The sequence below is a fragment of the Burkholderia sp. S-53 genome (assembly GCF_025560745.1).
Taxonomy (GTDB): Bacteria; Pseudomonadota; Gammaproteobacteria; order Burkholderiales; family Burkholderiaceae; genus Burkholderia; species Burkholderia pyrrocinia.
In genome coordinates this window covers 1,362,715-1,478,057 of the sequence record NZ_CP090483.1, presented here as the reverse complement: position 1 = coordinate 1,478,057, position 115,343 = coordinate 1,362,715, and the positions used below count along the sequence as shown (strand labels likewise).

95 protein-coding genes, 2 tRNA genes and 3 pseudogenes (2 of these 100 only partly in view) are annotated in these 115,343 nt (G+C 64.5%); 34 read left to right on the top strand and 66 right to left on the bottom strand.

Annotation, left to right across the window (positions count from 1 at the left end):
* From LXM88_RS11865 to wecB, 4 genes are all read right to left on the bottom strand, one after another.
* Positions 1–230, bottom strand: the 5' portion of a protein-coding gene (locus tag LXM88_RS11865; protein WP_262542476.1) for an NADPH:quinone oxidoreductase family protein. The gene continues 751 nt to the left of window position 1, outside the view; only the first 230 of its 981 coding nucleotides appear in the window; the start codon lies at positions 228–230; the stop codon falls past the left edge of the window.
* A gap of 148 nt (positions 231–378) precedes the next feature.
* A complete protein-coding gene (locus LXM88_RS11860; protein ID WP_262542475.1) occupies positions 379–2,208 on the bottom strand; it encodes an acyl-CoA dehydrogenase in 1,830 nt (609 codons plus the stop codon).
* Positions 2,209–2,316: 108 nt separating this feature from the next.
* Positions 2,317–3,084 (bottom strand): class II aldolase/adducin family protein, encoded by a 768-nt coding sequence (locus tag LXM88_RS11855; RefSeq protein WP_262542474.1) that lies wholly within the window; start codon positions 3,082–3,084, stop codon positions 2,317–2,319.
* A gap of 504 nt (positions 3,085–3,588) precedes the next feature.
* Positions 3,589–4,806, bottom strand: coding sequence for a non-hydrolyzing UDP-N-acetylglucosamine 2-epimerase (gene wecB / locus LXM88_RS11850; RefSeq protein ID WP_262542473.1), 1,218 nt, complete (start codon positions 4,804–4,806; stop codon positions 3,589–3,591).
* 1,223 nt (positions 4,807–6,029) lie between these two features.
* Between wecB and LXM88_RS11845 the strand changes: the two genes are divergently transcribed.
* The 7 genes from LXM88_RS11845 (at position 6,030) to glmS (ending at position 15,922) form a co-directional block, all read left to right on the top strand.
* Positions 6,030–7,571 carry a glycosyltransferase family 2 protein gene (locus LXM88_RS11845; RefSeq protein WP_262542472.1) on the top strand — a complete coding sequence of 514 codons (1,542 nt, stop codon included), beginning with the start codon at positions 6,030–6,032 and terminating at the stop codon, positions 7,569–7,571.
* Between the two features lie 3 nt (positions 7,572–7,574).
* On the top strand, positions 7,575–8,570 hold the full coding sequence (locus LXM88_RS11840) for a polymer-forming cytoskeletal protein (protein WP_262542471.1): 996 nt from the start codon (positions 7,575–7,577) through the stop codon (positions 8,568–8,570).
* Positions 8,571–8,581: 11 nt separating this feature from the next.
* Complete coding sequence (locus tag LXM88_RS11835; RefSeq protein WP_262542470.1) at positions 8,582–9,595, top strand: YaiO family outer membrane beta-barrel protein; 1,014 nt, start codon at positions 8,582–8,584, stop codon at positions 9,593–9,595.
* Between the two features lie 11 nt (positions 9,596–9,606).
* Positions 9,607–10,377: a hypothetical protein gene (locus tag LXM88_RS11830; RefSeq protein ID WP_262542469.1), complete on the top strand. Its 771-nt coding sequence runs from the start codon at positions 9,607–9,609 to the stop codon at positions 10,375–10,377.
* 337 nt (positions 10,378–10,714) lie between these two features.
* Positions 10,715–12,874 carry a polysaccharide deacetylase family protein gene (locus LXM88_RS11825; protein WP_262542468.1) on the top strand — a complete coding sequence of 720 codons (2,160 nt, stop codon included), beginning with the start codon at positions 10,715–10,717 and terminating at the stop codon, positions 12,872–12,874.
* Positions 12,875–12,966: 92 nt separating this feature from the next.
* On the top strand, positions 12,967–14,055 hold the full coding sequence (locus tag LXM88_RS11820) for a hypothetical protein (protein ID WP_262542467.1): 1,089 nt from the start codon (positions 12,967–12,969) through the stop codon (positions 14,053–14,055).
* A gap of 49 nt (positions 14,056–14,104) precedes the next feature.
* Positions 14,105–15,922 carry a glutamine--fructose-6-phosphate transaminase (isomerizing) gene (glmS, locus tag LXM88_RS11815; RefSeq protein WP_262542466.1) on the top strand — a complete coding sequence of 606 codons (1,818 nt, stop codon included), beginning with the start codon at positions 14,105–14,107 and terminating at the stop codon, positions 15,920–15,922.
* 62 nt (positions 15,923–15,984) lie between these two features.
* On the opposite strand, the gene LXM88_RS11810 is transcribed toward glmS, so the two are convergent.
* From LXM88_RS11810 to LXM88_RS11740, 15 genes and pseudogenes are all read right to left on the bottom strand, one after another.
* Positions 15,985–17,148 carry a vWA domain-containing protein gene (locus tag LXM88_RS11810; protein ID WP_262542465.1) on the bottom strand — a complete coding sequence of 388 codons (1,164 nt, stop codon included), beginning with the start codon at positions 17,146–17,148 and terminating at the stop codon, positions 15,985–15,987.
* A gap of 1 nt (position 17,149) precedes the next feature.
* On the bottom strand, positions 17,150–19,426 hold the full coding sequence (locus tag LXM88_RS11805) for a DUF5682 family protein (RefSeq protein ID WP_262542464.1): 2,277 nt from the start codon (positions 19,424–19,426) through the stop codon (positions 17,150–17,152).
* The gene (locus LXM88_RS11800; RefSeq protein WP_262542463.1) at positions 19,426–20,517 is read right to left on the bottom strand and encodes an ATP-binding protein; all 1,092 of its coding nucleotides are present in this window, start codon (positions 20,515–20,517) and stop codon (positions 19,426–19,428) included. Before LXM88_RS11800 ends, LXM88_RS11805 begins: the two co-directional genes overlap by 1 nt.
* Positions 20,514–22,094, bottom strand: a complete 1,581-nt coding sequence (locus tag LXM88_RS11795; protein ID WP_262542462.1) for a DUF5691 domain-containing protein — start codon at positions 22,092–22,094, stop codon at positions 20,514–20,516. The genes LXM88_RS11800 and LXM88_RS11795 overlap by 4 nt, the downstream gene beginning before the upstream one ends.
* Positions 22,094–23,419, bottom strand: a complete 1,326-nt coding sequence (locus tag LXM88_RS11790; RefSeq protein ID WP_262542461.1) for an SWIM zinc finger family protein — start codon at positions 23,417–23,419, stop codon at positions 22,094–22,096. The genes LXM88_RS11795 and LXM88_RS11790 overlap by 1 nt, the downstream gene beginning before the upstream one ends.
* A 315-nt stretch (positions 23,420–23,734) precedes the next feature.
* Complete coding sequence (locus LXM88_RS11785; RefSeq protein ID WP_262542460.1) at positions 23,735–23,986, bottom strand: hypothetical protein; 252 nt, start codon at positions 23,984–23,986, stop codon at positions 23,735–23,737.
* A gap of 99 nt (positions 23,987–24,085) precedes the next feature.
* The gene (locus LXM88_RS11780) at positions 24,086–24,817 is read right to left on the bottom strand and encodes a tetratricopeptide repeat protein (RefSeq protein ID WP_262542459.1); all 732 of its coding nucleotides are present in this window, start codon (positions 24,815–24,817) and stop codon (positions 24,086–24,088) included.
* A complete protein-coding gene (locus tag LXM88_RS11775) occupies positions 24,814–25,491 on the bottom strand; it encodes a hypothetical protein (RefSeq protein WP_262542458.1) in 678 nt (225 codons plus the stop codon). The genes LXM88_RS11780 and LXM88_RS11775 overlap by 4 nt, the downstream gene beginning before the upstream one ends.
* Before the next feature lie 57 nt (positions 25,492–25,548).
* Positions 25,549–27,309: a ShlB/FhaC/HecB family hemolysin secretion/activation protein gene (locus LXM88_RS11770; RefSeq protein WP_262542457.1), complete on the bottom strand. Its 1,761-nt coding sequence runs from the start codon at positions 27,307–27,309 to the stop codon at positions 25,549–25,551.
* A 300-nt stretch (positions 27,310–27,609) separates the two neighbouring features.
* Positions 27,610–28,071, bottom strand: a pseudogene (locus LXM88_RS11765) (POTRA domain-containing protein); the annotation flags it as partial.
* Between the two features lie 73 nt (positions 28,072–28,144).
* The gene (locus LXM88_RS11760; RefSeq protein WP_262542456.1) at positions 28,145–28,564 is read right to left on the bottom strand and encodes an SMI1/KNR4 family protein; all 420 of its coding nucleotides are present in this window, start codon (positions 28,562–28,564) and stop codon (positions 28,145–28,147) included.
* Positions 28,565–28,638: 74 nt separating this feature from the next.
* A pseudogene (locus tag LXM88_RS11755) lies at positions 28,639–29,412 on the bottom strand (POTRA domain-containing protein); the annotation flags it as partial.
* A 54-nt stretch (positions 29,413–29,466) separates the two neighbouring features.
* Positions 29,467–29,757, bottom strand: coding sequence for a hypothetical protein (locus LXM88_RS11750; RefSeq protein ID WP_262542455.1), 291 nt, complete (start codon positions 29,755–29,757; stop codon positions 29,467–29,469).
* An 8-nt stretch (positions 29,758–29,765) separates the two neighbouring features.
* The gene (locus LXM88_RS11745) at positions 29,766–38,960 is read right to left on the bottom strand and encodes a two-partner secretion domain-containing protein (RefSeq protein ID WP_262542454.1); all 9,195 of its coding nucleotides are present in this window, start codon (positions 38,958–38,960) and stop codon (positions 29,766–29,768) included.
* A gap of 789 nt (positions 38,961–39,749) precedes the next feature.
* Positions 39,750–39,974, bottom strand: a complete 225-nt coding sequence (locus tag LXM88_RS11740) for a hypothetical protein (RefSeq protein WP_262542453.1) — start codon at positions 39,972–39,974, stop codon at positions 39,750–39,752.
* Positions 39,975–40,179: 205 nt separating this feature from the next.
* Between LXM88_RS11740 and LXM88_RS11735 the strand changes: the two genes are divergently transcribed.
* The 4 genes from LXM88_RS11735 (at position 40,180) to LXM88_RS11720 (ending at position 42,618) form a co-directional block, all read left to right on the top strand.
* Positions 40,180–40,746, top strand: a complete 567-nt coding sequence (locus LXM88_RS11735) for a hypothetical protein (protein WP_262542452.1) — start codon at positions 40,180–40,182, stop codon at positions 40,744–40,746.
* 147 nt (positions 40,747–40,893) lie between these two features.
* Positions 40,894–41,298: a hypothetical protein gene (locus LXM88_RS11730; protein ID WP_262542451.1), complete on the top strand. Its 405-nt coding sequence runs from the start codon at positions 40,894–40,896 to the stop codon at positions 41,296–41,298.
* Positions 41,299–41,409: 111 nt separating this feature from the next.
* Entirely contained in the window at positions 41,410–41,730 is a 321-nt protein-coding gene (locus LXM88_RS11725) for a hypothetical protein (protein ID WP_262542450.1), read from the top strand.
* 501 nt (positions 41,731–42,231) lie between these two features.
* A complete protein-coding gene (locus tag LXM88_RS11720; protein WP_262542449.1) occupies positions 42,232–42,618 on the top strand; it encodes a hypothetical protein in 387 nt (128 codons plus the stop codon).
* Positions 42,619–42,673: 55 nt separating this feature from the next.
* Here LXM88_RS11720 and LXM88_RS11715 read toward each other — a convergent pair.
* Positions 42,674–42,841 (bottom strand): annotated as a pseudogene (locus LXM88_RS11715) (integrase core domain-containing protein); the annotation flags it as partial.
* 381 nt (positions 42,842–43,222) lie between these two features.
* Here LXM88_RS11715 and LXM88_RS11710 point away from each other — a divergent pair.
* Together LXM88_RS11710 and LXM88_RS11705 are read left to right on the top strand one after the other, a co-directional pair.
* Positions 43,223–47,035 (top strand): M48 family metallopeptidase, encoded by a 3,813-nt coding sequence (locus LXM88_RS11710; protein WP_262542448.1) that lies wholly within the window; start codon positions 43,223–43,225, stop codon positions 47,033–47,035.
* A gap of 500 nt (positions 47,036–47,535) precedes the next feature.
* Complete coding sequence (locus LXM88_RS11705; RefSeq protein ID WP_262542447.1) at positions 47,536–47,757, top strand: hypothetical protein; 222 nt, start codon at positions 47,536–47,538, stop codon at positions 47,755–47,757.
* A 47-nt stretch (positions 47,758–47,804) separates the two neighbouring features.
* On the opposite strand, the gene LXM88_RS11700 is transcribed toward LXM88_RS11705, so the two are convergent.
* Positions 47,805–47,881, bottom strand: a tRNA-Arg gene (locus tag LXM88_RS11700).
* Between the two features lie 176 nt (positions 47,882–48,057).
* Entirely contained in the window at positions 48,058–48,888 is an 831-nt protein-coding gene (locus LXM88_RS11695) for an undecaprenyl-diphosphate phosphatase (protein ID WP_021157259.1), read from the bottom strand.
* A gap of 479 nt (positions 48,889–49,367) precedes the next feature.
* Here LXM88_RS11695 and LXM88_RS11690 point away from each other — a divergent pair, with 479 nt between their 5' ends.
* From LXM88_RS11690 to LXM88_RS11670, 5 genes are all read left to right on the top strand, one after another.
* Positions 49,368–50,279: an aldose epimerase family protein gene (locus tag LXM88_RS11690; protein WP_262542446.1), complete on the top strand. Its 912-nt coding sequence runs from the start codon at positions 49,368–49,370 to the stop codon at positions 50,277–50,279.
* Positions 50,280–50,412: 133 nt separating this feature from the next.
* A complete protein-coding gene (locus tag LXM88_RS11685) occupies positions 50,413–51,114 on the top strand; it encodes a peptidoglycan DD-metalloendopeptidase family protein (RefSeq protein ID WP_262542445.1) in 702 nt (233 codons plus the stop codon).
* A 367-nt stretch (positions 51,115–51,481) separates the two neighbouring features.
* Positions 51,482–53,101: an acyl-CoA synthetase gene (locus LXM88_RS11680; protein ID WP_262542444.1), complete on the top strand. Its 1,620-nt coding sequence runs from the start codon at positions 51,482–51,484 to the stop codon at positions 53,099–53,101.
* Between the two features lie 73 nt (positions 53,102–53,174).
* On the top strand, positions 53,175–53,498 hold the full coding sequence (locus LXM88_RS11675) for a DUF2288 domain-containing protein (RefSeq protein ID WP_262542443.1): 324 nt from the start codon (positions 53,175–53,177) through the stop codon (positions 53,496–53,498).
* Between the two features lie 10 nt (positions 53,499–53,508).
* A complete protein-coding gene (locus LXM88_RS11670; RefSeq protein WP_262542442.1) occupies positions 53,509–54,879 on the top strand; it encodes an MATE family efflux transporter in 1,371 nt (456 codons plus the stop codon).
* Between the two features lie 18 nt (positions 54,880–54,897).
* Here the strand turns inward: LXM88_RS11670 and LXM88_RS11665 are convergent, their stop codons facing one another.
* Positions 54,898–55,074 (bottom strand): hypothetical protein, encoded by a 177-nt coding sequence (locus LXM88_RS11665; RefSeq protein WP_262542441.1) that lies wholly within the window; start codon positions 55,072–55,074, stop codon positions 54,898–54,900.
* Between the two features lie 136 nt (positions 55,075–55,210).
* Between LXM88_RS11665 and LXM88_RS11660 the strand changes: the two genes are divergently transcribed.
* Positions 55,211–55,381 carry a hypothetical protein gene (locus tag LXM88_RS11660; protein ID WP_262542440.1) on the top strand — a complete coding sequence of 57 codons (171 nt, stop codon included), beginning with the start codon at positions 55,211–55,213 and terminating at the stop codon, positions 55,379–55,381.
* A 210-nt stretch (positions 55,382–55,591) separates the two neighbouring features.
* On the opposite strand, the gene LXM88_RS11655 is transcribed toward LXM88_RS11660, so the two are convergent.
* Positions 55,592–56,398 carry a GNAT family N-acetyltransferase gene (locus tag LXM88_RS11655; RefSeq protein WP_048242410.1) on the bottom strand — a complete coding sequence of 269 codons (807 nt, stop codon included), beginning with the start codon at positions 56,396–56,398 and terminating at the stop codon, positions 55,592–55,594.
* Between the two features lie 170 nt (positions 56,399–56,568).
* Positions 56,569–57,030, bottom strand: a complete 462-nt coding sequence (gene sixA, locus LXM88_RS11650) for a phosphohistidine phosphatase SixA (RefSeq protein WP_262542439.1) — start codon at positions 57,028–57,030, stop codon at positions 56,569–56,571.
* Between the two features lie 161 nt (positions 57,031–57,191).
* Here sixA and LXM88_RS11645 point away from each other — a divergent pair.
* Positions 57,192–57,268: transfer RNA gene (locus LXM88_RS11645), tRNA-Pro, on the top strand.
* Positions 57,269–57,644: 376 nt separating this feature from the next.
* Here the strand turns inward: LXM88_RS11645 and LXM88_RS11640 are convergent.
* From LXM88_RS11640 to LXM88_RS11625, 4 genes are all read right to left on the bottom strand, one after another.
* Complete coding sequence (locus LXM88_RS11640; RefSeq protein ID WP_262542438.1) at positions 57,645–57,932, bottom strand: PAAR domain-containing protein; 288 nt, start codon at positions 57,930–57,932, stop codon at positions 57,645–57,647.
* Between the two features lie 12 nt (positions 57,933–57,944).
* On the bottom strand, positions 57,945–58,901 hold the full coding sequence (locus LXM88_RS11635) for a T6SS immunity protein Tli4 family protein (RefSeq protein WP_262542437.1): 957 nt from the start codon (positions 58,899–58,901) through the stop codon (positions 57,945–57,947).
* A gap of 74 nt (positions 58,902–58,975) precedes the next feature.
* Positions 58,976–60,925: an esterase/lipase family protein gene (locus LXM88_RS11630; protein WP_262542436.1), complete on the bottom strand. Its 1,950-nt coding sequence runs from the start codon at positions 60,923–60,925 to the stop codon at positions 58,976–58,978.
* A gap of 38 nt (positions 60,926–60,963) precedes the next feature.
* On the bottom strand, positions 60,964–63,747 hold the full coding sequence (locus tag LXM88_RS11625) for a type VI secretion system Vgr family protein (RefSeq protein WP_262542435.1): 2,784 nt from the start codon (positions 63,745–63,747) through the stop codon (positions 60,964–60,966).
* 648 nt (positions 63,748–64,395) lie between these two features.
* Here LXM88_RS11625 and LXM88_RS11620 point away from each other — a divergent pair.
* Positions 64,396–64,830: a hypothetical protein gene (locus tag LXM88_RS11620; protein ID WP_262542434.1), complete on the top strand. Its 435-nt coding sequence runs from the start codon at positions 64,396–64,398 to the stop codon at positions 64,828–64,830.
* Positions 64,831–64,917: 87 nt separating this feature from the next.
* Here the strand turns inward: LXM88_RS11620 and ppx are convergent, their stop codons facing one another.
* On the bottom strand, positions 64,918–66,432 hold the full coding sequence (gene ppx / locus LXM88_RS11615) for an exopolyphosphatase (RefSeq protein WP_262542433.1): 1,515 nt from the start codon (positions 66,430–66,432) through the stop codon (positions 64,918–64,920).
* Between the two features lie 279 nt (positions 66,433–66,711).
* Here ppx and ppk1 point away from each other — a divergent pair, with 279 nt between their 5' ends.
* Positions 66,712–68,775 (top strand): polyphosphate kinase 1, encoded by a 2,064-nt coding sequence (gene ppk1 / locus LXM88_RS11610; protein WP_262542432.1) that lies wholly within the window; start codon positions 66,712–66,714, stop codon positions 68,773–68,775.
* A gap of 122 nt (positions 68,776–68,897) precedes the next feature.
* Here the strand turns inward: ppk1 and phoR are convergent, their stop codons facing one another.
* The 11 genes from phoR to LXM88_RS11555 all read right to left on the bottom strand — a co-directional run bounded on the left by phoR (position 68,898) and on the right by LXM88_RS11555 (position 81,137).
* On the bottom strand, positions 68,898–70,217 hold the full coding sequence (phoR, locus tag LXM88_RS11605) for a phosphate regulon sensor histidine kinase PhoR (RefSeq protein ID WP_262542431.1): 1,320 nt from the start codon (positions 70,215–70,217) through the stop codon (positions 68,898–68,900).
* A 57-nt stretch (positions 70,218–70,274) separates the two neighbouring features.
* Positions 70,275–70,976 carry a phosphate regulon transcriptional regulator PhoB gene (gene phoB / locus LXM88_RS11600; protein WP_027787869.1) on the bottom strand — a complete coding sequence of 234 codons (702 nt, stop codon included), beginning with the start codon at positions 70,974–70,976 and terminating at the stop codon, positions 70,275–70,277.
* Between the two features lie 32 nt (positions 70,977–71,008).
* Entirely contained in the window at positions 71,009–71,713 is a 705-nt protein-coding gene (phoU, locus tag LXM88_RS11595; protein ID WP_174983237.1) for a phosphate signaling complex protein PhoU, read from the bottom strand.
* A gap of 18 nt (positions 71,714–71,731) precedes the next feature.
* Positions 71,732–72,580, bottom strand: coding sequence for a phosphate ABC transporter ATP-binding protein PstB (gene pstB, locus LXM88_RS11590; RefSeq protein WP_047900355.1), 849 nt, complete (start codon positions 72,578–72,580; stop codon positions 71,732–71,734).
* Positions 72,581–72,595: 15 nt separating this feature from the next.
* On the bottom strand, positions 72,596–73,489 hold the full coding sequence (gene pstA / locus LXM88_RS11585; RefSeq protein WP_262542423.1) for a phosphate ABC transporter permease PstA: 894 nt from the start codon (positions 73,487–73,489) through the stop codon (positions 72,596–72,598).
* The gene (pstC, locus tag LXM88_RS11580) at positions 73,486–74,472 is read right to left on the bottom strand and encodes a phosphate ABC transporter permease PstC (RefSeq protein WP_262542420.1); all 987 of its coding nucleotides are present in this window, start codon (positions 74,470–74,472) and stop codon (positions 73,486–73,488) included. Before pstC ends, pstA begins: the two co-directional genes overlap by 4 nt.
* A gap of 94 nt (positions 74,473–74,566) precedes the next feature.
* Positions 74,567–75,601, bottom strand: a complete 1,035-nt coding sequence (gene pstS / locus LXM88_RS11575; RefSeq protein ID WP_262542419.1) for a phosphate ABC transporter substrate-binding protein PstS — start codon at positions 75,599–75,601, stop codon at positions 74,567–74,569.
* A 454-nt stretch (positions 75,602–76,055) separates the two neighbouring features.
* The gene (glmM, locus tag LXM88_RS11570) at positions 76,056–77,411 is read right to left on the bottom strand and encodes a phosphoglucosamine mutase (protein ID WP_262542417.1); all 1,356 of its coding nucleotides are present in this window, start codon (positions 77,409–77,411) and stop codon (positions 76,056–76,058) included.
* Positions 77,412–77,439: 28 nt separating this feature from the next.
* Entirely contained in the window at positions 77,440–78,333 is an 894-nt protein-coding gene (gene folP, locus LXM88_RS11565) for a dihydropteroate synthase (protein ID WP_441301339.1), read from the bottom strand.
* Positions 78,334–78,409: 76 nt separating this feature from the next.
* Positions 78,410–80,308, bottom strand: coding sequence for an ATP-dependent zinc metalloprotease FtsH (ftsH, locus tag LXM88_RS11560; protein WP_096472966.1), 1,899 nt, complete (start codon positions 80,306–80,308; stop codon positions 78,410–78,412).
* A 166-nt stretch (positions 80,309–80,474) separates the two neighbouring features.
* Positions 80,475–81,137, bottom strand: coding sequence for an RlmE family RNA methyltransferase (locus tag LXM88_RS11555; RefSeq protein ID WP_034183277.1), 663 nt, complete (start codon positions 81,135–81,137; stop codon positions 80,475–80,477).
* A gap of 193 nt (positions 81,138–81,330) precedes the next feature.
* On the opposite strand from LXM88_RS11555, the gene LXM88_RS11550 reads away from it, so the two are divergent.
* Positions 81,331–81,858: a YhbY family RNA-binding protein gene (locus tag LXM88_RS11550; RefSeq protein WP_262542413.1), complete on the top strand. Its 528-nt coding sequence runs from the start codon at positions 81,331–81,333 to the stop codon at positions 81,856–81,858.
* 49 nt (positions 81,859–81,907) lie between these two features.
* Here the strand turns inward: LXM88_RS11550 and LXM88_RS11545 are convergent, their stop codons facing one another.
* From LXM88_RS11545 to gloB, 8 genes are all read right to left on the bottom strand, one after another.
* Positions 81,908–82,366 carry a DUF4149 domain-containing protein gene (locus LXM88_RS11545; protein ID WP_262542829.1) on the bottom strand — a complete coding sequence of 153 codons (459 nt, stop codon included), beginning with the start codon at positions 82,364–82,366 and terminating at the stop codon, positions 81,908–81,910.
* Between the two features lie 14 nt (positions 82,367–82,380).
* Positions 82,381–82,857, bottom strand: coding sequence for a transcription elongation factor GreA (greA, locus tag LXM88_RS11540; RefSeq protein WP_096472963.1), 477 nt, complete (start codon positions 82,855–82,857; stop codon positions 82,381–82,383).
* Positions 82,858–82,975: 118 nt separating this feature from the next.
* Positions 82,976–86,230, bottom strand: coding sequence for a carbamoyl-phosphate synthase large subunit (carB, locus tag LXM88_RS11535; RefSeq protein WP_047900344.1), 3,255 nt, complete (start codon positions 86,228–86,230; stop codon positions 82,976–82,978).
* A gap of 49 nt (positions 86,231–86,279) precedes the next feature.
* Positions 86,280–86,939: a leucine efflux protein LeuE gene (gene leuE / locus LXM88_RS11530; protein ID WP_262542410.1), complete on the bottom strand. Its 660-nt coding sequence runs from the start codon at positions 86,937–86,939 to the stop codon at positions 86,280–86,282.
* 37 nt (positions 86,940–86,976) lie between these two features.
* Complete coding sequence (gene carA / locus LXM88_RS11525) at positions 86,977–88,122, bottom strand: glutamine-hydrolyzing carbamoyl-phosphate synthase small subunit (RefSeq protein WP_262542409.1); 1,146 nt, start codon at positions 88,120–88,122, stop codon at positions 86,977–86,979.
* A 377-nt stretch (positions 88,123–88,499) separates the two neighbouring features.
* Complete coding sequence (locus tag LXM88_RS11520) at positions 88,500–89,717, bottom strand: MFS transporter (protein WP_262542407.1); 1,218 nt, start codon at positions 89,715–89,717, stop codon at positions 88,500–88,502.
* Between the two features lie 158 nt (positions 89,718–89,875).
* Positions 89,876–91,435: a transglycosylase SLT domain-containing protein gene (locus LXM88_RS11515; RefSeq protein WP_262542406.1), complete on the bottom strand. Its 1,560-nt coding sequence runs from the start codon at positions 91,433–91,435 to the stop codon at positions 89,876–89,878.
* Positions 91,436–91,585: 150 nt separating this feature from the next.
* Complete coding sequence (gene gloB, locus LXM88_RS11510; RefSeq protein WP_262542404.1) at positions 91,586–92,422, bottom strand: hydroxyacylglutathione hydrolase; 837 nt, start codon at positions 92,420–92,422, stop codon at positions 91,586–91,588.
* A gap of 18 nt (positions 92,423–92,440) precedes the next feature.
* Here gloB and LXM88_RS11505 point away from each other — a divergent pair, with 18 nt between their 5' ends.
* Genes LXM88_RS11505 through dnaQ form a run of 3 tightly spaced genes read left to right on the top strand, consistent with a single transcriptional unit; the run spans position 92,441 to position 94,466 of the window.
* Entirely contained in the window at positions 92,441–93,253 is an 813-nt protein-coding gene (locus LXM88_RS11505; RefSeq protein ID WP_262542402.1) for a class I SAM-dependent methyltransferase, read from the top strand.
* Positions 93,250–93,693, top strand: a complete 444-nt coding sequence (gene rnhA / locus LXM88_RS11500) for a ribonuclease HI (protein ID WP_031401007.1) — start codon at positions 93,250–93,252, stop codon at positions 93,691–93,693. Before LXM88_RS11505 ends, rnhA begins: the two co-directional genes overlap by 4 nt.
* Before the next feature lie 38 nt (positions 93,694–93,731).
* Positions 93,732–94,466 (top strand): DNA polymerase III subunit epsilon, encoded by a 735-nt coding sequence (dnaQ, locus tag LXM88_RS11495; RefSeq protein WP_262542400.1) that lies wholly within the window; start codon positions 93,732–93,734, stop codon positions 94,464–94,466.
* 27 nt (positions 94,467–94,493) lie between these two features.
* Here dnaQ and LXM88_RS11490 read toward each other — a convergent pair whose 3' ends face one another.
* Positions 94,494–94,826: a YnfA family protein gene (locus tag LXM88_RS11490; RefSeq protein WP_262542398.1), complete on the bottom strand. Its 333-nt coding sequence runs from the start codon at positions 94,824–94,826 to the stop codon at positions 94,494–94,496.
* 543 nt (positions 94,827–95,369) lie between these two features.
* On the opposite strand from LXM88_RS11490, the gene proP reads away from it, so the two are divergent.
* The gene (gene proP, locus LXM88_RS11485; RefSeq protein WP_262542396.1) at positions 95,370–96,854 is read left to right on the top strand and encodes a glycine betaine/L-proline transporter ProP; all 1,485 of its coding nucleotides are present in this window, start codon (positions 95,370–95,372) and stop codon (positions 96,852–96,854) included.
* A gap of 109 nt (positions 96,855–96,963) precedes the next feature.
* On the opposite strand, the gene LXM88_RS11480 is transcribed toward proP, so the two are convergent.
* Complete coding sequence (locus LXM88_RS11480; protein WP_082146089.1) at positions 96,964–97,170, bottom strand: hypothetical protein; 207 nt, start codon at positions 97,168–97,170, stop codon at positions 96,964–96,966.
* 172 nt (positions 97,171–97,342) lie between these two features.
* The gene (locus tag LXM88_RS11475; RefSeq protein WP_262542392.1) at positions 97,343–97,972 is read right to left on the bottom strand and encodes a glutathione S-transferase family protein; all 630 of its coding nucleotides are present in this window, start codon (positions 97,970–97,972) and stop codon (positions 97,343–97,345) included.
* A 180-nt stretch (positions 97,973–98,152) separates the two neighbouring features.
* On the opposite strand from LXM88_RS11475, the gene phaZ reads away from it, so the two are divergent.
* Positions 98,153–99,370, top strand: a complete 1,218-nt coding sequence (gene phaZ / locus LXM88_RS11470; RefSeq protein WP_262542391.1) for a polyhydroxyalkanoate depolymerase — start codon at positions 98,153–98,155, stop codon at positions 99,368–99,370.
* Here phaZ and LXM88_RS11465 read toward each other — a convergent pair.
* The 11 genes from LXM88_RS11465 to madL form a co-directional block, all read right to left on the bottom strand.
* Positions 99,357–100,022, bottom strand: a complete 666-nt coding sequence (locus LXM88_RS11465) for a phosphoribosyltransferase (protein ID WP_262542389.1) — start codon at positions 100,020–100,022, stop codon at positions 99,357–99,359. The genes phaZ and LXM88_RS11465 overlap by 14 nt on opposite strands.
* Before the next feature lie 125 nt (positions 100,023–100,147).
* Entirely contained in the window at positions 100,148–100,669 is a 522-nt protein-coding gene (locus LXM88_RS11460; RefSeq protein WP_262542387.1) for a phospholipase D-like domain-containing protein, read from the bottom strand.
* A gap of 117 nt (positions 100,670–100,786) precedes the next feature.
* Positions 100,787–101,719, bottom strand: a complete 933-nt coding sequence (locus LXM88_RS11455) for an acyltransferase domain-containing protein (RefSeq protein WP_262542386.1) — start codon at positions 101,717–101,719, stop codon at positions 100,787–100,789.
* The gene (gene mdcB, locus LXM88_RS11450) at positions 101,716–102,582 is read right to left on the bottom strand and encodes a triphosphoribosyl-dephospho-CoA synthase MdcB (protein ID WP_262542385.1); all 867 of its coding nucleotides are present in this window, start codon (positions 102,580–102,582) and stop codon (positions 101,716–101,718) included. The genes LXM88_RS11455 and mdcB overlap by 4 nt, the downstream gene beginning before the upstream one ends.
* Positions 102,579–103,247 (bottom strand): malonate decarboxylase holo-[acyl-carrier-protein] synthase, encoded by a 669-nt coding sequence (gene mdcG, locus LXM88_RS11445; RefSeq protein WP_262542384.1) that lies wholly within the window; start codon positions 103,245–103,247, stop codon positions 102,579–102,581. Before mdcG ends, mdcB begins: the two co-directional genes overlap by 4 nt.
* Entirely contained in the window at positions 103,234–103,941 is a 708-nt protein-coding gene (gene mdcE, locus LXM88_RS11440; protein WP_262542383.1) for a biotin-independent malonate decarboxylase subunit gamma, read from the bottom strand. Before mdcE ends, mdcG begins: the two co-directional genes overlap by 14 nt.
* On the bottom strand, positions 103,928–104,863 hold the full coding sequence (locus LXM88_RS11435; protein ID WP_262542379.1) for a biotin-independent malonate decarboxylase subunit beta: 936 nt from the start codon (positions 104,861–104,863) through the stop codon (positions 103,928–103,930). The genes mdcE and LXM88_RS11435 overlap by 14 nt, the downstream gene beginning before the upstream one ends.
* On the bottom strand, positions 104,860–105,174 hold the full coding sequence (gene mdcC, locus LXM88_RS11430) for a malonate decarboxylase acyl carrier protein (protein ID WP_006485317.1): 315 nt from the start codon (positions 105,172–105,174) through the stop codon (positions 104,860–104,862). Before mdcC ends, LXM88_RS11435 begins: the two co-directional genes overlap by 4 nt.
* A gap of 10 nt (positions 105,175–105,184) precedes the next feature.
* Positions 105,185–106,831, bottom strand: coding sequence for a malonate decarboxylase subunit alpha (gene mdcA, locus LXM88_RS11425; protein WP_262542324.1), 1,647 nt, complete (start codon positions 106,829–106,831; stop codon positions 105,185–105,187).
* A gap of 130 nt (positions 106,832–106,961) precedes the next feature.
* A complete protein-coding gene (madM, locus tag LXM88_RS11420; RefSeq protein WP_096472941.1) occupies positions 106,962–107,729 on the bottom strand; it encodes a malonate transporter subunit MadM in 768 nt (255 codons plus the stop codon).
* An 11-nt stretch (positions 107,730–107,740) separates the two neighbouring features.
* The gene (gene madL / locus LXM88_RS11415) at positions 107,741–108,136 is read right to left on the bottom strand and encodes a malonate transporter subunit MadL (protein ID WP_060263120.1); all 396 of its coding nucleotides are present in this window, start codon (positions 108,134–108,136) and stop codon (positions 107,741–107,743) included.
* Between the two features lie 326 nt (positions 108,137–108,462).
* On the opposite strand from madL, the gene LXM88_RS11410 reads away from it, so the two are divergent.
* Positions 108,463–109,311 carry a LysR substrate-binding domain-containing protein gene (locus LXM88_RS11410; RefSeq protein WP_262542319.1) on the top strand — a complete coding sequence of 283 codons (849 nt, stop codon included), beginning with the start codon at positions 108,463–108,465 and terminating at the stop codon, positions 109,309–109,311.
* A gap of 166 nt (positions 109,312–109,477) precedes the next feature.
* The gene (locus tag LXM88_RS11405) at positions 109,478–109,756 is read left to right on the top strand and encodes a DUF4148 domain-containing protein (protein WP_034183251.1); all 279 of its coding nucleotides are present in this window, start codon (positions 109,478–109,480) and stop codon (positions 109,754–109,756) included.
* Between the two features lie 54 nt (positions 109,757–109,810).
* Here the strand turns inward: LXM88_RS11405 and LXM88_RS11400 are convergent, their stop codons facing one another.
* A complete protein-coding gene (locus tag LXM88_RS11400) occupies positions 109,811–110,728 on the bottom strand; it encodes a 3-hydroxyacyl-CoA dehydrogenase NAD-binding domain-containing protein (RefSeq protein ID WP_262542314.1) in 918 nt (305 codons plus the stop codon).
* Positions 110,729–110,974: 246 nt separating this feature from the next.
* On the opposite strand from LXM88_RS11400, the gene LXM88_RS11395 reads away from it, so the two are divergent.
* Positions 110,975–111,415 carry an Hsp20/alpha crystallin family protein gene (locus LXM88_RS11395; protein ID WP_034183249.1) on the top strand — a complete coding sequence of 147 codons (441 nt, stop codon included), beginning with the start codon at positions 110,975–110,977 and terminating at the stop codon, positions 111,413–111,415.
* A 16-nt stretch (positions 111,416–111,431) separates the two neighbouring features.
* On the top strand, positions 111,432–111,836 hold the full coding sequence (locus LXM88_RS11390) for an Hsp20/alpha crystallin family protein (RefSeq protein WP_262542310.1): 405 nt from the start codon (positions 111,432–111,434) through the stop codon (positions 111,834–111,836).
* Positions 111,837–111,947: 111 nt separating this feature from the next.
* Here LXM88_RS11390 and LXM88_RS11385 read toward each other — a convergent pair whose 3' ends face one another.
* A complete protein-coding gene (locus LXM88_RS11385; RefSeq protein WP_262542308.1) occupies positions 111,948–112,259 on the bottom strand; it encodes a TFIIB-type zinc ribbon-containing protein in 312 nt (103 codons plus the stop codon).
* Positions 112,260–112,350: 91 nt separating this feature from the next.
* On the bottom strand, positions 112,351–113,106 hold the full coding sequence (locus tag LXM88_RS11380) for a TerC family protein (RefSeq protein WP_262542306.1): 756 nt from the start codon (positions 113,104–113,106) through the stop codon (positions 112,351–112,353).
* Between the two features lie 108 nt (positions 113,107–113,214).
* Between LXM88_RS11380 and LXM88_RS11375 the strand changes: the two genes are divergently transcribed.
* A complete protein-coding gene (locus LXM88_RS11375; RefSeq protein WP_262542304.1) occupies positions 113,215–114,108 on the top strand; it encodes a LysR family transcriptional regulator in 894 nt (297 codons plus the stop codon).
* A gap of 227 nt (positions 114,109–114,335) precedes the next feature.
* Positions 114,336–115,343: the 5' portion of a DUF2242 domain-containing protein gene (locus LXM88_RS11370; RefSeq protein WP_262542301.1), read on the top strand. 78 nt of this gene lie beyond the right edge of the window; only the first 1,008 of its 1,086 coding nucleotides appear in the window; its start codon is at positions 114,336–114,338; the stop codon falls past the right edge of the window.

Sequence of the window (115,343 nt, the reverse complement as noted above, 5' to 3'; positions counted from 1 at the left end):
GTCACGCCTTCGCCGACCGCGTCGATCACGCCGGCAAACTCGGCGCCCGGCGAGAACGGCAGCGCCGGCTTCACCTGATACAACCCCTGGACGATCAGCGCGTCGGGGAAATTGAGCGACGCCGCCTTCACCTGAATCCGGACCTGGCCCGCGGCCGGTTCGGGCGTCGCGACGTCCTCGATGCGCAAGCGGTCGATCGGGCCGAATGCGGTACACAACAGGGCTTTCATGCTCTCCTCTCTCCTTGCGCGGCGTGGCCGGGCATCGGTATGGTCTGCGGGATACGCCCGCACGGCCGGTTCACGACGAATACGCGGCATCCGGCAGGATCGGCATCCGCCACATCGTCAGCATTCCGGAATGTCGGTGCGGCAACGGTCAGAACCACGCGTCGTGCATGTCGAGCGTCGTCGTGTCGACGCTCGACAGCAGATCGAGCTGCGCATCCACCTTCGGCAATTCCCAGCGGAAAAAATAACGGGCCGCCGCACGCTTGCCGTCGTGGAAATCGCCGCCGTGCCCGTGCGCGGCGAGCGTCACGTCGAGCCACAGCCATGCGACGACGAGATGGCCGAACGCTTCGAGATAGACGCTCGCATTCGCGAGCCGCTTCTGCGGCTCGCCGATCGCGCCCAACTGCTGCGTCACGTCGCGCAGCCGCGCCCAGCGCTGCGCCAGCGCATCGGCCTGCTCGCGTGTGCCGGCATCCAGCGCCCGCGCGCGTTCGACGGTCGCGCGGATCCGCGCGTCGAGCGCGCGCAGCAATGCGCCGTCGTCCTGCGCGACCTTGCGGCCCAGCAGGTCGAGCGCCTGGATCCCGTGCGTGCCTTCGTGAATCGGATTGAGGCGATTGTCGCGATAGAGCCGCTCGACTGCGTAGTCGCGCGTGTAGCCATAGCCGCCGTGCACCTGGATCGCGAGATCGTTCGCCGCGAGACACCACTGCGACGGCCAGCTTTTCGCGATCGGCGTCAGGATGTCGAGCAGGCGCGTGGCATGGGCGCGCACCTCCGCGTCTTCATGCGCGCGCCCTTCGTCGACCAGCTTCGCGCAGTACAGGATCAGCGCGAGACCGCCTTCGACATAGGCCTTCTGCGCAAGCAGCATGCGCCGCACGTCCGGATGCGCGACGATCGGCGCCTGCGGCGCGGCCGCATCCTTGCCGTCCGGCCCGAGCGGACGCCCCTGCGGCCGGTTGCGCGCGTAGTCGAGCGCGTGCAGATAACCCGTGTAGCCGAGCGCCACCGCACCCGCGCCGACACCGATGCGCGCTTCGTTCATCATGTGGAACATGTAGGCGAGGCCGTGGTTCGGCTCGCCGACCAGATAACCGATCGCGCCCGCACGCCCTTCCGGACGATAACGCGTGCCTTCGCCGAAATTCAGCAGGCAGTTGGTCGTGCCGCGATAGCCCATCTTGTGGTTCAGGCCGGCGAGCACGACGTCGTTGCGCTCGCCGGCTGCGCCGCCGTCGGTTCCGGGCAGGTACTTCGGCACGATGAACAGCGAGATGCCGCGCGTGCCGGGCTGCAAGCGGCCGTGTTCGTCGGGAATCTTCGCGAGCACGAGGTGGACGATGTTCTCCGCCAGCTCGTGTTCGCCGCCCGAAATCCACATCTTGTTGCCGGTCAGCCGGTAGCGCGGGCCCAGCGGCGAATCGCGCTCGAAATCCGCGCGCGTCACGATGTCGGACAGAGACGAACCGGCTTGCGGTTCCGACAGGCACATCGTGCCGAGGAAACGCCCTTCCAGCTCCGGGCGCGCGAACGCGTCGATCTGTGCGGCGCTACCGTGCGCGACGAGCAGGTTCGCGTTGGCGACGGTCAGGAACGGATAGGCCGCCGTCGCGATGTTCGCGGCCTGGAAGAACAGGAACGATGCGGCTTCGACCAGCTTCGGCAACCGCATGCCGCCGAGCGCTTCGTCGTGACCCGCGGCGATCAGCCCGGCCGCCGCAAACGCTCGCACGGCCGGTTCGACTTCCGGGATCAGCGTGACGCGTTCGCCGTCGAACTGCGGTTCCTCGCGGTCGCCGCGCGCCGCATGCGGCGCGAACAGGTCGGTCGCGATCCGCTCGCTGGTGTCGAGCACGGCATCGAAGGTCTCGCGGCTGTGCTCCGCATAATGCGGCAGCGCGACGAGCGCTTCGGCATCGAGCCAGTCGTACAACAGGAACGCGAGATCGCGTCGCGACATCAACAGGCTCATCGTGCTGCCTCCCGGGTGCCGGCCTTGTCAGCCGAATGAATGGATCCGTGGTTGCAAGTGCTGGCAGGAATTTAGCACGGTCGTTCGCAAACAACAACGGCGGACGCGCTACTCCGCGTACCCGGGATTACGTCGATCGAGCCGGCGCAGCAGCCCGGGCCAGACGAGCGCGCCGGCGCCCATCCCTCGCGTGACCGCGGCGATCTGCTGTTTGATGCCGTCGAGAATCGGTTGCGCGATCGGCAACAGCGCCGAGCCGCCGGACTGCGCGCGGACCTGGATCATGCACGCGGCTTCGAAGAAGTACATCGCGACGAACGCGTCGGCCGGCGTCGCGCCGACCGTCAACAGCCCGTGGTTGCGCAGCATCAGGTACGTGTTGCCGCCCAGGTCGCGCACGAGGCGGGATTTCTCGCCCTCGTTGAGCGCGATGCCCTCGTAGTCGTGATAGCCGAGCGATGCCAGCACGCCGAGCGACTGCTGCGACAGCGGCAGCAGGCCCGCTTCCTGTGCCGACACGGCGACACCGTTGATCGAATGCGTATGCATCACGCACAGCGCATCGTCGCGGGCCGCATGCACCGCGCTGTGGATGGTGAAGCCGGCCGGATTGATCTCGTAAGGCGACTCGGACACCTTGCGTCCGTCGAGATCGACCTTGACCAGCGACGACGCTGTGATCTCGTCGAACATCATTCCATACGGGTTGATCAGGAAATGGTGCTCCGGGCCGGGCACGCGCGCGGAGATATGCGTGAACACGAGATCGTCCCAGCCGAACAGCGCGGTGAGGCGATAGGCTGCCGCCAGGTTGACGCGCGCATCCCATTCGGCGGGAGACACCGCCTGCTTCAGGCTGACATCGGTTGAGGCCACGTCGACACTCCTTGTTCGGGGATTCGTGGACCGTGTCGCGTGCGGACACGATCGGGCCGATGCCGCAAACGTGGCTGCCGTCCGGTTGCCTTCGCAACATATCGGGGACATCCCGGTCAACCGCTCGTCCGCATCGATCGCCGCTCGCATTATCGAACCATTACGAATTTGCCGTCGGATCGACGCGATTCGGGAGTTTCAGTCAATCGGGGTGGGAAATCCAGCCGGGAATGGCGTGTTGCGACCGGCTTGCGTGCCGGCGATGTCGCCGGCTGCGCTCGCTCTGGCCTGCAGGATGTAGTGCGCGGCAACGCACATCGGGATGACTTGGGGAAACCTACCGGCCCGGCACGCATCGACTGCGCCTGACCGGGCGCGTATCCGGCTTCGTCAGGTTGCCGAACGAGGTGGTTGCACACCTGCAAAGGTCCGGCCGGCCTCGCGGCCGGACCGGATCCTTGCGCGACTGCAACGGCAGTCCGATGCATTACCGCGCGGCCGCGTTCATGGCGACCGCAGCGCCTGCAACCCCAGCGTCAGCGCGTTATACGGCATCTCCATGGCTCCCATCGAGAAGCTCGTCGTCTTCGCGGGCGCCCCCGGCGTACGCATCAGCGCGTGCACGATCCGCTCGCTCGCATGACCGTCGCCATACGGATTGCTCGCGCGCGACATTTCCTCGTACGCGCTTTCGCTGTCGAACAATCGCGACGCCTCCCACACGATCCGTTCCTGATCCGTGCCGACGAGCCGCGCGGTACCAGCCTGGATCGCTTCGGGCCGCTCGGTCGTCTCGCGCGTGACGAGCACCGGCTTGCCCAGCGCCGGCCCTTCTTCCTGAATGCCGCCCGAATCGGTGATGATGAAATGCGCGCGCGACATCAGGAATACGAACGACAGATATTCCTGCGGGTCGATCAGGTAAATGTTCGGCACGCCGCCGAGCCGCGCACGCGCCGGCTCCCGCACGTTCGGATTCATGTGCAGCGGATAGACGAACTGCGCGTCGCGATAGCGTATCGCGAGCGTGCACAGCGCGTCGCAGAAATTCCGGAACGGCTCGCCGAAGCTCTCGCGGCGATGGCCGGTGATCAGCACCACGCGCCGCGACGGCTCGAGAAACGGAAAATGCGCGGAGACCTTCTTCGTGAGCGCGGTCGTGCGGTCCAGCATCCGCTTGACCTCATGCAGCGCATCGATCACGGTATTGCCGGTCAGCGAGACCGCCCCGCCCGGCACGCCCTCGCTGAGCAGGTTGTCGCGGGCCTGCCCGGTCGGCGCGAAATGCCATGTCGACACCGCGTCGGTCACGCGGCGATTCAACTCCTCCGGCCACGGCGACCAGATGTCGCCGCTGCGCAAGCCGGCCTCGACGTGCCCGACCGGCAGATAGCGGTAGAACGCCGCGAGACTGACCGCGAGCGTCGTCGTCGTATCGCCGTGCACCAGCACGACGTCCGGACGCAATTCGTCGAAGACCACGCCGATCGCCTGCAGAATGCCGGTCGTCACGTCGGTCAGCGTCTGGCTTTGCCGCATCAGGTTGAGATCGTAGTCGGGCTTGATGTCGAACAGCGTCAGCACCTGATCGAGCATTTCACGATGCTGCGCGGTCACGCATACCCTGGCGTCGACACCTGCCTGCGCCTTCAGCGCACGCACCAGCGGCGCCATCTTGATGGCCTCCGGCCGAGTCCCGAACACAAGCAAGATCTTCTTCATCGTTATCCTCGTTAAGCCACTTCGCGTCGAATGACCCTGCGCGTGGCGCAAAACATGTATGCAGGCGGCGCTACCCGTACTCGCACGCGGACATCACGTGGCGGTGTCGCGGTGCGAGCGCGCCGTCCTGTCCGCGCGGCCTGGGCCACGCGGATCGTCGTACTACCGGCGTCCCGTTGCACTTGATCCGTCACGTCATGTGTCGTTCCTCGCAGTGTCGAGCGTCGCGCGTGTTCGCCACGTCCCTTCCACTACAGCAATATTCAAACCACCCGCCCCGCGTCCCGACCCGCTTCGCGCGGCACACACGGCACACATGCAGTGCGTTGCGGAATGTTTCACAACTGCTACGAGCGTCTCATCGCCGGATGAGCGCGACACGAAAAAACATCCGGCGTCGTGCGCGATCCGTCTGACGACGTCGTCGGATGAATCGTGAATTCATGTCGAGCGCCGATTACGTATCGCACCTCGCGATTCTTTCGAAAAGCTTTGCGTCATCTCGATTCGCAACTTTTGTCTGTGCAGTACACGTTGTGCGACCGCCTGCCCGTCACGGTCATGCGCGCAAGATTTCCGGAGCATGCGGCATCGTTCGCGTCACACGAATCGACCGTCGGGAAACGTTGCGGATGTGTAACGCGGTTCCGGAACACGGTCGTTACATCGGAGTCCGTTCCATCCGGTGCGAGCGGCAGCGGGCAGCGCATCGGCGTCCCGGCCGATGCACATGCAACGAACTGTGCGCGACGCTACGCCACGCAACGCCGCACCCGGCAAGGCAGCCCCGGTTCGGCAGACGAATCGCCCGCTGCATGACGCGTGCGAACCGCGACGCCGGCCGCACGCGACGACCCCGTGTGCCCGTCAGATGAATCGGCGCTCGCACAAGCTGATTCGTCGGTGAATCAAAACATGCCGTCGCGGCCCGGGCCGAACTCGCGCCCCGCCGCCCGGCCCTTGCTGCGCGGGGCATCGCGGCCGATGGCTCACGCCTTGCTTAACGTCAGACAGGTGCGTCCCGAAGCAATCGCACGGCAACACACAGACGGGGACGCCGAAGCAACGAAGCCGGGAGGCGACGCAACGCGTCCGCCCGGGGCGAACGACAGCCGCCCCTGCGCGACGAACGTGCGGCCCGCTTTCCATTGATATCCGCGCGATCATCCACGGGCCGCCTTCAAGCCCTCATCGGTCGTCGTCGCGGACACGGGGACCAGGACATGAAGAAGGCGCGGACTGTGTCATTCTGCGGCGAATGCATGCTGCTGCTGGTCGTGCTCGTTTGCTCGCTGGCCGTGCGCGACACCGCATCGCAGCCGGTCGCCGAGCCGACGCAGATCGGCATCGCCGCCACGGGCGCAATGCAGCGCACCATCCGCTACACCGGCACCGCCCCGCTCGCGATCGCGGAGCGGGCATCGCCCGATGCGGACGCGCTGCTTGCACCGCCGCCGGCCGGCGCACCGGATCTCACGTTCGACCCGAACATCCTGCTGATTCCCTGCGTTACGTACCTGTGGCTGTTCACGCTGCTGACGTGCGTCTACGCCGCGCGGCATTACATGTTCAGCGTCGACCGGCTGTTCAAGCCGCAGTTCGCGCCCTATCGGACGATTACCCACGGCGAATGGCCGCGGCTCACCGTCTTCGTCGCGGCCCACAACGAGGAAGCCGTCGTCGTCGATTGCCTGATGGCGCTTCTGGCGACGACCTATCCGCATGACCGGCTGACGATCATTCCGGTCAACGACCGCTCGACCGACAACACCCGTGCCCTGATCGACGGGGTCCAGGCGCTCGCGCCCGATCTCATCCGGCCGTTTCATCGCGAGAGCGGCAAGCCGGGCAAGGCGGCCGCGCTGAAGGACGCGCTGCACTTCATTCGCGGCGACATCATGGTGGTATTCGACGCCGACTACCTGCCGCGCCCGGGGCTGCTGAAGGAACTCGTCGCGCCGTTCTTCGATCCGGAGGTCGGTGCGGTGATGGGTCGCGTCGTCCCGCAGAACGCGGACAGCAACCTGCTCGCCCGGCTGCTCGATCTCGAGCGTGCGGGCGGCTACCAGGTCAACCAGCAGGCCCGCAACAACCTCGACCTGGTGCCGCAGTACGGCGGCACCGTCGGCGGCATCCGCAAGGGTGCGCTCGACGCGGTGGGCGGCTGGCGCGACGACACGCTCGCCGAGGACACCGACATGACCTACCGCCTGCTGCTGAGCGACTGGCGCACGGTCTATCTGAACCACGCCGAATGTTATGAGGAAGTGCCGGAGCGCTGGGCCGTGCGCGCACGTCAACTCACGCGCTGGGCGAAGGGACACAACCAGACGTTGCTGCGCTATCTGCTACCGGTGCTGCGCAATCCGCTGATCTCTCAACGCTGCCGGCTCGACGGCGCGCTGCTGCTCGGCGTGTTCATGATGCCCGCGCTCCTCGCGGTTGCCTGGGGCACCGCGATCGCGCTCTACCTGTTCAACGGACTCAACTCGACCGCACTCGGCCTGCTCGTTTCGCTGTTCGCGCTGTTCTCGTTCAGCACCTTCGGCAACTTCGGCGTGTTCTTCGAGATCGTCGTCGCCGCGCGGCTCGACGGCCGCGCAACGCGCCTGCGGCTCGTGCCGGTCAACGTCGTCGGCTTTTGCGTGACGATTGCGGCGGTGGTCTCCGCACTATGGGGGCTCGCGCTCGACGCGGCGTTGCGCCGCGAGCTGAAATGGGACAAGACCGAGCGTTTTCGCCGGCAACTGAAACCGGAGCGATGAACGATGACGACCTTCAATGTGCTGGTGCCGGTGGCCGGCGTGCTCAGTCTGCCGTTCCTGCCGATGCTGAATGAACTGATCCGGCGCAGCGACGTGGCGGCGCTGCCGATCGGCGACGGGCCGTTCGTCGATCAGGCACTGCTCGCCGCACGATGGCACGACGCGCTGCGTGCACACGCGGCCGACGAGCCGCCGGCCGATCTGTCCGCCGCGCCGCCGTGGCAAGCGCTCGGGCTCTCCGTACAGCACGCCGACGAGATCCACATCGCGTGCGACGAGCATCGCGACGACGTGCTCCACGCCGATCGCACGATCACGCTCGACGGCGGCGCGCGTGCCGCGTACGCGTTCGCCGGGGAACGCATCGACATTCGCGCCGGCGCGACGATCGGCACGCTCGCGCACGCGCCGCGGATCGACGTCGACGGCGCGGTGCTGCGCGGCGTCGTAGTCGGCAACACGGTGCACCTGCACGGCGCCGGCGGCTTCGCGTGCCTGTACGGCGAACCGATCGTGTTCGGTGCGGCGCCGAGCACGCTCCCCGCCAACGCGCCGGCCGCACCGCGCCGCGCGGTCTCGCTCACCCGCCACTTCGCGACGCTGCCGCATCGCTTCGTGCATGGCCGCTACCTGTTGCACTGCGACGTGCGCCTGCCCGCGCACACGGTCGTGCAAGGCAACCTCGTCGTCGAAGGCAAGCTCGTGCTCGGCGAAGGCTGCGTGCTGCGCGGCAGTGTCAAGGCGCATCGCGTCGAACTCGAACGTCACGCGGTGCTGCATGGCGCCGTGTTCGCGCGCGACGACGTCCTGCTCGCCAACGCGAGTTGCATCGACGGCGTCGTGTCGGCCGGCGGACTGCTGCGCCTGACCGGCGGACGCATCGGCGTCGCCGGCCATCCTGTCAGCGCGTGCGCGCGCGACGTCTCGGTCGTCGGTCATGCATGCGTGCATGGCGACCTCGTCGCCTGGCGCAGCGGCTGGTTCCATGCATCCCGTTAAGGAGCGCCTTCATGTCCGATCGCCCCTGCCATCGCGGCCCGCGCGTACCGGTTGCCACTCTCGCGGTGCTGTGTGGCGTCGCCTTCGGCGCGCCCACGGTACTGGCGGCGCAGCCGGATGACGCCGGCACGGCACCGCCCGTGCAGTCGCCCGACATCGGGACCGTCATCACGCCGCGGCCACGCGACGAATCCACGTTCGTGCGCGTGAGCGCCGACGGGCTGCCGGACGGCATGCCGCTCGCTGAATTCGCGCCGGACGACACAAACCGGCCGCCGCTGCCAGACGCAGTCGTCACACACGTTCAGGCGCCGCAAGCGTCGCATACCGAACTGTCGCTCGGCGTTTCGAGCGCGCACCTGACGCACGGCTACGGCGACTGGTACGGCGTGCATCTGCGCGGCGTCTATCAGGACAACGGCCGTACCGTGCTCGGCGAACTGGCGCAACTGCACCGCTTCGGCGAGAGCACGCAACTCGGCGCACTGACCTATGTGCAGGATCTGGGACCCGACTGGTTCGGCGGCATCGGCTTCGCCGGCACCACCTCCGGGACGATCCTGCCGAGCGCGCGCGTCGACGTGTCGATCAATCGCAAAGTGTTGTCCGATCGTTCGCTGATCGTGTCGCTGGGCGCAGGCTATGCATGGAACCGCAGCGGCCACCGCGATCAGCTCTATCACGCCGGGCTGATCTGGTACGCGCTGCCGAAGTGGATTTTCGAGGCGGGCACGAACTATACGGTCGACTCGCCCGGATCGGTGAAGGCGCCCGCCTACTACGGTGCCGTCACCTATGGCGAGGTCGGCAAGAGCGTGATCGTGCTGCGCGGCGGGTTCGGCCGCGAGGCGTACCAGGTCACCGGCTCCGGCTCGCAGATCGCGGATTTCCGCAGCCACGAGATGTCCGCGAAATGGCGCTACTGGTTCACGCGCAAGTGGGGGACGCAAGTGGAATTCGACTACTACCATAACCCCTACTATTCACGGATCGGCGGCGAGCTGAGCGTGTTCTATCGCTGGTAGCCGGGTGCGCCATGCAGACGCATCCCGTCCGGCCTCCCGTCGACCGTTCGCTGCGAATCCATGCGCATCCGCAGCGCTGGCTGGTGTCGATCGCCGTGCTGACACCCGCGCTGTATGCGTCGCTGTGGCTCGGCTTGCCGCTGGCCTGGCGCTACTGGCGCGCGGTGATGACCTGGGGCGCGCATCAGATCGATCCGGCGCTCCACGTGATCGTGCTCGGCTACCCGCCTGACGCGCCGCGCGTACCGCTGCTGTCGATCGACATCGCCGAGCGGATGCCGGGCGGCACGCTGCTGGCCGTCACGGCCGCGCTTTGTGCGATCGGGTTCGCCGCTTCATTCGTACGACGTACTAAATGGCTGCCCGTTGCATATCTGTTACGTATCGCGAGCATGACCCAGTTGCTGATCTGCGCGTACTTCTGGCTCGCGCCGGGCGCGTTCCCGTATGTCCCGCTGCTTCATCTGCGCGACATGTTCGTGCTGCACGGCGCGGCGATCGCGCTGATTCCCCTGGTGATGGCCGCGCTTTACTACCCGCTCGATTTCTCGCTGCTGCAAAAGACTCTCGCATCGGTGCTGGTGCTCGGCTACTTCGTGCTCGCGTTGCCGTTCGTGATGCTGCTGCACGCGGTCATCATCCATCACGGTTCGCTGCTGTTCCTGCCGTTCTGCTACTTCATGCTCGGCGGGCCGCTGCTGATCGGCCTGCTGGTCACGCTCTACACCTACTGCGCGAGCTGGCCCGGCGCGCTGACGCGCGACCGCGATTCCGTCTGCTGATTTGGCGCGCAAGCGCGCCGTATCAGCGATGAAACGATTTTGTCGGGTTTGCTGCCGCGCCGCACGGCCCGCCTCGCAAGAAGCCAGCAGGACCGGGCCTCCGCCGCGAATGGCACGTTGTTCGCTTCTTTCAATGCGTCGCATCGAGTCCCCTCATCGGCGAACACGGCACGTTGCACCGACGCATTTGCGTGGGTCCGGTTGCCGTCGACAGACACCGCTCGATGCCCGACGAACCGGACAGCCGCACACACCTACGGGGCAGGATTGGTCGACCTCGCGGCACGCGCAGCGTGGCTGCCGAGCGCCCCCCCTTTCCTTTAGCGAGGAGTACATCATGTTGGTACAGTCAGGCAAGTTCTTGCGGATCCTGTTCGCGTTGTTCGCGCTCGCCTTCGCGTTCAGTCCAGGCGGTGCTCAGGCGGCCAGCAACCAGCTCCTCCTGCTGGTGCCGAACACGCTGACGCTGCCCGATCCCCGCGTATCCGCATGGCTCGACAGCGCGCAGGAGGAAGGGCTGCAGATCACGGTGATGACCGACAGCCAGTTCATGGCGGCCGGCGCGACGCTGTCGCAGTATCCCGGCCTGATCCTGCCGGACCAGGTGCATACGACGGCCGACGACACGCTCGTGACGGCGATCCAGAACTACGCGCTGAACGGCGGCAAGGTGATGCTCGTCTACGATTTCGGCGTGCTGAATTCGGCCGGCTTCTACGTGAGCCCGAAATCGCGCTTCAGCAACATGGTGGGCGTGGACTACGTGCTGTACGACCAATTTGGCGGCAACATGATCGGTCTCGGCAACGTAACCGGCATGAGCAGCTGGCTGCGCACGCTCCAGGTGCCTCCCGGCAAGTCGATGGCGTGGACCACGACCTCGTCGACCGCATCGACCACGACGACCGCAAGCGCCATGGCCGCGACCAGCACCACGAACACGAAGTCGAACAACTCGTCGAAGCAGACGTCCGGCAACGCACTCTATCTGTCTGCCAGCCCGTCGAACCCGGGCGGCCTCGCCAACTACAACCACGGCGCATGGTTCAAGTACGACACCGCGCCCGCAGGCAGCGGCGTGCTGAACCAGACGGCCCCGAAACTGACCGGCGCCGCGGTCGGCAAGCTGGTGAAGAGCGGCACCTATACCGCCGGTTCGCTCGTGAGCAACGCGACCGGCACGGTGTCCAAGACACTCGCCGCCACCTCGCTGACGACCACCGATACGCTCGAAGGCATCTCCGGCTACGTGTACGGCTTTCTGACCTATCCGAGCTTCGTCACGCAGGGTACGTATACCGGCACGACGATCCTGACCTCGCCGACGTTCGGGCTGGTGTCCGGCTACAACACGTACGGCAACGGCGGCGTCCTGTTCGTCAACCTGCCGCTCGCGTACCTCGACGGCCAGACCGACGGCATGCTGATCCACGGCTACCTGCACTATTTCGGCACCCAGATGCTGCACCTGCCATCGCTGTCGGCGCTGCCGAAGGCGATGGCCGGGCTGGTGTTCAACTGGCACTTCTGCGCGGGCGACCAGATCCAGCCGGCGCAGACCCTGAAGAACCTCGGTGTCTGGAACAACGGGCCGTTCTCGCTCGTGATCACGGCCGGCCCTGACGAAGCGACCTTCGGCGACGGCAACGGCGTCAACCTCGCCAACAACCCGACCGCGCAGAACCTCGTCAGGTATTTCCTGAGCAAGGGCCACCGCGTCGGCAGCCACGGCGGCTGGATTCACGATTACTGGGGTGCGAATGCCAGCGAAACGAATCAGAGCACGTTCCAGCAATACCTGGTGCTGAACCATCAGGCCGTCATGGCCGCGACCGGCCAGCCGGACGTCGAATACGCCGCACCGGAAGGCAACACGCCGACCTGGTCGGTGAACTGGCTCGAGAGCAACGGCTTCAACGGGTATTACTTCACCGGCCACACCGGCTCGGCGCCGACCCGCGCATACCGCAACGGCGCGCTGCTGAACCCCGGCCTGTGGGCTTACCCCGTGATGCCGTTCGGCAAGTACGCGACGTTCGAGGAGTTCCAGCAGTATGCGGTGCCGACGAGCGACGTCAACAACTGGTACGCAGCCCTGATGAACTTCGTCGTCGCGAACCGCACGAGCCGGCTGATCTACGCACACCCGCTCGGCGCGTCGTCCTATACGTCGACACTCAGCGCAATCTTCTCGCAAGCCAATACGCTGAAACTGCTCGGTCAGTTCAAGTGGTACACGATGAGCGACATCACGGTCTTCGACAGGGCGCGCCTGAACGTCACGTGGTCGGCCACCGACACGGGCAGCAGCTGGGCATTCGCGGCCAGCCACCCGACCAGCCTGACGAACATGACCTGGCTGCTGCCGAAGGCTGCCTACGCGCAACCGGTCGTCACGCAAGGCAGCGCCACGGTCGTCATCACCGACTCGACGAACTGGCTCGTGATCGCGAACAACGGCACCAGCCTCAAGTTCACCAGCGCCAAGGTGCACTGAGCCGCAACGTCGACACACTCGCCGGCGCGCGACGCGGCCAACGCCGCGCCCGGCGGGAATTGCGCAGGACCACCGCGCAGGAGCCCCCGATCATGAACCGGCCCGCGCTGTTCCCGGCCGCACGCGCATGCGTGCCGGCCACCGTCCGGCTGTGCCGCCTGTGGTGCATTGCCTGCTGCGTCGCCGCGTGCGGCTTCGCGCTGCACGCGAGCGCCGCCGAACTCCAGCTCAACGGGCTGTACCAACGCCCCGACGGGGCGATCACGGTGCGTCTGAACGGCGCCGGCATCGATCCTTATTTCGCGGCGAAGGCGCTGCTCGCCGCCTCCGACGCCGGGCTCGACGCGCATCAGGCGGCACTTGCGTGGATCGCGTGGCTGTTGCCGCGCCAGCGTCCGGATGGCGGTTTCGATCGCTATTGCTTCAAGAACGCCCAGTACAGCGCATGCGCCGAAGCCGACGCCGACGACGCGATGATGGCGACCTGGATCGAACTGCTCGCACGCTTCGCGCCGCCCGACGGCATGCCCGCTGCGTGGGAACTCAGCCTGAACCGCGCGGGCGCGCATCTGGATGCCCTGCTCGGCAAGCCCTCCGGCGTTTATCAGATCTCGTCGACGCTGCACGTCGCGCTGCTGATGGACAACGTCGAGGTACACAGCGCGTTCCAGGCGCTCGCGGCGTATTACGTCCGGCACGCTGATCCAACGCGTGCGAGCCCGTGGAGCCAGCGCGCCGACCGGCTCGCGTCGGCGATCCTGAAGGTGTTCTGGCGCGGCACACAAACCGGCTTTCGCGCGAGCACGCAGCGGATCAGCGATACGACCTTTTATCCGGCGAAGGTCGCACAGATTTTCCCGCTCCTGTCCGGCATTCAGGTACCCGAACAATCCAATGCGACGATCTACGCGCAGTGGATGCAGAAGTACGGCAAGACCTGGCTGCAACTCGCCGGAAGCGATTATCCATGGGGCTTGATCGCGCTGGTCGCGTTCAAGATGAACGACTGGAGCACGGTCGCATGCTGGCATGCGCGATCGGGCCCGTACCGGCACGGTACGCACTGGAACGTACTGGAGGAGTCGCTTTATCTGGCATTCGAAAGCCGGATGGCCGACCCCGTCGCGCCCGCGCAATGCGGCTTCACGACGGCGGCGGCAACGGAGACCGCGTCGCGCTGATGCAAGCGTTCGCGCGGTCCGGGATGAGTCACAGGGAAGGAGACGTGTCATGTGTGGCATCGTCGGCGCGGTCGCGCAACGGGACATCGTCCCGATTCTGATTGAAGGTTTGCGCCGCCTCGAATATCGCGGCTACGATTCATGCGGCGTCGCAACGGTCGTCAACGGCCAGGCGCGCCGCGAGCGCAGCGTGTCGCGCGTCGCCGATCTCGACGCACACGTGCGCAGCGCCGGCCTGACCGGCAGCACCGGCATCGCGCATACGCGCTGGGCAACGCATGGCGCGCCTGCAACCTGCAACGCGCATCCGATCTTCTCGCGCGATGAAATTGCACTCGTTCACAACGGCATCATCGAGAATCACGAAACGTTGCGCAAGCAACTTACCGACGAGCACTACGAATTCGACGGACAGACCGACACCGAAGTCGTCGCCCACCTGATCCACAGCAAGTATCGCGGCGACCTGCTCGCCGCCGTACGCGATGCGACGTCGCAGCTTCACGGTGCGTACGCGATCGCGGTGTTCAGCAAGCACGAGCCGCAGCGGCTGATCGGCGCGCGGGTCGGCTCACCGCTCGTCGTCGGCGTGAAGGACGGCGAATGCTTTCTCGCGTCCGACGCGCTCGCGCTCGCCGGCATCACCGACCGCTTCATCTTCCTCGAGGAAGGCGACATCGTCGAGCTGACGCCGGGAGGCGTGCGCGTGCTCGATCGCTGCGGCGCGCCGGTCGAGCGTGCGGTCCAGACCGTCTCCTCCGCGCAGGGCGTGGTCGAACTCGGGCCGTACCGGCACTTCATGCAGAAGGAGATCTTCGAGCAACCGCAGGCCGTGGCCGCGACCATCCCGGATGCGGGGCTGTTCGATCCGGGGGTATTCGGCCCGGACGCCGCGCGGGCATTCGAACAGATCGACAACGTACTGATTCTCGCGTGCGGCACGAGTCATTATTCCGGACTGACCGCGCGCCGCTGGCTCGAAACGATCGCACGCGTGCCCGCGCAGGTCGAGATCGCGAGCGAATACCGTTACAGCGACGCGCTCGCGACACCGAACACGCTGGTGGTGAGCGTGTCGCAATCCGGCGAGACCGCCGACACGCTCGCCGCGCTCAAGTACGCGCAGGCGCTTGGCCATATCGACACGCTGGCGATCTGCAACGTGCCGACCAGCGCGATGATGCGTCAGACCAGCCTGCGGTTCCTGACGCGGGCCGGCCCGGAAATCGGCGTCGCGTCGACCAAGGCGTTCACGACGCAGCTCGTCGCGCTGTTCATTCTCGCCGTGACGCTCGGGCGGCTGCGCGGCTACGTCGACGACGCGCAGCTCGCGCGCTATACGACGCAGTTACGGCGGCTGCCCGGCGCGCTCGAAGACGTGCTCGGGCTGGAGCCGCAGATCGAGCGCTGGGCGGCTGAATTCGCGCAGCACGAAAATGCGCTGTTTCTCGGGCGCGGGCTGCATTACCCGATCGCGCTCGAAGGCGCGCTGAAGCTGAAGGAGATTTCGTATATCCACGCGGAAGCGTATCCCGCGGGCGAACTGAAGCACGGCCCGCTGGCGCTCGTGACCCACACGATGCCCGTTGCGACGATCGCGCCTAACGACGCGCTGCTCGAAAAGCTGAAGTCGAACATGCAGGAAGTGAGGGCGCGCGGCGGGCAGCTTTACGTGTTCGCCGATGCGGATACGCGGATCGACAACAGCGAAGGCGTGTCGGTGCTGCGGATGCCGGATTACTACGGGCTGCTGTCGCCGATCCTGCATGTGGTGCCGTTACAGTTGCTTGCGTATCACGCGGCGTGTCTGCGCGGCGCGGATATCGACAAGCCGAGGAATCTGGCGAAATCGGTGACGGTGGAGTGATGGGCTTGGGTAACGCGCGGCGGGCCCTCGAAGATCTTCGAGGGGATTGCCTCGACGCCTTCTCAACCGTCCGTGCGATTGGTAACAAAACCCTGCTGAGCAGCCCAGAGCGCAATGTCCTGCTTCTGGATCGCGGCAGCCATCAATTCCGGGAATCTGTCGGGTGTGCAGGCAAAGGCGGGAATGCCAAGCGCGGCGAAGCGGGCCGCATTCTGGTGATCGTAACCAGGCGCGCCATTGTCGGCCAGCGCCAGCAGGCAGATGACGTTGACGCCGGCGGCCTTGAGCGTTGCGGCACGCTGCAGCATCTCTTGCTGATTGCCGCCTTCGTATAAATCCGTGATCAACACGAGGATGGTTTGCTCCGGACGGTTGATCACCTGCTGGCAGTAGCCTAACGCGCGGTTGATGTCGGTACCGCCGCCCAGTTGCACGCCGAACAGTAGATCGACGGGGTCGCCCGCTTCGTCGGTCAAGTCGACGACGTTGGTGTCGAACACGACCATGCGGGTACGTACCGCGCGTAGTGATGCCATGACAGCGGCGAACACCCCGGCGTAGACCACCGATGCAGCCATCGATCCGCTCTGATCCACACAGAGAACAACGTCGCGCAGCGCCGAACGCTTTCGCGCATAGCCCACCAGTTTTTCTGCAATCACCGTCCGCTGTTTGGGCAAATAACGCGACAGGTTGGCGCGGATCGTGCGGTGCCAGTCAATTTCGTTCAAGCGCGGCCTGTGGTTGCGTTCTGCACGGTTGAGACTGCCCCGTATCGCCTGGCGCATCGGCTCGGCCAGACGGCGCTCCAGTTCCTCGACCACACGCCGCACCACCCTGCGCGCGGTCTCCCGGGTTTTGGCCGGCATCACGCGCGACAATGACATCAGGCTGGCAACCAGATGCACATCCGGTTCCACCGACTCGAGCAGTTCCGGTTCCAGCAGCATCTTGCGCAGGTTCAGGCGCTCCAACGCATCCTGCTGCATGACCTGTACTACGGATGTTGGAAAAAACTCGCGAATATCGCCCAGCCAACGCGCGACATTCGGACTACTGGCACCAAGGTTGCCCTGGCGATCGCTGTCATATAGCGCTGCAAGGGCATTGTCGGCACGGATGAGCTCCGTGGGCAACGTCGCACCGCAGCTTTCCTGCGCATCACTGCCCAGAACCAGGCGCCAGCGCTGCATGCGGTCGGTTTCGAGATCCGTGTTGACGCTCATGTCATTTCCCCAGGATGGCGGCGAGTACCGGCAGCACGCGGGCAGCCCGTGTATGGTCGAGTTCGACGACGGCGGCTGCCGCGACGACGGGCGCGTCCAGTCGCCGAACCTTGCTGCCCATTTCGCGCCGCTCGGCAGCGTGGAAGTCGGCGAACGCGCGGCGCAGCAGCGGCAGACGTTCAAGAAAGACGTCGTGGGCGAGACCCGCAAGCCACGCGTCGATAACGCGCCAGAGCGCATCGTGTTGCAGCAGCAACAGCCCGCTTCCGCGCAGGAGTCCGGTCAGCCAGCCGGTAGCGTCGGCCGGCGGAACAGCGGCGGCAAGCGCGAGGCCAGCATGGCGCGCGAGTTCCTCTGCATCGACACGTTGACGGTCGAAGGCCAGACGCAGTGCGAAGCCGCGCACTGCGGGGGCAACGGCATCGCCTGCAGTCAGGTTGACCAGGCAGTCGAGCCAGTCGTCGCGCAATGCTGCAATGTCCAGCGTATCGAGCGCGCCCTGCACGCCATCGATATGCGCCAGCATCCCGGTGGCAGCAGCTTCGTCTATATGGCTTGCGGCTGCCGCGAGCCCGACGACGATACGTTCAACCAGCCCTTCGACGATGGGTCGCAGGTCCGCAACGGTGGTTCCTCGCACGTCACCATATCGGACCACACGCGCCAATGGCGGCAACGCAGTCATCAGATGCGCCAGATTGGCCGCGACGGCCGCCTGCGTCTGTACACAGGCAAGCAGAACATCGATAGCGGCAGGAAGTCGTGCGAGCACGGCCTGGTCGAGCATTCCGGTGAGTTGCGGCAATTCCGCGCCCGCACGCGCGCTTTCGCACAGGCGGTGCGTAGCGGCATCCTCGATCGTATTGCCGTAGCGACTGGTCGCAATGAGTGCGACTACCATGTCCGGCTGCCAGCGCAGTTCCCACGCTTCACGGAAAGTGCCGGTGCGATTGTTGTCTCGCAGCAGCGTGCCCCAGCCCACGCCAAGCAGATTGAGGCGATGCAGCAGCAAGCTGCGCTGTCGACCGCCCTCTTCGCGCAGATCGAGATCAATCTGCTTGATCTCGGTCGTCGGTTTGAGGCGCAGGCGCTTTTGACATGCCTCAAGATCCCGCTGCAGCGGTGCCGCCACGACAGATTCCGGCACCGAGCCCAGTTGTTCACCGATTTCGAGCTTGCGACGGATCAACGACAATGGCTCGGCTTGACCGTGACAAAGTACGGTCATCATCGCTTCACGTTGCTCGGCCAGCCCCGGCAGCGGCAAATCTCGCATCGCAGCGAGCGCATCGGCCAGGCGTACGGTTTCAATCACGCTCGCGGACGGCGCATCCAGCCCTTCCGCGCGCATCAAGCGCGCGCTTTCGGTCACCCAACGCAAGCCAGCGGAGTCCGGGTTTCGCCACAGGTGACGATACCAGCCCGGTGATTCGACACCCGCGCCGTACCCGCCGGCATAACTCAGACGGTCATCGCTCCACGGTACCCAGGTCGCTTCTGTCCGGGTCTTGGGCAAGCCCTTGAGCAGCGCCGTGTCGTCCTTGACCCTGGCAGCCTGCGTCAATGCCGGAACGTGCCAGGCGCCGCACACGACAGCGATGTTCTGATAACCGGCCCTTTGCGCTTCGCGCACTCGCATGCGCATATGAGCTTCACGTCGCGCTTCGCGCGGCGGGGGCACCGGGGCGTGCTCGCGCAGCGCGACCATCGCCTCCTCGATGGCGGCAAACAGCTCGCCGGCGTCGCGACGCTGTTCGACTTCGACCTCCCACCACGATTCGTGATCGTCGTAGCCTGCGGCGCGAGACAGTTCACCGATCGGGTCCATGCGCCAGGCCGGCGGCAATTCGTCTTCCGGCTTCTCCGGTGACGGACACTCCGCACCCTCCGCGTCGGCATCGATCGCAATATCGTCGGCCCTCGACGTCGCTTCGGCGGCTGCAGGTTCTTGCGCGAGGGATTCTGCAAAACCATGCGTGGCGGGCAGATCCATGAACCACAGCGGCACGTTGTGCGTCGTCGCATGACGAATCGCCTGCCATTCCGGCGAAAACTCGGCAAACGGGTAAAACACGCCCAGCCGCGGCGCTTCGCTCGGGTAGACGAGTAATGCCACGGGGGGCCGCATAGCGGCGTCACCCGCCAACGCAACGATGGCATCCGCTTCCGGCGGCCCTTCGAGCAACACGACGTCAGGCTGTTGCACCGCCAGTGCGGCATGTAGCGCGCGCGCACAACCGGGGCCATGGTGACGGATACCGTAGTATCGAACCGCCATCAGACCGTTTCCATGCAGGCGCGATAAAGATCCTTCCAGTCGTCGCGCTCCTTTACGACCGTCTTGAGATATTCCATCCACACCAGCTTGTCCTGCACCGGGTCCTTGACGATCGCACCGGTCAGGCCCGCTGCCAGATCGGCGGCACGCAACACGCCGTCGCTGTAGTAGCCGGCCACCGCCATGCCGTGGCCCAGCACCGAAATCGCTTCTGCGGTCGAAAGCGTTCCGCTGGGGGTCTTGAGTTTCGTCTTCCCGTCCTCGGTCAGGCCATTGCGCAATTCCCGGAACACGGCCACCACACGACGAACTTCCTCCAGCGCCGGCTTCTCGGCCGGCAACGCCAGCGCCCGGCCCAGTTCGACAACGCGGCGGCTGACGATCGCCACTTCCTCGTCGAATGTCTCCGGGGTGGGCAGGATCACCGTGTTGAAACGGCGCATCAAGGCCGATGACATCTCGTTGACGCCACGGTCTCGGTTGTTCGCCGTCGCTATCACGTTGAAGCCGCGCTGTGCCTGCACTTCGATGCCGAGCTCCGGCACCGGCAGGGTCTTTTCCGACAGAAGCGTAATCAGCGTGTCCTGCACCTCGCTCGGCACACGCGTCATCTCTTCGAGCCGCGCCAGCTTGCCGTCGCGCATCGCATTGAGCATCGGACTGGGGACCAATGCTTGCTCCGACGGCCCCTCCGACAACAGGCGTGCGTAGTTCCAACCGTAACGTAATGCCGTCTCGTCAGTGCCAGCCGTGCCCTGAATCAACAACGTGGAATCGCCGCTGATTGCCGCCGCGAGATGCTCCGATACCCAGCTCTTCGCGGTGCCCGGCACCCCGTAGAGCAGCAATGCGCGGTCGGTCGCAAGCGTAGCGACGGCGATCTCCATCAGTCGGCCGCTGCCGATGTATTTCGGCGTGATCTCGAAGCCATTGTCGAGCTTCCCGCCCAGCAAGTAAGTCTTGACCGCCCACGGCGACAGCTTCCAGTTTGCCGGCCGGGTACGCTTGTCATGGCGCGCCAGTTCCGTCAGCTCTTCGGCATATTGCGTTTCGGCGTGCTGGCGCAGCACGGTATTGAGGTTGTCGCTCACAGCGGCATCTCCTTGATCACGGTTTGTTTGGCTTGCATGAGCGTGACGATTTCACGCGCCTGTTCCAGCATTCGAGGCTGGTCGGCGAAGACGCCGCCAAGCCAGCCGGCATACAGTTCGACGATAGGTGACAGAAGGATCAAGTCGGCATCGGCTGCACGCAATATGGCCAACCGTGCCAAACCGGCCAGGTCGTAACGCAGCATCAAGTCTGCCGGCGTTCGGCTTTGTTTGGCGTCCGAGAAAAAAGTGCGTGCGAAGGTGCGGATGATCTCGGTCGGCCATGGCGCATCCAGCCGACGAGCGAATGCAGCAGCCAGGTCGACCTCGCCCAGTGCAAGCTGGCGGCACAGCTCGCTTTCGCAAACGACGGGAAGCGAAGTCTCCCACAACGCGGGTATCAGCGCGTTCAGTTGGGCCGATGGCTTGTCGCTGCCCAGCGCAAATCGCAGGAACGCCGCCGACCACTGGTGATCGCCAGCACGACACGCAGCGGCCGCGCACCCGGACAGCAATGGATCCGCCCAGTCGTTGCCCGCCATCAATGGAATCAGTACTTCCGCTTCGCTGCTCGCGGCCTCGGTCCAGCGCGCGGGCGAAATGAGCGACAGCACCTGGCGCAACCATGATGCGCGCTTGCCCTCCCCGTGATTCGCCACATCGACGATGCCGTCGCGTACCCAGTCTTTCGGCAGTTCGTTGGGGATGTCGACGGTCAATACCGGGTCGTTGCGCTTGCCCAGGAAAGCAGTGAACCTTGCGACTGCACCATTGGCGGGCGGCGCCGCTTGCCAGCGCACACAGGCGTTGGCCCGCGCCGTCATGCGGCGCATGAAGGCAGAACCCGGTAATCGCGCGAGCAGGTCTGCCGCCGCGATACGTACCGTTTGTGCGCGATCGTCGAGCAGACTTTCCAGAAGCGACTCATCGTCCATGCCGAGATTGGCCGCCATCGCGTTGACGAATTGCTGGCGTGGATCCGCCTTCTCCTTCGGCAAGACATCGGCCAGCATGTCACGCGCTTTGGCGGCGTCGATGCCACGCAGCGCACGTAGCGCGTCGACACGCGCATCTGTCTCACCCTCTTCCCATATCTGCAGCAACCCAGCTTCGCCCGGATCAGGAGGCGCAAGCTTCTTCACGCGTACATCCCAATCCGGGTTCTGTGATGCAAGCCATCGGCCACGCTCGCCAAGGACGTTATGCCAATGTGCCAACGCCGTGGCTTTGCCGAGCACGTCCGGCAATAGCGCTGGCGGTAACCGATAGCCAGCCTGCGCGACGCGCGGCGCCAGCCATTCGCTTAGTCCCGGTATCTCGTCCGCGATAGCGGACGCGATCAAAGGCGTGAGCACCGCAGGTGTTTCCCGTTCAACTTCGTCAGGCGCGGGGACCGGCATTTTCGCCGTACGTGGCAGCCGTCCGGCCCCGCTGTAAACGGCAAGGCTGCCGGCCTGCAACAAGAGGCGCCGTTCGCGACTACCGTCCGGCAACAACGCATCGATCTCTGCCAGCGTGGGTGCGTCGTGCGGCACGTTGGCCGTTCCGACGAGAGCGGTACGAACGAGATCCTCCATCACGCACCTCCCGCCAGGGTTTGATAGCGCCCATCGACATACGCGCCCAGAGGGCGAATCGCACGACCGTCCCACTCCACCGCGACGGTCTGAGGGCGGCCGCCAGCAATCGCCAGCCATGTCCAATGGTTGCCGCCATGCAGAGGTAGCCCATGCCCGCTCGGGGCGACGGCATGCCATGTACCGTCGGCGTACACCGGCACGACCGCGTCGAGTACGGTTGCAAGGCGATCGTGCCAAGGGTTCGCCGTCAGCGCATTCGCGGCGGCGTCGAGCAGACCGATCTGATCCTGAGCGCGTGGGAAAGCAACGGGTGACGGCAACGGAGTCGCAGTACCTTTAAGGATCGCGCGCTGCGATCCGGTCCCTGGCCAGAAAGCCAACTCACCGTCAAATGCGGTGCCGGGCAGCCACGTCGCGGCAAAAGGTTGGTTACCGACGGCAAACTGCATGAACAGCGCATATCGACCGCTCGTCTCGCCGGAGAGCCAGGTCCGCTGTATCCGCACACGGTCGTCAGCGTCGACGACTTGTCCGATCACGTGCCAGCGATCACGCAACCCTTCGCCGCTGGCCAGCACGTCTTCTTCACGCACGCTGAACCCGATCAATTGCCGCAACTGCTGCTGCAGATCAACCGTGAGCTGATCGATTCGCTCGTACGCACGTACCGCCAACGCAAGGCGACCGAGTTCGGCGAGCAGTTGTTCGGGCCAATCTTCACGGCCTCCTGGAAGTTCCGCCAACGCACGCACACGTGCCGCCAAGCCAGTTGCTTGTGCGTCGACCAACCGTGCGGCCATCTGCTCCCAGAACGCGGGCCCCTGCGCCGGCAGTCGCGCGAGACCGTTGCGTACCAAATCCTCCAGCCAGACTTGCAACCCGGCCATACCGTCGAGCACGCGGGTTTCACGCTTCTCGGCTCTCTTTCGCTGCGCCGCTTCATCTACCGGCGCATCGGCTTTAACGGCCGCGCGCGCTTCCTTTTTGGCAGCATTGTTCGCGCGCTTGTCCAGCCATTCGCTGACCCATTCGGGCTCGTCGGCCGTAGCAACGGCATCGGGCTGGTTGGCGATCAGGATCAACAAGCCAAGTGCATGCTTGCAAGGGAATTTGAAGCTGGGACACGAGCACTTGCTCGCGAAATCGGCAAGATCCACACGGACCTGATAGGGGTTCTTGCCGCTCCCCTGGCACTCTCCCCATACCACGCGAGCATTGCGTCCAAGCATCGGCCACTGCTTCGGCTGCGCGAGCTTCTTGCCATTCGCGGCCGAACTGCTATCCGGTGCCAGCGCCAGAACCTGTTGTTCGGTGAGCTGCATATATGCGGCTTTGGTTAATGGTTACAAATAAACGGCCGAAGTCACCGTACCGACGTATCGCCAGGAGAACCGCCATAATGTGCGTGAATTCATGGCCGGATACGCAATGAAACCGGCAGAAAATTGTTCACCGCTCCATTGGTCGGTGAGCAGCAGCGACTCACGTCTGGCCGCGATCTCACCTGGAAACGAGAATCCTTCGTCAGAGTTCCTGCGCCTACGTTTCAGCGGTGTCGCGTTAGTCATCGTATCGCGTTGCCTGCGAGCCATCGTCAGACTTTCTCCGATGAGCGTTCCGTATGCCTCACCAACACACTACTCTTTGCCAGCACTCGGCCGCTGCCCCTTCAAGATCGCGTCGAGCTTCGCCTCGAGTCGAAGGTTCGTGCATCCAACCAGATAAGCAAGACAGTAGAAATTGACGAACGGAATGATGCAGAGGATCGTCCAGCGCAGAACCGGTCGGCCTTTGTCTTTCGCCAGGTAGTGGCCGGCGAAGGCTACACCGATGCAGGCAATCAGCAGCGGAATGAACGAAATCCAATTTGCTTCTGGTGTCTGTTGCATAGTTTCCTACCCGTGGTTTGCTGAGAACTCCTTCCATACCCGTCCCGGTCGAAGAGGCTCCGGCAAGCGACAGGGCGTGCGTATGGTCGATCGCGCTTCTTATCGCTGAATGCCGTACTGCTTCAAGCGCGACTGTTCGTCGGTCGTCAGTTTGTCCGACCGAACCCACCGCGCGAACTGTTCGAGATCGGCCTTGGTGTGTTCTTCGTCATGCAAGTTCTCATAGGCGAGCGACCGATACCAGTACGCGTATGGGAAATCGGGCTGCGCCGGAATTCCGGCTGTCAAGGCTTCGATTGCTTCCTCGTTTCGCTTCAGCGCGACCAGGCCTCGACCAAGATGATAATAGAGCGGCATGCCAAAGCCCGAGCCACGCCCGGACATGCCGATTTCCTTGCGCATGGCGTCCTGAATGAGCGCAACCTCATCAGCATACCGCGCAGCGTCGTAATACGCCGACGCAAGTGAAATGACTTCCCACCCGGTTTTCGGCGGCACCAATCGGTAAGCTTCTTCCAGGTTGGCAATTGCGGAAGTCGGGTCGTGCTGGGCCGCATACGCTTCGCCACGAATCCGTAGAAACAATGCGCGCGCGAGTATTCCGGAATCGGGCAAAGCAAGACAGCGTGACGCAACATCGATCTGCGCGGCTGAATCATCCGGTTTCAAGCGCGCTATCGCCGCACGGCAATCGGCGATAGTCTCGATTTTTCCGAGTCCATCGACAGGCTGACTGCCCGCTGCTGACGCGTACGCGGACAGCGCACCACCGACGATCCCGACCGTCGCTATCGAAACGATCCTCATCGCAACGCGAAGATTGCGAATCACGGCATCTCTCGCTCGTCGAGGTCGGGACGAGTCCGTACCAGAAGTGCTGGCGTAAGCGCGCCCTGCATCGTGCACTCGATGGCCACGCGCCCTTGCCCGACAATCGGCCCGTCACCTTCGACGATCAGCACACGCTCCACGGTTCCCTCCTTTGGAACCGAATCCGACGCAATCTGCTCCTTCCTCCATTGGTCAAGCGAATCGCCAACATAGCGGCGCTCGCTTCGTCCCCAAGGACCAGCTCTATCCTTGATCAAACGTTCGCCATCGACGACGTGCGGACGGATCTTCCGGGCGACTGCATCCTGCTCCCCGTTCGCAATGAAGCCCCAGTACACGAATTTGCCAATACCGACCAGTTCCGACGATTCGTCATAGTAGCCGACCAATTCGACGCCGGCCATGCTGATCGGCTTCTCGAACATCTGGATGCGCTGCCCCTCGCGGAGTCGATTCTGGACTATGGGGTAAGCGACGTTCCCGCGCGTGCCGATGCGCATATACGCCGCCCACGCCTTCTGTTCCGCGTTCAATTTTTCAAAGAAAGTGCGATCGCATGCGGAGAAAGTGTGGAACAAGCTTTCAGGTGTCACCGTTTCAGCATGCGCCACATTCGCCGCAGCGACACCGACCAAAAGAAGCACGCCGTTAAGAAAATGGCTAGTGAGTTTCATCGTTCTCGATGTGTAGTTATGCTTGAATCCTTCTTCAGCCGTGCGTGTCATAGCCCGTCAGAACTGTGCTGTCACCTGAAAACCGAGCGTCACGCGTGCCGTCGGAAAACCTGAAGGCTTGTAGACCGGCGTACCCGCGAAGAGATCGTACGCATAGGCGCCAAATCGCGTGCCCACACTCCCCTTCACGCCGATCACTGCACCGGCCAGTTGCGTTCCAACCAACACAACCGGCTGCGGCCCCCATACACGGCCGTAATCGAGTCCGGCATAAATCGCTTGCCCGGTCTGCCCGATAGGCATTTGCAATTCGTTGCGCCAGTACAGGCCACGCGCCGCCGCCAACATCGTTTCACCGTCAAAACCTCGCACCGTGTATCGGCTGCCGATGGTCAGGTCATCGATGTAGTACAGCGTGTTACCCGTGTACTGACCGTGAACGCTCGTCACGTAGCGGAATGGCTGCTTGGCGATCGCAAACGGCACCGACAGATTCGCATCCAGTACCGCCATCCTGTAGCGGTAAGTTGGGCCGCCACCGGCCGCGAGTATGTCGTCCCGTGCGCCGAGACCGCCGACGCCCTGACGATACGCGAGCGTGCCGTCGAACTGCGCGCCGTCGAAGTAGTGGCGATCGGTCAGGCCGAGTTCGATAACCGTGTTGTTGCGGCGCTGCTGTGTGATTTCCGTGTCTTCGATGAAGCTTTCCCCAAAGCGGCGCGACAGGCGGACGTACCCGCCGAGCACGTCGTTCTGACTGCGCAGCAGCACGCGCGCCAGTTTGAAATCCAGTGTCTTTGAATTGCCACTTGCGACGAACGTCTGGTTCACGCCGGCAATCTGTTGATAGTAGGTATTCGTGTACGCCGCAATCGTTGCGGTCCAGTAGCCCCACGGAATCGAATAGAAGCCGTTCCAACCGTGTGACCCAAGGCGCTTGTCGCCGAACTCGAGGTCTTGGCTGACGCCGACGTTAAACACGTCGTTCAAGCCGAGCGGGTTATCGATGCCGATCGACAGATTGCCCTGCAATCTGCCCGTTGCGCGTGTGCCTGAATTGTCGATCGACGCGACGACGGTCCACGGCTTGCCGTGCTTCACGTCCAGCACCACATCGCTTTCGCCCGGTACGTCACCCGGAACGATCTGCATCGACACGTCCTGACTGGTTACGCGCTTCATTTGCTCCAGACCTTGCTCAAGGTCGCGCAGGTTCAACACTTCGCCGTCACCGGTCGGAAACGCGGTCTTCCAGGTGCCGCGCAATTTCTCGTCGGCGAAGCGCACGTGTCGGATCACGCCGGGGATCAACGCAAGTTTCAGCGTGCCGGTCGTCAAATCCTGTTCGGGCAGCAACACGCGCGTCGTGATGTAACCTCGCGTCAGGATTTCGCGCGACAAGCCCCTAACGATCGTATCGATGCCTTGCTTTCCGACGCACTGGCCCGCGTAGTGGCCGAGCCATTCACGCGCGAAGGCAAAGCGATCCATCGGCAGTGCGGAAGCGCCTGCCGACTTTGCGGCATCGGGCAATGAGTCCGGCACGTCGAGCGCGAAGCGGTCGATACGAAAGCACGGTTGTTCGCCCGGCAACGCCGGATATGTTTCGGCGCGCGGTACTTCCGACCGAACGGAGGGAGCGCGCAACGCCGCGTCACGCTGTTGCGTGTCGCGCTGCTGCTGTGCTTGCCGGTCTTGTTCTGCATTTGCACGTGCAGCGGCAGCTCGATCTTCAGGCGTAGGGGCCTGTTGTGCGTGAACCCCGAGCGATAGCAGGGCCGTGATCGGTAAGGCCGTCAGCCGTTTTTTAATTTTCATTTTTATTAAATGACTTATTTAACCTATTCGGGCGACACTTTTCATCGCCACTCAATCAAATACATATTTCTTAATCAACAATCCAGCGAAAATAAACCAAAATGCAATCTCAAGAATCCAGTAATTTCTACGAGAACTCTTGCTCATTTTTGACCAAGTTTCTCCGTCCGGACCACCTGGTGCGACCATATCGAATCCTATTTCTTCGGGTTATTCAACGGAACAGCATGATTAAACGGAGAGATGCCAAAGGATATTTTTCCCCACGACGCGATTCCAAGCTCAAGCGCTGTGCCCCCACTCCGGCAGCAACACGCGCGTCGTGATGTAGCCGCGCGCCAAGATTTCCCGAGACAACGCCTTGACGATCGTATCGACGCCTTGCTTGCCGATACATTGGCCTGCGTAGTGGACGAGCCATTCGCGCGCGAAAGCGAAGCGATCCATTGGCAGTGCGGAAGCGCCGGCCGACTTTGCGGCATCGGCCAATGAATCCGGCACGTCGAGCGCGAAGCGGTCAATACGGAAACACGGCTGTTCGCTCGGCAACGGCGGATACGTTTCAGCGCGCGGGACTTCCGACCGCACGGAAGGGGCGCGCAACGCTGAGTCGCGCTGCTGCGCGTCGCGTTGTTGCTGCGCTTGTCGATCCTGATCCGCGTTCGCACGCGCGGCGGCGGCCCTATCTTCCGGCGTCGGGCTCTGCTGCGCGTGCGCTGCGAACGATACCAAGACTGCTAGAGGTAAGACCGCGATCCGCATTGTTGCTCTCATTATTAAATCAGATTGGATTTTCTGGCGGGCAACAAATGCCAGTTAATATCGAAGGGTATTCTTAACCCCTTGAAATCCAAACGTCATTTATCCACTCAGCAAGTCCAGCCCACGATTCGGATGTGACCCCATCAGGCGACCAAAATCGGATTTCCCTACTCGGAACGATGCAGTAATAATCGCCGTTGTCCTCGCAGATCGGGAGCCAATCAAACGGCAGACCAATTTGCCGTGCCTCTTGAATCGCTGAACTCAATTCGCAGCGATCATTCCTTTCGCTGGTAATCACCAACGGCTCCATGACCTCAAAGAATATGGTGCTCGCATCCTTTAAAAACAATCTATATTCTTCGGAAAACGAAAATCCCACATCCTTTTCATATTCAGATATCAGGGCGTCGTCGGGCGCAGGTATTTTTATGCGCTTCCCCGCCGATAAAATTTTAAGTTCATCAATAGCAGATACTAATTTGGCGTCCATCAATGACCCCCGAAATCCTTGGCTCGATTTATCCAATAACTCGATCGCCACGAATTGAGTTGAGAGCGATTAATGCGTGTGCATGAATTGTCGATCGACGCGACGACGGTCCACGGCTTGCCGCGTTTCACGTCCAGCACCACATCGCTTTCGCCCGGCTGGTCAGCGGGAACGATTTGCATCGATACGTCCTGACTGGTGACGCGCTTCATCTGCTCCAGACCTTGCTCAAGGTCGCGCAGGTTCAGCACTTCGCCGTCGCCGGTCGGGAACGCGGTCTTCCATGTGCCGTGCAATTTCTCGTCGGTGAAACGGACATGCCGAATCACGCCCGGAATCAACGCAAGCTTCAGCGTGCCGGTCGCCAAATCCTGTTCCGGCAGCAACACGCGCGTCGTGATGTAGCCGCGCGCCAAGATTTCACGAGACAGCGCCTTGACGATCGTATCGACGCCTTGCTTACCGACACACTGGCCGGCGTAGTGGCCGAGCCATTCGCGCTCGAAGGCGAAGCGATCCATCGTCAGTGCCGATGCGCCCGCCGACTTCGCAGCGGCCGGAAACGAATCCGGTACGTCGAGCGCGAAGCCGTCGATACGGAAACACGGTTGTTCGCTCGGCAACGGCGGATACGTTTCCGCACGCGGAACGTCCGACCGCATGGACGGGGCGCGCAACGCCGCGTCACGCTGTTGCGCGTCGCGTTGTTGCTGCGCTTGTCGATCCTGTTCCGCGTTCGCACGCGCGGCGGCAGCTTGGCCGGCCGGTGTCGGGGCTTGCTGTGCGTGTACTCCGAGCGATACCAAGGCAGTGATCGGTAAGACCGTCAGCCGTTTAGTGATTTCCATCGTTGTCGAATCCCTGATTCTGCCTATCTTCGCACTGCGACTCAACAAATAAATCTATTTTTTCCGCTTTTCGTTTTCTATTCCTATAGAGGCCATAAAGGTTATGAATACCGCAATCACCCCCATGACAACCGGAAAAATTAGGCCGACAGTAGTTAGCGCCTTGCCAAGCATAAGGCTAAGTGCGATGCGAGCCCCTTTCTCCGCTGCAATGCTAACAAACATATAAATTTCCGAACCGACCGCCCCAATAAGAAACACAATCGGGTATCGAAAACGTGTCGCCCATCGCGCAAATTCAGATCCAAAAATCGCACTGAGAATTCCCTTTGTTATTTCGTCCATGCATTCCTCTAATTTCCGTTTGCGGCAGCCCCAACTGCTTTTCCAAGAGTCTTACCGAGAATCAGATTGTTGACGCGAATTACAAAACCCGGAACAGTCGCGACGTTCTTAATGGAATTGGGAATAGCCGCCCATGCAAACATCGACGTCGCGTACATGCTACTGAGAGCGCCGAAAGTAGCGGCGGCACCCAAGCCTATTGCAGAGAAACGTTGATCGAAAGCCACGCTAAAGTCCGTGCCATATGTAGTCGAATCCCGAACCGCACCGTAAAACGTCGACCCTGCATAAGAGCCACCAGAAATAGCTGCGCCAGTAAGTGCAGCGGTTGTAAGAGAGTATCCCGCCTGTAAAGCCTTATACGCGGCGTATAGTCCGGGGCCTTCTATTGCTGCGCCTGCAATGCCGGCTGCAGTCCCGCCTACAATCACCACCTTCGTTGCATTCTCGTTAACCTGCTGCGACAGTTCGCCTTGAGCCTTAAGAATCTCCTTCAATTGCGCGTCCGTACAAGGAGCAGTCGCACTACAGAATTTACTGACCAAATCCACTACGACGGAATTCTGCTGCGCAAGGCTGTCCGATTCCTTTTTCGACGCCTTGTTCTCCGTATCCTTCGACCGGTTGTACAGGTCGACGTTCGACGCCATCGCAGCACCCGCTGAACCACCCACCAACGCACCCCCGAGACCCGACAAAATATTACCCGCCACATTGCCGAGCAGTGTCGAACCGGTCGCTCCGGCAATCGAATCGCTTACGGCCTCAGTCTGCGGCGCGAGCTTCGATGACAGACCCGCGCCAGCTGCGCCGCCGACCGTCGAGAACACGCTACCGCCGCCCAGCCCGCCAATCAACGCGCCACCCGCCGTCTGCATCAGTGCGCGCGAATCTCCGCCTTCCGACCATGATTTCGCATCGGACAGCGCTTGCGATGCCGTGGCTGCAAATGCCTCAGCGGTGTCGGTGTCGCCCGCCTGCATCGCGGCCTTCGCTGCCGCCGTCGCATCCTTCGCGGTGGAAAGGGCGGCGTCCCGTTTCATATCGGCATATGCCCCAATGCCTTGTGCTACCACCTGGCCGGCCGCTTGCGCCGCATTCATCGTGTCGGCTTGCTTATCCAGCAGATTCTGCACGTCCGGCGTCTTCGACACGGTGCCGTTCAGATTCGACGTGTCGCGGTTCAGGTTAGCCAAGTCCTGCGTCTGGCCCGCCGGATTCGTGATATTGATCGAGCCTGCGCTGACACCGCTACGGGTGGTCGCGTTCTCACTTCCGCTGTCCGATTGCGAAATCATCGGCGTCACGCCGCCCGCACCGCTGACCGATCCCGGTCCGATTGCCTTGCCGGTTACACCAACGCCTACGCCCGCACTGAACCCATTGCTGTCCGCCGCATAGTGCGAGTGATTTTCGATATCGCTGTAAGTCAGCGAACCGGTCGTCAACGTGTTCTTCGCTGCATCCGCCGTGCTGCCGATATATGCACCTTTCAGGTCGGTATTACCTTTGACGTTGACATCGAAGCCGCCGTTGCCCGCTTGAATTCCGGCCTGCTCGTTCACACCGGCATAGTTGCCATCCGCATGCCCGTTCTGTGCGCTGAAACTCGCGCTTCCGCCACCCATCGTACTGACGCTGATACCGCCGCCCGCGCTGCTTTGGTGCGCCGTACTGTATGTCGTGTCCTGCACGCTCTGCACGTTTAGATTACCGCCGACGTTACCGGTGACCGTGCCGCCATTCACGTTCGAGCCGATGATGTTCGTATCGCCGCCGCTGATCAGCGTAACGCTGTTCGCTCCCGTCACGTGCGAGTTGTTCTGCATCGCTGCGTCACTGTTCCCGTCGCCGTGTGCACGCGACATGGCGGCCGATACCCCGATACCATTCGAGCCGATCGATACGCCGACGCTCGCGCTTGATGACGAATTCGAGCTGCGTGTTGAATCGGTGTTCGTCGTGTTCTGCAGGTCAATCTGGTTCTTCGCAGCCAGCAGCACATCGTTGCCGGACACGTTCGACCCCGCCACGGTGATATTGCCACTGCCCGCCGTGCCGTTGCCGGTCGCAATCAGGGAAGTCGTGCCGCCGGCCGTCACACTCGATCCGCGCTGCGTCGTCTGGCTCTCCGACGTATCAAGTCGGCTGTGGCTCGATCCGACGCTGACCTGAACGCCAATGCTCGGCGCTCCCTTTCCTGCGAGCGCGCCACCTGTGACGCTTGCGACACCGATAGCAGCATCGCCAGCCGCCGCAATCGCATGCAGAGCCGTCGCACGACTGTCTCCGGCACCGCTCCTTGCCGCCTGCGCCTGCTGATACGCACCGTTGATCGCATCGCCGACGCTGCCCGACAGGCCGAGCGTGACGCCGCTGCTGCTGGTCGTTTCGCTATGTGTCTTGTTGCTGGTATCGGTCGCCGAATCGATCATGACGTTCGCGGCCGTGCCGGTCAGGTTCTTTCCGGCAATCAGGTCGCTGCCCGTCACGTGTAACGTATCGCCCGCCTTGATAGTCAGATCGCCGTTGAGCGAACCAATCGTGCTCGCGTTGTTCGTGACGGACGAAGCATGGTCCGTATCATTTTTCTTCTGTGTACCGATACTCACGCTCAGCCCGCTCGTGCCAATACCCGAATGCGTTTCGTGGTAGTAGCTGTCCTGCGTGACCGTATCCTTGGACGTCGTGATATTGACGTTGTGCGCCGCCCCAAGATTCACATCGCTCGTGCCGACGACCGTGCTGCCTTGAACGGTCAGGTCGTGGCCCGATTGAATGTTGACGGTGTTACCCGAAACCGTACTACCGACGCCGACGTTCGCATGCGTGTCCGTCATCGAATCGGTCTTCGTGCTGCTGACGACGCTACCTCGCTGAACCTGCACCGATTGGTACTTATCGTGTTCCTCACGAGCTTCGTTCACCGTGACATTGCCCGTTGCAACAATGTTCGCCGCACCGGTGGCGTTCTCAACACCGTTCGTCATGCCCGCAGTGAGGGACGAACCGGTGAGCGTCACGTTACCTTTCGACGCGTCGGTGCTCGCCGCCCCGAGCGACGCATTTCCGCCCGCCGTGAACTGCGTGCCGACGGCGTGTTCGTCGTAGTTGTGATCGACTTCTTTACGCGTCTTGCTGTCTGCCGCGACGTTATCGAGCTTCGCGGTATCGGTGACCGTCGTCGCCGTCAGGTTGCCGCCCGCGAGCACCGACAAATCCTTACCGGCGGTAACCGTCGCGCCCTTGAGCGTCGTATCGTTACCGCTTTGCATCCCCAAGCTGCCACCTGCGGTGATGCCGCTCGTTACGTTCTTCGTCGTGGATTCTTCCCAATGATGCTGATCGTTCAGATACATCGATTGGTTCGTCGTTGACTGAACCGCATCGACGTTGATATCCCGGCCCGCTGTAACCAGTGCATCGCCACCAGCCGACAGATTCGCACCGTGAAGCGTGAGGTCGCGACCAGCTTCAACGGACAGGTCGCCCGTTGCCGCGATCGTGCCTTGCTGGCCGATCAAGCTTGTACTGACCTTGCTTGCACCCGATGCACCGGTCGCGCCCACGGCGTCAACCAGCGTCGTGTTGACGATATCGCGGCCAGCGCTAACGGCAACCCGATTGCCGGTAATCATCCCCGACGAATTCACAACATCGTTGCTCGCCGATACGACCGTCGTGCCGTTCGTGCTGCTGCTCGAAATTGTGCCGCCCCGATTCAGGATATCGGTCGCGGTGAGTACCGTCTTCGTACCGCCCTTGATGACACCCGAATTGGTCGTGCTCCCGATCGTATGAATTTCGACATCATCGGCCGCAATCAACGCACCAGTCGGTTGCAGGTCGTCCGCATGGGTTTGCGACATGTAGACGACCGGGGCCAGCACGTGCGTCGTGCTGCCATCGGGCAGGGTCACGGTCTGGTCAACGAGCCACACGATATCGCTCGTCAGCGCATCCATTTGTGCGGCGGTCAGCGCCATGCCAGGCACCAGACCGAATGACTTCGCGTAGTTCGCGCCGTTCGTCATCAGCGCGCGATACTCGTCCTCAGCACTTGCGTAGCCCGGCAAGAAAGTGCGCCCGGTGAGCTGCGTAATCTGGTTACGCACCATCTGCTGTTCATACATCCCGTCGCCCAAACGCTTCTCGATGCTCGCGGGGTTCAGGTTCAACTGACCGAGCATGTAATCGCTCGAAATGAAATTCGTATAGCTCGTCAACCGCGGATCGGTGACGATCAAATAGGGCTGGCCAGGCGCGGGGTGAACCGAGTACATGCCGCTCGTCGGCAACGTGATCGACAGCGCGCCCGTGGCGCTCGCGACCGATTGCAGCGCGGGGACCGTCGTCGAGCCGCTTGCCGCGCCAACCTTGTTCGGAGTGCCGCCCGACACGCCTTGATTGGCCGCATTGTTGCCAAGCGTGCCCCCCGTCGCGCCAGTTGAGGAATTCTGCGCGGCGACGTTCTGGTTATTGACACTCTGCCCGGTGATCGACACCGACTGATTCGCGATGATCGTGCCGCCCGTGCCGCCGATCGCAACCGGCGTATGGACAACGGTCGGTTCAACGATCGTGCCGCGATCCTGTGTCGTGTCTTCGTTCCATGCGTACATCGACACGATGTTGTCGGTCTGATATTGATACAGCGTCCGACCGACGTTGTTCACGACCGTGCCGCCATAACTGCCGCTACCCACAGAGCCGTTCTGTTGCGTGCTGCCGATTTGAATCGACTTGCCGGCCGTGATCGCGCTGTAGTCGTTATTGATCGTGCCGACGTTCGCCATTGTGATACTGCCGCCCGCGACGAGCTGCGCTTGTTGCGCCTGGCTCGTTACCGTGTCTTGCTGGGTCGTGGACGTGGTATCGCGCCAGATTTCGACACGCTGATAGCCGTTGTGACCGTCGCTGCGCGTCTTGTATTCCGTATCCGGGACGTAGTTGACGTGCGGGTCGTATGCGTCCCAATAGTTGACCGTAACCGACCCGTCTGCGTTGGTCGTCAGCGTGTTGTAGTAAATCGTCTGCTGCTTGCCGTTCACGTTCACGACCAGCACCTTGTCGGTCGCGTTCGGCCCGGACGATTCTGATACAACCTGCGCAGGGCTATAGCTTGAAGTGAGCGCCGTCTTATAGCCGTTCACCCACATCGCTTGCGAGCAGCCGCCGTTCGGGTCCGCATTCATCGTCGCGCACACGATGTATTTCTGGCGCTTGGTTTGGTGCGAGGTGGTCGTCCCCGTCGTTTCAGTCGTGACCGTCGGCGCGGGGCGCGAATTGGTGAACGTGCCGGCCGCGAGTTCGATGTTGCCTAGCGCTTCGATCGTGGATTGATCGTTCAGCACGTTCTGCGTGCGGTTAGCGAGCAACCCGTTCGCGTCGCGCTGGCCATTCGCCGCGATATTGATATCGCCGACGCTGAACAGGTTCGCACCGCCCGTATTCGACAACTGATTCGTCGCGTACAGGTTCAATTGGTTGGCAGCGGCGAGGACAGCGGCGGCCCCGGTGTTCGTGATCGTTGCCGCGTTCGCCGTCACGTTGGCACCGATCACGGTGCCCGTGTTGTCCAACGTCGCGCTGTTGGTCGTGACCGAATCGCCTTCTATGCGGCCTGCATTATCGATCGTGCCGCCGTTCGCGTTGACGGTCGTCGTCGCGGAATTCAAATCCGCGCCGCTCTGGTTGTCGACGTTCGCCGCATTCATGGTGAGCGCGCCGTTGGCATCCAGCACGCCTTGGTTCGTCAGCTTGCCCGACGTAGTGAAATTCAGGTTGCCGTTTGCGTGAAGCTTGTTCGCGGCCGTCTGCGTGTAATCGCTTGCAAGCGTGATCGAGCCGTTGCGACCCGCGACGATGGAACCGTCGCCGGACAGCGTGCCGGTGTTCAGCGTCAGGTCTTGATCGCTACCGATCGCGCCGCCCTGATTCGACAGGGCACCGGTCTGAATCGAAACGCTGCCGCCGCTGCCAGCGTCGTTGCCGATCTTGCCGGACGTGTCGTCAATCGATGCGGCGGTCAACGACAGTGCGCCGTTTGCTCGCACAGATCCGTTTTGGTTCGACAACGCCGCGTTCGCGCCGTTGAAAGTCAGCTTGTTCGCGGCGGACAGCACGCCGCCGGAATTGTTGGCATTGCTGCCGACGTTCAACATCAGGTCGTGACCGGCCAATGTCTGACCGCCTTGCGCATTGGTGAGCGTTTGCGCGGTTAACGTCACATCGCCGTTGCCGCCAATCGTACCTGCGCCGGCCTTGCCAGAGACGTCGGTGTTCGTGATCGATGCGCCGCCGTCGATCGTCGTCGCACCCGTGCCGATATTTGCTACACGACCATCGCTGTTGTCGATACTTGTTCCCGACAGTTGGAGCGTTGCGGTTGCGCCGTTCGCCTCGATTTGCCCGCCGTTATTGAGCACCGCGCCTTGCGCCGCGACCTTGAGGTTGCCGTTCGCTTGAATCAGCCCGGCCGAATTCGCGATCTGGCCGTTCGATTGCACCGACAGCGATCGTGCCGCCAGCAATGAACCGTTCGAATTGTCGACCGTGCCGCCCGAAACCGACACGTCGCCGTTGCCGCCGATCGTGCCGCCTGCCGTGTTGGTCAGCGCATTCGTCGTCGTGACGGACAGCGCATCCGTGCCGAGCGCCTTAACGGCACCGCCATCGTTTGCCAAGCTGTCTGCCGAGACCGTCAACGCGTGATTCGACTCGATCTCACCCGTCTTGTTGTTGATCGCGCCTTGAGATTTGAGCGTCACGCTATCGGCACCGACATAGCCGCTCGCACTGTTGTCCAGCGACTGAACGCCGAGCGTGGCCTGTCGTTGCGCGGACAAAGTGCCGGCTTGATTCGACACGGCGGCAGCGGTCAGTGCCAGCGCACCATTGGTCGCGATCGAACCGCCTTGGTTCGACAGCGCACCGGTCCCGATGGTCAGCGTACCGGTGCCGGCATGCGCGATTTTGCCGTGGTCGTTGATCAGCGTCGCAGGCGTCAAGCTCAGATCGGCGCTGTTCGTCTGTACCGTGCCCGAACTATTGTCGAGCGTGCCGGAAACAGCGATCGTGGTCGGGTTCGTGCCGGTCTGCGTAATCGCGCCTGAGCGGTTCGCGAGATCGGTTGCCGACAACGACAACTGACTTGCCTGTATCGAACCGGAGCTGTTGTCCAGATTGATCGCGCGAACGTCTGCCAACGTCCCGGCAGAAATGCTGCCGGATGCGTTAGCCAGGTGCGTGCCTGCATCGATCGACGCGTTCTTACCGGCCGTCAGCGAACCGCTACTGTTGTCGATGGACTGTGCGCCGACGTTCAAATCGGTAGCAGCGCTGATCGATCCTTGGTTCGCGATGCTAACGGCCTGAACCGTGACGGCACCATCACCGCCAATCACGCCACCTTGAGCGCCGTTCGCGGTCGTGCCCGCTGCGTTCGTCAGTTGGCCACTCGTCGTGATGGACAGACCGTCGCTGTTCAGGGACGTAACGCGCCCGGCGGTATTCTGAAGCGAAGCGCCGACCACCTTCATTTGGCCAGCGCTTTGGATGATGCCTTGCTGATTGCCGATCGCGCCGCCTTCCACGTCGGCCGTGGTCTGCGATACCAGCGTGCCGGCCTGATTCGAAATCGCTCCGGACGTGTGAACCGTCAGCGGACCTTGCGAGGACACCGTGCCGCCTTGGTTCGACATGCTGCCCGCCGTCAGCGTGACGCCGCTTTGGCTGGACAGGCTGCCGTGGTCGTTGACGATCGCACCCGCTGCGGTCGCGTTCAACGCACCCCGTGCGCTCGTCGTCGCGTTCGACAGATTGATATCGCCCGCCGTCGCGTTCACATCCAGCGTGCCGTTCGTCGCCGTCTTGCTGCCAGCCAGATTGACACCGTAGCCGCGCAAAGTCGTGTTACCGCCTGCGATGTTCTGGCCGGTTGCGTTCAACTGGCCCGTCGTCGTCGCTTGCAGGTCAGCGGTTTGCGTGACCGTGCCGTTGCTGTCGACGCCCGCGCCGATGGCGCCCGTGGAATTCAGCGAGCCGGCATTGATGCCGACGTTGTGTTGCGCGGCGAGTGTGCCGGTATTCACGACATCCGCGCCGGTATTCAACGACACGGATTGCTGGCTGTAGGTCGTCCCGGTGTTCTCGATGCCGCCGTCTGCCGTTACAGCGACGTTGCCGAGTGAACTGATCTTGCCCGACTGCACCAGTCGGCCCGCCGTTGTAAGCGTCAGGCCCGCCGCATCGGCCGCGATCGTCCCTGCATTCCGGACCCCGACGCCCCCCTCGGTGCCAACCAAAAAAATGCGATTGCTATACATCCCGCCCAATTGACTCACGTCAATTGCAACGGCAGGGGCTGCACCATCGCCCTGAATCCGAGTCGCCTGGAGCGTGTCGTGATTGACCTGATTCGCACCAGCGATCACGTTCAGGTTCGATGCATAAATGGCAGCATTGGCCTGTACGGCTCTGGAAATAAGATCAACCTGATCTACATTCGTGGCATTCAGGCCCACGCCTTGTACCGTGATGAGGCCGCGTGTGACGCTGAAGCCTGCCAGCGAGCCGTCTGCGTTCAGGTTCGGCGTGCCAGTCGTCAGGATTGCTCTCGAGGTATTGATAAACCCGCCACCGTCGACTACGAGGCCCGACGGATTCGAGATGATCATCTCGGCTCGTTGGCCTGCAATCTCGACGTAACCTTTCAACTGCGACGGGTTCGAGCTGCTGACCTGGTTGATGATGATTCTGGCCGAACCGTTCGGGCTGAGATTCGGGTTGCCGTTGATATAGCCGGCTTGCTGCGTGTTCGTCAGGGTCGGCGAGTTGTTCACAATGACGCCGGCCTTCGGTACGTCGAATTGCGAATAAGTGTTCAGCGACACGCCCGCGCCGGACGGCTTGGTAATGTTGACTTGCTGGAGACCGTTTTGCGTCTGGATGACGGACGGTGCATTCGCGCCCGCGCCCACGACCTGCGCATTGACCCACATCGGCGCAACCCCGGACACGATCAGCGCCGCGAACGCCGCGTGGCGCAGCGCGAATTGCGCCACCGCGAGCCGCAAACTGCCGGCAGCAGCCCGGACGGTTTCTCCGCAGTTCGCTTTCCCCGACGAACTGGCAGTCTCTTCGACCGCAATCAACATGCCCCGGACGCGGCTGAATACCAGACGATATTGGTTCTTATTCATGGATGCGGCAGACGCTCTTTTCGAGCGTCGAACGAGTGGATACGGAACATCTCGCGCAAGCGCGGAAACGCTCACCAGCCGAAACCAATGCTGCCGAGCTTTCGCGATTCTTCTTCGTTCGTGTTAGCGGTCGGAATGATGGTCTCTCACGCCGTAAACTATCGAAATAGTTACCAACACAGTGTCAGAGATTGCAAGAAAGTGCCGCGCTTCCCCCGTCGGGGGTCAATGCAGATCACCGTACATACACGCAATCAAATTGCGCCAAAGCCAAATACAGGCCGAGACCCTTGTCTTCCACTATCAAAATTTGACACTTCGAATAGGTTTTATTTAAGCTTCACGAAACCAAAATTCTCGATTCACCTATCGATGCCGACGAGCCACTTCTCAACCTGCTCAGTTGCCGCGCAGACGAGAATCTGCCGATAAACACGGCGATAACGCCCGCATCTTCGTCTTTCAATTTGAATCCATACCGGCTACTCGGAACAAACACTAAAAATACGATGATGTCTTGATCGGATGATGGAAGACGGGCAGATAAAATATTATCTCTTGACATTTTCGACCACGCGAATGATCAGATAACCGTCATGTTGGCCAGGATTGGCACATCACCCCGCCGCGTGTCCGATTTACAACACAAACTGGTACTGACACCATCCCGACCGATACTTCGGTCGGCGGACTTGTGGGCCCGGCCATTGTCGGTCTAGCCGACAGCACTGCACGACTGACGCCCATTCGCAAGCTGTTGCCACGATTCAAAAAAATTTGAGGCACGTATCACCGCTGCGAGCCCAGGCCCTTCCTGTGGCTTCGCCAGTACAGCCGCGTGCTAGCGTCATCATCCTTCTCAGGAGTCAAACGATACCCCCTTCTCCTCTCGACTATCTGTCCACTTTCGCATTCGCCTTCGTCGGCGGTGCGTTGCTTGCCTCCTGTCATCGCAAATTTGTAGCCAAGGTCCGGCGCGATACCCATCCCCGTGCACGCGAGATCGAGCTCCATGCGTAAGGGTCCTCCGTTCTTTCAGTAACGGCCCTCTATCGCAGCTGGCCGCGACATTCGAGAACACCCCATCAACTGTCATCAATCTGCCGGCATGCTCGCCTTGACATTGCTTGACAAGCACTTCGGTTTGGCACACGTAGGATTCGACATATCATGGCATGCTCTGTACGCACGCGCCCGACACTGCCTACTTGATACAGTCATGAATCAAACTCTCCTCGCCGTGCTCCTCTTTATGTGTGCGTCAGCGGCACACGCTGGACTGGATGTCACGGCATACAGTGGATTAGTGATTGTCGAATCCCCGGTCATGTCGTCGGATGGAATGCCTCAAGGAAAGGATCAAGTCACTCTCGATCCCGGCAATTTCCCTGACCGTTTTCGCGGACTCGAAGCCGGAAAGGTGTACCAGCTCACATCGTCTTTCGACTTCAGAGCCGGTTCCTATTCAGGCTACAACGTATGGAGAAACGAACTGGCAAAGCTAGCTGGATATCAGCGAAGCATGTCTGCCCGGAACAAGGCGGTCGAATTGAGATACGACGAGACGGTATGGAAACTCGACCATGGACCGTTTTGGGAACTGATTAATTTTTCTGACGCAGAAGGCACGATCGGGCCAGAAGTCTGCCGAAAGGTCTACCGGGATTTTGTTCAGTATCGCAGTCAGGCATCACAAGTTTCCACCCCTTACTTCTACGAGTCCTATGTCGACTGGATGAAGGCCTTTGAGATGTGCGCGAATGATGGCGCGATCGTCTTTCACTAGAGCGCATGCGACCGAGCTACGGCCCATCGCGCCGGAAAGCCGTCAATAATTGCGTAGCGTTCGATAACACCCCTAGAGTCGCTGGGGATCAACCGACCATTCGATCCGACCAGGTACCATACGACCCGAGAAAGGAGCGCAATTACCATGAGCAAACTGGGTTGCCCGTGTGGCAACACGATTCGAGACAACACGCAGGGCTTACCGTACAAGGCGTCAGTGCTCAAGGATTTGTTTTGCGAGCCTTTTTCAGATTGGCTCGTCAGTGAGCTTCAGAGCTACGTTGTGGCAGCGGAACAAGGGCGCGTTCGCGCCTGGCTTTTGGACCGTGGTTACTCGGACGATTACCTGTCTCTGGAACTCGATCACGGAAACGTGCTTCACGACCACCTTCACTGCCAGTATCTCGGTTTCATGCGATCCGCGTATGAATGTTCCGAGTGTGGCAGATTACTCGTCGAGACAGTCGAAGACAACTCGTTCGTCGCATATTCCCCAGACACCGGCAAATACAACGGAGTTCTAGCGGCGACCGCAAATTCTCGAGACTAAAGTCAACGATGGCGTACGTTTAATGTACGAACATATCGCCGGAATCTCACCAAACAGGTCTGTTGCGGTCGTTAAAAAAAGACCTCACGCTGGACGACTTGAGATCATCAAATGGCAGGGATGATTTTCATTACGAGCGAACGCAGGCTTCCCCTGAGTTCACTCCAATTCGACTTCGTCGTGCATCACTTGCGCGAAGCCTTCTTGCCTGCAGACCAAGCCGTTCGAGAGCAGGTGTTCCGCCCTCTTGATGAAGGTGGGATGGACATTATCTCAGCCGATGAACTGAGCGTCCTTGATTATCGTGTCTTCGTGACGGTGGTCGAACGAGCCTTCATGCGCGCAGCCAGTACTGCAGGCTTCGATGCGCGGGAAAAGGTCTGGAACGTGCTCTGCGAGATGGTGCGAAATGACGAGCGGCTTATTGGCTGAAGGAGGTGTTCGAGCCGAAGTCTCGCGATACCCAGTGACCGCAGCAGGTCGTCTATTGTCAACCGTATTGCTCGGATCTTCGACAACGCAAATAGTTGAAGCAACTGAACAGGTCCATTTATGAGGACAGCCGTTTGGATTCTACTTGCGCTAGCCATCGTCTCGTGGGTAGCATGCGTGGCACATCTAACCGATACCACCCACTTCGGGTGGATCGGAACGTTGTTCGCGGCGACGAGCGGCTTGGTGGCAACGCTGTCGAGCTATTTGACGGAAGACGAAGTCAGTACTCGTGGTGGTGGGACCATATACAAGGCCGAGTCGCCTATCAAATTTCTCACCGCCTACGCATCAGTCGGGTTGCTCCTCGCGATCATTGCATTGCTAAGTATCTTTGGCTGCCTCGGTCGATTCGGCCAGTGACGACCAGGATCAGTCGATCGATGCGGCGGTCTCGATCGACGATAATCGGACACATATAGCGGATTCAAACGGTGATTTATGAACGCTAGGAGTTCCCGCTTCTTTATCTATGGCTGTATTGAGGAGCCTGTTTTTGTTTTAGATGGGATCGCTTCGGAATGGCTGTTCGTGTCAAAATTTTGGGAAAAGACGAACACCTTGCTCGGAACAATGTTCGACCAGTTCGAGGAGGAAGTAACCGGGCCTGCTACACTTAGCCGAATCGCATGTGAACTGGCGCGCCAAATTTTCGAACTTGAGGGGTGGGAAGACGAGGTTATTAGCTTCGTCTACAGATGGACGCCATACGGGGAGGTCTACGTCCTGGAAACACAGCGAACGACTCTGATCTCTCAGTTGGCAGCAGCCCGTGATTTCCTTTTCATGGCTGCCGAGAATGGTGAAATCCTCGAGTTGAGCCTTTAGGCAGATCAACAGTCAAATGGCTCGTAGATCCTGACGTTCCAACCGTCACGTTCAATCATGACAGCCGGCCGACTTCCCGACGTCGCGCGCTGATTTGGTCCGTTGCCAGTTGCCCCAAGGCGCTACGCGGACGCACCGAGTTGTAGTCCGTGCGCCACGCTTCGATACGCCTGCGTGCATCGTCAAGACTGACGAACGCATGCTGGTTCAAACACTCTTCGCGCAGTTAGATATGTTGTTCATCTAGCGACTGAAGTTGCGAGAGACGAAAAAGAGGGTTTTTCCCGAGACACATGGAACGTGGTAGCAATCTATCTGGACTGTAATAATGCGAAGCGGCCTAACAAATCACCAACTGGTTGATCGGCTCACCTGAAAAATAAGAATCCAGGCCGACACTGGTTACGCCGAGAAGTTAACGCTATTTTACTGTCTGGCATCACGTGAACCGATAGGGTTAAGTGTTTACGCCATTTTTGAACGAAAACCACAAACATGGCAACGGCACGAATATGTCATAGCAGCACCGTAGTTCCGGTCCTGACCGGAGCCCGTTAGAACCAGTCCGCACTCTTTATCAATCGCCGCCAGATACGTCACCGTCATGGACAATCACTATCCTGCAGGCCCTTCGGATGTACCAGCCGGCTTTACGCGTCCCAGTGTGTCTTACAAGCGTAAAGCCTGGCTAGCAGTGGCCGGGCTGATCACGTTCATCGTGCTATACCTGGCACTGACAGTCTGGTTCGCCATGACAGGCATCAATCGACTGCTTGCGCTCAACGCGCATTCCGGTCCGATCGACTTCCTGGTCTGCGCTTGCAGCTTGTTCCTGACGGTATTTCTGGTCAAGGCGCTGTTCTTTATCAAGAAGGGCGAGTACGCGGGCGTGATTGAACTCAAGCGCGCGGAGCAGCCGGGCCTGTTTTCCTTCCTCGACCAGGTAGCGGACGATGCCGGCTCACCGCGCCCGCACAAGGTGTTCGTGAGCGGGCGGGTCAATGCGGCGGTGTTCTATGACCTATCGCTCATCAACCTGGTGTTTCCATCGCGCAAGAATCTGGAAATCGGTCTCGGGCTGGTCAACATGCTCAACCTGAGCGAGTTCAAGGCGGTCTGCGCACACGAGTTTGGGCATTTTGCGCAGCGCTCCATGGCACTCGGGCGATGGGTATACACCACGCAGCAGATCGCGGCGCATATCGTCGGCAAGCGCGATGCGCTGGATGGCTTCCTGCGTCAGTTATCGCACTTCGATATTCGTATCGCGTGGATAGGCTGGGGGCTCAGCCTCATCGTGTGGGCACTGCGCTCGATCGTGGACGCAGGGTTCCGGCTGGTGATGATCGTCCAGCGCGCACTGTCGCGCGAAATGGAGATGCAGGCCGACCTGGTGGCCGTGTCGCTCACCGGCAGCGATGCGCTGATCCACGCGCTGCACCAGTTGCAAGTGGCCGACGACGCATGGGAGCGCACCTTGGGTTTCGCGCGCGGTGAGGCCGGCGCCGAGCGCCCGCCGCGCGACGTGTTCGTCGTGCAGCAGGCTATTGCAACCCGGCTCGGCCGGATCTACAACGATCCGGCTTATGGACAGCGGCCGCAAGTACCTGTCACCAACGCCGCGGCGTTCCGCATCTTCAAGGCCGAGCTTGCGCAACCGCCTCGCATGTGGGCAACGCATCCGCAAAACCACGAGCGCGAAGAAAATGCCAAGCGCGCGTATCTTGCGTCGCCGGAAGACACGCGGAGCGCGTGGACCCTATTTGATGACGCACCGGCCTTGCGCGAGCGCGTGACCCGCGAGCTGATCGGTGAGACCGGGCATGCCGTGGTCGAGCCGGACGTCACGTTGCAGCGCCTTGACGATCAGTTCGCCATTGAGCAACTCAAGCCGCATTACCGTGGCATCTACCTGGGTTTTCCGGTCACGCGCCATGCCGCCCGTGCTGACGAGTTGTATGCACCGGTGCCGGCAGACGACGCACTCGATCCTGAAACGCTGTATCCGGCATCGATCAGTCAGGATCTTGAGGCGTTGCGTGCGCTGGACCACGAGCATGCGCTGCTGTGCTCGCTGCGGGACGGGATATACACCGCCGCAGACGGCGTGATTCGGCACCGCGGGCGCATCCTCAAGCACAGCGAATTGCAACCGGCGATCGAATCGGTAGGCACGGAGCGTGCCGAGATACGCGCGCGCCTGGCTGCGATGCTCAAGCGCGTGCGAAGCCTGCATCAGGCGCACGCCGGCCAACTGTCGCCGCAGTGGCAGGCCTATCTGAAGGGGCTGCTGCACGTGCTGCACTATGCGCACCACGCCGAGGCCGAACTGCGCGATACGCAAGCCGCCCTCGCCCGCTGCTGGCAACGCGTGAGTGCGAGCGGGTCGGTCAATGCGCGCGGGGTGAAGAGCGTGCTGGCCAATGCGGAAACCGTGCAACGAGCACTAGTCGAAGTATTTGGCTCGAGGGACGAAGTTCAGCCCGGCGAGCGCGTTCTGGCCGAACTCGGCCACGAGAGCTGGTCTGCCATGTTGGGCGCGTTGGGTCTGGCCAATCCGGTGCGAGAAAATATCGGCGATTGGCTGCGCGCTGCGGACAGCTGGGTCAATCACACGGCCGGTTGCCTGTCGAGGCTTGGGCGCGTCGTGCTTGGCGAGTTGCTGCATACCGAGGCGAATATCGCGGCAGCCACCCGCGGTGAGCCGCTGCCGCACGCACCGGACACCCTACCTGCCGCCCCCCCTGCCTACACCACGCTCGTCGTCAATGCCGAGCGCTTCCAGAGGATCGAAAATCCCGACTTCTGGGAGCGCTTTCGTTCGGCCAACGGATTCTTGCCAGGGCTGGCACGCGCTGCCGTGGCCGTCGGCATCGTTGGCGCGGTGCTGGTGTTCGGCTGGTCGCTCGACGAATCCACCGTGACGGTCTACAACCCGCTGGCGCGAACGGTGGTCGCGACCGTCGACGGCAAAGAGGTCGTGCTCACCCCCGATGCGCACGCCAGCATCGACGTCCACGCCGGGCGCAAGATCTCCGTGACCGCGCGGACGCAGGACGGCGACCCGATCGACGCATTTCAGGCATCGATCGATCGTGCCGACAACCGCATTGTCTATACCGTGGCAGGCGCCGCCCCCCTACGTCAATGGTCAGCCGTCTATGGCGCTGCCAGCGCGGAACCGCCGCGCCTGCTGCCACCGCGGCGCTGGCAGCCGGCCGTCACTGACGTAGTGTTTGCCGCGCCGCCAGCCAGCATCAAGACCAACGGCGGTGGCGGCATTCGTACGGTCCTCGACAGCAACGACGACATGGCGCCGGGCGAACTCGTCGAGCAGTTGAAGGACAACGCCGCTGCGGCGCCCATGCTGCTGTCCCACGTTCGTTTTGACACCCCCGAGAGCGCCCGCCTGAACGACTGGCTTACCCTGGCCAGCACTGTTCCGGGATTTGATGACGCCTTCGCTGCTCGCCGCGCGCGCTTCCCGATCGACGTCGTGGCCATGCGGTTCGAGCAGAACGCCGCCAAAGACACGGCGGCACACGATGCGGTGTGTGCGCGGCAGCGGGCACTGGCCGACAAGGCGCCGGATCAGCCGGACCTTGCCTACCTCGTCACGCGATGCATGCCGACTGGCCCCGCTCAGGATGCCGCGTTCGATGCCGGGAATCGGCGCTGGCCCCATTCCGCGTGGTATGCCAATGCGGCGGGCTGGAACGCCAGCGTTCAGGGGCGCTACCGCGACGCGTTGGCCGACTACGAAACCGCGCTGGCCGGGAGCCCCGCACTGCGTGAATACGCGGCTGTCGAATTGCTGCGTGTGGCACGTCTGGTCGATCCGGAAGCCGCCAAATCCCGCTTCGCATCATTGGCCGGGCAATCCCGCTCGGTGCGCGGACTGCTGATGTACGAGCCCGGCGAGACGCCGCCTGCCGACGCGTATCGGCCGATTGCGTTGCTCGCCGGCGGCCGGTTGGATGATGCGGTGGCGTCGTCCGTCGGCACGCCCGCTCACGCCCACGTGTTGCGGATGGCGGCCGCTTCATCCGGTGCTTCGGCCGCGTTGCGCACACGTGCCCTGAGTCTCGCCGCGGACGACGGCATCGATCAGTACACAGCGATACTGGCACTCGCCATGGGATCCCCTGCCAGCACACCGGCCATTCGATCATACCTGTCGACGCTCGCTACGCAGTACGAGATTCCGGATTTGCCGGCCCGACTGAACCGTTTCCTCACTCTGGCTCGCAATGGCGATGCGGCGGAGGCCGTACGTGCGCTCGATGGCCTGCCCGTGGTGCTGCATGCCCAGGCACTGGTCGCCGGCATCTACCTGATGAAAGATCGCGCTCCAGAAGAATGGCGCACGTTCGCGCGACGTGCACTATTTGCGGTTGAACGGCCGTATTTGGGGTAAGTGATGCCGAATGGGGGGCTGTGCCGCAGGCACTATGACGATGGTTATCCGGAATCGCTGATTGGTACGCGTACCGTCGGCAACTTCCCTCGTTGGGCACCCCTAACTTTCAATGGGACAAGATGCCACTTCGCGACAGACCAATATTTCACCGGCCAACCGGCAGTCCATATCCGCGGGGAAGCTTTCGAAGCCGGTTAACCGGACTACCCGGAAAGATCGGTAACGGATTCGTCATCGGAGCAGGCTGGATTTTGCTGTTGCTATCCGTTGCAGGCGGGGCAGAAGGCGATCTACCAACGTCCAGGAAGGGATGGCTCACCCTGTTCGGAATCGTTGCCGCGATTGTCACTACCGCCGTTGTGATTGCCAAATGCTTCGGTTGAACGCACCATCGGCAGTAAGGATTCCGGACGTTCAGCGGGCGGCCACAATCGATCATTCGACACTTGGATTCAAATTGCCGACATTCGGGCACGTCCGACCTCAAGGAAACTCATATGTCGACCGACAGCGATTTCCACTCGAACTGGAGCCGGACCTCGGAGTATCTCCGCGAGGCGCGAGCCCACCGCTCGGAAAGTGCCGAGGGCGTGTGCGCGGATGAGATCGTCGAATTTGACAAGTTCTTGATCCTGGCTCGCAAACCACTCCGTCGATATGGACCGATTCGGATCAGCGTTGACCAGAATCACCTGCATGGGCCCTGCACGAAAATTTGACGAGGCTGGAATCAACGTCGGGATCTCATCCAATCCATTGATTCAGCTGGCCCGCCCTACACGATTCGAACGTGTGACCTACGGCTTAGAAGGCCGTTGCTCTATCCAACTGAGCTAAGGGCGGTCGAGGAGAAAAGACACGGCCTGACGCGGACTGCATTTGGCACGGGGCTTTGAGTAACAGCAGCAACTGCACACCACAAACTCAACGCCCCGAAACAAAACGGGCCCGGCATGAAACCGAGCCCGAAATTATACCCGATCATCGCGTCACATCACGCGAGACCGGCTATCGCAGCATCAAACCGGCTGCGGATGCAGCATGAACCAGCCGAGGCAGAACACGCCGGCGATCACGCAATACACGCCGAACGACGCGAGCCGGCCGCGGCCTTCGAAATAGCGCATCAGGAACCGCACGCTCAGGTACGCGGCGATGGCCGTCAGCACGCCGCCGAGCAGCGCATCGGCGAGCTGGTCGCGCGCATGGAACAGCTTCGGCAGTTCGAGCACGCCCGCCGCGAAGATGATCGGCGTGCCGAGCAGGAACGAGAACTCCGCCGCCTTCTCCGCCGTCAACCCGGCGGCATTGCCGGCGATCATCGTCAGCCCGCTGCGCGAGAAGCCCGGAATCAGCGCGCCGATCTGCGCGAGGCCCACGAAGAACGCCTGCTTGAACGTCATCTTCTCGGGCGCCTGATGCGCGCGGCTGCGCTGGATGCGATCGCCGAGCCACAGCAGCACGCCGTTCACGATCAGCGCGATCGCGACGATCCGCAGGTCGTGAAACACGCGTTCGATGCGCTTCTCGAGGAGCAGCCCGACGATGCCGGTCGGGATCGTCCCGATGATCAGCGCCCACATCAGGTGCCCGTCGTCGTTCTTGCGGCCGCCGAGTTGCGCGAAGAAACCGCCGATCAGCGCGATCCAGCGCGCGCGGAAGTACCACAGCAGCGCCAGCGCGGTGCCGAGGTGCAGCGCGACGAGGAACGGCAGCAGTTGCGGCGCGTGCTTGTCGATATGCATGCCGAACAGCGCCGGCACGAGCAGCGTATGGCCAAGGCTGCTGACGGGGAAGAGTTCGGTGACGCCCTGCAGGACGCTCAGGAATACCAGAAACCAGAGACTCACGCGTCGGTCCTTTTAGTGAAGATTAAGCGGGAAGAAAGACGGACGACGCGATGCGCGTCCGAAAAAACGCGCCCTGATTATGCCGAGCCAGGATTACTGCGCCAAGGCATTTGGCCGGATATTGCGGCAATGCACACAAACGCTTGCAATTTGTAAGCGCACAGAAAGCAAAAAGCCCGCCATTTGCATGGCGGGCCTTTCGACTTCGGCAGGAATTGCCGTCAGCGGCCGAGCTGATAGAAAAATAATACCGTGCTGCCGGTGAACATGCCGAACAGTGCGAGTCCCATTGCCATTGCCAGATCCATGGCCCCCTCCTCGAAGTGTCATGACCCGGCAACATCACCGGTTTGGATGCATTATCCGGACCGATGACAATGTTAAAAACTCGCAATTTCCCGAGAAGGGTTTTCCCCGACCGGCTGCGGCCCGATAATGGAGCGCACCGTGTCCCGTCCACCCGCCCAACCCGATTCGCCATGCCGATCTTCCAGCAACACGACATTCACGAACTTCACGCCGGCCCGTCGCTCGTCCGGGTCGCCCCGCAATTCGGCGGCCGCCTGCTGTCATGGGACATCGACGGCGAACCGGTCATCTTCTGGCCCGAAACGGCCGACTGGAGCAACCTCGCGCGCGTACGCGGCGGCAACCCGCTGCTGTTCCCGTTTCTCGGCCGCCACCGCGTCGACGGCGAACTCGGCCGCTGGCGCGATGCCGCCGGCGTGGTCCGCGACCTGCCCATGCATGGCTTCGCGCGCGACCTGCCATTCGCCGCGCACCCGTCGGCCGACGGCGCCGCCTTGTCGATGACGCTCGACGCGAACGACGCGCTGCGCGCGAGCTACCCGTTCGATTTCCGGTTCGAAACGACCTACCGGCTGGCCGACGCGCACACGCTCGAAGTCGCACTCACCACGACCAATCGCGGCGACACGCCGCTGCCCTACTACGCCGGCCACCACTTCTATTTCGCGTTGCCGCACGGCGAGCGCGCCGACACGACACTCGAATTGCCGCCGACTCGCCTCTGCCAGCAACGCGCAGACGGCTCGATCAGCCCGCCAGAACCCGGCGAAGCGCGCTACCGGCTCGACAATCCGGACATCCTCGATCGCTTCCACTGCCTCGACGGCCAGCCGTCGACGCCGGTGCGCATCGTGATGCCGGGCCGCCGCCGCACGATCGAGATCGCGCTCGACGTGCCGGGCTCGATCCCGTGGTACGCGGTCACGACCTGGACCGAAAAGCCGGAGTCGGACTTCTACTGCGTCGAGCCGTGGCTCGGCCTGCCGGATGCGATCCACAACGGCCTCGGGCTGCGCATGCTCGCGCCGGGCGGGACCGAAACGGCCACGCTGAGGATCCGCGTGATCCCGCTCGCAGGCTGATAAAGGGCGCGCCGAAACGGCGCGCGATGGCCTCGACCAAGGCCCCAAACTGCGGTGCGCGGGTCGAACCCGTTAAAATCGGACGTTTTGTGTTGCCTGCCGCGTCGTGCGCGGCAGGGTTTTGCGAGGTTCAATGTTCGGAACAACAACGAAGCGACTCTTCGCAGCCGCCTGCGCCGCCCTGCTCGTGGCGTGCGGCTCCGCGCCTGTCGGCCCCGGGTTCTACCGCGTCGAGCGCGGCGATACGCTCTACAAGATCGCGCGCGACAACCGCACGTCGGTACAGAACGTCGTGCGCTGGAATCAGATGACGAACCCTGATGCAATCGAAGTCGGCCAGGTGCTGCGCGTCGCGCCGCCGCCCGGCACGACCACCGCATCGACGCCGTCGACCACCGGCACCGGCAGCGCGGGCCGCGCCCGCCCCGCGCCTTCCGCGCCGGTCGAATCGGCCGTCAAGCCCGCCACGAGCATTTCGCTGATCTGGCCGGCGGCCGGCAACGTGGTCCGCACGTTCGACGGCTCGAAATCCAAGGGTATCGACATCGCGAACTCGCCGGGCACGCCGGTGATCGCGGCCGCGCCGGGCGTCGTGGTCTATGCGGGTAACGGGCTGCGCGGCTACGGCAACCTGATCATCCTGAAGCACAACGCCGACTACCTGACCGCGTACGCGCACAATCGCGCGCTGCTGGTGAAGGAAGGCCAGTCGGTCACGCAGGGGCAATCGATCGCGGAAATGGGCAACAGCGACAGCGATCGCGTCGCGCTGCATTTCGAATTGCGCTACGGCGGCCGCTCGATCGATCCGTCACGCTACCTGCCGGCGCGCTGAGCGCGCAAAAGCCGGCACGCGATGCGGTGCGCATCGCGTGCCGTCTCGGGCAAAATCGGGAAGGTTGAATCAGCGCTTGCGCAGACGGCCGGTAAACCGGCCGGACAGCGGATCGACGTGGCGGGCAAACGCCACCAGCACGCCGATTCCGATCAGGCTGAACCCCGCAGCAATCAGAAGCAAATCCATGGTCCTATCACTGTTGTGTCGTGATCTTATGCGTCATTTTGGAATCGTGCACTGAGCCGCCGCAATTGGACGAGTCCGAACATTCCCTATCAGCAGCGACCATTGTGGATTCGTCTGCGTGAAACCCTGATGTAAGCTGTTCGCTCGACGCCACGTTCGACACTCAGGAGACCAAGCGATGCTGCCCGCCGCCGACCGCTACGACGACCTGCTCTCCCGCTTCCAGTGGGCGGTTCCGGCCCGCTACAACATCGGCGTGGACGTCTGCGACAAATGGGCCGACGGCAGCGGTCGCCTCGCGCTGATCCACGAAACGTCGCAAGGCGACGTTTTCCGCATCACGTTCGACGACCTGAGGAATGCTTCTAACCGGCTCGCGAACAGCTTTGCGCGCGCCGGCCTGCGACGCGGCGACCGGATCGCGATCTTTCTCGCGCAGGGCCCCGAAACGGCGATTGCGCATCTCGCCGCGTACAAGCTCGGCGCGATCGCGGTGCCGCTCTTCACGCTGTTCGGCGTCGATGCACTCGAATACCGGCTCGCCAACAGCGAAGCATCCGCACTCGTCACCGACGCGGCCGGCTACGCGAAAATCGCGTCGCTGCGCGCGCAACTGCCGGCACTGCATACCGTCTACTGCATCGGCGACGATGTACCCGAAGCGCCGGGCGTGCTCCGCTACGACGAGGCACTCGCCGCCGAAACGCCCGACTTCGTGCCGGTCGATACGGCTGCCGACGATCCGGCGGTGATCATCTACACGTCAGGCACGACCGGCAAACCGAAAGGCGCGCTGCACGCGCATCGCGTGCTGCTGGGCCACCTGCCGGGCGTCGAGATGTCGCAGCAATGCTTCCCGCGCGACGCGCGCCTGTTCTGGACGCCGGCCGACTGGGCGTGGATCGGCGGCCTGCTCGACGTGCTGCTGCCGTCCTGGCATCACGGCGTGCCCGTGCTCGCCCGCCGCTTCGAGAAATTCGACGGCGACGCGGCGTTCGCGCTGATGGCACGACACGGCGTCACGCACGCGTTCCTGCCGCCCACCGCGCTGAAGCTGATGCGTACCGTCGCGGCGCCGCGCGAACGCTACGCACTGTCGCTGAAATCGGTCGCGAGCGGCGGGGAATCGCTCGGCACCGAACTGACGGCGTGGGGACGCGACGCGCTGGGCGTGACGATCAACGAGTTCTACGGGCAAACCGAGTGCAACATGGTGCTGTCGTCGTGCGCGGCGCTGTTCGATGCGCAGCCGGGCGCGATCGGCAAGGCGGTGCCCGGTCATGCGGTCGCGATCGTCGACGCCGACGGCACGCCGCTGCCGCCCGGCGTCGAAGGACATATCGCGGTGCGCCGCCCCGACCCGGTGATGTTCGTCGAATACTGGCGCAATCCCGGCGCGACACGCGACAAGTTCGCGGGCGACTACCTGCTCACCGGCGATACGGGCACGATCGACGCCGACGGCTTCGTGCGCTTCGTCGGCCGCGACGACGACGTGATCACGAGCGCCGGTTACCGGATCGGCCCGGGCCCGATCGAGGACTGCCTGCTCACGCATCCGGCGGTGCGGATGGCGGCCGTCGTCGGCGTCCCCGACGCGACGCGCACCGAAATCGTCAAGGCATTCGTCGTGCTGAACCCGGGCCATGTCGGCAACGATGCGCTGGTCAGCGCGCTGCAGGCGCACGTGCGCACGCGGCTCGCCGCGCACGAGTATCCGCGCGCGATCGCGTTCGTCGACAGCCTGCCGATGACCGCGACCGGCAAGATCGTGCGCCGCGCGCTGCGCGACGCGTGAGCCGCCTACCGCCCGCTCGGCCCGCCCGGCCGGATGGTTTATAGTGGCGCCACGCAGTCTTTCCAAGAAACCGATGTCCTCTGAACACCAATCCGCCGCGGGCGCGTCGCACAGCCCGCTCTACGCCAAACTCCTCAGCGAGACCGCCAAGATCGACTGGTGCGATCTCGAGCGCTTCTTTGCGCAGGGCAAGCTGCTGTCCGTCGCGCGCGACCTCGATCTCGTCAGCGTCGCGGAAGCGATCGCCGGCGACGAAGCCGAACAGGTCACGCGCTGGCTGTCGGCCGGGCTCGTCGCGCGCATGCCGGCCGAGACCGCCGCCGACTACGCGGCGCGCAACCCTGAGCTGTGGGCGGTCGTCGTATCGCCGTGGGTCTGCGTGCAGGAACGCGCCTGACGCGTCCGCCATGTCCGAATCCGCGTTACCGCACGGGGCCGGCACTGGCTCGGCCACCGTCACGCACCGGCGCGTCCTCGCGCTCGCCTTCCCGATCGTCCTTGCGAACCTGACCCAGCCGATCCTCGGTGCCGTCGACACGGCCGTCGCCGGCCACCTCGACGGCGCGCAGTATCTCGGCGGCGTCGCACTCGGCGGGCTGTTCTTCAATTTCGTGTTCTGGGGCTTCGGCTTCCTGCGGATGGGAACGACCGGCCTCGTCGCGCAGGCGCACGGCGCCGGCGATGACGCCGGCATCCGCCTGAACCTGTTGCGTGCGCTGATCGTCGCGTTCGCGCTCGGTGCCGCGGTACTCGCACTGCAGGTGCCGCTGCTGTCGTTCGCGCTGACTGCGCTCGGCGGCAGCGATGCCGTCCGCGCGACGGCGCTCGCGTACAGCCACGCGCGGATCTGGAGCGCACCGTTCGCGCTCGCGAACTACGTCGTGCTCGGCTACCTGCTCGGCATGCAACGGGTCCGGCTTGCGCTTGTCGCGCAAGTGTTCATCAACGCGGTGAACATCGGCGCCGTGCTGCTCTACGTGTATGGCTTCGGCTGGGGCATCGCCGGCATCGGCGCCGCGACCGCCACCGCCGACGCGTGCGGCTTCGCACTCGGCGCGTGGATGCTGTGGCGGCTGCAGCCGCGCGGCCTCGGGCCGATTGCCGCGCGTGCGCTCGCCGACCGCGTGGCGCTCAAGCGGCTGATCGTACTCAATCGCGACATCTTCCTGCGCACGCTGTGCCTGCTCGGCGCATTCGGCTGGTTCGCGCACCTCGGCGCGAAACAGGGCGACGCGACGCTCGCGGCGAACGCGCTGCTGCTGAATTTCCAGACCTTCATGGCGTACGGCCTCGACGGCTTCGCGCACGCGGCCGAGGCGCTCGTCGGCGCGGCGGCCGGCGCGCGCGACCGCCGCGCCTTCCGGCAGGCCGTGCGCGTCACGCTGTTCTGGTCGGCGCTCGGCGCGCTGCTGTTCGCGCTCGTTTACTGGGCCGCCGGCGGCTGGATCGTCGCGCGCCTGACCGATCAGGCCGAGATCCGCGCGGTCGCGTTGCGCTACCTGCCGTGGGCCGCGATCTCGCCGATCGTGTCCGTCTGGGGCTTCCTGCTCGACGGCGTGTTCATCGGCGCCACGCAGACGCAATCGCTGATGCGCGCAATGGTCGTGTCGTTCTCGATCTTCATCGCGGCCACGCTCGTCGCCGTCGGCACATTCGGCAATCACGGCCTCTGGTTCGCGCTGCTGCTGTTCATGGCCGCGCGCGGCGCGACGCTTGCGCGCTACTTGCCGGGGCTGCTGCGGCGCATTGGCGCCGATGCGCACGCCGCACGCGCCTGACGGCCAGCCGGGTCGCCGTTACTGGGTCGGCTTCGGCGGCGGTGCGTCGAGCATCGACGGCGGCGTCATGTCGGTCGGCACGCCGTGATAGTCGGCCGGATCTTCCGGCGGGTGGCCGCGGCGGGCTTGACGAGGATCGCTGGTGCAGCCGGCGAGCAGCGCTGCGGCCAGCACGGCCAGCATGAAACGGGTCATCGGGTATGGCTCCGGAAATCGGCGCGCCCATCGCGCGCCAGGACCGCGCCGAGTCTAGCGGAAATCCGGCTTCGGGGTCGCGCCGCGCATGTCCTACTATGTACGCATGGCGCTGTGCCGTGGAAAGGAGGCTGCCATGTCGTCTGAGGAAATTGCGGGCCTGATCGGTCTGTTCATCGGTCTGATGGTGCTGGTCGCGCTGTCGTACTTCGAGTCGCGCGAATACAAGCGCAGCCACGACGGTGAAGGGATCATCCACCACTGGATGGCGGAACACCACCTGCTCGACTGGCGGCGCAAGCACTGAGCGAGCCGCCCCGCCGTCCGGCCAGTGTCGAACCCGGGCCGTTCGCGAACGTGCCATCCCGTGGCGCGGCAGGCAGCGCGCAACATCGAAATTAACAGGGCCGGATACACGCACGTCGACTGAATGCACGAACGCCGTCGCGCGGCAGGCAGCCGCGCGACGGCGTTCGCTTGCGCGCGCCCGGGACGGGTGCGACGCGATTCAGACGGCTCAGCCCAGGAAGTGGCGGGCGTAGCGCGCGTTGATGTCGGACAGGCGGAACAGCGTCAGGAAATCCGCGCAGTTGAAGTCGGGATCCCAGGCCGGCGCGCCGCAGATCTTCGCGCCGAGACGCAGGTAACCCTTGATCAGCGGCGGCGGCGCCACGACGGTGCCCGTCTGCAGTTCGTCGACCGGCAGTGCCGTGTGCGGGAATGCGCGGTACTCGGGCGCCGTCAGCGAGCTCGCCGCCAGCGACTGGTACAGGTTCGCCGCATAGTGGCCGCCATCGGCCATCGACACGCTCGCACAGCCGAGCATCGTTTCGTAGCCGTTCTGCATCATGTACGCGCCGAGGCCGCCCCACAGCGCCATGATGACGGCGCCGCTGCGGTAGTCGCTGTGCACGCACGAGCGGCCGACCTCGACCATCTTGCCGCGCAGGTGCGTGAGGCGCGACAGGTCGAATTCGCCTTCGGCGTACAGGCGGCCGACACGCGCCGCCTGGTGCGGCGGCAGCACGCGATACGTGCCGACGACCTTCAGCGTATCGAGATCGCGAACCAGCAGGTGGTCGCAGTACGCATCGAACGGATCGACGTCGAGACCGGAGGGGCCGCTGACCTGCGCGCCCATCTCTTCGGCGAACACGCTGTAACGCAGGCGCTGCGCTTCACGCAATTCGTCTTCCGTGCGGGCCCACGCGGCGCGCAGGCGATACTCCGATGTGACGGTTTCAGCAGCGCGCGGCAGGTGGCGCCGCGACGTGTCGAGGGGCAGCGAGGCAAAGGGGAGCGTAGGCGTCGGCAGTTCTCGCATTAGGCTTTCCTGGTCGTAAGGAATAGGACGACATGCCCGCCAATGTAGTAATCGGCCGTGACCGTTATGTGGCACGACCGTGTCCTTTCAATGACGTGTCGCCGAATTGACTTTAGCAGAAAGCCTGCGAAACCGTATGATGAATCCCTTTAACCCCCTTCTGGCTTGGTTCACACCAGTTCCGGCGTCAATACCGCCCGCAGCACGGCCTGCCGGCTGCCGTCACGCGTGCGGCTCGCGAGCCACACGATTCCGCCCTTCTTGACGCTCCAGCTGTCGTCGCTGCCCGCGACCAATTGCGCGGCGACGCTGCCGAGCGTCGGCTGGTGCCCGACGATGACGACCGTCGGCGCGAGGCCTTCCGGCCAGCCGGCCGCCGCCAGCACTTCGTCGACGCTGCCGCCCGGCGCGAGCGCGTCGACGGTCCGGTACTGGTCGGTCAGCGCCTCGGCGGTCTGCACGGTGCGGGCCGCCGGGCTCGCGAGGATCATGGCGTTCGTCTCGAGCCGGCCACGCAGCCATTTGGCCATCGCCTGCGCGTCCTTGCGGCCACGGACGGTCAGTTGGCGCGCGAGATCGCTCGTCGCGTAGTCTTCGGCTTCGGCGTGGCGCCACAGGATCAGGTTCATCATGATGCTCTCCTTGCTTCGGCAAGCGGCCCCGCGCATGTGCGTGCGGGCCGGCCGATCATCGTGCGAATGGTCGCAAATCGCGGCCGGCTCACCGCCGCGGCATTTACCCGCATATCGCGGTTGACCGAATCAGTAGTTAGACGATACAATCTTTGGCTCGTCGGAGCGTAGCGCAGCCTGGTAGCGCATCTGATTTGGGATCAGAGGGTCGTAGGTTCGAATCCTATCGCTCCGACCAAAGGAATCAAGGGGTTACGGTTAATACCGTAACCCCTTTTTCTTTGGTGCGCCGCTGTGGCATTGCTACCATCTGGTTCGATTCCTATAAGGAACTACACCCGATGGCAGGCGATCCCATCTCAACGCCTCGCTACCAAAATAAACCCAACGGAGGGGCTTCTAGCATCACGACATCGGCCCAGTGTCGGGTACGGAGAACTACATGACGCCGTTGTTCACGCCCGCCGACCTGGTCGGTGCTGTCCTCCGACTGGACAATTCCGCCTACCGCATGTCTTGTCACCCTTCTCAATGTTGTACCGTCGCATCAGTCCCGCTCAATCAGACAGCACCCTGCCTAAACTGAAGACTGTTCCGGAACGTATCCCCTCTTCTCACATGTCGACATACGATACCGACTGTGACGCCACCAGCTTCGGCGGCGTTGGACATGCGCACCGACAGAGGTCGTCACTTAACGCCGACTGTCGACCATCCGGTCCGGTGCTCGAATGACGCGGGCCGTCGCACACGATCACGCCGAGTGTCTTGCACACCGGGCACCACACCGGATCGTGCTCGTATGCTTGTTCGCGACCGTGCAGCATGTCCAGTCCGTCACCAGCCTGCACGATGCCGCCCACCGTCGTCGTGTCGCCTTTCACGATGTCATAGCGCTTCATACGGCTCTCCGCTCAGACAGCGCCCGGTCTCAACCGCAAACTGTTCAAGAGCGTATCCCACACTTGCAGCGCGCTCGCCTCGTCGACCGGGGACGTCGCCTCTTCCGGCTTCAAGTCGGGACTGCTCGCACCAAGCAGCAATTGAATAGCCGTATGCGGCTTCGCCAGCGTGCTCGAATCGCCCGGTGCAAGCAGATAAAAACGGTACGAGGTGATGTCGCCTTCCTTCAGTTCGAACAACACTTCCTCGGCATCCATCCCTGCAACCGTTCGCTTGCCCTGTCGCAGGATCCGATAATGTCCGGACATCCGGTCCATCTGCGCGCGTAACTGTGGCAACGTCTTAGTTAGTGACTCTTTCTGATCCGAGCCCACCGCATCACGCAGCTGAATAACCAGTAACGCCGGACGGCCCGGCATCAATGCGAACGACTGGCTAACTTCCTCGGTATAGGTCGATGAACCCGTGACAATCCCACCATCGAAGCAGAACCCCGATTCGGTCGGTATAGTCCAGTTGTCTCTCGCCTTAATACGACGAATTGTATCGTTATAGATTTCCTCCGCTCGATCAATAGCAGTTGCGCCGATCATCCCCTTCGTGCGAACCACTTTGTCATCCAAGAAAACATAACCCTCAGTTTCAAAAGGCAGCTTTTCGACCTTTGCCACCGCATCTTCAAACACAAAAACCCGAGAATTTGGCACCGGCGAAAAAGCCTTCTCCAACCATGCGCGGCCTGTTTTTTCTTTCAGATTTACCGGATTAACGCGCTGCTTTGTTCTCAGGTCTTTTTCCCGTGCGAGAATTTCAGCTTGGTATGTCGCCGACGAGACGTTGTATTGGGTTGTTAACTTCTCCCCTCGAAACTCATATCGCTGATTCGAAATCTTGCTCATTGCCGGCCGATCGAATACAAAACGACCAATACACCACGGACGCGGCTTGGATAGCAAGGAATTAGTCATCGTTGGTTCCCCGGAAAACACAGTCGTACAGGCGCACACGCCCACCACAAGCAATAGAAACCTCTGCAAACCTTTCAACATGACGGCTCCGGCGCATCCTGCGCGATCTGTACAACGCTGTAGAGTAATGCCCATCGCGTCCACGGATGGTCATAGCTCCCTTGGTGATCGTAGCCCCCCTGCATAAACGCCAATTGCACACCTTTGGCCGGATCGCCTTTTACCCCGGGCTTCAGACCTCGTGCCTGTGCTTCGGCCGACCATGCAGGCACCGTACCATCACCCGGAATAATGCCGTTCTTATCCGGATCAGGCGCCGTCGCCCCGTTGGGCAACTTCGCGACCTTCTGAACCTCAAAATCGATGGACAGCTTGTGCGAATCCAAATATACCCGCACATTACCTGTATGCGAATCATCGGCACGCATGAACCTTGCAGCACGCAACTCTTCTTCCGTTACACCCGGAGGGATATTCCCTTTCCAAATAACCCGACCGAATGTCAACACCTCTTCGAGCGACTTCCCTTTTTCCACGCTCGGCTTCCCCTTACCCTCGCTTTCAGTCTTGACATCAGCATGCGATTTTTGACTCAGAGCCCCAATATCATTGTATGCCGCGTACGTCTTTCCATGATAGACGTCTTTAATCTGACTTTGCTTCGCCACAACGTCCTTCAGGAGAAACTTAAATTTCTGAGAGACGGTTAAATCCTGATTATCGGCCTTCAACTTCTCTGCCACAGTTCCCGCCGGGTCCAGCAAAGAATCATCTGGAACCAATCCGTACCAATTCGAATTAAGATAGATTTCATTGTAAGCGTCGCCATCCTTCGGCAACTGCATCACCGGTTCGCCATTGAGCCGTGCGAATACCCACCATGGGTCACCGTTGATGTAGTCAGGCATCGGTATCAGTTCCAAAGGCCCAGGTGCATTCGCCATCACCGCCACAAATTCGTCGGCGTCGCGACCGACAAGACTGCCGTTAATGAAGCTGTTCATACCGCCTTCATTGCCGCCGCCCGTCCTGAACCGCTTTACCGCAACCGGAGCCCCCGTCGCGGGCTGCACGTTATGAAACACCCCGTGCATCAAACCTTCCGCTCCATGCATTGCAATCGCCATCCGGGCCACCAATCCCCCCATCGAATGGGTGAGAATGATTGCCTTCCCGCTATTGTTCTCCGCGATGATTTCCTTGATCCCCATCAACCGCGTCGTTTTCTGCGTCTTCGGATCAAAGTAGTTGGAACCGTCGACCACCTGCTTTCCCGAGTCCGCATTCGACTGCAACCAGTTATAACCGATGGCGTACACGCGATACCGAAACTTCGAGAAATGCTCGAATTCTGCAGAATTCAAGGTAATTTTCCCGCCCTTACCAAGCGCACCGTAGTCGGACGGATCGGTGTCGATCACCGGCTTGAGCGTCCATTTCTCCCCGTTAGGGTCCGGCGTGACCCACGGCCCATGCGGTTCACCCAGAAGCTTCGGCTGATTCAGCGTCTCTTCGAGCCATGCCAGCACCGGGTGATAGCTCGTGCGATGAATCGAACCCCACCCGCGCCGCCTCGCTTCTTTTTCGTCAACGAACTGCTCCGGGGTGTCGTTCTTGCCATGCTTGCCGACATTGATCGGCCCGAGCGGCGTCACCGCGGCCTTACTTGGATCGAATTGTTTTTCCCGCGATGATGCTTTCGTGAACCACAAGCCAATAAGTGCCGGAAGGGCACCTAGTTTTCCGAACATGCCGTCCGTGTTCGGCGCAAAGAACAGTTCATTGCCGTTTTCCTTGTCGGTCAGCAATGACCCCATCACGCCCGGCAGAAAGATCACGGGGATAATGGGTCGTACATCGCACAACAGTTCCTTTTGTCGCGTATCGCTTGCAGGAGTGAGCGTGAATGTTCCATACGACGACCCGTCTGGAGCGGTCCGCCCCATTTGCCGCACGACCTCTTGCTCAGCATCGTCGCTGAACGGCGAGTCGCCCCCTTGATTACCTGCCTGATTGTCGCTCATAGGATTTTCTGGATCAGTATTAGTCGTTCAAGAAGGGATCATTCCTGGCCGTTGCCTGCGCTCGCGGGCGGCTCCGGACGAAGCGCATGCAATTTCAGCGTCTCGATGTCCTCATTCTTCTGCTCGGCAACGTGTCCAAGATCATTCGTCATCCCCTTGATGCGCGTGCCGTCGCCCCGTACCAGTTCGTAGGGGTGGTTCTTCAGCACTTCGCCGGAGATGCGATCACGCAGTACATAGGGATCGTTGAATTTGGCCTGCGGCAGGCTGTTCATGTGCTGCGCAATCGAACTCGGCCCCTGACGACTGAGCGACGCCGATTTGATCGTGCGCGGGCCTTGTGTGCCGTCCTCAATACCCGCTGCCACCCACCTTGTGTACGAGCCGCCAGCCTTGATGATGATTTCGTCGGCGTCGAGCACAATGCGCTTGGCCTTCACGGTCACGTCTTTGCCTGCATTGACGTTCACGTCATCCGTGTTGGCCGACAGCTTGATCGGACCTTTCGCGGTCACGAAGTACGCACCGAGTTTCTGCGCAAAGAAGCTGACCTTTTCCGCAGCCGCCACGACAAACGACTTGCCTGTCGCAACGTACGTGTTCTCGTTACTGACGACGTTTACCTCTTTCTCCGCCACGATATGCGTCGAGCTATCCGCGACCAGTGCGATGTCTTTCGGCGTCGATACCAGAATGTTCGGCTGCGCAAATCCGTTGGCGCTGCCCGTACCGCCGCCCGCCGTCACCCCGCCTGACGTATCGCCCGATATCGGATGCTGGATGTCCTTCGACAGCGCCTTGAGCGCATCCTGTCCGGTTTGCAGCGATTCGGCCTGAGCGGTCGTGCTTGCGCTGGACAGCGACTCAACCAGCATCCCGGCCTGCTGCAACTGCGATCGCGCCTCATCGACACCCATTTGTTCATCGTCGTAGGATTTCGAGTGCGCGCTGATGGACAGCCCCTTGCTGGCACGAACCGCACCGAACTCGTCGGCGTGCAGGACGAAACCGGCCCCCAAATACTGGCCGCGTGTGTTGTCGTCATGCTTGATCAGGTAGCCCTGCGTCAGCGCCGCATAGCTCCTGCCGGTATAGCTGACCAGCCGTGTCCCGCTTTGATTCGTAGAGTCGTCGTGAACGAACGAGTTGTAGGCACCCGTCTTGCCGAACCCCTCCGACTTGAACCCGGAAAGCAACGCGTTCGAATGCCATTGGGACGGCGTAGTACCTCCATTGATACGCCCCAACACGAACGGCTTGTCACAGTCACCGTTCCAGTAACCGACGATGACCCATTCCCGCGCCCTCGGCACGTGTACCGCGCCATAACCGTTCCCGGTATCGGATTGAAGCGACGACAGCAACGGCGAGGAATTGAAGGCGTCCGGTGGATTCTTGCGATCCCAGGCGAAATGCACCCTGATCTGGTTCCGGTCGTTCGTCCACGCTTCCGCGCCGTCCGGAGTCACGACAAGCGCATGTTCGATAGACATGACTGGCTTCGGATGATCCAGCGGGCTCCGGTACTCGACCGTCGCAGGCTGCGCTTCGACCTCGAGCATGAAAAATCCAGCCGTGCCATCGGCATGACGTCGCGTATCGAACCGCTCCCGGTGAATTGCCTGTTGCTCGGCCAGCGTCGCGCGAAGACTTTGCGGAAACTCGACCGTCTGCTGGCCGATCGGCACATTGTTCTCGATGAACCATCGCGCCTCGACCACCAGAAACTCTCGCTTCTTCGCATCACCGTCTTCGTGGCGGGGATGCCCGTTCAACACAAACCGCGACCCGGCATCGAGCCACCGCACGCCTCCGACGCCAAAATATCGGCTTGCTCGCGCATCCCATATCTCTACTCGCCGTCGCGCTCGCACCCCACCAGCGTCTGAGCTGGAATAGCCGTAAGCCGTCGATTCGTAGACCGTCATCGGCGCATCAGGAACGCTACGCTCAGCTTTCTGGTGGCGCTCCTCCGCGACATAGCTCGTCGCGGCAAGCCCACTCTCTACCTGAAAATTGGACGCGGGCCGCTTGTAATCAAACGCACGCGACATGTAGCGCGTGCTCTGCATCGTCTGCACCACAGCCCAATGAGCGAAACCGTCAGATTCGTTGCTGTCGTTCGCTCGGATGAATTCGACCGGCTTCCCATCGGGAAGTGTCGAGACGCAGTCAACAATGACGAGCGTCGTCTTGGGGGCGTCACCTTCGCTAACGTTTTCGTGAACCCAGTAGCAATACCAGCCCTCCTCTTCGGCCAAGCGGTTCACAAAGTGAAGATCGGATTCGCTTTGCCTGCACCAAGAACGCTTGGCAGGATTGGACGACAGCGCGAAACGGTACTGCCCGCGTAGCTGCGGATACCGATCAAGCACGTCGGAAATGATCTCGCGGGTGTCTTTCTCGAGCCAGCCTTCTTCGTTGTGGGTTTTCTCAAGGAAGACCAGCGCCGACGAAAATTCGATCTGGTATGTGGAAAGACCACCGTTTCCACCCAAATAGGCGACCCGATGCACGAAACCGTGGACCGGACGATAGACGGGAACCGCAAAGGGAGCCGTGACTTGCTGAATCTGCAGGGTGACAGGCTGGTGCATCAGCGACAGCAGCGCAGTATCATCACGCGTCGACGCAACGTCGATCGTGTACGAGTAGTCACGCCCGATTCTGGCCGATCCGCGTGCACGTAGCGGCACCAACGCGTTCTTGCCGAGCGGCGTATTCAACATCAACAGCCGCCCCTGCTGCAAAACGCCCTTACTGATGGCCTCGTAGAGGTCGCGAAACTTCAGGTCCCCGAGTGCGGACGGTCTGATATCCATTTTCGTTATCTCTCTCAGGTTCGACCGTCAAGGCAGTGAGACAACGACGGTCAGCCATTGCGACAGCGGTTCGCTCGCGCGATTCTAGCTAAAGTCAGACAAATATTGTTCAGTTTGACAAAAGTTAACCGTGAGCTGTCGATGACCTGCCCTTTGCTTTTTCTCCCCATCGCTCATTGTTGCTACCGCGCGTAGCGCAGTGCGTCAGATCAGAAAATCCAATGACCTTGAATTTTTCATGAAATCCAATGGCTTATGATTTTAACTGATCGCCATCAGCGTCGATAATAACGAGGACACCCGATATGGAATCAGAGGGTCGAAGGTTCGAATCCTTTCGCGCCGACGAAAGGAATCAAGTGGTTACGGTTAATGCCGTAGCCCCTTTTCCGTTTCTGGATCCTTGAAGCAACCGCCCGGTTCGCGGCACTCCGATTCATTGCAGGGATCAATTGGGGCGTCGATGCGACAACGCGCGGGCCTCTGCCGCATCCGACCCCACCCGCGCATCGCTTCAGTTGCGGACACACCGGATCGACCGCAAGCCAGGCTGCCGACGACGCACGCATGCCAACCATGCCGCCCGCAGCCCGCGCACGCCCCATCCGGGAACACGCGATAATGCGCGTGAACAACCCGCATCCGCGCATGAAAAACAACATTCTCAAAACCGCCCTCTGCGCATCGCTGCTCGCGCTTGCGACCGCCGGCACCGCGTCCGCCAAGGCGCTCGACGACGCGCTCGACTGTCATTCGACCGGCCACAAGTTCGTCGCGCCGCTGCTCGCCGCCGGCGACATCCAGTCGGAGCCGATGCACGTCGAATCGAACTCGGTCAACGCATTCCGCACGAACCGCTCGCTGACGGCGTACGGCTTCGGCGTCTATGTCGTGCTCGGCTACCAGGCGAACGACCCGATCTTCCGTCCGGGCGACGGCACACCGATCGGCGACTGGGCGTACGGCGTCGTCGTGCGCGGCACGAAGAGCTCGGTGGAGGAAGCCGTGCGCAAGGCCGGCAGCGACGCGACCGTCAAACAGGCGTTTCCGTTCCTGACCGCGATCGTCTGTTCGTCGGATTGAGCAGGCGTCAGGACGATCATGCGGCACGCCTGAGGGCGCAAGCCGCACCGTCCAGCCCGAGCCCTTCCGGGCCCCGCTATCGGCCTGTTACGCGCCCGTATACACCACGCGATACGGGATCCCGACCTTCTCCCACTCGGCGGCCTCCTGGCTGAGGCTGTAGTCGGTCAACGGGTTCTGCTCGACCCACGCGCTCGGCAGGCGCACTTCATACCCGCCCTTCTTCATCTGCGAAACGGAAATGTCCGGCAGCCCCGCATCGGTCCGGCGCCGGCACAGCAGTGACGCAAGCCGCAGGCAGAACAGCAGCGGCCACTCGACGTCGCGCGCCTGCGACAGCTTGCCGAGCTTGCCCGCGTGACCGAGCACGAGCGCGGCGAGCCGCGCCTGATCCGTGCGCGAAAAGCCCGGCATGTCCGCGTTGCTCGCGATATAGGCCGAATGCTTGTGGTACGCGCTGTGCGAGATCGACAGGCCGATCTCGTGCAATGCGGCCGCCCAGCCGACGAACATCCGCGCTTCCTCGCTCGCTTCGTCGTCAGCCTCATCGAGTTCGTCGTAGAAACGCGCCGCGAGCGCGCCGATCCGCTCGGCCTGCGCACGATCGACGCCATAACGGCGCGTGAAGCCCTCGACGGTCACCGCACGCATGTCCTCGTGCTGCGTCCGGCCGAGCAGGTCGTACAGCACGCCGAGACGCAGCGCGCCGTCGGTCGTATCGACATAGTCGACGCCGAGTTCCTCGAACACCGCGAGCATGATCGCGAGGCCGCCCGCGAGCACCGGCACGCGGTCGGGCTTCAGCGCGATCAGCTTCAGCCGGTTGACGTTCTCCGACTTGATCAGCGCGCGCTTCAGGCGCTCGAGGCCGCCGCGCGAAATGCCGTGCGTGACGCCCGGATCGTTGAAGCCGTTCGCCTCGACGAGCTCCGCGAGCGCACGCGCGGTGCCGGACGAACCGATCGCCTGGTCCCACCCGGCCTTCTTGTACTCGCTCGAAATGATCTGGATCTCGCGCTTGGCCGCGAGTTCGGCCTGCCGCATCGTGTATTCGTCGACGTTGCCGGCCGGAAAGAACGCGCGGCTGTGGCTCACGCAGCCGATATAGAGACTTTCCATCACGATCGGCGTGTAGTGCGAGCCGATGATGAATTCGGTCGAGCCGCCGCCGATGTCGACGACGAGCCGCTTGCCGGCGCTCGCCGGCACCGAGTGCGCGGCGCCCGCATAGATCAGCCGCGCTTCTTCGCGGCCCGCGATCACTTCGATCGGGAAACCGAGCGCCGCTTCGGCTTCGCCGAGGAATTCGGCCGCGTTCTTCGCGACGCGCAGCGTGTTGGTCGCTACCGCACGCACATGATCGGGATGGAAATCGCGCAGGCGCTCGCCGAACCGCTTGAGCGCCTCCCAGCCACGCTCCTGCGACGCGCGATCGAGCATCTTGTCGCTCGACAGGCCGGCGGCCAGCCGGACGGGCTCGCGCAACGCGTCGACCGGGTAGATCTGGCTGCCCGCCGGCGTTTCCTCGACGCGACCGACGATCAGCCGGAAGCTGTTCGAGCCGAGATCCACGGCAGCCAGCAAGTGGGGGGTTGTAACCATCAGAATGGGGCTCCGTGCGCGTTCCCCCGTGGCAGCCGGTCCGGCAACACGGGGCGATCATTCAAAGGCGACATTTTAAGCGTGGAACGCTTGCCATTACCACGCTTCACGGGCATACACACTGCTCGATTGCATATAGCCGAAACATTTATGAGACAAATCGGTTACGGCGTAGAATTTGCCGATATAAAACCACTACTGTCATCAGCACGTCATCGTACCGTGAGAGTTTCCGAGCGTCCTTTCGAATCATCGCCTGAATCCCCCCCTACTCTGCCGATGTCCGTCCGTTACCCGCTTCTCAATCGTGAACTCGGCATCCTCGGTTTCAACGAGCGCGTGCTGGCCCAGGCAGCCGATCCGCAAGTGCCGTTGCTCGAGCGCCTTCGCTTCATCTGCATCACCAGCAGCAACCTCGACGAATTCTTCGAGGTCCGGATGGCCGGCCTTCAGGAGCAGATCCGCGACAACCCCGGCGCGCTGACGCCCGACGGCATGTCGTTACAGCACGCTTACGATCTCGTCGTCGAACGTGCGCAACGGCTTGTCCATCGACAGTACACGATGCTGCACGAAACCGTGCTGCCCGCGCTCGAACAGGAAGGCATCTACTTCCATGCGAGCGACACGTGGAACGACGAGCAGCTCGAATGGGCGCGACGCTACTTCCTCGACGAACTGTTGCCCGTGCTGACGCCGATCGGCCTCGATCCGGCCCATCCGTTCCCGCGCGTGCTGAACAAGAGCCTGAACTTCGTCGTCGAGCTCGAAGGCCGCGACGCGTTCGGCCGCCAGGCGGTGATGGGCATCGTGCAGGCGCCGCGCGCGCTGCCGCGCGTGGTGCGCATGCCGCATGCGCTGTCGGGCTTCGAGCACGGCTTCGTGCTGTTGAGCTCGTTCATGCAGCGCTTCGTCGGCGAACTCTTCCCGCAACTCGTCGTGAAGAGCTGCAACCAGTTCCGCATCACGCGCAACAGCGAGCTGTTCGTCGACGAGGACGAAATCACGAACCTGCGCGTCGCGCTGCAGGGCGAACTGCCCGCGCGTCACCTCGGCAACGCGGTGCGCCTCGAGGTGTCGGCCGACACGCCGACGCACATCGTGCGGCGGCTGCTCGAGGAAAGCGAGCTCGGCGACAAGGACTGCTATCGCGTGACCGGGTCGGTGAACCTCGTGCGCCTGATGCAGATTCCCGATCTCGTCGACCGCCCCGACCTGAAATTCGCCCCGTTCACCGCATCGACCCCGCCCGCGATTGCGAACGCGCCGACGATGTTCGATGCGATCGACGACGGCGACATCCTGCTGCACCACCCGTACGAGAGCTTCCAGCCCGTGCTCGAACTGCTGCAGCAGGCCGCGAAGGACCCGAGCGTCGTCGCGATCAAGCAGACGATCTACCGTACCGGCACCGATTCGCCGCTGATGGACGCGCTGATGGAAGCCGCGCGCAACGGCAAGGAAGTGACCGTCGTCGTCGAGCTGCTCGCACGCTTCGACGAGGAAACCAACATCAACTGGGCGTCGCAGCTCGAAGCCGTCGGCGCGCACGTCGTGTACGGCGTGGTCGGTCACAAGTGCCACGCGAAGATGATGCTGATCGTGCGCCGCGTCGTGCAGGCCGGCAACGCGTCGCTGCGCCGCTACGTGCACCTCGGCACCGGCAACTACCATCCGCGCACGGCGCGCCTCTACACCGACTTCGGGCTGATGACGGCCGACCAGAAGATCTGCGAGGACGTCCATCACGTATTCCAGCAGCTGACCGGGATCGGCGGCGAACTCACGCTGCACGAGCTGTGGCAGTCGCCGTTCACGCTGCATCCGCGCATCATCGAATCGATCCGCGCGGAGATTGACAATGCGCGTGCCGGCAAGCGCGCGCGCGTCGTCGCGAAAATGAATGCGCTGCTGGAGCCGACGGTGATCGCCGCGCTGTACGAAGCGTCGCAGGCCGGCGTGAAGGTCGACCTGATCGTGCGCGGCGTCTGCGCGCTGAAGCCCGGCGTGCCGGGGCTGTCGGAAAACATCACGGTGCGCTCGATCGTCGGCCGCTTCCTCGAGCATCACCGGATCTACTATTTTCACGCGGGCGGCGCGGAAGACGTCTATCTGTCGAGCGCCGACTGGATGGACCGCAACCTGTTCCGCCGCGTCGAAGTCGCGTTCCCGATCCGCGAGCGCAAGCTCAAGCGGCGCGTGATCGCCGAAGGCCTGTCGGTATGTCTCGGCGACAACCAGTCGGCCTGGCAGATGCTCAGCGACGGTCATTACCGCCGGCGCCGCGCAGGCAAGGCAATCCGCAACGCGCAGCTCGGCTTGCTCGCAAAGTTCTGCTCGTGAACCTGCGGCGCGGCGCGAGTCGCGCGCCGCACGGCCAATAAAAAAGCGCAGCCCGGGGCTGCGCTTTTTTATTACCTGATATGCCGCCGCTCGCCAACCGAGCGACGACTGCCGTTACGCGATCATGCCTCGTACGTGGCCGGCCGGATCGCGATGATGCGCGAGCCCGGGAACCGCGCGGTGAACGTGCTGCCGCGCCCCTCCTCGCTCTGCACGTACAGGTGCGCGTCGTGACGCTGCAGCACGTGCTTGACGATCGCGAGCCCGAGCCCCGTGCCGCCCGTATCGCGCGAGCGGCTGCGGTCGACGCGATAGAAGCGCTCGGTCAGCCGCGGCAGGTCGGCGGCCGGAATGCCGAAGCCGCTGTCCGTGACGGAAAACACGCCCTGCGCGCCTTCGCGACGCCACGTCACGATGATCTTGCCGCCGTCCGGCGTATAGCGGATCGCGTTCGTGACGAGATTCGCGAACGCACTGAACAACTCCGTCTGCGCCCCCGTGACACCGAGTGTCTCGTCGATCGAGAACGCTATGTCGTGATGCCCGTTCGACAGCGTCTGCGCGTCCTCCCTCAAATGGTCGAACACCGCGCGCATGTCGATCGCGCGATCGGCCGGCGGCTTGCTCTCGCCCTCCAGCTTCGCGAGCACCAGCAGGTCGGTCACGATGTGCCGCATCCGCGATGCCTGCTGCTCCATCATGTCGAGATAGCGCGCGCGGTCTTCCTCGTTCAGCGGCAGCTCGCGCATCGTCTCGAGGAAGCCCGACAGCACCGTGAGCGGCGTCTTCAATTCATGCGACACGTTCGCGACGAAGTCGCGCCGCATCGCGTCGGTACGCTCGAGCTCGGTGATGTCCTGCGTGAGCAGCAGCTTGCGGTTCTCGCCGTACGGAAATACCTGCACGGCCAGCACGTTCTGCCGCGAGCCGCCCATGCCGCGCATCACGAGCGTTTCGTCGTAATGCTGCGCATTCAGGTAGCGGACGAATTCGGGATGGCGCACCAGGTTCGTGATGTGCTGCCGCAGGTCGCGCTTCGCGTCGAGGCCGAAATGAACCTCCGCAATCTCGTTGCACCACTCGATCTGGTCGTGGTCGTCGAGCATCGCGACGCCGTTCGGCGACGCCTGGATCGCCTGGATGAAACGCGAATGCTGCTGTTCGACCTGTCGCACCTGCGCATGCCACTGTTTCGCGAGCTTGTGCAGCCGATAGTAGATCTCGCCCCAGATGCCTGGCGCGCTCGGCACTTCACCGTAGACGGGCGCATCGAGCAGTCGCCACAGACGCTGCGTATGGAAGGTACTGAAAAAGCCCTGTGCGATCAGCATCACGGCCACGAACACGAGGCCCGCGGTCGGGCCGGCGAAGACGCCGACCAATACGCCGATCAGCACGAGCAGCACGAGCGACACCAGAAAGCGCGCCCAGATGATGTTCATGATTCAGCGCCCGAAAGAATGAGCGGCATGCCGTGGCACACGGCATGTCCGGATACGTTACGCGTGCTTGGCGAGCCGGTAGCCGCTGCCGCGCACGGTCTCGATCATCGCATCGCAGCCGGCCGGTTTCAAGGCCGCGCGCAATCGTTTGATATGCACGTCGACGGTTCGCTCTTCGACGAACACGTGGTCGCCCCACACCTGGTCGAGCAGTTGCGTGCGGCTGTGCACGCGTTCCGGATGCGTCATGAAGAAATGCAGCAGGCGGAATTCGGTCGGGCCGAGATCGAGCTTGATCTCGCTGCCTTCCGCATGCGCAGCGACGCGATGCGTGGCCGGGTCGAGGCGCAGCCCGTTGATCGACACGACGTCCTCGGTCAACTGCGGCGCACGACGGCGCAGCACGGCCTTGATGCGCGCCATCAGTTCCTTCGGCGAGAACGGCTTCGTCACGTAGTCGTCCGCGCCGATCTCGAGGCCGAGCACCTTGTCCTGCTCGTCGCCGCGCGCGGTCAGCATGATGATCGGGATGTGCTTGGTCCGTTCGTTGTTGCGCAGGTCGCGCGCGAACGCGATGCCGGACTTGCCCGGCAGCATCCAGTCGAGCAGCACGAGATCGGGCAGCACGTCGCTGATCAGGTTCTGCGCCTGTTCGGCGTTGTACGCGCGGATCGGGCAGTGACCGGCGTGCTGGAGATTCACCGAGATCAGTTCGGAAATCGCGGGCTCATCTTCAACGACGAGAATGTTGCTGGGCATCGGCACCTCTTTTCTTCCTGTACGTTGTCGCGTTAACTGTTGGCTTCGCGGTCGAGCGTGTCGCGCGGCTGGTGCCGGACGTCCGTGCCCTTCACGATGTAGATGATGAATTCGGCGATATTCTTTGCGTGGTCGCCGATCCGTTCGATCGCCTTCGCGATGAACAGGTATTCGAGGCCGACCGAGATCGTGCGCGGATCTTCCTGCATGTACGACACGAGCTTGCGCACGAACGCGCGGAATTCCAGGTCGATTTCCTTGTCGTCCTTGACGATCTGCGCGGCGGCCACCGTATCGAGGCGCGCGAACGCGTCGAGCGCGCGGCGCAGGATCGTCACGGCCATCTCGCCCGACACCTTGATCTCGGCGATGTTGACCGTGCGCGCAGCCGGTTCGTCGACCAGGCGGCGCACTCGCTTCGCGATCTTCTCGGCTTCGTCGCCGGCGCGTTCGAGGTTCGTAATCGTTTTCGAAATCGACATCAAAAGGCGCAGGTCGCGCGCGGCAGGCTGCCTCCGCGCGATGATGTTGCCGCACTCCTGGTCGATGTCGACTTCCATCGCGTTCAGCGTTTCCTCGGCCGCGATCACCTTCTCGGCCGTATCGCGATCGAATTCGTTCAGCGCGTGCATCGCGCCGACGATCTGCGACTCGACGAGCCCGCCCATTTCCAGCACTTTCGACGACACGGCATTCAGGTCCGCGTCGAACTGGCTCGACAGATGTTTATCCGACATGGCTGTTGTTCTCCGTCATCAGCCGAAGCGGCCGGTGATGTAGTCTTCCGTTTCCTTGCGCACCGGCTTGATGAAGATCTTTTCGGTTTCGCCGAACTCGATCAGCTCGCCCAGGTACATGTAGGCCGTGTAATCCGAGCAGCGTGCGGCCTGCTGCATGTTGTGCGTGACGATCACGACCGTGTAGTCGCTCTTCAGCTCCGCGATCAGTTCCTCGATGCGGCCCGTCGAGATCGGGTCGAGCGCCGAGCACGGCTCGTCGAGCAGCAGCACTTCCGGACGGATCGCGATGCCGCGCGCGATGCACAGACGCTGCTGCTGGCCGCCCGACAGGCCGTAGCCGCTCTGGCCCAGCTTGTCCTTCACTTCGTTCCACAGCGCGGCCTTCGTGAGCGCCCACTCGACGCGGTCGTCCATTTCCGAGCGCGTGAGCTTTTCGAACATCTTCACGCCGAACGCGATGTTGTCGTAGATCGACATCGGGAACGGGGTCGGCTTCTGGAACACCATGCCGATGCGCGCGCGCAGCAGCGAGATGTCGCGCTTCGTCGTCAGCAGGTTCTCGCCGTCCATCAGGATTTCGCCTTCGGCGCGCTGCTCCGGATAGAGCGCGAACATCTTGTTGAACGTGCGCAGCAGCGTCGACTTGCCGCAGCCCGACGGGCCGATGAACGCCGTCACCTTCCCTTCGGGAATGCGCAGGTTGATGTTCTTCAGCGCATGGAACTTGTTGTAGAAGAAGTTGAGGTTGTTGACCTCGATCTTCGCGTTCAGCGGCGCGAGCGGGCGATCGTTCGCCGCGTCGTGCGTGCCGACGGGCGCTGCGGTGCGCTCGACGGGATTCAGGTGGCTCTCTGCCATATTCATCGGATTGCTCCGCCGTTACTTTTTCGAGAAGACCGAGCGCGCCAGGATGTTGAGTCCGAGCACCCCGAGCGTAATCAGGAACACGCCCGCCCATGCGAGCGACTGCCATTCCGCGAACGGGCTCATCGCGAACTTGTAGATCGTCACGGGCAGGTTCGCCATCGGCTGGCTCATGTCCCACGAGAAAAACTGGTTCGACAGCGCGGTGAACAGCAGCGGCGCCGTTTCGCCGGCGATCCGCGCGACCGCCAGCAGCACGCCCGTGATGATGCCGCCCACCGATGCGCGCAGCGTGATCTTCAGCACCATTCGCCACTTCGGCGTGCCGAGTGCGAACGCTGCTTCGCGCAGCGCGTTCGGCACGAGCTTCAGCATGTTCTCGGTCGTGCGGATCACGATCGGAATCTGCAGCAGCGCGAGCGCGATCACGCCGGCCCAGCCCGAGAAGCGCCCCGACTTCGCGACGACGAGCGCGTACACGAACAGGCCGATGACGATCGACGGCGCCGACAGCAGGATGTCGTTGATGAAGCGGATCGTGCTCGCCAGCAGGTTCTTCTGCCCGTACTCGGCGAGATAGACGCCCGCGAGGATGCCGATCGGCGTGCCGACCAGCGTGCCGAAACCGCACAGCAGCAGGCTGCCGACGATCGCGTTCGCGAGACCGCCGCCTTCGGTGTTCGGTGCCGGCGTCGATTCGGTGAACAGCTGCAGCGACAGGCCGCCGATACCGAGGTGCAGCGTCGTGTACAGGATCCACACGAGCCACAGCAGGCCGAATGCCATTGCGCCGAGCGATGCGGCGAGCGCGATCGCGTTGACGACCTTGCGCTTGCGCTGCAGGCGCTCGCGCATCGCTTCGAGCACGGCGCCGTCCGGCCCCGGGAAATTCATGATGGGCTCGCTCATTTCTTGCCCTCTCCCTTCTCGAGACGAAGCAGCAGCAGTTTGGAGATGGACAGCACGATGAACGTGATCACGAACAGGATCAGGCCCAGTTCCATCAGCGCGGACGTATGCAGGCCCGGTTGCGCTTCCGCGAATTCGTTCGCGAGCGCCGACGTGATGCTGTTGCCCGGCGCGAACAGCGACACGCTGTCGAGCAGGTTCGTGTTGCCGATCACGAACGTCACGGCCATCGTTTCGCCGAGTGCGCGGCCGAGGCCGAGCATCACGCCGCCGATCACGCCGGTCTTCGTATAGGGCAGCACGACCTTCCACATCACTTCCCAGGTCGTGCAGCCGATCCCGTATGCCGATTCCTTCAGCAGCACGGGCGTGACCTCGAACACGTCGCGCATCACCGACGCGATGTACGGAATGATCATGATCGCGAGAATCACGCCGGCCGCGAGGATACCGATGCCGATCGGCGCGCCGGACGTCAGCGGCCCGAGCACCCACACGTCCTTGAGCATGCGGCCGAGCGGCTTCTGGAAGTATTCGGCGAAGATCGGCGCGAACACGAGCAGCCCCCACATGCCGTACACGATCGACGGAATCGCGGCGAGCAGCTCGATCGCGATGCCGAGCGGGCGGCGCAGCCACACGGGCGACAGTTCGGTGAGGAACAGTGCAATGCCGAAACTGACCGGCACCGCGATGACGAGCGCAATGACCGACGTCACGATCGTGCCGTAGATCGGCACGAGAGCGCCGTAGAGGTCCGAGTTGGGATCCCACTCGGATTGCCACAGGAAGCCGAGGCCGAACTTCTGGATGGTCGGCAACGACGCAATGATCAGGGAAACGATGATCCCGCCCAGCAGCAGCAGGGTCACGATCGCGGCGAGCCGCGCGAGGCCGCCGAACACAACGTCCCCGAGACGGCTCGGCGCGCGTTGCGATGAACCGTCGGCGGAGCGTGAGGACGTATAGGAAATATCAGACATGGGTGCCTGCTTTTGATTGCCGGGCGCCGTAACGCCCGGTTTTACCGCACACACTGCCCGACCGGCGCGGCCGGGCAGTGAACCGCTGCATTGCTTACTCGGCGGCGACCGGCTTGCCCGATGCGTCCGTCACCTTCGCCTTCCACTGCTTGCGGATTTCCGTCTCGACCGCCGACGGCAGCGAGATGTAGTCGAGGCTGTCCGCTGCCTTCTCGCCGTTCTTGAACGCCCAGCTGAAAAACTTCAGCGTTTCCGCGCCCTGCTCCGGCTTGTCCTGCTTCGCGTGCAGCAGCACGAACGTCGCGCCGACGACCGGCCATGCTTCCTTGCCCGGCTGGTTCGTCAGGATCTGGTAGAACGACTTCGACCAGTTCGCGCCCGCAGCAGCGGCCTTGAACGTTTCCGTCTTCGGCTCGACCACCGTGCCCGTCGAGTTCTTCAGCGCGGTGTAGGTCATGTTGTTCTTCTTCGCGTACGCCCACTCGACGTAGCCGATCGCGCCCGGCAGGCGCTGCACGAAGGCCGCGACGCCGTCGTTGCCCTTGCCGCCCGTGCCCGTCGGCCAGTTGACCGTCGTGCCTTCGCCGATCTTCGACTTCCACTCGTCGTTGACCTTCGACAGGTAGTTCGTCCAGATGAAGCTCGTGCCCGAACCGTCAGCGCGGCGAACCACGGCGATGTCCGTATCCGGCAGCTTGACCTTCGGGTTCAGCGCGGCGATCGCCGGGTCGTTCCACTTCTTGATCTTGCCGAGGTAGATGTCGCCGAGCACCGGGCCCGACAGCGTCAGTTCACCGGCCTTCACGCCCGGCACGTTGACGACCGGCACCACGCCGCCGACCACCGTCGGAAACTGGAACAGGCCTTCCTTCGCGAGCTCTTCATCCTTCAGCGGCGCGTCCGAACCGGCAAAATCGACCGTCTTCGCGTTGATCTGCTTCAGGCCGCCCGACGAACCGATACCCTGGTAGTTGACCTTCGAACCGCCGGACTGCTGGTAGTCGGCAGCCCATTTCGTATAGATCGGCATCGCGAACGTGCTGCCTGCGCCCGTGATGTCGGCAGCTTGCGCAGCAACGGCGAAAAGCGCGCCAGCCAGGCCGGCAATCGCGGTTTGCATCAATTTCATGAGACCTCCAGTGTGTGAGCGGATGACTACGGCACCGCGAAGGTTAGGGGCTCCTCATGACGGTAATGTGACAATCGATGAAACTGGCGTGACAGTAACATGACTGGTTGAAAGGGAGTAGCAGGTGCGCCGCGGGCGGCGCCTGGGCGGCACCGGAACGGCGATGGCGGCAAGAATTGCCTGCCCGGCGAGGACGGGGCGGACACCCGTTTTCGGGTGCGCCGGCGGATCGTAGCGCAGCGTCGGCGGCGCGGGAAGCCCCTGCCCGCGATGGGTCGGATATCAGGGGTCGGAAGAAATCTTCGGTCAGGCGATGTGTTGGTCGAGACGACACACTATAGGTATCGCAAACCTTTGCGTCTGACGAAATTGCGGCGCCCCGAAGGCGCCGCATGCCGATTCACCGGAGAGCTAGCGCGCGGGCGGCAGGACCGTCCCGCGCCGGCACCGTGCGTCAGGTCGTTGCCGCGCGCACCGCGTCGGCGATCGTCTCCGCATGGCGGACCGCATCGGCCGCCTGCTCCGCTTCGACCATCACGCGCAGCACGGGCTCGGTGCCCGATGCGCGGATCAGCACACGACCGCTGCCGGCGAGCGCGGCTTCGGCTGCGTCGATCGCGGCGCGAATCGACGCGCTGCCCTTCCAGTCGGCGCCCGGCTTCATCCGCACGTTGATGAGCTTCTGCGGGAACAGCGTGACGCCGTCGAGCATCTGTGCGAGCGTTCGGCCGCTACGCTTCAGCGCGGCCAGCACGAGCAGCGCCGACACGATGCCGTCGCCGGTCGAATGCCGGTCGAGCGACAGGATGTGGCCCGAGCCTTCCGCGCCGAGCTGCCAGCCGTGCTCGCGCAACTGCTCGAGCACGTAGCGGTCGCCGACCGCCGCGCGGACGAACTTCACGCCCTCGCGCTGCAGCGCGACTTCGACGGCGAGGTTCGTCATCAGCGTGCCGACCGCGCCTTCGACCTTGCCGTCGGTCGCGATCCGGTCCTTCACCAGCACGTAGAGGAGCTCGTCGCCGTTGTACAGGCGCCCGGACGCATCGACGACCTGCAGTCGGTCCGCATCGCCGTCGAGCGCAATGCCGAGATCGGCGTGGTTCGCCCGCACCGCGCGCACCAGCGCGTCGGGCGCGGTCGCGCCGACGCCGTCGTTGATGTTGAAGCCGTTCGGCGCAACGCCGATCGGAATCACGTCCGCGCCGAGTTCGTGGAACACGTGCGGCGCGATCTGGTACGCGGCACCGTGCGCGCAATCGATCACGAGCTTCAGCCCGCGCAGATCGAACGCGGCCGGGAACGTGCTCTTGCAGAACTCGATGTAGCGGCCGGCCGCGTCGTCGAGGCGGCGCGCCTTGCCGAGGCCGTCGGACGACGCGCATTCGAGCGGCTTGTCGAGCCACGCTTCGATCGCGGCTTCGGTATCGTCGGGCAGCTTGTTGCCGTCAGCGGAGAAAAACTTGATCCCGTTGTCGTGGTACGGGTTGTGCGACGCGCTGATCACGACGCCGGCCGACAGGCGCAGCGCACGCGTCAGGTACGCGACGCCCGGCGTCGGCATCGGGCCGGCCAGCATCACGTCGACGCCGGCCGCCGAGAAACCGGCCTCGAGCGCGGCTTCGAGCATGTAGCCCGACACGCGCGTGTCCTTGCCGATCAGCACGGTCGGGCGCGAGCCTGCCGCGACGTCGGACGAACTGGCCAGCACCTTGCCGGCCGCGTAGCCGAGGCGCAATACGAAATCCGGTGTGATGGGCGCCTCGCCCACCGTGCCGCGAATGCCGTCCGTGCCGAAATATCGACGTCCCATAGCGAATCTTCCTCCTTCGTCTTCTGACTTATCGTTGCCGCGCGGCTTCGCGCACGGCATTCCAGACTTTCAGTGCATCGACCGTCGCCGCGACGTCGTGCACGCGCACGATCGCCGCACCGCGCTCGACCGCGCACAACGCGGCCGCCACGCTCGCCGCGACGCGCTCCATCGGCGGCTTGCCGCCGATCACCGCACCGAGCATCGACTTGCGCGACATGCCCGCGAGAATCGGATAAGCGCGCCCGTCGGGCCGCGCGGGCGCCGTGTCCGGCAACGCGGCCAGCAGCGCATAGTTGTCTTCGACGACCGCCTTGCCGAACCCGAAGCCGGGATCCACGCAGATCCGCTCCGGTGCAACGCCCGCGTCGCGCAACGCCTGTGCGCGCTCGGCGAGAAACGCGCGCACGTCGGTCACGACGTCGTCGTAGTCGGGCTCGCCGACCTGCATCGTCTGCGGCTCGCCGAGCATGTGCATCGCGCACAACCCGCAGTTGCTGTCGCGCACCGCGTCGATCGCGCCCGGCTGGCGGAAGCCCCAGATGTCGTTGATCAGGTCCGCGCCGGCGGCCAGCGCCGCGCGCATCACGGCCGGCTTGTAGGTGTCGATCGACAGCGGCACGTTCAGCGGCCGCAGCGCCTCGACGAGCGGAACCACACGCGCGAGCTCCTCGTCGAGCGGCACGGGCGGCGCGCCGGGGCGCGTCGATTCGCCGCCGATATCGAGGAGGTCCGCGCCCTCGGCGATCATCCGCTCGGCCTGGCGCAGCGCATCGTCACGCGCGAGGAAGCGGCCGCCGTCGGAGAACGAATCGGGTGTGGCGTTGAGAATGCCCATCACGAGCGGGCGCTCGAACGTCAGTGCGAAGCGGCCGCACTGGAGCGGCGCGGGAATGGATGGAGAAACAGCGAAATCTGACACGAGCGACTGGCGTGGATGAATGCAAAACGGGCCGGTGTGAAGCCACACCAGCCCGTGAACGGTGCTAAAGCGGAGGTTATGCCGCCGGCGAAGCAGGCGCCGGCGCGGTGCCGGGCTTGACCTCGGCGCTGCTGCCACCGCCCGACGAATCGCCGCCGACGGCCGGCGAGCTCTTCGGCGAGCGCGGCGGACGGCCTTCCATGATGTCGTTGATCTGATCGGCGTCGATCGTCTCCCACTCCATCAGCGCGGCCGTCATCGCTTCGACCTTGTCGCGGTTTTCGTCCAGCAGGCGCCGCGCGAGGTTGTACTGATCGTCCAGCACGCGACGGATTTCCGCATCGACCTTCTGCTGCGTCGCTTCCGAAATCGTGCGCGTGAAGCCGCGGCCGAACGGCGACGCATCGTTCTCGTCGTCGACGTAGACCATCGGCCCGAGCGCATCGGTCATGCCGAAGCGGGCGACCATCGCGCGCGCCGTCTGCGTTGCCTTGTTGAAGTCGTCCGACGCGCCGGTGCTGACGAGATTCATGAACAGCTCTTCCGCCACCCGGCCACCGAACAGGATCGCGAGGCGGTCCAGCAGGTAGTCCTTCGAGTACGTTTCGTTGTCATGCTCCGGCAACTGCCACGTGACACCCAGCGCACGGCCGCGCGGGATGATCGTGACCTTGTGCACGGGGTCGGCCTTCGGCAGCAGCTTCGCGACCACCGCGTGGCCCGACTCGTGGTAAGCGGTCGCGCGCTTCGCTTCCTCGCGGATCACGGCCGACTTGCGCTCCGGACCCATGAAGATCTTGTCCTTCGCGTCCTCGAAATCCTGCATCTCGACGATGCGCTTGCCGCGGCGTGCGGCGAACAGCGCAGCCTCGTTCACGAGGTTTGCGAGATCGGCGCCCGAGAAGCCCGGCGTGCCGCGTGCGATGACTGCCGCATCGACGTCGTTCGCGATCGGTACCTTGCGCAGGTGCACGCGCATGATCTGTTCGCGGCCGCGGATGTCGGGCAGGCCGACGTAGACCTGGCGGTCGAAACGGCCCGGACGCAGCAGCGCCTTGTCGAGCACGTCGGAACGGTTGGTCGCGGCGATCACGATCACGCCCGAGTTCGCCTCGAAGCCGTCCATCTCGACGAGCATCTGGTTCAGCGTCTGCTCGCGTTCGTCGTTGCCGCCGCCCATGCCGGCGCCGCGATGACGGCCGACCGCGTCGATTTCGTCGATGAACACGATGCACGGCGCATGCTTCTTCGCCTGCTCGAACATGTCGCGCACACGGGCCGCGCCGACGCCGACGAACATTTCGACGAAGTCCGAACCCGAGATGCTGAAGAACGGCACCTTCGCTTCACCCGCGATCGCGCGGGCGAGCAGCGTCTTGCCGGTACCCGGCGGGCCGACAAGCAGCACGCCGCGCGGAATGCGGCCGCCCAGCTTCTGGAATTTCTGCGGATCGCGCAGGAAGTCGACGAGCTCGGACACTTCTTCCTTCGCTTCGTCGCAGCCCGCGACGTCGGAGAAGTTCACCGCGTTGTTGTTCTCGTCGATCAGCCGCGCTCGCGACTTGCCGAACGAGAACGCACCGCCTTTGCCGCCGCCCTGCATCTGCCTCATCATGTAGAACCAGAACACGATGATCAGGATCGTCGGCCCGAGGTAGTACAGCGCGGACATCAGCGCGTTCGGCTCGTCGTCGGCCTTGCCGCTGACCTGCACGCCGTACTTCATCAGATCGCCGACCATCCAGATGTCGCCGGGCGACACGATCTGGTATTTCTGGCCATCAGCCGGAGTGACGGTGAGGTTGCGCCCCTGAACGATGACGTTCTTGACCTTGCCGTTCTTGGCGTCGTCCATGAACTGCGAATAGGACACGCCTTCCTGAACGCGGGGCTTGTCGAACTGCTTGAACACCGTAAACAGCACCAGTGCGATCACTAACCACACCGCTGCCTTCGAAAACATATTGTTGTTCAAAGCACCACTCCTTCACTCGTAGACGAGCGCCTACATTTTCCTTGCGGCGCCCCTCGGTCATTCTAATCCAGTCCGACCACCCTCGCCATAAGCATTGACAACCGCCGCGATAGCGCTTCGCTTGTCTGGCAAGGGCCGGAGCCCGTTTCCGGCACTCCGCTCCGCGTCAGCGCGGATGCTTCAGATGCCGACCCAAAATGAACGTTTCGGACGATTTGTCGCGGGACGCCTTGGGCTTGCGCGGCGCGACGGTCTTAAACTGCTGTTTGAATTTCTCGACGATCTGGCTGTAGCCGCTGCCGTGAAAGCATTTCACGAGCAACGCACCATCCGGCTTCAGATGGTTCTGCGCGAATTCGAGCGCCAGATCGCAGAGATGCTCGATCCGCGCCGCGTCCGCCGAGGCCACGCCTGACAGGTTGGGGGCCATGTCCGAAATAACAAGGTCTACCGCGCGCCCTTCGAGCACTTCCTCGAGCTGATGGAGGACTTCGTCCTCGCGGAAGTCGCCCTGGATGAAGTGGACGTCGGCGATGGGCTCCATCGGCAGCAGGTCGAGCGCGATGATCGTGCCGTCGATGCCGCCTTCGCGCTCGGTGTCGCGCTTCTTGCCCTGCGCGAGCTTGTTGCGGGCATACTGGCTCCAGCTGCCCGGCGTCGCGCCGAGATCGACGATCACCTGGCCCGGACGGACCAGCTTGTCCTGCTCATCGATTTCCTTCAGCTTGTACGCGGCACGCGCGCGATAGCCCTCCCGCTGCGCCATTTTGACGTACGGGTCGTTGATGTGGTCGTGCAGCCAGTGCTGGTTGAAGCGGTTTTTTGCCATTCGAGTGAGAGATTGCTGCCATTTGCTTCGTGAAGCCGCGCTTTTAGCGGATAATACGCGTCTTCTTCGCGCGGCTGCGGCCCCTTTTCAGGCCCAAGCCGCGATTTTACGTGGTTTCGGCGCACGGCTGACGCGGTAACGTCCCGCGATCGCTATTCAGGCCGCGTGCCCCTATTTAGATTTCGACATTTCCATGCCCGCCCTTTCGCTTTCTCCCGCCGAGCGCTCCGCGCTGCGCTCCCAGGCCCATGCGCTCAAGCCCGTCGTGCTGATCGGGGCCGAAGGGCTGACCGACGCAGTGCTGAAGGAAATCAAGGTGCACCTCGCCGCGCACCAGCTGATCAAGATCCGCGTGTTCGGCGACGAGCGCGACGAACGCGTCGCGATCTACGACGAGATCTGCGACCGCCTGAGCGCGGCGCCGATCCAGCACATCGGCAAGCTGCTGGTGATCTGGAAGCCGGAAGCCGCCGCAGCGGCCCCGACCCGCGGCCGTCGCGCCGGCACGCTGCCGAGCGCGGCCGAAGCCGCCGACGACAGGAAAGGCCGCGCACCGCGCACGGTCAAGGTCGTCAAGGTGTCGCCGAACGCGAGCCCCGTGCGTCGCCCGAAGCCGACTAAGGTCGTCGTGCGCGGCAACGAGCGCGTAACGGCGGGCGGCAACGTGAAGCGCGCGAAAAAGCGCCAGGCCAGCACCAAGCGGCCGTTCCAGGACAAGTAAAACACTTAAGCGGCACGGGTCACGCCGTGCCGCGCTGCCCGCCCGGCGCTCAGGCGTCGCGCGCCGGCAGACGCCAGATCAGCATCAGCCCCAGCACGCTCTCGACGAGATAGAACACGCTCGAGACGCCGTGCAGCATCCCGAAGCGACTCGCATACGGCGAGTTCACGATATCGGTGCCCGCATCCATTGCGGCCACCCGCAGCGCGTTCATGAACGGCTGCAGCGCGAAATACCCGACCAGCACGCACACGACCATCGCGGCGACGATCCAGCGCACGCGGCGATATTCGCTTCTGCCGCGCCGCACCTGCTGGTTCGACAACGCAAGCAGCAGCACGCCGCACACGACACCGAGGATCGCCTCGATACGGAACAGCTGGGCGGCGACCGAACCGGCCGTCATCCGCTCCAGCGTCTTGAACAGCACGGGTGCGACCGCATACCCGATCGTCAGCAGGCTGCCGACCCACACGGCCGACAGCAGACGGAACACGCGATGCGGCATCACGTCGCCCCGCTTCAGATGTAGCTGACCGAGATGATTTCGTATTCGCGCACGCCGCTCGGCGCCTGCACGGCCGCGACGTCGCCTTCGGTCTTGCCGATCAGGGCGCGCGCGATCGGCGAGCTGACCGAGATCAGGCCGTGATCGATATCGGCTTCGTCGTCGCCGACGATCTGGTACTTGACGGTGTCGCCCGACTCGAGATCCTCGAGTTCGACCGTCGCGGCGAACACCACGCGGCCATCTGCATCGAGCACCGTCGGATCGATGATTTGCGCGGCGGACAGCTTCGATTCGAGTTCCGCGATGCGACCCTCGATGAAGCCCTGCTTTTCCTTCGCGGCATCGTATTCGGCGTTTTCGGACAGATCGCCCTGCGCGCGTGCCTCCGAGATCGCGTTGATCACGGCCGGCCGCTCGACGGACTTGAGGCGCTGCAATTCATCGCGCAGTTGCTCTGCGCCACGCTTTGTCAACGGAATGGTGCTCATAAACGGCTCAATCGCTAAAAACGGCTTTAAAAAAAATCACCGCGATTAAGCGCGTTTCCGATGAACCGGAAACACCGCTTAACCGCGGCACGTATTGCTTCGACAGGAAACTGACTGCTTAGTTTAGGCGAGCGTGAAGACCTTGTAAATCATAGACTTCCAGATCCTTCAGGTAGCGCAGGCCTTCGACTGCCGCGCGCGCGCCCGACATCGTCGTGTAGTACGTGACCTTGTGCGCCTGCGCGCTCATGCGGATCGAACGCGAATCGGCGATCGCCTGGCGCGTCTCGTCGACCGTCGTGAACACGAGTGCGATCTCGCCGTTCTTGATCATGTCGACGATGTGCGGACGGCCGTCCTTCACCTTGTTCACGACCTTCACCGGCACGCCGGCCGCTTCGATCGCGGCAGCCGTGCCCTTGGTCGCGACGATCGGGTAGCCGAGGTCGTGCAGCATGCGCGCGACTTCGACGGCCTTCGGCTTGTCCGCGTCCATCACGGTCAGCAGCACCGTGCCCGACTCCGGCAGGCGCGAACCGGCCGCGAGCTGCGACTTGAACAGCGCTTCGCCGAACGTCTGGCCCACGCCCATCACTTCGCCGGTCGAACGCATTTCAGGCCCGAGGACCGGATCGACGGTCGGGAACTTCACGAACGGGAACACCGCTTCCTTCACGCTGAAGTACGGCGGCTCGACTTCCTTCGTCACGCCCTGCTGCGCGAGCTTCTGGCCGACCATCGCGCGCGCCGCGATCTTCGCGAGCGGCAGGCTGGTCGCCTTCGACACGTACGGCACCGTGCGCGATGCGCGCGGGTTCACTTCGAGCACGTAGATGATGTCCTGCTTCGAACCGTCCGCCTGCGGCACCTGCTGGATCGCGAACTGCACGTTCATCAGGCCGACCACGTTCAGCGCCTTCGCCATCGCGCCCGTCTGGCGCTTCAGCTCGGCCACCGTTTCCTTCGACAGCGAGTACGGCGGCAGCGAGCATGCCGAGTCGCCCGAGTGGACGCCCGCCTGCTCGATGTGCTCCATCACGCCGCCGATGAACACGGCTTCGCCGTCGCAGATGCAGTCGACGTCGCACTCGATCGCGTCGTTCAGGAAGCGGTCGAGCAGCACCGGCGAATCGTTCGACACCTTCACGGCCTCGCGCATGTAGCGCTCGAGGTCGCGCGGCTCGTGGACGATTTCCATCGCGCGGCCGCCCAGCACGTACGACGGGCGCACGACGAGCGGGTAGCCGATTTCCTCGGCGAGCTTCAGCGCTTCGTCTTCCGCGCGCGCGGTGCGGTTCGGCGGCTGGCGCAGGCCGAGATCCTGCAGCAGCTTCTGGAAGCGTTCGCGGTCTTCGGCCGCGTCGATCATGTCCGGCGACGTGCCGACGATCGGCACGCCGTGCGCCTCGAGGTCGAGCGCGAGCTTCAGCGGCGTCTGGCCGCCGTACTGGACGATCACGCCGACCGGCTTTTCCTTGTCGACGATCTCGAGCACGTCTTCGAGCGTCAGCGGCTCGAAGTACAGGCGGTCGGACGTGTCGTAGTCGGTCGACACCGTTTCCGGGTTGCAGTTGACCATGATCGTTTCGTAGCCGTCCTCGCGCATCGCGAGCGCCGCATGCACGCAGCAGTAGTCGAACTCGATGCCCTGGCCGATCCGGTTCGGGCCGCCGCCCAGCACCATGATCTTCTTGTTGGTGGTCGGCTGCGCCTCGCACTCTTCCTCGTAGGTCGAGTACATGTAGGCGGTTTTCGTCGCGAACTCGGCCGCGCAGGTGTCGACGCGCTTGTAGACCGGGCGCACGTTCAGTTCGACGCGGCGCTTGCGCACGTCCTCAGGCGTCGCGCCGAGCAGCTTCGCAAGGCGGCGGTCGGAGAAACCGCTCTGCTTCACGTAGCGCAGCTCGTCGAACGTCAGCGACGCGAGCGTGCGGCCCGCGAGCGCCTTTTCCTTCAGGATGATCTGCTCGATCTGCTCGAGGAACCACGGGTCGATCGCGGTTTCCGCGAAGATTTCCTGGGCCGTCATGCCGATGCGGAACGCATCGCCGACATACCAGATGCGATCCGGGCCCGGCTCGTGGATCTCGATCGCGATCTCGTCGCGGTTGGTCGACTTCTCGTCGAGACCGTCGACGCCGACTTCGAGGCCGCGCAGCGCCTTCTGGAACGATTCCTGGAACGTGCGGCCGATCGCCATCACTTCGCCGACCGACTTCATCTGCGTCGTCAGGCGCGAATCGGCTTCACGGAACTTCTCGAACGCGAAGCGCGGGATCTTCGTGACGACGTAGTCGATCGTCGGCTCGAACGACGCGGGCGTCTGGCCGCCGGTGATTTCGTTCTTCAGCTCGTCGAGCGTGTAGCCGACCGCCAGCTTTGCCGCGACCTTCGCGATCGGGAAGCCGGTCGCCTTCGAGGCGAGCGCCGACGAACGCGACACGCGCGGGTTCATCTCGATGACGACCATCCGGCCGTCCTTCGGGTTGATCGAGAACTGCACGTTCGAGCCGCCCGTGTCGACGCCGATCTCGCGCAGCACCGCGAGCGATGCGTTACGCAGGATCTGGTATTCCTTGTCGGTGAGCGTCTGCGCCGGCGCGACCGTGATCGAGTCGCCGGTGTGCACGCCCATCGGGTCGAGGTTCTCGATCGAGCAGACGATGATGCAGTTGTCGGCGCGGTCGCGCACGACTTCCATCTCGTATTCCTTCCAGCCGAGCAGCGATTCCTCGATCAGCAGTTCGCGCGTGGGCGACAGGTCGAGACCGCGCTTGCAGATCTCCTCGAACTCCTCGCGGTTGTACGCGATGCCGCCGCCCGAGCCGCCGAGCGTGAACGACGGACGGATCACGACCGGGTAGCCGCTGCCGCCCGTCTCCGCCATGATCTCGCCGTGCACCTTGGTCGCCTCTTCCATCGAGTGCGCGATGCCCGACTTCGCGGAACCGAGACCGATCTTGGTCATCGCTTCCTTGAACTTCTGGCGGTCTTCCGCCTTGTCGATCGCTTCCGGCGACGCGCCGATCAGCTCGACGCCGAACTTCTCGAGCACGCCGTGGTGGTGCAGGTCGAGCGCGCAGTTCAGCGCGGTCTGGCCGCCCATCGTCGGCAGGATCGCGTCCGGGCGCTCCTTCTCGATGATGCGCGCGACGACTTCCCACGTGATCGGCTCGATGTAGGTCACGTCGGCCGTGTTCGGGTCGGTCATGATCGTCGCCGGGTTGCTGTTGACGAGAACGACCTTGTAGCCCTCCTCACGCAACGCCTTGCAAGCCTGCGCGCCCGAATAGTCGAACTCGCACGCCTGGCCGATGATGATCGGGCCGGCGCCGATGATGAGGATGCTCTTGATGTCTGTGCGTTTTGGCATGGCTTGTGAATTCAATAAGTAATCGTTGTCGTGGGTCGGCCGGCAGCGCTCAGCTCATGGTGGCGAGCGCGAGCTTCATCGAGAAACCGATGAACAGGCCGCCCACGCTGCTCGCCGCGCCTGCCGCAAGCTTGCGGCGGCGACGGAAGTGCTCGGCGAGCCGCGCACCCGCGAAGATCAGCGTGCTCAGGTACAGGAAGCTCGCGCACTGCGCGATCGCCCCGAGCACGACGAACGACAGCGCGGGATGCGGGAATGCCGGGTCGACGAACTGGATGAAGAACGAGATGAAGAACAGGATCGCCTTCGGGTTCAGCAGGCTCACGATCAGCGCCTTGCGGAACGGCCGCTCGCCGTCGACCGCCTGCGGCGCCTCGGCGGGCTCGCCCGCCGGCGCGCGCAGCTTGCGCCACGCGCCGCGCAGCATGCCCGCGCCGATGTAGAGCAGATACGCGGCGCCGCCGTACTTGACGACGGAGAACAGCAGCGGATTCGCCTTCAGCAGCGACGCGACGCCCGCGGCCGACAGCACCATCAGCACCGTATCGCCGACGAACACGCCGCAGGCCGCGCGATAGCCGGCCTTCACGCCGCGCTGCGCCGCGAGCGACAGCACGTACATCGAGTTCGGCCCCGGCAGCAGGATGATGAAGATCACGCCGAACACGTAGGTCCAGATATCCGTGATGCCGAGTGCGTGGCCGAACATGATGCGAATCTCCCGTCCTTCGGTTGCGTCGGTTGCGTTAGGCGTTGCGCTGCTTCGCCGCGTCCATCAGCGCGGTGAAACGGTCGAACAGATAGCCGATGTCGTGCGGGCCCGGCGACGCTTCCGGGTGACCCTGGAAGCAGAACGCCGGCTTGTCGGTCAGCTCGAAGCCCTGCAGCGTGCCGTCGAACAGCGATACGTGCGTCACGCGCGCGTTGGCCGGCAGCGAATCCGCGTCGACCGCGAAGCCGTGGTTCTGCGACGTGATCACGACCCGGCCGTCGCCGAGATCCTTCACCGGGTGGTTCGCGCCGTGGTGGCCCGTCTTCATCTTCAGCGTCTTCGCGCCGACCGCGAGGCCCATGATCTGGTGGCCGAGGCAGATGCCGAAGGTCGGCACGCCGCGCTCGATGAATTCCTTCGTGGCCGCGATCGCGTAATCGCACGGCTCCGGATCGCCGGGGCCGTTCGACAGGAAGATGCCGTCCGGATTCAGCGCCAGCGCATCGGCCGCGCTCGCCTGCGCGGGCAGCACCGTCACGTGGCAGCCGCGTTCCGCGAGCATGCGCAGGATGTTGTACTTGACGCCGAAGTCGTACGCGACGACGCGGTACTTCGGCGCTTCCTGCATGCCGTAGCCGCCTTCGAGGCGCCATTCCGTCTGCTTCCACTCGAACGGCTTGGTGGTCGAGACGACCTTCGCGAGATCCATGCCCGCGAGGCCCGGGAACGAGCGCGCGAGTTCGATCGCCTTCGCCTCGTCGTCCGAACCGGCCAGGATGCAGCCGTTCTGCGCGCCCTTGTCGCGCAGGATGCGGGTCAGCTTGCGGGTGTCGATCCCGGCGATCGCGACGACGCCTTCGTCGCGCAGGTAATCGCCGAGCGTGCGGTCCATGCGGAAGTTCGATGCGAGCGTGGGCAGATCACGGATGATCAGGCCGGCGGCATGGACTTTCGTGGCTTCGACGTCTTCGGCGTTGACGCCGACGTTGCCGATATGCGGGTAGGTGAGCGTAACGATCTGGCGCGCGTAGCTCGGATCAGTCAGGATTTCCTGATAGCCGGTGATCGCGGTATTGAACACGACTTCGCCGATCGTGTGGCCTTCGGCCCCGATCGAATAACCACGAAAGACCGTGCCGTCGGCGAGTGCAAGCAAGGCGGGAGAAAAAGACGGCAACACGGGAGGCTCCTTGGGGAACACCCTGCTGCCGACCTGTTTACCCTGCCGCGCGAGCGCCGCGCTGCGTGGGCGCGCGTGGTCGCTAGCTGGACGCGACCCGTGCTGTCGAGACGCGAACCCGGCGCGTGGCGCACGAGGCTTCGCGACATCGCCCGGCAGGCGGCGTGCGGCGGATGAACGGGATGAATGAGGTAGGCGCTAGGGTGCGAGGTTGATCAGCACAAACTTTCAAATTATAGCCCGAAAATGGCCTTATCTTCAATCGATATGGCCGTCCGATCATGCGCGCGCTGCCATCGGCAGCGCGGTACGGCAGCACGCGCAACGTGCTGCGGCCCCGTTTCCGCGGCCGCCCTACCTGCCAGCGTACCGCCGGATCAGTGCGCTTGGCCAGCGCCGCGCGCGGGCCACACGTACCAGACCGCACTCGCGAGCTGCAGCGCAAGCAGCACGCCCCACGCGGTGACGTGCGCGGCAGCCGGATAACGGCCGTCGACCGCGGGCCAGTGCGACAGCACCGCGCCGACACCGATCTGGAACGCAAAGATCAGCAGGAAGATCACCAGCGTGAGCGTCGTGTTCGCGCGGCCGATCAGATGGGCGGGAAAGTGCCCGGCCATCACCGCGTAGGTCAGGATGCCGACGCCGCCGAACATCCCGTACGCAGCCCACAGCACGGCCGGCGGCAACGGCACGCGAGCGACGATCGCGACCTGCGTCGCGACGAACAGCGCCATGCCGACACCGCAGAACGCATAGACGGACACGCCGCGCCGCTCGAGCACGCGCGCCGCGGCGCCGAAGCCGACGCAGCCGGCCATCATCGCGAAGCCGAGCACCGACACGAGGCGCGCGGCATGCGGCGCATCGAACCCCGCGACATCGCGCAGGTATGGCCCGACCCACAGCGACTGCATTGCGTAGAACACGCCCTGCGTGACGACCGAGAACGACGAAATCTTCCAGAACGCGCGGCTGCTCAGGATGTGCCACGTGCCCTTGAACTGGCTGACGAGCCCGCCCTGGTGGCGCGCCTGCTTCGCTTCGGGCGCGCCGAAGCCGATCGAGGCTGCGACGATCACCGTCAGCACCGCCAGGCCGAAACAGATCGCGCGCCAGTTCGTCCAGCCGAGCAGCCAGGTCAGCGGCGAACCGACCACGACACCGCCGAGGCCGCCAACCGCCATCACGAGGCCGTTGACGAGCGGCAGCCGGGCGACCGGGAAATGCTGCGCGAGCGCCTTGAACGCCGCGCCGAGACACACCGACACGCCGACGCCGATCAGCAGCCGGCCGATCATCATCGTGCCGAGGCTGTGCGCGGCGCCGAACACGGCGGCGCCCGCCGCCGCGAACAGCAGCATGCCGGCCGTCACGCGGCGCGGGCCGAAGTGGTCGAGCATCACTCCGGCCGGGATCTGCGCGCCCGCGAAGCCGAGGAAATAGAGACTGGTGAGCAGGCCGAGATCGGCGGCCGACAACCCGAGCTCATGCGTGACGAACGGCGCGAAGCCCAGATTGACGCCGCGAAACACATACGACACGAAATACCCGACCGAAAACAGCGCGAGCACCCTCACCTGCACCGACGACATCGCTTCCCCTCGTTACATGAAGACTCTCGAAGCGGCGCCGCCGCGCCGCGCACAAACGAAAACGCCGTCACCTCGGTGACGGCGTTTCGTCGTTATTCGTCGGATGATAGCGCAATCGCGCGACCCGGACCGGCCGCCCGCTGCGCCTTGCAGCCGCGCTACTTCTTCTTGCTCTTGTGCGCGGCGGCCTTCGCGGGTGCAGCCTTCGTCGATTTGGCCGCTGGCTTTGCCGCGCCGCGCTTCGCGCCGTGCGACTTGCCGCCCACCGCCAGGCTTGCGCGCTCGATGTGCGCACTGCCCGCCGACGTCGCGATCCGCTCCGGACCGGGCTCCGCCGGCACCGCACGGCCGACCGGCACGTGCAGCACGAGCGCCTGGCCCGGCATCGCGAGATCGCGATGCGTGCGGTTCCATGCCTTGAGCTGGCCGACCGACACGCCGTAGCGGCCGGCGATCGCCGCCATCGACTGCTTGCGGCGCACGCGAATCAGCATCTTGCGCGTGTCGGGTACGTCCGGCTCCATCGCGAGCGCGCCGTTTTCGGCGACGTCGGCGCTGATGTCCTCGTCGTCGTCATCGCCGCGCGGCACGACGATCGTCGAGCCCGGCTTCAGGCGCATGCCGGCCGGAATCTTGTTGACCGACATCAGCGTATCGGCGTCCACGCCGATCTTCTCGGCGATCGCGGCCGGCCGCGCACGTTCGCTGACCGTATAGGTGGTCCACGTCGAAAGCTGGCCGCTGTACGCCTTCAGGTTCTTCTCGAACGCCGACGCGTTGTCGAACGGCAGCAGGATCTGCGGCTCGGTCGCGCCGAGGATCACCGGCTTCGAGAACGACGGGTTCAGCGATCGGAATTCGTCGAGCGACAGGTTCGCGAGCTTCGCGGCGACCGCGACGTCGATGTCGCGCGACGTCGTGACCGTCACGAAATACGGGTGGTTCGGGATGTCCGGCAGCGTCAGGCCGTACTGCTGCGGGCTCGCGATGATGTTCTTCACCGCCTGCAGCTTCGGCACGTAGTTGCGCGTCTCGTTCGGCATCCGCAGGCTCTGGTAGTCGGTCGGCAGGCCGGCCGCCTGGTTGCGCGCGATCGCGCGCTGCACGTTGCCCTCGCCCCAGTTGTACGCGGCCAGCGCCAGATACCAGTCGCCGAACATGTCATGCAGGCGCGACAGGTAGTCGAGCGCAGCGCTCGTCGACGCGAGCACGTCGCGCCGCTCGTCCTGCCACATGTTGCGCTTCAGGTTGTACGTGCGGCCCGTGCCGGGCATGAACTGCCACATGCCGGCCGCCTTCGCGACCGACAGCGCCTGCGGGTTGAACGCCGACTCGATGAACGGCAGCAGCGCGAGCTCGGTCGGCATGTGACGCGCCTCGAGCTCCTCGACGATGTGGTACAGGTACTTCTGCGAGCGCTCGGTCATGCGCTGCACGTAATCGGGACGCTGCGTGTACCAGGTCGTCTGCATGTCGACGAGGTCGCTCTGCAGGTCGGGCATCTGGAAGCCGCGACGGATGCGCCCCCAGAGATCGGAGTCCGCACTGGTCAGGTCGCCGACGGATTGCTTGTCGACGTCGACAGTTTCTTTGGCGGTGGCTGATTTACGGAGGTAGTTGGACGTCGCCTGCGAATCGGCGGCGTTGTCGGCGACAGGAGCCTGGCTCGCACAAGCGGCGAGTAGCAGGACCACCATCGCACTCAATATAAGTCGCATGAAAATCTCGAATTCCGACGGCTGGAAATTGCAGGCGATACTACGGAAGTGCGTGCTTCACGTCAATAAAAACACCGAAAACTCAGCGAAATCCTACATTTGGAGCAATTTTACAGACTCCGCTTGAGCTTTGGAGTCCTCCGGAAATGATCATCGGAACCGGTTTTTCCACTCGCGCATCAGCGTGAACGCCGCCAGACGATCCGGCACCGTTTCGTGAAGCTCGGCTTCGAGGGTCGCATGGATGGCCGTGCTGTCCGCACGCATGAACGGATTAACCGCACGCTCGTGCGCGATCGTCGTGGGCAGCGTCGGCACGCCGCGCGCGCGCAATGCCTGCGCTTCGTCGCGCCATGCGGCGAGCGCCGCGTTGCCCGGTTCGCACGCGAGCGCGAAGCGGATATTGGACAGCGTATATTCGTGTGCGCAATGCACGCGCGTGTCGCCCGGCAGCGCCGCGAGCGCGTCGAGCGACGCGAGCATCTGCGCGGGCGTGCCTTCGAACAGGCGGCCGCAGCCGCACGAGAACAGCGTGTCGCCGCAGAATACGTGCGGCGCGGCGGCGCCCCGCCCGGCCACGCCTTGGCCGGCCGCGCCTAGACCGGCCGTCTGAAAATACGCGATGTGGCCGCGCGTATGACCGGGCACGTCGAGCACGTCGAACGCGACGGCCGGCGCGTCGAGCGTCACGCGATCGCCGCCCGCAAGCGGCCGCGTGACCACGCCGATCGCCTCGGCTGCAGGGCCGTAAACGACGAGCGGCACATCGGTCGGTTGGCTATTGCGCAGCGCGTCGACACCGCCGACGTGGTCGGCGTGATGGTGCGTGAGTAAAATAGCGGTCAACCGCCAGCCTCGTTCGGCAAGAACCCGGCGCACGGGCGCGGCTTCACCCGGATCGACGGCGATCGCATCGCGGCCGTCCGAGACGAGCCAGATATAGTTGTCTTCGAATGCCGGAACCGGCACGTATTCCAGCTCGTTCATGGGCGCGCAATCATCGTTATGTCTGACCGTCAAATTATAGACTGGCCCGCCTGGACCGACTCGCCTCCCGGCCGCTACGTGCTGGGCTGGGAGCAGGCGCAGCTCGACCGGATCGTGTCCGACGTCTTCGGCTTCCACGCGCTGCAGCTCGGCTTGCCGCAGCTCGACGCGCTGCGCGAGAACCGCATGCCGTATCGCGGCCTCGTGCTCGATCCGGCCAGCGGCGCGAGCGCGCCGTACCAGTATCCGTGGGCGCGCGAAGCGCACGCGCCGGTGCACGCGCCAGCCGATCGCAGCACGACCTGGTGCGACCTGCTCGACCTGCCGTTCGAGTCGCAGAGCGTCGACCTGATCGTGATGCCGCACACGCTCGAATTCACGTCCGATCCGCACCGCCTGCTGCGCGAGGCCGAGCGCGTGCTGATGCCGGAAGGCCAGCTCGTGATCACCGGCTTCAATTCGCTCAGCCTGTGGGGCATGCGGCAATCGTTCGGGCGCATGGCGAACCACCCGTTCGTGCCGGCCACGCGCGACCAGATCGCGTTCATCCGGCTCAAGGACTGGATCAAGCTGCTCGGCTTCGACCTCGAACGCGGCCGTTTCGGCTGCTACCGGCCGCCGCTCGTCACCGACAAGTGGCTGGCCCGCTACGGCTTCATGGAAGCCGCGGGCGACCGCTGGTGGCCGATCTTCGGTGCCGTCTACATGGTGACGGCCGTCAAGCGCGTGCGCGGCATGCACCTGGTCGGCCAGATCAAGATGAAGAAGCCCGTGCTCGCACCCGGCCTGACGCCCGCGGCCTCCCCGACTACCCACCAAGAACATTCATGACAACCGATACCATCGACATCTATACCGACGGCGCCTGCAAGGGCAACCCCGGCCCCGGCGGCTGGGGCGCGCTGATGCGCTACGGCGACCGCGAAAAGGAGCTGTTCGGCGGCGAGCCCAACACGACCAACAACCGCATGGAACTGATGGGCGTGATCGCCGCGCTCGAGGCGCTGAAGCGGCCGTGCCAGGTGATCGTGCATACCGACTCGCAATACGTGCAGAAAGGCATCAGCGAGTGGATCCACGGCTGGAAGAAAAAAGGCTGGATCACCGCGGCAAAGACGCCCGTGAAGAACGCCGACCTGTGGAAGCGGCTCGACGCGCTCGTCGCGCAGCACGAGGTCGAGTGGCGCTGGGTCAAGGGTCACGCGGGCCATCCGGAAAACGAGCGCGCGGACGCACTCGCGAATCGCGGCGTCGAATCGCTCACGGCCTGAACGCCGGCCACTCCCCTGTTTCCTTTGCTTTTCCCGACATGCGCCAGATCATCCTCGATACCGAAACCACCGGCCTGAACGCCCGCACGGGCGACCGCCTCATCGAAATCGGCTGCGTCGAGCTGCTGAACCGGCGGCTCACCGGCAACAACCTGCACTTCTACGTGAACCCCGAGCGCGACAGCGATCCGGGCGCGCTCGCGGTGCACGGACTCACGACCGAATTCCTCAGCGACAAGCCGAAGTTCGCGGAAGTCGCCAGCCAGATCCTCGACTTCGTGAAGGACGCCGAGCTGATCATCCACAACGCGCCGTTCGACCTTGGCTTTCTCGACGCCGAATTCGCGCGGCTCGACCTGCCGCCGTTCACCGAACATTGCGGCGGCGTGATCGACACGCTCGTGCAGGCCAAGCAGATGTTCCCCGGCAAGCGCAACTCGCTCGACGCGCTGTGCGACCGCTTCGGCATCAGCAACGCGCACCGTACGCTGCACGGCGCACTGCTCGACTCGGAGCTGCTCGCCGAGGTGTATCTCGCGATGACGCGCGGCCAGGACAGCCTCGTGATCGACATGCTCGACGACGCGGGCGCCGACGGCGGCGCGGCGAACGGCCAGCGCGTGTCGCTCGCCGCGCTCGACCTGGCGGTGGTGGCCGCGAGCGACGACGAGCTCGCCGCACACCAGGCACAGCTCGACGAACTCGACAAGTCGGTCAAGGGCACGTGCGTGTGGCGCAAGTCCGCCGACGCGGACGCCGCCGAAACGGCCTGACGCACACGGCATGCACTGCGGCCGCGCTTACGTGCGCGGCTGCAGCGCGATGACCGCCATCCCGCCGAGCGCGAGCGCCGCGCCGGCCACATCCCAGCGGGTCAGCACGACGCCGTCGACCACCCGCAGCCAGATCAGCGCAACCGCGATATATACGCCGCCGTAAGCGGCATAGGTGCGCCCCGCGGCGCTCGGGTGCAGCGTCAGCAGCCACGCGAACAGCGCGAGCGACAGCGCGGCCGGCACCAGCAGCCAGACCGGCCGGCCGCCCTTCAGCACGAGCCACGGCAGGTAACAGCCGACGATTTCGGCCAGCGCGGTAGCGGCGAACAGCGCCGCGATCCTCATCAGTTCGGTCATCCGGTTCCTCGTGAATTCGGCCCTCGTCTCCGGGGGCTGCACGGCCCCGCCGCGCGCCGCCGATCATACCCGAGCAGGCCGCGCCGGACGCCCCACCAGACGGGCGTCTCCCGGCAATTTGCACGATCATCCGTCATCGTGCTATCATGTCGCCTGTTTCAACATTCAATCTCTGTCTATTCGATTTCGACAGAAGTCCGTCCGCACGTTGCGGGCCGGTGCTTCGACCGAAATTGCACCCACAGGAAAGCCCGCCCGACAGGCCCGCTTTTCTCGTTTCGTTGCCCCTTTCGGGGCGCTTGCCGGAACGCCGGACAATCGGTCCGCACCGGCATCTGCCGCCTGCATCACGCGGCCCATTCTTCATGAGCGCACTGTCGCGTCGGCCCATCGGGCTCGCGTCGAAGCAGCCCCTTTCGGCCCTTTACCGCCTTTTACGCAGTAAGTGCTTAATGGTCTGCCCCGACGCGCCGCATGCGACACCGCGCTCGCCGGCAAACCGTGTCGGACGGCCCGCCCGTTCCGGCGCAGTCAAAGGAGTGCATGACCTTGACCGCAACACACGTCAGCCCGACCGCTGCTTCTTCCTCCACTTCGTCCGGCGACGCTCCGCTCGCCGCTGACGACATAACCGTCGTCGACCAGAGCCTGCTCAAACGCGCCGTCAGCGCGATGGCCATCGGCAATGCGATGGAATGGTTCGACTTCGGCGTCTACAGCTATATCGCCGTCACCCTCGGCAAGGTGTTCTTCCCGTCCAGCAGCCCGTCCGCGCAGTTGCTCGCGACCTTCGGCACGTTCGCGGCCGCGTTCCTCGTGCGTCCGCTCGGCGGCATGGTGTTCGGCCCGCTCGGCGACCGCATCGGCCGCCAGCGCGTGCTCGCCGCGACGATGATCATGATGGCCGTCGGCACCTTCGCGATCGGCCTGATCCCGAGCTACGCATCGATCGGCATCATGGCGCCCGTGCTGCTGCTCGTCGCGCGTCTCGTGCAGGGTTTCTCGACCGGCGGCGAATACGGCGGCGCAGCCACCTTCATCGCCGAATTCTCGACCGACAAGCGCCGCGGCTTCATGGGCAGCTTCCTCGAGTTCGGCACGCTGATCGGCTATGTGATGGGTGCGGGCGTCGTCGCGCTGCTGACCGCGTCGCTGTCGCAGGAGGCGCTGCTGTCGTGGGGCTGGCGCGTGCCGTTCCTGATCGCCGGCCCGCTCGGCCTGATCGGCCTCTACATCCGGATGAAGCTCGAGGAAACGCCCGCGTTCAAGCGCCAGGCCGAAGAGCGCGAAGCGCAGGACAAGGCCGTGCCGAAGGCGCGCTTCCGCGAAACGCTGATGCGCAACTGGCGTGCGCTGCTGCTGTGCGTCGGCCTCGTGCTGATCTTCAACGTGACCGACTACATGGTGCTGTCGTACCTGCCGAGCTTCATGTCGTCGACGCTGCACTTCGACGAATCGCACAGCCTCGTGCTCGTGCTGATCGTGATGGTGCTGATGATGCCGATGACGCTCTACGCCGGCCGCCTGTCCGACCGGATCGGCCGCAAGCCGGTGATGCTCGCCGGCTGCGTCGGGCTGCTCGTGCTGTCGATCCCGTCGATGATGCTGATCCATACGGGCACCACGGCGTCGGTGTTCGGCGGCCTGCTGATCCTCGGCGTGCTGCTGTCGTGCTTCACCGGCGTGATGCCGTCGGCGCTGCCCGCGCTGTTCCCGACCGAGATCCGCTACGGCGCGCTCGCGATCGGCTTCAACGTGTCGGTGTCGCTGTTCGGCGGCACCACGCCGCTGGTGACCGCGTGGCTCGTCGAAGTGACGAACAACCTGATGATGCCCGCGTATTACATGATGGGCGCCGCCGTGATCGGCATCGTGTCGGTCGTCGCGCTCGCGGAAACCGCGCGCCAGCCGCTGAAAGGCTCGCCGCCGGCCGTCGCGACGCGCCGCGAAGCGCACCAGCTCGCGCGCCAGCTGCGCGAGGAGGACGACCCGGCGATCTACGGCGTCGTGTCGCCCGCACGCGCCTGAGCGTCGCCCATGAAAAAGCCCCGGCCGAAGCCGGGGCCCGATCGAATCCGATCCGCCCGACCGGCTTGCGCCGGCCGGGCTTTTTTTCATCCTTCAGCCACGAGCACCCTCACGCTTGCGCTTCGCAGTGACGGCAGAACAACAGCGCACGCGAACGCGACACCGCCGCCTGCGCACCGCGCGCCGCGACGATCAGCCCGATCTGGCCGAGATTGAAGTCGCGCTCGACCATCAACTGCGTCAGCGCGGCAAGCGGCAACACGACGGACGGGTGGTACAGGCTCGATTCGATCAGGGCTTTCATCATCGGCTCCATCTGGCAATGCGTGATTCGATGGAGTGGATTCTAGGGACCGGCCGCTTCCGGATAAACAGCGCGAATGCGAAGTCACTTGTCAGCCGCCGAGAACAATCGGCGGCGGCTTGCCGGGCGGGGCCGAGCGGGCGGAAGGCAACGCCTCGCGCCGTACCGCCAGAGGCCGCCAGGCCTAGGCGAGCGGCGTTTCGACGAACGCCGGCAGCGCTTCCGCCCGTGCCGAATGCGCGGCGAGCGCCGGATAACGGGCCGGATCGATCCGCGCGAGCACCGGGTAATCGGCCGCCATGAACTGCGTGAAGCGCCACGCAACCGCAACCGTCACGTCGGACTGCAGCAGGCGCGCGCCGCCGAACCAGCCGTTCGCGGCCGCGACGAGCGGCTCCAGCTCGCCGTATGCGCCCTCGAGCTGGCTCAGCACACGCTCGATCCACGGCGCGTGCTGCTTGTCGAACGGGCGCAGCGCCTGCTCGTAGACGATCTGCACGGTCTTCTCGGCCGCCGCCAGCGCGAAACCGACCGGCACGAGCACGCGCAGCCGTGCGTCGGCGGCGTCGGGCAGCAGGCGCCGCTCCGGCGCGACCAGGTGATCGAGATAGTCGACGATCAGCGACGAATCGAGCAGCGTTGCACCCTCGTCGGTCACGAGCGTCGGCGCCTTGACGGCCGGGTTGACCGTCCTGAATTGCTCGAAATGACGGAACACCGAGATCGACTCGTGTTCGAACGGCAGGTCGAGCAGCTTCGCCGAAATGGCGACACGGCGTACGAACGGGGAATCCAGCATGCCGATCAGCTTCATCGCAAACGCTCCGCTAAAGGGGAATGGGACCGACGACTGTAGCAGCGTCGCGAGTCGTCGCCTAGCGTGTTCATGCGTACGTCCGCTTGATACGCATCGGCCGGCAGCGCATCAGCCCCCCGCGACCCGGCCACAGTGACCATAATGCAGGTTCACGCCCCTTCCGTCCCAAGGTTCGCCATGTGGTATGCCCTCGTCGAGCAGCAGCGGGAATGGATGCGCGCCTGGCGCGAGGCGACGCGGCACGCGTTCGATGCATGGCCCGCCGCGACGCTGCCGCACGCCGCGTCGTCGTGCTATGACGACCTGTTCGAGCCGCTGCTCGGGCAGCCGGTCGGACCGCCGCGCTTCGACATCGCGCGACCCGCGATCGGCGAGCGGGTCGCCGCGCGCACGCCGTTCTGCGACCTGCGGCACTTCACGCGCGCCGATGCGCAGCGCACGGTGCTGCTGTGCGCGCCGCTCGCCGGGCACGCGGCCGTGATGATGCGGGAAACCGTCGAGACGCTGCTCGCCGACGGCGACGTGTGCGTGACCGACTGGCGCAATGCGCGCGACGTGCCGCTCTCGTCGGGCCGCTTCGGGCTCGACGAGTATGTCGCGACGCTCGACGGCTTCGTCGACGGGCTCGCGCTCGACGATCGGCCGCTGCACGTCGTCGCCGTGTGCCAGGCGACCGTGCCGGCGCTCGGCGCGCTCGCGCTGCGCGCCGCGCGCGGCCTCGCGCCGCCCGCAAGTGTCACGCTGATCGGCGGCCCGCTCGACGCGCGGCTGAATCCGAGTGCGCTCGGCACCGCCGCGGCCACCCGCTCGCTCGACTGGTGCCGCCGCCACCTGATCGACATCGTGCCGCCCGGCTTCGCGGGGCACGGCCGCCACGTGTTCCCGACCTACCTCCAGCAGGGCGAAATCGCGCTGATGTACCCGCAACGCTTCATGTCGCTGATCGAGGCGTACGCGCTGGCCGCGTCGCGCTTCGACATGGCCGCGCTCGCCGGCGCGCGGCGCGCGCTGCTCGAATACACGGCGCTGCTCGACATGCCGGCCGAATATTTCCTCGACACGGTCGACATCGTGTTCCAGCGCATGTGCCTCGCAAACGGCACGTGGAACGTGGGCGGACGGCGCGTCGAGCCGGCCGCGCTGCGCGGTGTCACGCTGCTGACCGTCGAAGGCCGATGCGATGCGGTCACGGGCGCCGGCCAGACGCATGCGGCACTCGACATGTGCAGCGGCCTCGCGGCGGACGAGCGCTATCGCGTCGATATCGACGATTGCGATCACTACGGGCTGTTTACCGGCGCGCACTGGCGCGGCAATGTCCATCCGATGCTGCAGCGCGTGTTCGCGCTGGCCGAGGCCGACCGCCCTCGCCCGCGCCGGATCAGGCGGACGTGATGCCGCGTTGCGTGCGGGCGGCGTCGAGCAGCGTACGCACCTCGTCGTCGCTCGTTTGCTCGAAGCGCGCGTAGAACTGGCTGATCCCGAAGAACGGTCGCGGCTGCGATACCGTGACGAACGCGTCGGCCAGGTCGTCGAATGCATGCAGCGCGCCCGCCGGCGCGACCGGCGTGGCCGCGACGATCCGCGCGGGGCGGCGCTCGCGCAGCGCCTGCAGCGCGACGCGCATCGACGCGCCGGTCGCGACGCCGTCGTCGACGACTATCGCGATGCGACCCTCGACCGGCAGCGGCGGCGCGGCGCCGCGGTACAGCGCATCGCGGCGATGCAGTTCGGCCGTCTCGCGCACGATCACGTCGGCGAGCTGAGCGTCGGTCACGCCCATCGAGCGGATCACCGAACGTTGCAGATGCATCGCGCCGCCGGTTGCAATCGCGCCCATTGCGAGCTCGGGGTCGTTCGGCACACCGAGCTTGCGCACGACCAGCACGTCGAGCGGCGCGCGCAGCGCGTACGCGACCGGATACGCGACGGGCACGCCGCCGCGCGGCAACGCGAGCACGACGATATCGCTACGCCCCGCGTAGTCGCTCAGCGCGCCGGCCAACTGGCGGCCCGCATCGGCGCGATCGGCAAAACACTCGGTCACGATCGGCTCCCTGCCGTTGCGCCGGATGCGCGAACCCGCGCCGGCGCCTGTCAACGAGCATGGTTCATCGGCAGCGCCGATGCAAGCAGGGTCACACCGGCGCGCGCGGGCGCCGAAGGAAGGGGTCAGAGGCCGCTGGCCTGCCGGTACAGCCGCCAGAACGACTGCGCGTAGGATTGCGCGAGCTCGGGCGCGCGCTGGAACACGTTGACCGTCTCCGCATGCACGGCTGCACCGTCGGACAGCGTCGTCAGCGCGACGCTGTCGTCGACGATCACGAAGCGCGGCGCGGGATCGCCTTGTCGCGAATCGATCGCCACGTCGATGCCCGCGGATTTCAGATACCCCGCGCCGCTGGTCTTGCCCGCCCGCGGCGAGCGCACCAGCACGACGCGCACCTCGACGCCCCGCCCGCGGGCCGCGCGCAGCGCGCTCGCGACGGCGGGCGGCACATGCGTGTAGCCGGCCAGCAGCACGCGGCGCTGCGCCTGTTCGATCAGGTCGACGGTCGCGTCGGCCGCCACGTTGTCATACGAAAAGTACGTGCCGACCGATGCGGCGTCGGACGGAATCTGGCTGGCGTGGGCGCTCGTCGCGCAGCAAAGCGCGGCGAGCAGGAAGGCGGCTAGTCTCATGGCGGGCGCCATTGTAGCGACGCCAATTCGCGTGGCAAGCGCCGGCTGCGACGCTGCTGCGCCGGCGCAACACACAGTGCGGAACGGATGCCCGGCGGGTGTGTTTCAGGCCGTTTTTCGGGCCGCCGGTCAGCCGGCCGCGACGCGCGCGAGCCAGCTCGTCACGCCGTCGACGGAACGAAAATCCGCGAGGCTGCGCGCCGGCAGCGCGGGATACGCGCCGCCTGCCATCTCGGCCAGCGCACGCCCGGGGCCGAGTTCGAGAAACGCGGTCGCGCCGGCCTCCACGCAGGCGGCAAGACAGGCCGCCCACTCGACCGGCTCGGCGATCTGCCGGGCAAGCTTGTCGAGGCCCGCGTCGACGTCGAGCACCGACGCGCCGTCGAGGCCCGAAAACAATCGCGTGCCGGGCAGCGGCCGGCGCGCGGGCACCGCGGCAAGCGACGCGCGAAACGCCGGCACGGCCGCTGCGAGCCGGCGCGTGTGCGCCGCGATCCGCACGCACACTGGCGCGACGCGCAGCGCGCCCGCGTGCGCCGCGTCGTCGGCCACCGCATCGACATCGGCCTGCCGCCCCGCGACCACGAACGCGTCGCCGGGGTTCGCGATCGCGATCGCCGCGTCGCGGCCGTCGCACAACTGCGCAAGCTGCGCGCGCGTCAGGCCGCGCACGAACACCATCCGCTCGTCGCCGCCGCTCGCCGCATCCATTGCTCGCGCGCGTGCGTCGGCCAGGTCGAGCGCGTCGTGCGGATCGATCGTCCCCGCGACGCTCCACGACGCGACTTCGCCGACGCTGTAGCCCGCGACGCAGCGCCGGCGCGGCCACGCCGCGTCGAGCAGCGCGGCCGCCGCAAGCGCCTGGACCGTGCAGAGGATCTGCGCGGCGCGGTTTTCGCGCAGCGCATCCGGTCCGGCCTGCCGGACCCACACGCGCGGATCGTCGCCAAGGAGCCGGCCCGCGTGCGCGAACAGCGCATCGGCCTGCGGCGCCGCGCCCGTCAGGTCGAACATGTCGGCGCGCTGCGCGCCTTGTCCCGAACAGAGGATCGCGAGCGTCATCGTGCGTCCCCGCCGGCTTCGAGCGCATCGACGAATACGCTCATCGCGAGCAGGTCGGCCGCGCCGCCCGGGCTCAGCCGGCGCGCAACGAACGCACGATGCGCGGCAGCCGCGCGCAGCCGCCAGTCGCGCGCGCGCACGCCGCCGCGCGCAACGAACGCGCGCGCCGTCGCCCGCGCGAAATCGAGGCCGGCCTGCCCGCCCCGGTGCAGCAGGTTCGTATCGTCGAGCGCCGCGATCAGCGCGAAGCACGCAGCGACGCGCGCGGCTTCCGGGTCGTCGGGAAGGTCGCGCGTCGCACGGCGCAGCGCAGGCAGCCCGATCGCGTACACGGTCGTGAAACCGTCGGCCGCCTCGCGACGCGCGCCGCCGACGCCGTAGCGTCGGCTCGCGCGCTCGCCATGGCTGTCCGGCAAGCGCGGGCCGCCGAGAATATCGGTGCCCCAGCGGCGCGAGACGAACGCGCCGAGCGTCATTCCGCCCGGCACTGCCCCCGGCATCGCAAGCCGGCCTGCGGCCGCGCACAGCAGCCCGAGCCCGAAGATCGCGCCGCGATGCGTATTGACGCCACCGGTCGCGGCGAGCATCGCGTGCTCGGCACGCAGGCCGATCTTGCGCAGCACGGCCATGTCCGCGTCGCGCGCGCCCGCATCGGCGAGTTCCGCGAAATACGGCCGCAGCACGGCGGCGCTGCGCGCGAACGTCGCGGCATCCATGTCCGAATGACTGCCGGTGTCGACGTGGCTGACGAGCCCCGGCTTCGGATAGGTGTCGATCTCGAGCACGAGGCTGCGCTCGGCCAGCCCGGCGATGCGCTCGGCAGCGGACGGCGCCGGTACGCGGCAGGCGGCCCATGCGCTCATCGCGCGTCTCCGGTGAATGCGACGGCAGGCATCAATTCGACCGCGATCGCGGTCTTGACCGCGACTTCGGGCAGCCGCGCGTGCAGTTCGCGCCAGTTGACGCCCGCGCCGTCGTCGCGCAGCAGTTCGCCGTCGATGCGCATCGGCGCGCGCGCGTCGATCGCCGCGAGGCCGTCGAGCAGCGGCGCGAGCGACGCGGCAGTCGGCAGCGGAAACACGATGTCGAGATCGGACGATGCGCCCAGGTATCGCTCGCCCGTCAGCGCCTGCCACGCGAGGCTGCCGAACACGCGGCCCTGAACGCCGCAGCGCGCGCCGAGCGCATCGAGCGCGCGCAACGCTGCGTGCCACGCGTCGGGCGCGGCGGCAAGCACGTCGGCCAGCGCGGGCAGCGGGCCGACCGTCGCGAGCGCGTCGGCGGCGACGTTCAGCGCGATGCGCCGTTTGCCCGCGGCAGGCGGCAGCGGCAGGCCGAGCGGCACGCGGCCGGCATCGGCCTCGTCGGGCGACGCGCGACGCACGATCAGCGGCCAGCCGTGTTCGGCCCATGCGCGCACGAGCGGATCGGCCGCGAGCGCGGGATCGCGCGCGAATGCCGCGCCCCACCCCGCCGCCGTCAGCGTGACGAGCGTGTGGCGGCGCAGCGGCATCTCAGCGTGCGGCACGCGCGAGTTCCTCGACGCGGCGCGCGACGTCGGTCGCGACCGGCCGGCCGCGCGCCGCGCGCCGGTCGATGCGGTCGACCGGCTTGCCGAGCCATTCGCCGACCTGCGCATCGAGCGCGCGGTCCGGGTCGAGCACGGCATCGACGGCGCCCATCTTCACGAGGTTGTCGAGCCCCGGCGCGAACACGGGCGTCGAGCGCGCCATCTCCTTCAGCACATCGATCGACAGCTTGGTCACGCGCGACATCGACGGCAGGTCCATCACCTCCGGCTCGGCGCCCGGCACCGCAAGCAGCGTGCGCGTCGCGAGCGCGGTCGCGATGAATGCGCCGGCGGCCGTGTGGCCGTACAGCACGCCGATCGTCCGGTGCCCGGCGAGATCCGCGTGCATCAGGCACTTCGCGAGATGCGACAGCCCTTCGTTCAGGCCGAGCAGTTCGTCGCGCTTGCTCATCCGCTGGCTGTCGCTGTCGACCAGCACGAGGATCGGCGTGTCGCCGCCGCGCGCGATCGTGTCGAGCACGCGCGACGCCAGCGTCAGCGCCTCGTCGATGCCGAACGGCAAACGGTCGGCGACGCCGATCACGTCGACGCGCGTGCCGGCCAGTTCCGCGTGGCCCGTCAGCAGGCCGCCGGTGCGCGCGATCGAATGGCCTTGTGGAAACAGCGAGTTCAGGACTTCATCGAGCGTCATGCTGCGGCTCCTGCAATTGGTCGGCGAGTTTCGCGAACGCATCGTCGGGCATCCCGGGAATCGCTTCCGGCGCGTCTGCGCCAAGCGCGCGCCACACATCGAGCGCATCCTTGCATGCACCGAACCGTTCAACGCGCGCTTCGAGGCGCGCCTGTTCGGCACGCAGCATCGCCGCATCGAACTTCGGTGCGTGGCCGATCAGGTCGAGCGCCGCCGTGCGGAACGCGTCGGGCGTATCGGCGACATAGCGGTCCGCACCGCCGATCAGCCGCCGGTGCTTGCCGCCCATCGTGCGCCAGATCAGCGCACGGTCCTTCGCGTCGAATTCCTCGACGCCGCGATTCGTTTCGATCACTTCGGGGCCCGACACGCTGATGCGCCCCTGCTCCGACACCGCCAGCGCCGAACAGCACGCGGCGAGCAACCCGCCGCCGCCGTAGCAGCCCGCGCGCCCGCCGATCAGGCCGATCACCGGCACGCCGGCCGCGCGCGCGTCGACGAGCGCACGCATGATCTCGGCGATCGCAAGCTCGCCCGCGTTCGCCTCCTGCAGTCGCACGCCGCCCGTATCGAACAGGATCAGCACCGGCTTGCCGACCTCGCGCGCGGCGCGCAGCAATCCGGTGAGCTTCGCGCCGTGCACTTCGCCGAACGCGCCGCCCATGAAGCGGCCTTCCTGCGCGGCGACGAACACCGGCTGGCCGTCGAGCCGGCCGTGGCCGACCACCATCCCGTCGTCGAACTGCTGCGGCAGGTCGAACAGCGGCAGGTGCGGGCTCGTCACGCGTTCGGCCGGGCCGAGGAATTCGCTGAAACTGCCCGCGTCGAGCAGCCCGTCGATGCGCTGCCGCGCCGACGCCTCGTACCAGCTCGCGCCGTTCGCGACGAACGCGGGCGCGTCGTGGATCACGTCGATCATCACGCGTCCCCCTCGATCGCGCGCACGGCCTGCGCGAGCCGCAGCGACACCATGTCGGGCCGCGCGCCGCCGTCGTTGATCGACAGCTTCAGGCCGCCCGGCGTGCGCCGCTCGACGAAATCCGATACTACGGCCTGCCACACCGCGCCGAAGCCGACGGCCGCGGTGCGGATGTCGATCTCGCATTCGTTGCCCGGCAGCACGCGCTCGACGAGCACTTCGAGATTGCCGGACGCGACCACGCCGACGAGCGCCGCGGCCTGCTCGCCCTTCGCGCGCTCGCGCGCGGTGAAGCGATAGTTCAACTGTTCCATGCCCTCATCCTCACCAGTTGCGGAACCGGGCCGGCGGCGCATAGAGCCCGCCCGACCAGTGCACGAGATCCTTGATCGAGCGCGCGGCGAGCCAGCGGCGGTCGGCGTCGAGCGGATCGATGCCGAGATCCTCCGGGCGGCGGATCACGCCGCGCTCGCGCAGCCGCTCGACCATCTTCCGGTCGCGGCCGCGGCCGACGTCCGTATAGCCGGCGACGCCGCGAATCGCGTGCTCGCGCTCGTCCTTGTCGCGGCACATCAGCAGGTTCGCGATCCCTTCCTCGGTGACGATGTGCGTGACGTCGTCGCCGTAGACCATGATCGGCGCGAGGTCGAGCTGCAGCTTGTCGGCCAGCTTCAGCGCATCGAGCTTCTCGACGAACATCGGCGCGTTCTTGTCGCCGAAGGTCTCGCCGATCTGCACGACGAGCTTGCGGCCGCGCCGCAGCACCGCCGGCGTGTCGGGGTCGGCTTCCGCGCCGGCCTTCAGCCACGGCTCGCTCGGATGGCGCCGCCCGCGCGCGTCGCTGCCCATGTTCGGCGCGCCGCCGAAGCCGGCGATCCGCTCGGCCGTGACCGTCGACGAATGGCCGGACAGATCGATCTGCAGCGTCGAGCCGATGAACATGTCGCACGCATAGAGACCGGCCGTCTGGCAGAACGCGCGGTTCGAGCGCAGCGATCCGTCGGGGCCCGTGAACCACACGTCGGAACGCGCGCGGATGTAGTCGTCCATCCCGACCTCGGAACCGAAGCAGTGGATCTGCTCGACCCAGCCCGACTCGATCGCGGGAATCAGCGTCGGGTGCGGATTGAGCGCCCAATGCGTGCAGACCTTGCCCTTCAGCCCGAGCTTCGCGCCGTAGGTCGGCAACAGCAGCTCGATCGCGGCGGTGTTGAAGCCGATCCCGTGGTTCAGTCGCTTGATGCCGTACGGCTCGTAGATGCCCTTGAGCGCGAGCATCGCGGTGAGGATCTGCGTTTCGGTGATCGCGGCCGGATCGCGCGTGAACAGCGGCTCGACGTAGAACGGCCGGCCGGCCTCGACGACGAAATGCACGCGGTCGCCGGGGATGTCGACGCGCGGCACCTTGTCGACGATGCGGTCGACCTGCGCGATCACGATGCCGTCCTTGAACGCGGTGGCCTCGACGACGGTCGGCGTGTCCTCGGTGTTCGGGCCCGTGTACAGGTTGCCGTCGCGGTCGGCGCTGACCGCGGCGATCAGCGCGACGTGCGGCGTGAGGTCGATGAAGTAGCGCGCGAACAGTTCGAGATAGGTGTGCACCGCGCCGAGCGCGATCTTGCCGCCGAACAGCAGCTTCGCGATCCGCTGCGACTGCGGGCCCGAATACGCGAAGTCGAGACGCTTCGCGATGCCGCGCTCGAACACGTCGAGATGCTCGGGCAGCACGACGCCAGACTGCACCATGTGCAGGTCGTGCACCTTCGCGCTGTCGACATCGGCGAGCGCCGTCGCGAGCAGGTCGGCCTGCTTCTGGTTGTCGCCTTCGAGGCAGACGCGGTCACCCGGCCGCAGCACCGCCTCGAGCAACGCCACGGTGTCGCGTGCATCGACCCGCTTGCCCTGCGCGTAAGCCGCGCCGGCCGCGAGGCGTGCATCGCGCGCCTGCCGCGCGTGATTCCATCCCGTCATGAACAGTTCTCCCGCTTCGATGGTTCAGCGGCATTCTAAGCCTGGCGCCGCCGCCGATTGATGATGTTGACGAATGCGACTCAGAGGACGCCGCGATGGATGCGGCCCGAGCAGCGCCGCATCGCTGAGCCTAGCCGCCGACCAGCGCGCGCGTCGTGAAGAACAGCACCGACGGGCCCAGCAGGCAGCCGACGCCCGTATGGAACGTCGCGACCAGCGCGCCGTACGGGACGAGCCGGCGGTCGGTCGCGGCGAGCCCCGCGCTCACGCCGCTGACGGTGCCGGCGAGGCCGCCGAAGATCATCGCGGAACGCGGCGTCTTCAGGCCCATGAAGTTGGCCGCGACCGGCGTGCCGACCATCACGATGATCGCCTTCACGAGCCCCGTCGCGATGCTGAGCGCGATCACGTCGGAGCTCGCACCGATCGCCGCGCCCGTCACGGGCCCGACGATGTAGGTGACGGCGCCCGCGCCGATGGTCGTCATGCTGACCGCGTCGGTGTAACCGAACGCGCGCGCGATGCACGCGCCGACGATGAACGGCAGCACGGTGCCGAGCAGCAGCGACACGACGCCGACGAGCCCGGCCTTGCGCGCCTCGGTCGGCTGCACTTCGAACGCGGTCGCGACGATCGCGAAATCGCGCAGCATCGCGCCGCCCATCAGGCCGACGCCCGCGAACAGCGGCACGTCGGCGATTCCCTTCTCGCCGCCGGTGAACGCGCCGCCGACATACGCGAGCGCGAGACCGATCACGATCGCGATCGCGGAGCCGTGCACGCGGCCGAACGTGAGCTTGCGCGACGCGATCGACGACAGCCACATGATCAGGCCGACCAGCGCGAACGACGCGACGAGCCCGTTGTGGGCGACGACTTTCTCGAGCATCTGCAGCATGGTGGCCTCCGTCATTGTTCTTCGAATTGCGGCACGCCCGCGAAGGCCGTGTCGTCGCGCCCCATGCGCACGAGTACCGCGATGCAGCATGCGCAGATCGCGACCGCGCCGACGGCGGCGAGCAGCGCGACCGGGCCGCCCTTCAGCGCGGCGACGACGTTCTGGTTCGCGGCCATCGCGACGACGACCGGGATGTACATCGCGCCCCAGAAGCCGACGCCTGCCTCGGTCTCCTTCGGCAGCCAGCCGCGCCGGTGCAGCCACAGGCGCAGGCAGATCAGCAGCAGCATCGCGATGCCGACCCCGCCGACGTTGGTCTTCACGCCGATCGCGCTGCCCAGCAGGTCGCCGAGGAACAGTCCGGCCAGGTGGCAGAACGCCAGCAGCGCGGTTCCGTAGATGATCATGAGTCGTCTCCAGTCTTTTCGTGACGGGCGCCTGACGCGTGCAGAAAGCGGGCCCGCGCGCCGATCGCGTGCGCGGACTGTCTCCTGCGGCGGTGCGCCGCGGCCCGGCGGCCCGTCGTGCGGGCGCGTTCTCGGGCGGTCGATGGGATGATGCGGTTTCGGGCCGGACGCCGGATGCCGTAGACTGACCGAAGCAGCCGCCGGCACGACGCGGGCCACGCGTCCGGTGCGTCCCGTTGTGGGCCGCACCGGGGCGTGATCCGATACTAGCGCCGCAATATCCGGCCATTTATGAAGTTGTCGAAACCGATTCAGTGGATTTAGCAATGCGCCCGTTACCGCCCGAGCTGCTGCGCAGCTTCGTCGCCGTCGCCCAGTCCGGCAGCTTCACCGCCGCGTCCGAGCGCGTGAACCTGTCGCAGTCGACCGTCAGCCAGCATATCCGCCGTCTCGAGGAGCTGCTCGACCGGCCGCTGTTCGAGCGCGACACGCGCAACGTGCACCTGTCGCAGCACGGCGATGCGCTGTTCCGTTACGCGGTGCGCATTCTCGAACTGATGGACGAGGCCGTCACATCGGTGTGCGGGCCGCCGCTGTCGGGCAAGGTGCGGCTCGCGATGTCGGAGGATTTCGCGTCGACGCACCTGACGTCCGCGCTCGCGAGCTTCGTGCAGCGCAATCCGGAGGTCGAGCTCGCGATCTCGACCGGGCTGTCGGGCGACCTGTTCGACGCGCTCGACGAGGGCCGGCACGATCTGGTGTTCGCGAAGCGCATCGCGGGCAGCCGGCGCGGCCGCGTGATCCGCAGCGAGCCGCTGTACTGGTGCACCGGCCCCGATTCGCGGATCACCGGCCACGAGACCGTGCTGCCGCTCGCACTGCATCCGGAGCCGAGCGTGTCGCGCCGCCGCGTGCTCGAAACGCTCGACGCGATCGGCCGGCCTTACCGGATCGCGGTGGTGAGCAGCAGCATCGCGGTCCTGCGTGCGGCCGCGAGCGCGGGGCTCGGCGTCAGCGCGTTCGCCGGCTACGTGATTCCGGCCGGGCTCGCGCGGCTCGACGCGGGGCTGCCCGAGCTCGGCGAACTCGAATACGTGATCGACCGGCCGGCCGCCGCGTCGCGCTCGACGCTCGCGCTCGAAGCCACGCTGGTCGCGGCAGCAGCGGAGTTGTAGCCGTACCGCGCGCGACGCACGCAGCGCGGCCGCATCCGCAACTGACAGCTTTGCCCGGAACGCGTCATCGTCCGCGCAGCACCCGCTCGCGACAATGGGCCCCATCGGTACGCACGGCAAGCCGCCGCGCACATCCGGTATCCCGTCCCCTTGATCGGAGCGCACCATGAACGTCTTGCGATTCGCCGTCGCGACCGCCGCAGCCGCCCTGCTGTCCCCCGCCTTTGCCCAGACCGACGCCGCGGCGCCCGAACAGGGCCTGACGCGCGCGGAAGTCATCGCCCAGCTCAAGCAGGCCTATCTCGACGGCGAACTGCCGACGAACGACGGCAACTACCCGCCGAGCGCCGCGACGCGCGCGCGCAACCGCGAACTCGTGCAGGCAGCGAGCCCGTCGTGGCTTGCGCAGACGCCGCAAGCACCGCAAACGGCAGCGCAGCAGTAGCCGAGCGCGGCCCGACCGATCGCGGCCCGACCGAAACGCACCGCTGCAACGCGGTCACGGCAAAAAGCTGCGGCGCCGCGCGTCGATCAGCTCGACGAGCAGCCGGTCGCGCTCGGCCGCCAGTTCCTGCATCGAATGATCACCCTGGATCGCGCGCAATTCGTCGGTCAGCTTGCGATCGACGTCCGGATCGAACGAAGGCGTGCCGAGGTCGTCCCACCAGCTCGTGATCGGCCCCGACAGGTGTTCGAGGAAGTGCGCGATCCCGCCCGCGCCGCCGCCGAGGTGATAGGTCAGGCACTGCCCCATCAGCCCCCAGCGCAAGCCGGGGCCCCATGCGACGGCCTTGTCCGCATCGGCCACGCTCACGACGCCTTCGCCGACGAGGTGATACACCTCGCGGAACAGCGCGGCCGCGAGCCGGTTCGCGACGTGGCCGGTCATCTCCTTGTTGAGGACGATCGTCTGCTTGCCGAGTGCGTCGTAGAAATCCTTCACGCGCGCGATCACGTCCTTGCCGGTCGCATCGCCGCCGACCAGCTCGACGAGCGGAATCAGGTGCGGCGGGTTGAACGGATGCGCGATCAGGCAGCGTTCCGGATGCTTCGCGCACGCAGTCTGGATGTCCGACATCTTCAGGCCCGACGAACTCGACGCGATCGGTACGTGCGCGGGCAGCACGTCGTCCATCTGTCGGTATAGCGCTCGCTTCAGGTCGAGCCGTTCCGGGCCGTTCTCCTGCACGAAATCGACACCGTCGAGTGCGCGCACGAGATCGGCGTCGAACGACAGCCGCGCGGAAAGTTCGGCGGCCCGGTCGCCGAGAAACGCGGCCAGCGCATCGCGCAGCCGCGCGTCGGCTTGGGGCGCCGGATCGGTCGCGACGACGTCGAAGCCTTGCGTCAGATAGAAAGCGGCCCAGCTCGCGCCGATCACGCCGGCGCCGACGATCGCGATGCGTCGAATGTCCATGGTTGTCCCGTCTCGTTGGTCTGCAGATAGATCGCGGCGATTGTCGCATCGAATCGCACGGGCACGCGTTGACGCAAGTTGCGGGTTCCCTCTTGAAATGCGTTGCGGCGGCCACTAATTACGTGTTGCCGGGCAGTGCTCCATGCAACGCACTGCCCCCGTTTCGACCCAGTGGAGTCGCCCGGCGCGCCCGCCGCAGGCGTCGCGCCGTCGCGTCTCCCGCGTTCCCTGTTCCGGAGGACCATCATGAGCGGTATCCATAACGGCCACGACCTGTTCGACGAATTCGCCCGCGTGCAGCGGCAGGTCGCGAACCTGTTCGGCGAACTCCCGTCCGGCATCCGCGCGGTGCGGCCGGGCGCGTTCCCCGCGCTGAACGTCGGCGCCACCGACGATGCGATCGAGATCGTTGCGTTCGCGCCCGGCATGGCCGCGGCCGACTTCGACGTGTCGATCGACAAGGACCTGCTGACGATCAGCGGCGAGCGCAAACCGGCGCCGCGCGGCGAAGGCGACGACGTGCGCACCTATGCGCAGGAGCGCTTTCACGGCACGTTCCGCCGCGTCGTCGAGCTGCCGCAGAATGCGGACGCCGACAACGTCAGCGCGCGTTACGAAAACGGCTGCCTGCTGATTCGCGTCGGCCGGCGCGAAGCATCGAAGCCGCGTGCGATCACCGTTCAGTAATATTCAGGATACCGACATGAACACGAATCCAACCCTGGCCGAACGCCACACCGCCACTGCTCACCCGGCCGCCGCCGCGCGGCGGCCCGCGATCACGCCGGCCGTCGACATCGTCGAGAACAATCTCGGCGTTACGCTGCGGGCCGACCTGCCCGGCGTGCCGCGCGAAAACCTCGATGTGAAGGTGCACGACAACACGCTGACGATCGAAGCCGATACGCAGATCGACACGCCGGCCGACCTGCGCGTGCGGCACGCCGAAGTCCGCGCGCCGCGTTATGCACGGACCTTCGTGCTGAGCCCCGATCTCGACACGTCCAGGATCGACGCGAACCTGCGCGACGGCGTGCTGACGCTGACGATTCCGCGCCGCGAAGAAACGCGCCCGCGCCGCATCGACGTGACGGCAGGCAACGCGTAAGCGCCGCAGCGCGACATGTTTCGACACGCATGAAAAAGCCCCGCCGGGCGCGATACCCGGCGGGGCTTTTTTGCATCGGCGGACGCGTATGCGTGCGCGCCGTATCCGGATTCAATCGAAATCGAACAGGTCGAACATCGATTTGCGGCGGCGCTGGCCGTCGTGCCGGTGACGGTCGTCGTGCGAGCGATTGTCGCGCCCCCAGTTGTCGCGATCGCGCGGCGCATGGGTGTGGGCGTGGGTGTCGCGCGACGCAGCCGGCTCGTCGCGGTGCGCCGGCGCATCGCTGCCCTCGCGGGCGATCAGCTTGTCGAGTTCGCCGCGATCGAGCCACACGCCGCGGCACGTCGGACAGTAGTCGATCTCGATCGACTGGCGCTCGGCCATCAGCAGGTCGGGCGTCTTGCAGACAGGGCATTTCATCGCGTTTCTCCTTTCCGTGCGAATTCCTGACGAATTCCGTATGAAGGCGTGCGAGCCGGCCGCCGCAGCGGCCGGCCTCACACGCGGGGGCTTAGTTGCCTTCGACCCGTGCCGCGCGCTTCGCCTTCGCGCGCCGCGCCAGCATGTTCATGCCCTCGACGAAAGCCGAGAACGCCATCGCCGCGTAGATGTAACCCTTCGGCACATGCGAACCGAAGCCTTCGGCGATCAGCGTCATGCCGATCACGACCAGGAACGACAGCGCGAGCATCACGATGGTCGGGTTGCGGTCGATGAAGCGCGCCAGCGGCTGCGCAGCGAACAGCATCACGGCCACCGCGACGATCACCGCGACGAACATGATCGGGATGTGCTCGGTCATGCCGATCGCGGTCACGATGCCGTCGATCGAGAACACGATGTCGAGCATCACGATCTGGCCGATCGCGGCCCACACCGTCAGGCCGGCCGCGCCGCCGGAGCCGCCCGCGCCGTCGCCGTCGTGCGACACGTGGTGATGCATCTCGGTGGTCGCCTTCCACACGAGGAACAGGCCGCCCGACAGCAGGATCATGTCGCGCCACGAGAACGCGTGGTCGAAGAGCGTGAACACCGGTTCGGTGAGGCTCGCGATCCACGCGACGCTGCCGAGCAGCGCGAGGCGCATCACCAGCGCGAGCGCGATGCCGAGGCGCTGCGTGCGGGCACGCTGCGCTTCGGGCAGCTTGTTGCTGAGGATCGAGATGAAGATCAGGTTGTCGATGCCGAGCACGACTTCCATCACGACGAGCGTCAGGAGCGCAGCCCAGACGGCGGGATCGACGGCAAGCGTCAGCAGGTAGTCCATGAAATGGGCCGATACGAAAGTGGAAAGCCCGATGATATTCCGGCCCGAACTTCGAAAAAATCAGAGAGAATCTGATTTTAGGTTCGGTTTTTCCGAAGTTTCGATCCGATGCTCAATTTCCGACATCTGTACTATTTCTGGGTCGTCGTGAAGGAAGGCGGCTTCACACGCGCGGCCGGCCGGCTCGACATGGCCGTGCAGACGATCAGCGCGCAGGTGCGCGAGCTCGAGAAATCGCTCGGGCACCAGTTGTTGCGCCCGGCCGGGCGCGGCGTCGCGATGACCGACGCGGGCCAGGCGGCGTATGCGCGCGCGGAGGTCATCTTCGAGATCGGGCGGCTGATTCCCGACGAAGTGCGCGCGGCGGCCAGCCAGCCGACCGTGCGGCTCGCGGTCGGCCTCGCGGACGGCATCTCCAAGCTCGCCGCGCATGCAATCCTCGCGCCCGTGCTCGACACGCCCACGCTGCGGCTGCTGTGCCACGAGGGCGAGCACGATGCGCTGCTCGCGGAACTCGCGCTGCATCATCTCGATCTCGTGCTGGCCGGCCAGGGCGCGCCGTCGGGGTCGAACCTGCGCGTGACGAGCGAGCGGCTGGTCGCGTCGCCGGTCGACTGGTATGGCCCCGCGGCACTCGTCACGCCGGCCTCGCGGCAGCGCTTTCCGCAGTGCCTGGCCGACCTGCCCGTGCTGCTGCCGACCGCGCATTCGGCGCTGCGTGCACGCCTCGACCTGTGGCTGGAAGGCGAACGGATCGTGCCGCGCGTGGCCGGGGAATTCGAGGACAGCGCGCTGATGGCCGTGTTCGCGGCGCGCGGCCTCGGCGTGTTCCCGCTTAGCGAGCTCGGCGCGAACGACGCATCGCTGCTGCGCGGCCTCAGGCGGCTCGGGCGCGCAGGCGACGTGACCGAGGAAATCCACGCGATCCGCTCGCGGCGTGGCGAACATCATCCGCTGACGTCGCAATTGCTGGCTTGCGCGCGACCGTCGCCGGCCGCCTAGCGCCCTGTCGCGATCGTTCTCGCCGGTAACGGCTCCCCGAAACTGTCATGGGCGGAAACAGCTCCGGAAACGAACGCGACATCAAACGAAACTATAATGACGCCCCGGCCATCCGAGATTGCCATGCGCCCATTTCCGGCCCCGCCGTTGCGCGACGGCCGCCATCCGGTTGCCGCGCGACGCGCGCAACCCGGCGCTGCATCTCGCCGAGCCTTCTGAAAGACGCCATGCACAACCGATTTCGCCTGTTTTCCGTTTCGTGCGCACTCGCGGCCGCGACCGTGCTGGCGGCGTGCTCGACGCCGCCCAAGCCGATCTACCAGCAGGAACAGTTCGACGCGGCGACCAGCCCGTATGCGCACACGTTCCACTCGAAATCCGACGCGGCCTGCGAGGCCGCGCGGCGCGCGCTGTTGAGCCAGGGCTATGTGGTGTCGTCGTCGCGCAACGATGCGGTCGACGGCAGCAAGAACTTCCAGCCGAACAACGACATGCACGTCGTGATCGAGTTTCACGTCGTGTGCGCGGATGCGAACGCGGACGGCTCGTCGAGCATCGCGTACGTGAACGCGGTGCAGGACCGCTACACGCTGAAGAAGTCGAATACGTCGGCCAGCGTCGGCCTCAGCGTGTTCGGCTCGCTGTCGCTGCCGATCGGGTCGAGCGACGATGCGCTCGTCAAGACCGCGAGCGAGACGATTCCCGCCGGCGTGTTCTACGAGCGCTTCTTCAATCTCGTCGACCATTTCCTGAAGATCGACCCGGCCCGCCGCGACCGCGCCACCGTGAAAGCCGCCGAGAAGGAAGCCGTCACGCCGCTGCCCGAGCCCGCACCGACGCCGCAAGGCGAACCGATGAAGATGACGACGCCGGTCGTGCCGACGCCGCCCGCGGCGCCGGTGCCGCTATCGGTGCCGGCTGTCGCGCCCGGGTCGGGCGCGATCGCCGTGCCGGCCGCGGCGGCGACCGTTGTCGCGCCGGCCGCGATGCGTGCGGCCGCTCCGGTGGCGGCGTCTGGTTCGGTGGCGGGTTCGGTGCCGGCACCGGCAGCGGCTTCCGGGCTGGCACCCGTGACGACTTCGTCGCCCGTACCGGCTTCCAGCCCGACGGCATCGCCCGCCGCCGCGGCCTCCGCGCCCGGCGTTTCGGCGCCAGCCGTCGCCACGCCGGCATCCGCAACATCCGCACCCGCATCGACATCCACGCCGTCGAGCACATCGCCTGCGTCGGCGGAC

Excerpts from the sequence above, each read along its gene's own strand:
- LXM88_RS11860 (WP_262542475.1), bottom strand. The coding sequence starts at position 2,208 with ATGAGCCTGTTGATGTCGCGACGCGATCTCGCGTTCCTGTTGTACGAC.
- wecB (WP_262542473.1), bottom strand. The coding sequence starts at position 4,806 with ATGAAGAAGATCTTGCTTGTGTTCGGGACTCGGCCGGAGGCCATCAAG.
- LXM88_RS11845 (WP_262542472.1), top strand. The coding sequence starts at position 6,030 with ATGAAGAAGGCGCGGACTGTGTCATTCTGCGGCGAATGCATGCTGCTG.
- LXM88_RS11840 (WP_262542471.1), top strand. The coding sequence starts at position 7,575 with ATGACGACCTTCAATGTGCTGGTGCCGGTGGCCGGCGTGCTCAGTCTG.
- LXM88_RS11835 (WP_262542470.1), top strand. The coding sequence starts at position 8,582 with ATGTCCGATCGCCCCTGCCATCGCGGCCCGCGCGTACCGGTTGCCACT.
- LXM88_RS11830 (WP_262542469.1), top strand. The coding sequence starts at position 9,607 with ATGCAGACGCATCCCGTCCGGCCTCCCGTCGACCGTTCGCTGCGAATC.
- LXM88_RS11825 (WP_262542468.1), top strand. The coding sequence starts at position 10,715 with ATGTTGGTACAGTCAGGCAAGTTCTTGCGGATCCTGTTCGCGTTGTTC.
- LXM88_RS11820 (WP_262542467.1), top strand. The coding sequence starts at position 12,967 with ATGAACCGGCCCGCGCTGTTCCCGGCCGCACGCGCATGCGTGCCGGCC.
- glmS (WP_262542466.1), top strand. The coding sequence starts at position 14,105 with ATGTGTGGCATCGTCGGCGCGGTCGCGCAACGGGACATCGTCCCGATT.
- LXM88_RS11810 (WP_262542465.1), bottom strand. The coding sequence starts at position 17,148 with ATGAGCGTCAACACGGATCTCGAAACCGACCGCATGCAGCGCTGGCGC.
- LXM88_RS11805 (WP_262542464.1), bottom strand. The coding sequence starts at position 19,426 with ATGGCGGTTCGATACTACGGTATCCGTCACCATGGCCCCGGTTGTGCG.
- LXM88_RS11795 (WP_262542462.1), bottom strand. The coding sequence starts at position 22,094 with ATGGAGGATCTCGTTCGTACCGCTCTCGTCGGAACGGCCAACGTGCCG.
- LXM88_RS11790 (WP_262542461.1), bottom strand. The coding sequence starts at position 23,419 with ATGCAGCTCACCGAACAACAGGTTCTGGCGCTGGCACCGGATAGCAGT.
- LXM88_RS11785 (WP_262542460.1), bottom strand. The coding sequence starts at position 23,986 with ATGCAACAGACACCAGAAGCAAATTGGATTTCGTTCATTCCGCTGCTG.
- LXM88_RS11775 (WP_262542458.1), bottom strand. The coding sequence starts at position 25,491 with ATGAAACTCACTAGCCATTTTCTTAACGGCGTGCTTCTTTTGGTCGGT.
- LXM88_RS11770 (WP_262542457.1), bottom strand. The coding sequence starts at position 27,309 with ATGAAAATTAAAAAACGGCTGACGGCCTTACCGATCACGGCCCTGCTA.
- LXM88_RS11760 (WP_262542456.1), bottom strand. The coding sequence starts at position 28,564 with ATGGACGCCAAATTAGTATCTGCTATTGATGAACTTAAAATTTTATCG.
- LXM88_RS11750 (WP_262542455.1), bottom strand. The coding sequence starts at position 29,757 with ATGGACGAAATAACAAAGGGAATTCTCAGTGCGATTTTTGGATCTGAA.
- LXM88_RS11745 (WP_262542454.1), bottom strand. The coding sequence starts at position 38,960 with ATGAATAAGAACCAATATCGTCTGGTATTCAGCCGCGTCCGGGGCATG.
- LXM88_RS11740 (WP_262542453.1), bottom strand. The coding sequence starts at position 39,974 with ATGGAGCTCGATCTCGCGTGCACGGGGATGGGTATCGCGCCGGACCTT.
- LXM88_RS11735 (WP_262542452.1), top strand. The coding sequence starts at position 40,180 with ATGAATCAAACTCTCCTCGCCGTGCTCCTCTTTATGTGTGCGTCAGCG.
- LXM88_RS11730 (WP_262542451.1), top strand. The coding sequence starts at position 40,894 with ATGAGCAAACTGGGTTGCCCGTGTGGCAACACGATTCGAGACAACACG.
- LXM88_RS11725 (WP_262542450.1), top strand. The coding sequence starts at position 41,410 with ATGGCAGGGATGATTTTCATTACGAGCGAACGCAGGCTTCCCCTGAGT.
- LXM88_RS11720 (WP_262542449.1), top strand. The coding sequence starts at position 42,232 with ATGAACGCTAGGAGTTCCCGCTTCTTTATCTATGGCTGTATTGAGGAG.
- LXM88_RS11710 (WP_262542448.1), top strand. The coding sequence starts at position 43,223 with ATGGACAATCACTATCCTGCAGGCCCTTCGGATGTACCAGCCGGCTTT.
- LXM88_RS11705 (WP_262542447.1), top strand. The coding sequence starts at position 47,536 with ATGTCGACCGACAGCGATTTCCACTCGAACTGGAGCCGGACCTCGGAG.
- LXM88_RS11690 (WP_262542446.1), top strand. The coding sequence starts at position 49,368 with ATGCCGATCTTCCAGCAACACGACATTCACGAACTTCACGCCGGCCCG.
- LXM88_RS11685 (WP_262542445.1), top strand. The coding sequence starts at position 50,413 with ATGTTCGGAACAACAACGAAGCGACTCTTCGCAGCCGCCTGCGCCGCC.
- LXM88_RS11680 (WP_262542444.1), top strand. The coding sequence starts at position 51,482 with ATGCTGCCCGCCGCCGACCGCTACGACGACCTGCTCTCCCGCTTCCAG.
- LXM88_RS11675 (WP_262542443.1), top strand. The coding sequence starts at position 53,175 with ATGTCCTCTGAACACCAATCCGCCGCGGGCGCGTCGCACAGCCCGCTC.
- LXM88_RS11670 (WP_262542442.1), top strand. The coding sequence starts at position 53,509 with ATGTCCGAATCCGCGTTACCGCACGGGGCCGGCACTGGCTCGGCCACC.
- LXM88_RS11665 (WP_262542441.1), bottom strand. The coding sequence starts at position 55,074 with ATGACCCGTTTCATGCTGGCCGTGCTGGCCGCAGCGCTGCTCGCCGGC.
- LXM88_RS11660 (WP_262542440.1), top strand. The coding sequence starts at position 55,211 with ATGTCGTCTGAGGAAATTGCGGGCCTGATCGGTCTGTTCATCGGTCTG.
- LXM88_RS11655 (WP_048242410.1), bottom strand. The coding sequence starts at position 56,398 with ATGCGAGAACTGCCGACGCCTACGCTCCCCTTTGCCTCGCTGCCCCTC.
- sixA (WP_262542439.1), bottom strand. The coding sequence starts at position 57,030 with ATGATGAACCTGATCCTGTGGCGCCACGCCGAAGCCGAAGACTACGCG.
- LXM88_RS11640 (WP_262542438.1), bottom strand. The coding sequence starts at position 57,932 with ATGAAGCGCTATGACATCGTGAAAGGCGACACGACGACGGTGGGCGGC.
- LXM88_RS11635 (WP_262542437.1), bottom strand. The coding sequence starts at position 58,901 with ATGACTAATTCCTTGCTATCCAAGCCGCGTCCGTGGTGTATTGGTCGT.
- LXM88_RS11630 (WP_262542436.1), bottom strand. The coding sequence starts at position 60,925 with ATGAGCGACAATCAGGCAGGTAATCAAGGGGGCGACTCGCCGTTCAGC.
- LXM88_RS11625 (WP_262542435.1), bottom strand. The coding sequence starts at position 63,747 with ATGGATATCAGACCGTCCGCACTCGGGGACCTGAAGTTTCGCGACCTC.
- LXM88_RS11620 (WP_262542434.1), top strand. The coding sequence starts at position 64,396 with ATGAAAAACAACATTCTCAAAACCGCCCTCTGCGCATCGCTGCTCGCG.
- ppx (WP_262542433.1), bottom strand. The coding sequence starts at position 66,432 with ATGGTTACAACCCCCCACTTGCTGGCTGCCGTGGATCTCGGCTCGAAC.
- ppk1 (WP_262542432.1), top strand. The coding sequence starts at position 66,712 with ATGTCCGTCCGTTACCCGCTTCTCAATCGTGAACTCGGCATCCTCGGT.
- phoR (WP_262542431.1), bottom strand. The coding sequence starts at position 70,217 with ATGAACATCATCTGGGCGCGCTTTCTGGTGTCGCTCGTGCTGCTCGTG.
- phoB (WP_027787869.1), bottom strand. The coding sequence starts at position 70,976 with ATGCCCAGCAACATTCTCGTCGTTGAAGATGAGCCCGCGATTTCCGAA.
- phoU (WP_174983237.1), bottom strand. The coding sequence starts at position 71,713 with ATGTCGGATAAACATCTGTCGAGCCAGTTCGACGCGGACCTGAATGCC.
- pstB (WP_047900355.1), bottom strand. The coding sequence starts at position 72,580 with ATGAATATGGCAGAGAGCCACCTGAATCCCGTCGAGCGCACCGCAGCG.
- pstA (WP_262542423.1), bottom strand. The coding sequence starts at position 73,489 with ATGAGCGAGCCCATCATGAATTTCCCGGGGCCGGACGGCGCCGTGCTC.
- pstC (WP_262542420.1), bottom strand. The coding sequence starts at position 74,472 with ATGTCTGATATTTCCTATACGTCCTCACGCTCCGCCGACGGTTCATCG.
- pstS (WP_262542419.1), bottom strand. The coding sequence starts at position 75,601 with ATGAAATTGATGCAAACCGCGATTGCCGGCCTGGCTGGCGCGCTTTTC.
- glmM (WP_262542417.1), bottom strand. The coding sequence starts at position 77,411 with ATGGGACGTCGATATTTCGGCACGGACGGCATTCGCGGCACGGTGGGC.
- LXM88_RS11555 (WP_034183277.1), bottom strand. The coding sequence starts at position 81,137 with ATGGCAAAAAACCGCTTCAACCAGCACTGGCTGCACGACCACATCAAC.
- LXM88_RS11550 (WP_262542413.1), top strand. The coding sequence starts at position 81,331 with ATGCCCGCCCTTTCGCTTTCTCCCGCCGAGCGCTCCGCGCTGCGCTCC.
- LXM88_RS11545 (WP_262542829.1), bottom strand. The coding sequence starts at position 82,366 with ATGCCGCATCGCGTGTTCCGTCTGCTGTCGGCCGTGTGGGTCGGCAGC.
- greA (WP_096472963.1), bottom strand. The coding sequence starts at position 82,857 with ATGAGCACCATTCCGTTGACAAAGCGTGGCGCAGAGCAACTGCGCGAT.
- carB (WP_047900344.1), bottom strand. The coding sequence starts at position 86,230 with ATGCCAAAACGCACAGACATCAAGAGCATCCTCATCATCGGCGCCGGC.
- leuE (WP_262542410.1), bottom strand. The coding sequence starts at position 86,939 with ATGTTCGGCCACGCACTCGGCATCACGGATATCTGGACCTACGTGTTC.
- LXM88_RS11520 (WP_262542407.1), bottom strand. The coding sequence starts at position 89,717 with ATGTCGTCGGTGCAGGTGAGGGTGCTCGCGCTGTTTTCGGTCGGGTAT.
- LXM88_RS11515 (WP_262542406.1), bottom strand. The coding sequence starts at position 91,435 with ATGCGACTTATATTGAGTGCGATGGTGGTCCTGCTACTCGCCGCTTGT.
- gloB (WP_262542404.1), bottom strand. The coding sequence starts at position 92,422 with ATGAACGAGCTGGAATACGTGCCGGTTCCGGCATTCGAAGACAACTAT.
- LXM88_RS11505 (WP_262542402.1), top strand. The coding sequence starts at position 92,441 with ATGTCTGACCGTCAAATTATAGACTGGCCCGCCTGGACCGACTCGCCT.
- rnhA (WP_031401007.1), top strand. The coding sequence starts at position 93,250 with ATGACAACCGATACCATCGACATCTATACCGACGGCGCCTGCAAGGGC.
- dnaQ (WP_262542400.1), top strand. The coding sequence starts at position 93,732 with ATGCGCCAGATCATCCTCGATACCGAAACCACCGGCCTGAACGCCCGC.
- LXM88_RS11490 (WP_262542398.1), bottom strand. The coding sequence starts at position 94,826 with ATGACCGAACTGATGAGGATCGCGGCGCTGTTCGCCGCTACCGCGCTG.
- proP (WP_262542396.1), top strand. The coding sequence starts at position 95,370 with ATGACCTTGACCGCAACACACGTCAGCCCGACCGCTGCTTCTTCCTCC.
- LXM88_RS11480 (WP_082146089.1), bottom strand. The coding sequence starts at position 97,170 with ATGGAGCCGATGATGAAAGCCCTGATCGAATCGAGCCTGTACCACCCG.
- LXM88_RS11475 (WP_262542392.1), bottom strand. The coding sequence starts at position 97,972 with ATGAAGCTGATCGGCATGCTGGATTCCCCGTTCGTACGCCGTGTCGCC.
- phaZ (WP_262542391.1), top strand. The coding sequence starts at position 98,153 with ATGTGGTATGCCCTCGTCGAGCAGCAGCGGGAATGGATGCGCGCCTGG.
- LXM88_RS11460 (WP_262542387.1), bottom strand. The coding sequence starts at position 100,669 with ATGGCGCCCGCCATGAGACTAGCCGCCTTCCTGCTCGCCGCGCTTTGC.
- LXM88_RS11455 (WP_262542386.1), bottom strand. The coding sequence starts at position 101,719 with ATGACGCTCGCGATCCTCTGTTCGGGACAAGGCGCGCAGCGCGCCGAC.
- mdcB (WP_262542385.1), bottom strand. The coding sequence starts at position 102,582 with ATGAGCGCATGGGCCGCCTGCCGCGTACCGGCGCCGTCCGCTGCCGAG.
- mdcE (WP_262542383.1), bottom strand. The coding sequence starts at position 103,941 with ATGACGCTCGATGAAGTCCTGAACTCGCTGTTTCCACAAGGCCATTCG.
- mdcC (WP_006485317.1), bottom strand. The coding sequence starts at position 105,174 with ATGGAACAGTTGAACTATCGCTTCACCGCGCGCGAGCGCGCGAAGGGC.
- mdcA (WP_262542324.1), bottom strand. The coding sequence starts at position 106,831 with ATGACGGGATGGAATCACGCGCGGCAGGCGCGCGATGCACGCCTCGCG.
- madM (WP_096472941.1), bottom strand. The coding sequence starts at position 107,729 with ATGCTGCAGATGCTCGAGAAAGTCGTCGCCCACAACGGGCTCGTCGCG.
- madL (WP_060263120.1), bottom strand. The coding sequence starts at position 108,136 with ATGATCATCTACGGAACCGCGCTGCTGGCGTTCTGCCACCTGGCCGGA.
- LXM88_RS11410 (WP_262542319.1), top strand. The coding sequence starts at position 108,463 with ATGCGCCCGTTACCGCCCGAGCTGCTGCGCAGCTTCGTCGCCGTCGCC.
- LXM88_RS11405 (WP_034183251.1), top strand. The coding sequence starts at position 109,478 with ATGAACGTCTTGCGATTCGCCGTCGCGACCGCCGCAGCCGCCCTGCTG.
- LXM88_RS11400 (WP_262542314.1), bottom strand. The coding sequence starts at position 110,728 with ATGGACATTCGACGCATCGCGATCGTCGGCGCCGGCGTGATCGGCGCG.
- LXM88_RS11395 (WP_034183249.1), top strand. The coding sequence starts at position 110,975 with ATGAGCGGTATCCATAACGGCCACGACCTGTTCGACGAATTCGCCCGC.
- LXM88_RS11390 (WP_262542310.1), top strand. The coding sequence starts at position 111,432 with ATGAACACGAATCCAACCCTGGCCGAACGCCACACCGCCACTGCTCAC.
- LXM88_RS11385 (WP_262542308.1), bottom strand. The coding sequence starts at position 112,259 with ATGAAATGCCCTGTCTGCAAGACGCCCGACCTGCTGATGGCCGAGCGC.
- LXM88_RS11380 (WP_262542306.1), bottom strand. The coding sequence starts at position 113,106 with ATGGACTACCTGCTGACGCTTGCCGTCGATCCCGCCGTCTGGGCTGCG.
- LXM88_RS11375 (WP_262542304.1), top strand. The coding sequence starts at position 113,215 with ATGCTCAATTTCCGACATCTGTACTATTTCTGGGTCGTCGTGAAGGAA.